Source organism: Methylobacterium pseudosasicola, from assembly GCF_900114535.1.
Lineage (GTDB): Bacteria > Pseudomonadota > Alphaproteobacteria > Rhizobiales > Beijerinckiaceae > Methylobacterium > Methylobacterium pseudosasicola.
In genome coordinates this window covers 57,408-169,547 of the sequence record NZ_FOTK01000004.1, presented here as the reverse complement: position 1 = coordinate 169,547, position 112,140 = coordinate 57,408, and the positions used below count along the sequence as shown (strand labels likewise).

General features: G+C 68.9%; 110 protein-coding genes, 1 tRNA gene and 1 other RNA gene (1 of these 112 cut by a window edge). 55 read left to right on the top strand and 57 right to left on the bottom strand.

From position 1 onward, the window contains the following. Positions 1-56: 56 nt before the first annotated feature. From tal to BM228_RS05990, 3 genes are all read left to right on the top strand, one after another. The gene (tal, locus tag BM228_RS06000) at positions 57-1,019 is read left to right on the top strand and encodes a transaldolase (protein ID WP_092038114.1); all 963 of its coding nucleotides are present in this window, start codon (positions 57-59) and stop codon (positions 1,017-1,019) included. Positions 1,020-1,153: 134 nt separating this feature from the next. Continuing rightward, positions 1,154-1,402, top strand: coding sequence for a hypothetical protein (locus tag BM228_RS05995; RefSeq protein ID WP_092038113.1), 249 nt, complete (start codon positions 1,154-1,156; stop codon positions 1,400-1,402). 46 nt (positions 1,403-1,448) lie between these two features. After that, the gene (locus BM228_RS05990) at positions 1,449-1,685 is read left to right on the top strand and encodes a hypothetical protein (RefSeq protein WP_092038111.1); all 237 of its coding nucleotides are present in this window, start codon (positions 1,449-1,451) and stop codon (positions 1,683-1,685) included. Positions 1,686-1,832: 147 nt separating this feature from the next. Here BM228_RS05990 and BM228_RS34525 read toward each other — a convergent pair whose 3' ends face one another. The 4 genes from BM228_RS34525 to BM228_RS05980 form a co-directional block, all read right to left on the bottom strand. Further along, the gene (locus BM228_RS34525) at positions 1,833-1,973 is read right to left on the bottom strand and encodes a hypothetical protein (RefSeq protein ID WP_167367669.1); all 141 of its coding nucleotides are present in this window, start codon (positions 1,971-1,973) and stop codon (positions 1,833-1,835) included. Further along, positions 1,973-2,206 (bottom strand): hypothetical protein, encoded by a 234-nt coding sequence (locus tag BM228_RS05985; RefSeq protein ID WP_092038109.1) that lies wholly within the window; start codon positions 2,204-2,206, stop codon positions 1,973-1,975. The genes BM228_RS34525 and BM228_RS05985 overlap by 1 nt, the downstream gene beginning before the upstream one ends. 121 nt (positions 2,207-2,327) lie before the next feature. Then, positions 2,328-2,486, bottom strand: a complete 159-nt coding sequence (locus tag BM228_RS34520; RefSeq protein WP_167367668.1) for a hypothetical protein — start codon at positions 2,484-2,486, stop codon at positions 2,328-2,330. A 394-nt stretch (positions 2,487-2,880) separates the two neighbouring features. Then, positions 2,881-3,744, bottom strand: coding sequence for a class II aldolase/adducin family protein (locus BM228_RS05980; protein ID WP_092038107.1), 864 nt, complete (start codon positions 3,742-3,744; stop codon positions 2,881-2,883). Positions 3,745-3,906: 162 nt separating this feature from the next. Here BM228_RS05980 and BM228_RS05975 point away from each other — a divergent pair, with 162 nt between their 5' ends. From BM228_RS05975 to BM228_RS05950, 6 genes are all read left to right on the top strand, one after another. Further along, the gene (locus tag BM228_RS05975; protein WP_092038105.1) at positions 3,907-4,872 is read left to right on the top strand and encodes a LysR substrate-binding domain-containing protein; all 966 of its coding nucleotides are present in this window, start codon (positions 3,907-3,909) and stop codon (positions 4,870-4,872) included. A 77-nt stretch (positions 4,873-4,949) separates the two neighbouring features. Further along, entirely contained in the window at positions 4,950-6,326 is a 1,377-nt protein-coding gene (locus tag BM228_RS05970; protein WP_092038103.1) for an NAD(P)H-dependent oxidoreductase, read from the top strand. A gap of 112 nt (positions 6,327-6,438) precedes the next feature. Beyond that, positions 6,439-6,840, top strand: coding sequence for a P1 family peptidase (locus BM228_RS05965; protein WP_244537034.1), 402 nt, complete (start codon positions 6,439-6,441; stop codon positions 6,838-6,840). A gap of 127 nt (positions 6,841-6,967) precedes the next feature. After that, a complete protein-coding gene (locus tag BM228_RS05960; protein WP_092038101.1) occupies positions 6,968-7,639 on the top strand; it encodes a TadE/TadG family type IV pilus assembly protein in 672 nt (223 codons plus the stop codon). 11 nt (positions 7,640-7,650) lie between these two features. After that, positions 7,651-8,259: a TadE/TadG family type IV pilus assembly protein gene (locus tag BM228_RS05955; RefSeq protein WP_092038099.1), complete on the top strand. Its 609-nt coding sequence runs from the start codon at positions 7,651-7,653 to the stop codon at positions 8,257-8,259. After that, entirely contained in the window at positions 8,244-9,575 is a 1,332-nt protein-coding gene (locus tag BM228_RS05950) for a TadE/TadG family type IV pilus assembly protein (RefSeq protein ID WP_244537033.1), read from the top strand. The genes BM228_RS05955 and BM228_RS05950 overlap by 16 nt, the downstream gene beginning before the upstream one ends. Before the next feature lie 9 nt (positions 9,576-9,584). Here the strand turns inward: BM228_RS05950 and rsgA are convergent, their stop codons facing one another. The 7 genes from rsgA to tsaE all read right to left on the bottom strand — a co-directional run bounded on the left by rsgA (position 9,585) and on the right by tsaE (position 19,472). Further along, positions 9,585-10,619 carry a ribosome small subunit-dependent GTPase A gene (rsgA, locus tag BM228_RS05945; RefSeq protein WP_092038098.1) on the bottom strand — a complete coding sequence of 345 codons (1,035 nt, stop codon included), beginning with the start codon at positions 10,617-10,619 and terminating at the stop codon, positions 9,585-9,587. Positions 10,620-11,105: 486 nt separating this feature from the next. Then, on the bottom strand, positions 11,106-14,111 hold the full coding sequence (locus BM228_RS05940; protein WP_092038096.1) for a PAS domain-containing protein: 3,006 nt from the start codon (positions 14,109-14,111) through the stop codon (positions 11,106-11,108). Positions 14,112-14,536: 425 nt separating this feature from the next. Beyond that, the gene (gene msrA / locus BM228_RS05935; RefSeq protein ID WP_092038094.1) at positions 14,537-15,055 is read right to left on the bottom strand and encodes a peptide-methionine (S)-S-oxide reductase MsrA; all 519 of its coding nucleotides are present in this window, start codon (positions 15,053-15,055) and stop codon (positions 14,537-14,539) included. A gap of 260 nt (positions 15,056-15,315) precedes the next feature. After that, positions 15,316-16,392 (bottom strand): catalase family protein, encoded by a 1,077-nt coding sequence (locus tag BM228_RS05930; protein WP_092038092.1) that lies wholly within the window; start codon positions 16,390-16,392, stop codon positions 15,316-15,318. Positions 16,393-16,863: 471 nt separating this feature from the next. Then, positions 16,864-16,940 (bottom strand) — tRNA-Arg (locus BM228_RS05925). Positions 16,941-17,055: 115 nt separating this feature from the next. Further along, positions 17,056-17,796, bottom strand: coding sequence for a nucleotidyltransferase family protein (locus BM228_RS05920; protein WP_092038090.1), 741 nt, complete (start codon positions 17,794-17,796; stop codon positions 17,056-17,058). A 98-nt stretch (positions 17,797-17,894) separates the two neighbouring features. Next, positions 17,895-19,472, bottom strand: coding sequence for a tRNA (adenosine(37)-N6)-threonylcarbamoyltransferase complex ATPase subunit type 1 TsaE (tsaE, locus tag BM228_RS05915; protein ID WP_092038088.1), 1,578 nt, complete (start codon positions 19,470-19,472; stop codon positions 17,895-17,897). 366 nt (positions 19,473-19,838) lie between these two features. Here tsaE and cynS point away from each other — a divergent pair, with 366 nt between their 5' ends. Together cynS and BM228_RS05905 are read left to right on the top strand one after the other, a co-directional pair. Continuing rightward, positions 19,839-20,327: a cyanase gene (gene cynS / locus BM228_RS05910; RefSeq protein ID WP_092038087.1), complete on the top strand. Its 489-nt coding sequence runs from the start codon at positions 19,839-19,841 to the stop codon at positions 20,325-20,327. Between the two features lie 716 nt (positions 20,328-21,043). Further along, entirely contained in the window at positions 21,044-23,206 is a 2,163-nt protein-coding gene (locus BM228_RS05905; protein ID WP_092038085.1) for a TonB-dependent receptor, read from the top strand. Positions 23,207-23,233: 27 nt separating this feature from the next. Here the strand turns inward: BM228_RS05905 and BM228_RS05900 are convergent, their stop codons facing one another. Together BM228_RS05900 and BM228_RS05895 are read right to left on the bottom strand one after the other, a co-directional pair. Next, positions 23,234-26,509: an efflux RND transporter permease subunit gene (locus BM228_RS05900; protein WP_092038084.1), complete on the bottom strand. Its 3,276-nt coding sequence runs from the start codon at positions 26,507-26,509 to the stop codon at positions 23,234-23,236. 216 nt (positions 26,510-26,725) lie between these two features. Next, entirely contained in the window at positions 26,726-27,946 is a 1,221-nt protein-coding gene (locus BM228_RS05895) for an SfnB family sulfur acquisition oxidoreductase (RefSeq protein ID WP_092038082.1), read from the bottom strand. 327 nt (positions 27,947-28,273) lie between these two features. On the opposite strand from BM228_RS05895, the gene BM228_RS05890 reads away from it, so the two are divergent. The 12 genes from BM228_RS05890 to BM228_RS05835 all read left to right on the top strand — a co-directional run bounded on the left by BM228_RS05890 (position 28,274) and on the right by BM228_RS05835 (position 41,885). Next, the gene (locus BM228_RS05890) at positions 28,274-29,293 is read left to right on the top strand and encodes a sugar ABC transporter substrate-binding protein (RefSeq protein ID WP_092038081.1); all 1,020 of its coding nucleotides are present in this window, start codon (positions 28,274-28,276) and stop codon (positions 29,291-29,293) included. 1 nt (position 29,294) lies between these two features. Then, complete coding sequence (locus BM228_RS05885) at positions 29,295-30,866, top strand: sugar ABC transporter ATP-binding protein (RefSeq protein WP_092038079.1); 1,572 nt, start codon at positions 29,295-29,297, stop codon at positions 30,864-30,866. Between the two features lie 25 nt (positions 30,867-30,891). Next, entirely contained in the window at positions 30,892-31,908 is a 1,017-nt protein-coding gene (locus tag BM228_RS05880; protein WP_425284914.1) for an ABC transporter permease, read from the top strand. Then, the gene (locus BM228_RS05875; protein ID WP_092038077.1) at positions 31,905-32,891 is read left to right on the top strand and encodes an ABC transporter permease; all 987 of its coding nucleotides are present in this window, start codon (positions 31,905-31,907) and stop codon (positions 32,889-32,891) included. The genes BM228_RS05880 and BM228_RS05875 overlap by 4 nt, the downstream gene beginning before the upstream one ends. A gap of 360 nt (positions 32,892-33,251) precedes the next feature. Next, on the top strand, positions 33,252-34,661 hold the full coding sequence (locus tag BM228_RS05870) for an LLM class flavin-dependent oxidoreductase (protein WP_092038076.1): 1,410 nt from the start codon (positions 33,252-33,254) through the stop codon (positions 34,659-34,661). An 8-nt stretch (positions 34,662-34,669) separates the two neighbouring features. After that, on the top strand, positions 34,670-35,440 hold the full coding sequence (locus BM228_RS05865; protein ID WP_092038074.1) for an ABC transporter ATP-binding protein: 771 nt from the start codon (positions 34,670-34,672) through the stop codon (positions 35,438-35,440). Positions 35,441-35,450: 10 nt separating this feature from the next. Continuing rightward, a complete protein-coding gene (locus BM228_RS05860; protein ID WP_092038072.1) occupies positions 35,451-36,332 on the top strand; it encodes a branched-chain amino acid ABC transporter permease in 882 nt (293 codons plus the stop codon). A 3-nt stretch (positions 36,333-36,335) separates the two neighbouring features. Continuing rightward, complete coding sequence (locus BM228_RS05855; protein ID WP_092038071.1) at positions 36,336-37,385, top strand: branched-chain amino acid ABC transporter permease; 1,050 nt, start codon at positions 36,336-36,338, stop codon at positions 37,383-37,385. A gap of 23 nt (positions 37,386-37,408) precedes the next feature. Beyond that, the gene (locus tag BM228_RS05850) at positions 37,409-38,755 is read left to right on the top strand and encodes an ABC transporter substrate-binding protein (protein WP_092038069.1); all 1,347 of its coding nucleotides are present in this window, start codon (positions 37,409-37,411) and stop codon (positions 38,753-38,755) included. Further along, the gene (locus tag BM228_RS05845) at positions 38,752-39,540 is read left to right on the top strand and encodes an ABC transporter ATP-binding protein (RefSeq protein WP_092038067.1); all 789 of its coding nucleotides are present in this window, start codon (positions 38,752-38,754) and stop codon (positions 39,538-39,540) included. Before BM228_RS05850 ends, BM228_RS05845 begins: the two co-directional genes overlap by 4 nt. Positions 39,541-39,570: 30 nt before the next feature. After that, positions 39,571-40,833 carry an acyl-CoA dehydrogenase family protein gene (locus BM228_RS05840; RefSeq protein ID WP_092038065.1) on the top strand — a complete coding sequence of 421 codons (1,263 nt, stop codon included), beginning with the start codon at positions 39,571-39,573 and terminating at the stop codon, positions 40,831-40,833. 14 nt (positions 40,834-40,847) lie between these two features. Then, complete coding sequence (locus tag BM228_RS05835; protein WP_092038063.1) at positions 40,848-41,885, top strand: substrate-binding domain-containing protein; 1,038 nt, start codon at positions 40,848-40,850, stop codon at positions 41,883-41,885. A 13-nt stretch (positions 41,886-41,898) separates the two neighbouring features. On the opposite strand, the gene BM228_RS05830 is transcribed toward BM228_RS05835, so the two are convergent. The 7 genes from BM228_RS05830 to BM228_RS05800 all read right to left on the bottom strand — a co-directional run bounded on the left by BM228_RS05830 (position 41,899) and on the right by BM228_RS05800 (position 50,275). Next, on the bottom strand, positions 41,899-42,912 hold the full coding sequence (locus BM228_RS05830; RefSeq protein WP_092038061.1) for an ABC transporter permease: 1,014 nt from the start codon (positions 42,910-42,912) through the stop codon (positions 41,899-41,901). A gap of 10 nt (positions 42,913-42,922) precedes the next feature. After that, positions 42,923-44,425 carry a sugar ABC transporter ATP-binding protein gene (locus tag BM228_RS05825; protein ID WP_092038060.1) on the bottom strand — a complete coding sequence of 501 codons (1,503 nt, stop codon included), beginning with the start codon at positions 44,423-44,425 and terminating at the stop codon, positions 42,923-42,925. A 391-nt stretch (positions 44,426-44,816) separates the two neighbouring features. Then, positions 44,817-45,905, bottom strand: coding sequence for a M48 family metallopeptidase (locus BM228_RS05820; RefSeq protein ID WP_092038059.1), 1,089 nt, complete (start codon positions 45,903-45,905; stop codon positions 44,817-44,819). Between the two features lie 10 nt (positions 45,906-45,915). Further along, complete coding sequence (locus BM228_RS05815) at positions 45,916-47,136, bottom strand: YjgN family protein (protein ID WP_092038057.1); 1,221 nt, start codon at positions 47,134-47,136, stop codon at positions 45,916-45,918. 180 nt (positions 47,137-47,316) lie between these two features. Beyond that, a complete protein-coding gene (locus tag BM228_RS05810) occupies positions 47,317-47,751 on the bottom strand; it encodes a tellurite resistance TerB family protein (RefSeq protein ID WP_092038056.1) in 435 nt (144 codons plus the stop codon). Between the two features lie 220 nt (positions 47,752-47,971). Then, positions 47,972-48,193, bottom strand: a complete 222-nt coding sequence (locus BM228_RS05805) for a YbdD/YjiX family protein (RefSeq protein ID WP_092038326.1) — start codon at positions 48,191-48,193, stop codon at positions 47,972-47,974. A gap of 9 nt (positions 48,194-48,202) precedes the next feature. Beyond that, positions 48,203-50,275 carry a carbon starvation CstA family protein gene (locus BM228_RS05800; RefSeq protein WP_208611991.1) on the bottom strand — a complete coding sequence of 691 codons (2,073 nt, stop codon included), beginning with the start codon at positions 50,273-50,275 and terminating at the stop codon, positions 48,203-48,205. 215 nt (positions 50,276-50,490) lie between these two features. Here BM228_RS05800 and BM228_RS05795 point away from each other — a divergent pair, with 215 nt between their 5' ends. From BM228_RS05795 to BM228_RS05785, 3 genes are read left to right on the top strand one after another with little or no spacing between them, the layout of a single operon-like run. Then, complete coding sequence (locus tag BM228_RS05795) at positions 50,491-50,688, top strand: DUF3311 domain-containing protein (RefSeq protein WP_092038054.1); 198 nt, start codon at positions 50,491-50,493, stop codon at positions 50,686-50,688. Further along, entirely contained in the window at positions 50,678-52,168 is a 1,491-nt protein-coding gene (gene mctP / locus BM228_RS05790) for a monocarboxylate uptake permease MctP (protein WP_092038053.1), read from the top strand. Before BM228_RS05795 ends, mctP begins: the two co-directional genes overlap by 11 nt. 60 nt (positions 52,169-52,228) lie before the next feature. Continuing rightward, complete coding sequence (locus BM228_RS05785) at positions 52,229-53,095, top strand: NAD(P)-dependent oxidoreductase (RefSeq protein WP_092038052.1); 867 nt, start codon at positions 52,229-52,231, stop codon at positions 53,093-53,095. 312 nt (positions 53,096-53,407) lie between these two features. Here BM228_RS05785 and miaA read toward each other — a convergent pair whose 3' ends face one another. Continuing rightward, positions 53,408-54,322: a tRNA (adenosine(37)-N6)-dimethylallyltransferase MiaA gene (miaA, locus tag BM228_RS05780; protein ID WP_092038051.1), complete on the bottom strand. Its 915-nt coding sequence runs from the start codon at positions 54,320-54,322 to the stop codon at positions 53,408-53,410. 14 nt (positions 54,323-54,336) lie between these two features. On the opposite strand from miaA, the gene serB reads away from it, so the two are divergent. Then, positions 54,337-55,230: a phosphoserine phosphatase SerB gene (gene serB, locus BM228_RS05775; protein ID WP_092038049.1), complete on the top strand. Its 894-nt coding sequence runs from the start codon at positions 54,337-54,339 to the stop codon at positions 55,228-55,230. 4 nt (positions 55,231-55,234) lie between these two features. Here serB and BM228_RS05770 read toward each other — a convergent pair whose 3' ends face one another. The 4 genes from BM228_RS05770 to hflK form a co-directional block, all read right to left on the bottom strand. Beyond that, positions 55,235-55,588, bottom strand: a complete 354-nt coding sequence (locus BM228_RS05770) for a CCDC90 family protein (protein ID WP_092038048.1) — start codon at positions 55,586-55,588, stop codon at positions 55,235-55,237. Positions 55,589-55,739: 151 nt separating this feature from the next. Beyond that, the gene (locus BM228_RS05765) at positions 55,740-57,287 is read right to left on the bottom strand and encodes a DegQ family serine endoprotease (RefSeq protein WP_092038046.1); all 1,548 of its coding nucleotides are present in this window, start codon (positions 57,285-57,287) and stop codon (positions 55,740-55,742) included. Between the two features lie 107 nt (positions 57,288-57,394). Continuing rightward, positions 57,395-58,348, bottom strand: a complete 954-nt coding sequence (hflC, locus tag BM228_RS05760; protein ID WP_092038045.1) for a protease modulator HflC — start codon at positions 58,346-58,348, stop codon at positions 57,395-57,397. Next, positions 58,345-59,538 carry an FtsH protease activity modulator HflK gene (gene hflK / locus BM228_RS05755; RefSeq protein ID WP_092038043.1) on the bottom strand — a complete coding sequence of 398 codons (1,194 nt, stop codon included), beginning with the start codon at positions 59,536-59,538 and terminating at the stop codon, positions 58,345-58,347. The genes hflC and hflK overlap by 4 nt, the downstream gene beginning before the upstream one ends. Positions 59,539-59,802: 264 nt before the next feature. Between hflK and BM228_RS05750 the strand changes: the two genes are divergently transcribed. Next, positions 59,803-60,678, top strand: a complete 876-nt coding sequence (locus BM228_RS05750) for a dihydrofolate reductase (RefSeq protein WP_139234047.1) — start codon at positions 59,803-59,805, stop codon at positions 60,676-60,678. An 82-nt stretch (positions 60,679-60,760) separates the two neighbouring features. Here BM228_RS05750 and BM228_RS05745 read toward each other — a convergent pair whose 3' ends face one another. Together BM228_RS05745 and BM228_RS05740 are read right to left on the bottom strand one after the other, a co-directional pair. Beyond that, positions 60,761-61,555 carry a thymidylate synthase gene (locus tag BM228_RS05745; RefSeq protein WP_092038040.1) on the bottom strand — a complete coding sequence of 265 codons (795 nt, stop codon included), beginning with the start codon at positions 61,553-61,555 and terminating at the stop codon, positions 60,761-60,763. Between the two features lie 94 nt (positions 61,556-61,649). Next, positions 61,650-62,507: a CPBP family intramembrane glutamic endopeptidase gene (locus BM228_RS05740; protein ID WP_167367667.1), complete on the bottom strand. Its 858-nt coding sequence runs from the start codon at positions 62,505-62,507 to the stop codon at positions 61,650-61,652. Here BM228_RS05740 and ssrA point away from each other — a divergent pair. The 4 genes from ssrA (at position 62,499) to BM228_RS35795 (ending at position 64,014) form a co-directional block, all read left to right on the top strand. Further along, positions 62,499-62,881: a transfer-messenger RNA gene (gene ssrA, locus BM228_RS05735) on the top strand. The genes BM228_RS05740 and ssrA overlap by 9 nt on opposite strands. Positions 62,882-62,947: 66 nt before the next feature. Next, positions 62,948-63,574 carry an SspB family protein gene (locus tag BM228_RS05730; RefSeq protein WP_007567598.1) on the top strand — a complete coding sequence of 209 codons (627 nt, stop codon included), beginning with the start codon at positions 62,948-62,950 and terminating at the stop codon, positions 63,572-63,574. Positions 63,575-63,614: 40 nt separating this feature from the next. Further along, the gene (locus tag BM228_RS05725; protein ID WP_092038038.1) at positions 63,615-63,875 is read left to right on the top strand and encodes a hypothetical protein; all 261 of its coding nucleotides are present in this window, start codon (positions 63,615-63,617) and stop codon (positions 63,873-63,875) included. A 4-nt stretch (positions 63,876-63,879) separates the two neighbouring features. Continuing rightward, a complete protein-coding gene (locus BM228_RS35795) occupies positions 63,880-64,014 on the top strand; it encodes a hypothetical protein (protein ID WP_280142315.1) in 135 nt (44 codons plus the stop codon). On the opposite strand, the gene BM228_RS05720 is transcribed toward BM228_RS35795, so the two are convergent. Continuing rightward, positions 64,011-65,420, bottom strand: coding sequence for a cytochrome P450 (locus tag BM228_RS05720; RefSeq protein ID WP_092038320.1), 1,410 nt, complete (start codon positions 65,418-65,420; stop codon positions 64,011-64,013). The genes BM228_RS35795 and BM228_RS05720 overlap by 4 nt on opposite strands. A gap of 122 nt (positions 65,421-65,542) precedes the next feature. On the opposite strand from BM228_RS05720, the gene fumC reads away from it, so the two are divergent. From fumC to BM228_RS05700, 4 genes are all read left to right on the top strand, one after another. Next, the gene (gene fumC / locus BM228_RS05715) at positions 65,543-66,958 is read left to right on the top strand and encodes a class II fumarate hydratase (protein ID WP_092038037.1); all 1,416 of its coding nucleotides are present in this window, start codon (positions 65,543-65,545) and stop codon (positions 66,956-66,958) included. 108 nt (positions 66,959-67,066) lie between these two features. After that, positions 67,067-67,270, top strand: a complete 204-nt coding sequence (locus BM228_RS05710; protein WP_092038036.1) for a DUF4169 family protein — start codon at positions 67,067-67,069, stop codon at positions 67,268-67,270. A gap of 10 nt (positions 67,271-67,280) precedes the next feature. Beyond that, the gene (locus BM228_RS05705) at positions 67,281-67,511 is read left to right on the top strand and encodes a ribbon-helix-helix domain-containing protein (protein ID WP_092038035.1); all 231 of its coding nucleotides are present in this window, start codon (positions 67,281-67,283) and stop codon (positions 67,509-67,511) included. 72 nt (positions 67,512-67,583) lie between these two features. Continuing rightward, complete coding sequence (locus BM228_RS05700) at positions 67,584-68,201, top strand: ParB-like protein (RefSeq protein ID WP_092038033.1); 618 nt, start codon at positions 67,584-67,586, stop codon at positions 68,199-68,201. A 15-nt stretch (positions 68,202-68,216) separates the two neighbouring features. Here the strand turns inward: BM228_RS05700 and BM228_RS05695 are convergent, their stop codons facing one another. Then, positions 68,217-68,600, bottom strand: a complete 384-nt coding sequence (locus BM228_RS05695) for a PRC-barrel domain-containing protein (protein WP_092038032.1) — start codon at positions 68,598-68,600, stop codon at positions 68,217-68,219. Between the two features lie 118 nt (positions 68,601-68,718). Here BM228_RS05695 and mepA point away from each other — a divergent pair, with 118 nt between their 5' ends. From mepA to BM228_RS34515, 3 genes are read left to right on the top strand one after another with little or no spacing between them, the layout of a single operon-like run. Next, entirely contained in the window at positions 68,719-69,654 is a 936-nt protein-coding gene (mepA, locus tag BM228_RS05690; protein WP_092038030.1) for a penicillin-insensitive murein endopeptidase, read from the top strand. A 19-nt stretch (positions 69,655-69,673) separates the two neighbouring features. After that, the gene (locus BM228_RS05685; protein ID WP_092038029.1) at positions 69,674-70,030 is read left to right on the top strand and encodes a hypothetical protein; all 357 of its coding nucleotides are present in this window, start codon (positions 69,674-69,676) and stop codon (positions 70,028-70,030) included. 39 nt (positions 70,031-70,069) lie between these two features. Continuing rightward, entirely contained in the window at positions 70,070-70,231 is a 162-nt protein-coding gene (locus tag BM228_RS34515) for a hypothetical protein (protein WP_167367666.1), read from the top strand. 4 nt (positions 70,232-70,235) lie between these two features. Here the strand turns inward: BM228_RS34515 and msrA (BM228_RS05680) are convergent, their stop codons facing one another. Next, entirely contained in the window at positions 70,236-70,892 is a 657-nt protein-coding gene (gene msrA / locus BM228_RS05680) for a peptide-methionine (S)-S-oxide reductase MsrA (RefSeq protein ID WP_092038027.1), read from the bottom strand. A 197-nt stretch (positions 70,893-71,089) separates the two neighbouring features. On the opposite strand from msrA (BM228_RS05680), the gene BM228_RS05675 reads away from it, so the two are divergent. Next, positions 71,090-71,602, top strand: a complete 513-nt coding sequence (locus BM228_RS05675; RefSeq protein WP_280142314.1) for a PAS domain-containing protein — start codon at positions 71,090-71,092, stop codon at positions 71,600-71,602. Positions 71,603-71,700: 98 nt separating this feature from the next. On the opposite strand, the gene BM228_RS05670 is transcribed toward BM228_RS05675, so the two are convergent. Beyond that, on the bottom strand, positions 71,701-72,021 hold the full coding sequence (locus tag BM228_RS05670) for a PetM family of cytochrome b6f complex subunit 7 (RefSeq protein ID WP_092038024.1): 321 nt from the start codon (positions 72,019-72,021) through the stop codon (positions 71,701-71,703). A 151-nt stretch (positions 72,022-72,172) separates the two neighbouring features. Here BM228_RS05670 and BM228_RS05665 point away from each other — a divergent pair, with 151 nt between their 5' ends. Further along, positions 72,173-72,850: an HAD family hydrolase gene (locus tag BM228_RS05665; RefSeq protein ID WP_092038023.1), complete on the top strand. Its 678-nt coding sequence runs from the start codon at positions 72,173-72,175 to the stop codon at positions 72,848-72,850. A 580-nt stretch (positions 72,851-73,430) separates the two neighbouring features. Next, a complete protein-coding gene (locus BM228_RS05660) occupies positions 73,431-73,769 on the top strand; it encodes a hypothetical protein (protein WP_092038021.1) in 339 nt (112 codons plus the stop codon). A 7-nt stretch (positions 73,770-73,776) separates the two neighbouring features. Here BM228_RS05660 and BM228_RS05655 read toward each other — a convergent pair whose 3' ends face one another. From BM228_RS05655 to BM228_RS05645, 3 genes are all read right to left on the bottom strand, one after another. Further along, entirely contained in the window at positions 73,777-74,496 is a 720-nt protein-coding gene (locus BM228_RS05655; RefSeq protein WP_092038020.1) for an invasion associated locus b family protein, read from the bottom strand. A gap of 124 nt (positions 74,497-74,620) precedes the next feature. Further along, entirely contained in the window at positions 74,621-74,902 is a 282-nt protein-coding gene (locus BM228_RS05650) for a hypothetical protein (protein WP_244537030.1), read from the bottom strand. Between the two features lie 409 nt (positions 74,903-75,311). Next, positions 75,312-75,803, bottom strand: a complete 492-nt coding sequence (locus tag BM228_RS05645; protein ID WP_092038018.1) for a P-loop nucleotide/nucleoside kinase family protein — start codon at positions 75,801-75,803, stop codon at positions 75,312-75,314. A gap of 380 nt (positions 75,804-76,183) precedes the next feature. On the opposite strand from BM228_RS05645, the gene BM228_RS05640 reads away from it, so the two are divergent. Then, complete coding sequence (locus BM228_RS05640) at positions 76,184-77,080, top strand: hypothetical protein (RefSeq protein WP_139234046.1); 897 nt, start codon at positions 76,184-76,186, stop codon at positions 77,078-77,080. Between the two features lie 179 nt (positions 77,081-77,259). Beyond that, complete coding sequence (locus tag BM228_RS05635; RefSeq protein WP_092038015.1) at positions 77,260-77,487, top strand: hypothetical protein; 228 nt, start codon at positions 77,260-77,262, stop codon at positions 77,485-77,487. A 170-nt stretch (positions 77,488-77,657) separates the two neighbouring features. Here the strand turns inward: BM228_RS05635 and argH are convergent, their stop codons facing one another. Continuing rightward, positions 77,658-79,037 carry an argininosuccinate lyase gene (gene argH / locus BM228_RS05630; RefSeq protein ID WP_092038014.1) on the bottom strand — a complete coding sequence of 460 codons (1,380 nt, stop codon included), beginning with the start codon at positions 79,035-79,037 and terminating at the stop codon, positions 77,658-77,660. Between the two features lie 42 nt (positions 79,038-79,079). On the opposite strand from argH, the gene tlpA reads away from it, so the two are divergent. Then, positions 79,080-79,721, top strand: a complete 642-nt coding sequence (gene tlpA / locus BM228_RS05625) for a thiol:disulfide interchange protein TlpA (protein ID WP_092038012.1) — start codon at positions 79,080-79,082, stop codon at positions 79,719-79,721. A gap of 12 nt (positions 79,722-79,733) precedes the next feature. Here the strand turns inward: tlpA and BM228_RS05620 are convergent, their stop codons facing one another. Together BM228_RS05620 and BM228_RS05615 are read right to left on the bottom strand one after the other, a co-directional pair. Then, entirely contained in the window at positions 79,734-80,099 is a 366-nt protein-coding gene (locus BM228_RS05620) for a DUF6883 domain-containing protein (protein WP_092038011.1), read from the bottom strand. Continuing rightward, positions 80,096-80,368, bottom strand: coding sequence for a DUF4926 domain-containing protein (locus BM228_RS05615; RefSeq protein WP_244537029.1), 273 nt, complete (start codon positions 80,366-80,368; stop codon positions 80,096-80,098). The genes BM228_RS05620 and BM228_RS05615 overlap by 4 nt, the downstream gene beginning before the upstream one ends. 81 nt (positions 80,369-80,449) lie before the next feature. Here BM228_RS05615 and nhaA point away from each other — a divergent pair, with 81 nt between their 5' ends. Further along, entirely contained in the window at positions 80,450-81,655 is a 1,206-nt protein-coding gene (nhaA, locus tag BM228_RS05610) for a Na+/H+ antiporter NhaA (RefSeq protein ID WP_092038009.1), read from the top strand. Positions 81,656-81,701: 46 nt separating this feature from the next. Continuing rightward, positions 81,702-83,456 (top strand): carbamoyltransferase family protein, encoded by a 1,755-nt coding sequence (locus BM228_RS05605; protein WP_092038008.1) that lies wholly within the window; start codon positions 81,702-81,704, stop codon positions 83,454-83,456. A gap of 51 nt (positions 83,457-83,507) precedes the next feature. Here the strand turns inward: BM228_RS05605 and BM228_RS05600 are convergent, their stop codons facing one another. The 5 genes from BM228_RS05600 to BM228_RS05580 all read right to left on the bottom strand — a co-directional run bounded on the left by BM228_RS05600 (position 83,508) and on the right by BM228_RS05580 (position 87,873). After that, complete coding sequence (locus BM228_RS05600) at positions 83,508-83,864, bottom strand: hypothetical protein (RefSeq protein ID WP_092038006.1); 357 nt, start codon at positions 83,862-83,864, stop codon at positions 83,508-83,510. 146 nt (positions 83,865-84,010) lie between these two features. Next, the gene (locus BM228_RS05595; RefSeq protein WP_092038004.1) at positions 84,011-84,481 is read right to left on the bottom strand and encodes an SRPBCC family protein; all 471 of its coding nucleotides are present in this window, start codon (positions 84,479-84,481) and stop codon (positions 84,011-84,013) included. 126 nt (positions 84,482-84,607) lie between these two features. Continuing rightward, positions 84,608-85,279: a haloacid dehalogenase type II gene (locus BM228_RS05590; RefSeq protein WP_092038002.1), complete on the bottom strand. Its 672-nt coding sequence runs from the start codon at positions 85,277-85,279 to the stop codon at positions 84,608-84,610. Positions 85,280-85,359: 80 nt separating this feature from the next. Continuing rightward, complete coding sequence (gene murJ, locus BM228_RS05585) at positions 85,360-86,886, bottom strand: murein biosynthesis integral membrane protein MurJ (RefSeq protein ID WP_092038000.1); 1,527 nt, start codon at positions 86,884-86,886, stop codon at positions 85,360-85,362. Positions 86,887-87,273: 387 nt separating this feature from the next. Then, a complete protein-coding gene (locus tag BM228_RS05580) occupies positions 87,274-87,873 on the bottom strand; it encodes a superoxide dismutase (RefSeq protein WP_092038314.1) in 600 nt (199 codons plus the stop codon). Between the two features lie 389 nt (positions 87,874-88,262). Here BM228_RS05580 and BM228_RS05575 point away from each other — a divergent pair, with 389 nt between their 5' ends. Then, positions 88,263-89,075: a hypothetical protein gene (locus BM228_RS05575; protein WP_092037999.1), complete on the top strand. Its 813-nt coding sequence runs from the start codon at positions 88,263-88,265 to the stop codon at positions 89,073-89,075. 15 nt (positions 89,076-89,090) lie between these two features. On the opposite strand, the gene BM228_RS05570 is transcribed toward BM228_RS05575, so the two are convergent. The 4 genes from BM228_RS05570 to BM228_RS05555 all read right to left on the bottom strand — a co-directional run bounded on the left by BM228_RS05570 (position 89,091) and on the right by BM228_RS05555 (position 93,686). Next, positions 89,091-90,806, bottom strand: a complete 1,716-nt coding sequence (locus BM228_RS05570) for a sensor histidine kinase (RefSeq protein ID WP_092037997.1) — start codon at positions 90,804-90,806, stop codon at positions 89,091-89,093. 192 nt (positions 90,807-90,998) lie between these two features. Next, positions 90,999-91,733 (bottom strand): tRNA (guanine(46)-N(7))-methyltransferase TrmB, encoded by a 735-nt coding sequence (gene trmB / locus BM228_RS05565; RefSeq protein WP_092037996.1) that lies wholly within the window; start codon positions 91,731-91,733, stop codon positions 90,999-91,001. Between the two features lie 195 nt (positions 91,734-91,928). Continuing rightward, complete coding sequence (gene metK, locus BM228_RS05560) at positions 91,929-93,107, bottom strand: methionine adenosyltransferase (RefSeq protein ID WP_092037994.1); 1,179 nt, start codon at positions 93,105-93,107, stop codon at positions 91,929-91,931. 168 nt (positions 93,108-93,275) lie between these two features. Further along, on the bottom strand, positions 93,276-93,686 hold the full coding sequence (locus tag BM228_RS05555) for a helix-turn-helix domain-containing protein (protein WP_092038312.1): 411 nt from the start codon (positions 93,684-93,686) through the stop codon (positions 93,276-93,278). A 563-nt stretch (positions 93,687-94,249) separates the two neighbouring features. On the opposite strand from BM228_RS05555, the gene BM228_RS05550 reads away from it, so the two are divergent. From BM228_RS05550 to BM228_RS05540, 3 genes are all read left to right on the top strand, one after another. Beyond that, positions 94,250-95,104, top strand: a complete 855-nt coding sequence (locus BM228_RS05550) for a thermonuclease family protein (protein ID WP_092038310.1) — start codon at positions 94,250-94,252, stop codon at positions 95,102-95,104. A gap of 5 nt (positions 95,105-95,109) precedes the next feature. Continuing rightward, entirely contained in the window at positions 95,110-96,597 is a 1,488-nt protein-coding gene (locus BM228_RS05545) for a M48 family metalloprotease (RefSeq protein WP_092037992.1), read from the top strand. Positions 96,598-96,671: 74 nt separating this feature from the next. Next, on the top strand, positions 96,672-97,352 hold the full coding sequence (locus tag BM228_RS05540; protein ID WP_092037991.1) for a glutathione S-transferase family protein: 681 nt from the start codon (positions 96,672-96,674) through the stop codon (positions 97,350-97,352). Positions 97,353-97,364: 12 nt separating this feature from the next. Here BM228_RS05540 and BM228_RS34510 read toward each other — a convergent pair whose 3' ends face one another. The 7 genes from BM228_RS34510 to BM228_RS05510 all read right to left on the bottom strand — a co-directional run bounded on the left by BM228_RS34510 (position 97,365) and on the right by BM228_RS05510 (position 102,907). After that, a complete protein-coding gene (locus BM228_RS34510) occupies positions 97,365-97,520 on the bottom strand; it encodes a hypothetical protein (RefSeq protein WP_167367665.1) in 156 nt (51 codons plus the stop codon). An 83-nt stretch (positions 97,521-97,603) separates the two neighbouring features. Further along, the gene (locus tag BM228_RS05535) at positions 97,604-98,041 is read right to left on the bottom strand and encodes an EamA family transporter (protein ID WP_092037989.1); all 438 of its coding nucleotides are present in this window, start codon (positions 98,039-98,041) and stop codon (positions 97,604-97,606) included. Between the two features lie 28 nt (positions 98,042-98,069). Continuing rightward, positions 98,070-98,528, bottom strand: a complete 459-nt coding sequence (locus BM228_RS05530; RefSeq protein WP_244537028.1) for a GNAT family N-acetyltransferase — start codon at positions 98,526-98,528, stop codon at positions 98,070-98,072. 65 nt (positions 98,529-98,593) lie between these two features. Next, positions 98,594-98,875, bottom strand: coding sequence for a type II toxin-antitoxin system TacA family antitoxin (locus BM228_RS05525; protein WP_208611990.1), 282 nt, complete (start codon positions 98,873-98,875; stop codon positions 98,594-98,596). A gap of 242 nt (positions 98,876-99,117) precedes the next feature. After that, the gene (locus BM228_RS05520; protein ID WP_092037985.1) at positions 99,118-101,370 is read right to left on the bottom strand and encodes a xanthine dehydrogenase family protein molybdopterin-binding subunit; all 2,253 of its coding nucleotides are present in this window, start codon (positions 101,368-101,370) and stop codon (positions 99,118-99,120) included. Positions 101,371-101,378: 8 nt separating this feature from the next. Beyond that, a complete protein-coding gene (locus BM228_RS05515; RefSeq protein WP_092037983.1) occupies positions 101,379-102,386 on the bottom strand; it encodes an FAD binding domain-containing protein in 1,008 nt (335 codons plus the stop codon). Beyond that, positions 102,383-102,907 (bottom strand): (2Fe-2S)-binding protein, encoded by a 525-nt coding sequence (locus BM228_RS05510; protein WP_092037982.1) that lies wholly within the window; start codon positions 102,905-102,907, stop codon positions 102,383-102,385. Before BM228_RS05510 ends, BM228_RS05515 begins: the two co-directional genes overlap by 4 nt. Before the next feature lie 237 nt (positions 102,908-103,144). Here BM228_RS05510 and BM228_RS05505 point away from each other — a divergent pair, with 237 nt between their 5' ends. After that, the gene (locus BM228_RS05505; RefSeq protein ID WP_092037980.1) at positions 103,145-104,530 is read left to right on the top strand and encodes a M20/M25/M40 family metallo-hydrolase; all 1,386 of its coding nucleotides are present in this window, start codon (positions 103,145-103,147) and stop codon (positions 104,528-104,530) included. Between the two features lie 2 nt (positions 104,531-104,532). Here BM228_RS05505 and BM228_RS05500 read toward each other — a convergent pair whose 3' ends face one another. Further along, a complete protein-coding gene (locus BM228_RS05500; protein WP_092037978.1) occupies positions 104,533-105,231 on the bottom strand; it encodes a nucleotide-binding protein in 699 nt (232 codons plus the stop codon). Positions 105,232-105,896: 665 nt separating this feature from the next. Here BM228_RS05500 and BM228_RS05495 point away from each other — a divergent pair. From BM228_RS05495 to BM228_RS05485, 3 genes are all read left to right on the top strand, one after another. Beyond that, positions 105,897-107,066, top strand: a complete 1,170-nt coding sequence (locus tag BM228_RS05495) for an L-dopachrome tautomerase-related protein (RefSeq protein ID WP_092037976.1) — start codon at positions 105,897-105,899, stop codon at positions 107,064-107,066. A gap of 80 nt (positions 107,067-107,146) precedes the next feature. Beyond that, complete coding sequence (locus BM228_RS05490) at positions 107,147-107,587, top strand: MEKHLA domain-containing protein (protein ID WP_167367664.1); 441 nt, start codon at positions 107,147-107,149, stop codon at positions 107,585-107,587. 377 nt (positions 107,588-107,964) lie between these two features. Next, entirely contained in the window at positions 107,965-109,917 is a 1,953-nt protein-coding gene (locus tag BM228_RS05485; protein ID WP_425284912.1) for a YgiQ family radical SAM protein, read from the top strand. A gap of 81 nt (positions 109,918-109,998) precedes the next feature. On the opposite strand, the gene BM228_RS05480 is transcribed toward BM228_RS05485, so the two are convergent. The 3 genes in view from BM228_RS05480 to BM228_RS05470 are tightly spaced (each overlapping or abutting the next) and all read right to left on the bottom strand, a layout consistent with a single transcriptional unit that may run on beyond the window. Further along, positions 109,999-110,979, bottom strand: coding sequence for an ABC transporter ATP-binding protein (locus BM228_RS05480; protein WP_092037972.1), 981 nt, complete (start codon positions 110,977-110,979; stop codon positions 109,999-110,001). Beyond that, complete coding sequence (locus tag BM228_RS05475) at positions 110,976-111,956, bottom strand: ABC transporter ATP-binding protein (protein ID WP_092037970.1); 981 nt, start codon at positions 111,954-111,956, stop codon at positions 110,976-110,978. Before BM228_RS05475 ends, BM228_RS05480 begins: the two co-directional genes overlap by 4 nt. Beyond that, positions 111,953-112,140, bottom strand: partial view of an ABC transporter permease gene (locus BM228_RS05470; RefSeq protein WP_092037968.1) — the 3' portion only. The gene runs 784 nt beyond the window's last position; 188 of the gene's 972 nt are visible here — the last part of the coding sequence; its start codon lies off the right edge, out of view — the gene reads right to left on this strand; it ends in the stop codon at positions 111,953-111,955. Before BM228_RS05470 ends, BM228_RS05475 begins: the two co-directional genes overlap by 4 nt.

Below are 112,140 nucleotides of genomic sequence, written 5' to 3'. Positions count from 1 at the left end.
TCCTGGTGCAGGGGCGCGGCGGCCCGACAGTCGGGCGCCAATCCACGAGGTACGCTATGACATCGCTGCTCGATCAACTCCGCACCATGACCGTGGTGGTTGCCGATACCGGTGACATCGGCGCCATCGAGAAGCTCAAGCCGGTCGATTGCACCACCAACCCGTCGCTGCTGCTGAAGGCCGCCGGCATGGAGGGGCTCGCCCCGATCGTCGACGAGGCGGTTTCCTGGGGCAAGAAGCAGGGCGGCGAGACCGAGGATGTCGTCCAGGCGGTGGCCGATCGGCTCGCCGTGTCGGTGGGCGTCGAGCTGACCAAGCTGGTGCCGGGCCGGGTCTCCACCGAAGTCGACGCCAACCTGTCCTTCAACGCCGACCGGACGCTGGAGAAGGCCCGGGCCATCGTCCGCGCCTACGACGAGCGCGGCGTGTCGCGCGACCGGGTGCTGATCAAGATCGCCTCCACCTGGGAGGGCATCCAGGCAGCCCGCGTGCTCCAGCGCGAGGGCGTGGACTGCAACCTGACCCTGCTGTTCTCCCTGGTCCAGGCCATGGCCTGCGCGGATGCCGGCGTATTCCTGATCTCGCCCTTCGTCGGGCGGATCACCGATTGGTACGCCAAGGCCGAGGGCAAGACCTACACGGGCGCCGAGGATCCGGGCGTCCAGTCGGTGCGGGCGATCTACGCCGCCTACAAGGCGCGCGGAATCAAGACCGTCGTGATGGGCGCCTCGTTCCGCAACATCGATCAGATCCAGGCGCTCGCCGGCTGTGACCGCCTAACCATCTCGCCCAAGCTCCTGGAAGAGCTCGCCGCGACGGAGGGCCACCTCCCCCGCGCCCTGTCGCCCGACTCCTACGGCGAGCCGCCCGAGGTGCCGGCGACCGACGAGTTCTCGTTCCGCTGGGAGATGAACGAGAGCGCCATGGCGACCGAAAAGCTCGCCGAAGGCATCCGCCAGTTCGGCAGCGACCTGCGCGCCCTCCACAAGCTCATCCGCGACCGGCTCGCGCGGGGCTGATCCAGATTAGGACCCGCCGCGCCGACAGGCCGGCGGGCCCGAAACGCGGGTCCGCCCCGCGTGGCCCTGACGGATCATTCCGGGCGAGCGCCGAGTTTAAGCCCTGCCGCATCTGCCGCGGTTCGGAGTGAGCCGTGTACAATCCCTTCTTCTCGTCGATGATGCTGGCCCTCGAGGCCCAGCGCGTGATCGAACTGCGCCTGGTCCGACTCGCCTGGGGCGGCCGAGAGGGGATGGCCGAAGCGCAATCCATGATCACCGAGAAGATGCACGCCGCCGGCGAGGCCATGACCACGCTCATGATGGGCGGCTCGCCCGAGACGGTGATCGCCCGCTATCGTGAGCACGTGGCGTTCAACACCAAGCGCCTGACCGCGGCCTGACCGTCGGGTTGTCTCTCCACGTCAGGAACGGAATGCGACGCCTGCCATGATCGAGCCGAACCAAACCGCCTTCATCGTGAAGGTCGCGCGCCGGGACGAGGACGCCCCGGAAAACCTGCTGACGGTGTTCTACGCGGTCATCGCGGACAATCCCGACAGCGGCGTGCAGATCGTCAAGGAGGCCGTGAAGGACGGGGCCGAGGTCACGCTGACCGAGGTGCGCCTGTCCCAGGCCACCGCCCAGGCCATCGACCTGCTGCCCGGCTACGCCCGCGCGCTCTGAAGCGGATCGCGCGCAGGGGTTAGGCTTCCACGCCCACCCGTGTTGAGGGGCGAAATCGGATGGGCGTGGAAGGCCAGCGATCGGCTGGTGTGTTCGGGGTAGGCTGACAGGGTTAACGATCCCTTACCGCCGATTCCCCCTCCCCGCTCAGGAATGTGGCGCGATCCAGCCCAGGACCGTGGCGCAGCGCTCGGCCTGGTCGCGGGTCAGCCCGGAGGCGACGGCCGCGCCGTTGCGATAGACCACGAAGGTGCCGTCATCGGTCGCGCGGATCTTGATCGAGGCCATCACGCGTCTCCCCCGGCGAAGGTCTGAAGCTGCGTTAGCCCGGCGGAGGTGATCTGCCAGATCGCGCGTTCGTCGCCGTGATCGATCCGCTCCAGATGGCCGACGCTCTCGAGGGCCGTGAGCCGGCTGTAATCACCGGGCCACGATGCATTCGGCTTTCGTTGAACGGAGATCCGATAATCGCCGGATTCGGCAGCTTTATTGAGCAAGCGGCGCGTGTGATTGACCAGCATTGGCACTCCTGGGCAGCTCCAATCGGGACGCATTACTTACGTACAGGCTGGCCCATATGGTCAAGCTTGGCAACCCCGCCCCTCAAAAACCCGCTGAATCATTCCCGCCTCTCGGCGCGGATCAGGACGCGAGTGCCAGATCCGCGCCGGCACAGCCCAGCCCGACCAGGAACAGGCACCCACCCATCCCTTCGAGGAGGGCCCGGTACCGGGGCGCCCACAAGGATGCGGCGGCCAGGCTCGCGCCGGCCACCACACAGAACACGCCCAATCCCATCATGCCGGCCTCCGCGTCGCGCCACGAGGACGACCCGCGCCAAGCCGGAAAGGTTGCCGGGATGGTAGGTTATCGACAAGCAAATCCGCCTGCGGCGCGTCTGAAGGCCTGCGACAGCGGAAGATCCGGCTATTCTCCCGTGGATCGGGGACTGATCTCTATAATTTCGGCACCAACCCCGTCATTCCGGGGCCGCGAAGCGGAGCCCGGAAGCCAGACACGTAGGGGGAGCAAGCTCTTGCGCCGGCGGCGGCTTTAGATTCCGGGTTCGCCTACAGCGCCCCGGAATGACGGGGAGGTTGATAGAACCGCTTCGACAAAGACTTGGCGGTGCACGCTTGGCGGGACAATCGGGGCCGAAGACTGGAAAGGACGCCTTCCCCGGCCCGTCACTGCCTCAGTCGAACATGTCGGGCTGGGTCTCGGCGATGTGGCTGTAGAGCGTCTGGAAGTGCAGCCAGCCGATATAGTCGCTGCCGACATGCTCGCGGCTGTAGCGGGCCGTCTTCTCCGAGAGGAGTTGCGGCTTGATCCCGGTGGCCTCGACCAGGAGCTGCTGCTGGCAGGCCCGCTCCAGGGCGATGAACCAGAACGCCGCGTCGTCGATGCTGTGACGGCTGCAGGTGAGCAGGCCATGGTTCTGGTGCAGCACGCCGCGGTTGCGGCCGATCTGCTGGGCCACCGAGAGGCCGCTGGCCTTCTCCACCGCCACGGCGCCGGCCGAGGCGCCGATCACCGCGTGGCTGTTGTAGAAGGCGGCGGCATCCTGGCTGATCATGTCCAGCGGCCGGCCGGTGGCGCACCAGGCGGTGCCGTAGGTCGTGTGCGCGTGGCACATCGCCATGACGTCGGGGTATTCGTCGTGCACCGCGGCGTGAAGCACGAAGCCCGCGCGGTTGATCGCGTAGCGCCCCTCGACCACGTCGCCCTTGTGGTCGGCGAGGATCAGGTTCGACATCCGCACCTGCGAGAAGTGCACGCACATCGGGTTGGTCCAGTACAGCTCCGGACGCTCGGGGTCGCGGATCGTCAGGTGCCCGGCGAAGCCGTAATCGAAGCCGTGCATCGCGAAGGCCCTGCAGGCCGCCACGAGGTGCTGCTTGCGGTATTCCCGCTCCTCGGCGTGGCTGGCGAAGTGCGGGATCTCCGGGAAGATCAGGCCCGCCTGCTCGGGCTGGTAGATCGAAGTCCGCTTGCGGCCGGCGCTGTCATTGGGCAGGTCGATGGCGACGTCGCCGTCATGGGCATGGTCGTTGAGCATGGCGTGCCCTTCCTTTGGGCGGCCCGAGCCACCCGATGCGTTTCCTCGGTCTTCGTCGTTTCGGCCGTCTTCGCGGTCTGACCGGCACTATCGTGCCGCCCGCTTGCCTTGACAAACGACGATTTTTCACGGTTTTCGTGAATCCAATTCACGGATTGCAGGATGCGGCGGATCCCGAGCTTTCCCGCCCTGCGGGCCTTCGAGGCAGCCGCGCGCCTCGGCAGCTTCGCCAGGGCGAGCGAGGAGCTGCACCTGACGCCCTCGGCGGTGAGCCATCAGATCCGCGCCCTCGAACGCACCCTCGGGCGGCCCCTGTTCCGGCGCGCCAACCGCCAGGCGACCCTCACACCCGACGGCGCACGCCTCTGTGCCGGCCTCGGGCAGGCCTTCGACGCGATCGAGGCGCTCTGCGCCGAGTTCAGCCCACCACCGCCCTCGGCGTTGGCTGTCCATTGCACACCGAGCTTCGCCGCCAAGTGGCTCGGGCCCCGGCTACACGCCTTCGTGGCGGCCCATCCCGAGATCGGCATCCGCCTCTCGAGCAACGCCGACCCGATCGACCTCGGCCGGCACGAAGAGATCGATATCCTGATCGCCTATGGCCAGCCGCCGCGCGGCCCGGGCCTGGCGGTCGAGTCCTTAGGTCCCGAGGAGATCGCGGCCCTGTGCACGCCGGATCTTGCCCGGGCGATCGGGCCGATCGAGCCCGCCGCCATCCAGGGCTTCACCCGGCTGGATTCCTCGTTCAGCCCCGTGCGCTGGCCGGACTGGTTCGCCCAGAACGGCCTTCCCGCTCCGGCCGCCCCCTCCGGGCCGGCCTTCGACCGCGGCTCCCTGGTGATCGCGGCGGCCATCCAGGGTCTGGGGGTCGCATTGGAGAGCCTGCGGTTCGCGCAGGACGAGCTCGGCGCCGGGCAGCTCCTGCGGCTCGGCGATGGCCGGCTCGCGAGCCTGTACCGGGACCTGCACTTCATCTGCTACCGCGAACGGGACCGGGAGCTGGAGAAGATCCGCGCCTTCCGCCGGTGGCTTCTGGAACAGGAGCAGGAGAGCCGCGCCGGAGGCCAGGCGCCCCCATCCGGACCCGAGCGCAGCGGTCACCGCATGGGCAGGCGCGGAAACGCATGATAATGCCGAACCGGCAAGACCATGCAACGCGGCGGGCACGGACGTCCGACCGACCGCGGAACCGCCGGGAGAGTGCCATGTCGATGTTCGCCAAGCTGCAGCGCCGCGCCAGCGCGGGGAACCCGGTCCGCGTCGGCCTGATCGGCGCCGGCAAGTTCGGCTCTATGTACCTGTCGCAGGCGCCCCGGACGCCGGGCATCCACCTCACCGCCCTGGCCGACCTCTCGCCGGATCGCGCCCGCCAGGCGCTGCGGCGGGTGGGCTGGGACGAGGCCCGCTTCGCGGCCCCGACCCTGGAGGAGGCCGCACGGACCGGCGCGACCTGCGTCACCGACGATGCCGACGCCCTGATCGCCAGCCCGTTCGTGGACATCGTCATCGACGCCACCGGCAGCCCGGCCGCCGGCATCCACCACGCCCTCAAGGCCTGCGCGCACGCCAAGCACATCATCATGGTCAACGTCGAGGCCGACGTGCTCGCCGGCCCGCTCCTGGCCCGCCGGGCCGCGGAGGCCGGGGTGATCTACTCCATGGCTTCCGGCGACCAGCCGGCGCTCATCGCCGAGCTGGTCGACTGGGCGCGCACCATCGGCCTGGAGGTGATCTGCGCCGGCAAGGGCACGAAGTACCTGCCGGCCTATCACGCCTCCACCCCCGACACGGTCTGGGGCCATTACGGCTTCAGCGACGAGCAGGTCGCGGGCGGCGACTTCAACCCGCAGATGTTCAACTCCTTCCTGGACGGCACCAAGTCGGCCCTGGAGATGGCCGCGGTGGCCAATGCCTGCGACCTGACCCCGCCGCGCGACGGTCTGGCCTTCCCGGCCTGCGGGGTCGACGACCTGCCCACGCTCCTGCGGCCGGTGGCGGATGGCGGCATCCTGACCGAGCGCGGCACCGTCGAGGTGGTCTCTTCTTTGGAGCGGGACGGGCGCCCGGTCTTCCGGGACCTGCGCTGGGGCGTCTTCGCGGTGTTCGCGGCGCCGAGCCGCTACGTGCAGGAGTGCTTCGCGCAATACGGGCTGAAGACCGACGCCAGCGGCCGCTACGCCGCCACCTACAAGCCCTACCACCTGATCGGCCTCGAACTCGGGATCTCGGTCGCCTCCATCGCGGTGCGCGGCGAGGCGACGGGCGCGACGGGCGCCTGGCGCGGCGACGTGGCGGCCACCGCCAAGCGCGCCCTGAAGGCCGGTGAGCGGCTCGACGGCGAGGGTGGCTTCACGGTCTACGGCAAGCTGATGCCGACGGCCGAGTCCCTGGCGCAGGACGCCCTGCCGATCGGCTTGGCGCACAACCTCGTGCTGACCCACGACGTCCCGGCCGGCCGCGCAGTCCGCTGGAGCGACGTGGCCTACGACGCCGACCACCCGGCCATCCGCGTCCGCCGCGAGATGGAGGCGCTGTTCCGCGTCGAGCTGGGCCTCGGCTCACCCGCGCAGAAGGTCGCCTGACCGACCAGCGGCGCCCGACCGCTTCCCGGCGGTCGGGCCTCCGTGAAACGGGGTCGGCCCAGGACAACAGGCTACTCCACCCTCGCCGAGGAGCCCGTGCAGAGGGGGCGCGGTGGTGCGCCCGCATGGCGGCGATGTGGTCCGCGACCGGGTGCCGTCCGTCACGGTCCTGAACGGGTTCGGCAAATCGGTCGGGCTGACCAACACGTTCAGCGTCTCGGCGGTGGCCGCCGCGCAGATCCGGGCCCCGATCGCCACCAATCCCGGCATGGACCGCGTGCTTTCGACGGTCGATCCGCTCGTCTTTGCATGCAACGACGGCCCCCTCAACGACATCCGGCGCATGGCGGTGGCGGGGGCGCCGTGGCGGACGGCTCGATCGGTGCCGATCGCGGCGTGTCGTGCTTCGGGCTGGAGGGCTGCCCCGGCACCTCTGTCGCTATCGAATTGCCCCTTTGAGAGGGCATTTAGGCCTTTTGTCTTGATATCGATTGGTAACCAGGCGCCAGATTGACGCCATCGTCTGGTAATCACGCCGATTCCGGCAACGGATTGGCAAGGCCCACGCCGTCAGTATGGCGGGGCCGTCACACGATGGCTCCCGGCTTGGGGATCTCGGGCCTTCACGCGACGCACGGACCATGTGGATCGGCCTTCAGGGGGAGAGCGAGATCGGTCGTGCAACGACCGCGCGCGCATCCCGCACCGTCCGCCGTTCGATCCTGCGCGCGCTTCATGCCTTACCCCGTCACCAGGGCGGCGCCTCGGCAGTCGAGTTCGCCCTCGTCGCGCTGCCGTTTCTAGCGCTGTCCGGCGCCATCTTGGAGGCCGGCGTCACCTATTTCGCGCAGGAGATCCTCCAGCAGGCGGTGACCGACGCAGGCCGCCAAATCTACACGGGTCAATTCCAGACGGCCAATACAAGCATCACCGACACGACGACCCTGCTCAACAATTTCCGCACGGCCATGTGCTACCCCGGAGGCCGGGCACGCATCACGGTTTTTCCCTGCGCCAACGTGCGGGTCAGCATCACGAAGGCTGCGAGCTTTGGCTCGGCCACCCCCGTGCAGGCGACAGCCACGAACGCGACGACGGGCATTTCGGACTGGAATACGAATTTCCCGTCCTACACCTGCGCGCGGGCCGGCGACGTCGTCGTCGTTCAGGCGGCCATCGATGTACCGGTCTATTTCCCTCTGCTGGGGGCTGCCTACGCGACGCTGCCGAACCGGCGGCGCCTGATCCAAGCCGCGACCGTCTTCCAAGTCGAGCCATTCAACTCGACCGCCGCTTGCCCGTCCAGCTCCTGAGCAACCCCCCGATGGTCTTGTCCGCACAGCGACTGGCGCGCTTCCGGCGCGACGCAGGCGGCGTCGCAGCCATCGAGTTCGCGATGATCCTGCCGCTGCTCATCACGCTTTACTTCGGGCTGACGGAACTCGTGCGTGCCATCGACACGGGAAGAAAGACCACCCTGTATGCGCGCACCATCGCCGACCTCTCGGGGCGCGCGACCAACGGCAGTCCGACGACGACCGACATGGCCGCAATCGTCAATGCCGCCGGTTCGATCATGCGCCCCTATCCGACGTCCAACTTACAGGTCGCCATCCATGCCATGGGTGTCGAAAGCATTTCCGGCTCGCTCTACGGCGGCATCTGCTCGAGTTACCCGCAAAACGCCCGCCCGGTCCTCACGCTCAACGGCAACAGCGGTCTGCCGGCCACGCCTGCGACCTTTCAATACGACGGCGCCCGTTATGTTTTAGCTGAGGTCACCGTGTCCTACGCGCCGATCATTGGCTCGAAGCTTTATCAAACGATCTTTGGGGCCAGAGGGCTGGTGTTCAGCCGCCAGATCTCGTGGGCGCAACGCCTCGACAAGGGCGAGGTGGTGATGCCGGGAGGATCGAAGTGCCCGACCTACTGAGCGCGTGGCGAACCCGGCGCGACGCGACAGCGCGCCCGGAGCGAAAGGGCTTCCTTCAACATCTCGCGCGGCGTTTCTCGAAGGCGCGAAGCGGGCAGGTGGCGATCATCTTCGCCTTGATGGTCGTTCCAATGCTTTATGCTGCGGGTTCAGCCGTCGATTATGGTCGGCGCAATGCCGCCAAAGCTCAGCTCGACGCAGCGGTCGATGCTGCCGTCCTCGGCGTCATCACGCAGAAGACGAACGTCATGACCTCCGACATGCTCGCCAGCGCGCGCACGCAGTTCATGGCGGATGCCGCAAAGCTGGGAGGCGTCACGATCACCTCGTTCGTCGCCCTTCCATTGCCGGGCGTCACCCAAGTCGGACTGACAGCGAGCTACACGGCGACCGTGCGCACGACGCTCGGCAGCATGATGAACGTCACGACGATGAATATTTCAGGGCAATCGGGCAGCGTTCGAAATGTTGCACAGTACATAGATTTTTACTTGCTGCTGGACAACTCGCCATCCATGGGACTGGCGGCGACCGCAACCGATATCTCCAACATGCAACGCGTGGCGGGCGGCTGCGCTTTCGCCTGCCATCTCCTCAACAGTAACGGCACTGAAAACACGAACGATAACTATAATATCGCCAAGCGTAACAACATAAAGCTTCGCATCCAGGTTCTTCGCGACTCTGTGTCCAACCTCGTCGATTCCGCGAAATCGAGCATGAACCTGACGCAGCAATTCCGAATGGAGATGTGGACCTTCAGCGACATACAAACGCGACTGATCCAGCTGACGCCCTCCCTTGATCAAGTAAAAACCGCCTCCAATCAGATCGACCTGGCTTATTCTTATCAGGACCAGCGCGACAGTCAGACCGCCTATGAGCGTGCGATCGCCAAGATGACGACCACGATCCCGGCCAGCGGCAATGGCGTGACCGCGCAGACGCCGATACGGTTTCTGTTTTTTGTGACGGACGGCGTGCAGGATACGCCCATCGACGGCACGATGAGCAATCAAAATGCCGGCTTCAAAATCAACAATAATCGCTTCATCAGCGCCATCAGCCCGTCTACGTGTCAGGCAATGAAAAACAACAACATCAAGATCGGCATCATATACACTCAATATCTGCCACTATATAATAATGATTTTTACAACGCCAACGTCAAACCATTCGAGAACAACATAGGTCCGATGCTGAAAAGCTGCGCCACGGACGGCTTGTATTTCCCCGTCACAACGGACGGCGACATCAATCAAGCGATGCAACAGCTGTTCAGCGCAGCGCTCGCCTCTGTGCGGATCACGAATTGATGGAGACGCCTATCGGCCGGCCTTTTGACGACCGCGCGGCCCGGAGGAAACCGGGGTGTTGTCGCGGTTCTCGGTGAGCAGCTTGCGCCATCGGGTCAGCCGCTCCGGATCCAGCCGGCCGTCGGCAACGGCGGCCCGCACGGCGCAGCCGGGTTCGTGGGCATGCGTGCAGTCGCGGAACCGGCACGCGGGCGCGAGCTCGGTGATCTCGGCGAACAGGGTCGCGATGCCGTCGGCCGCGTCGCTGACCTGAAGCGTTCGCATCCCGGGCGTGTCGATGACCCAGCCGCCGCCGGCGATGGCGTGCAGCGAGCGCGCCGTCGTGGTGTGGCGTCCTTTCGCGTCGTGCTCGCGGATGCTTCCGGTCTCCTGGGCGCCCTCCTGATCCAAGCCGGTCAGAGTGTTCACCAGAGTCGATTTGCCGACACCCGAGGAGCCGACCAGGGCGACGGTCTGCCCGACGCCGCACCACGGCGACAAGACACTTGCAGCCTCCGGGAGACGGGGATTGACGGTCACGACCGCCAGACCGCGCTGCAGCTCGGCAGCCTGGCGCTGGTAGGTTTGCACATCGGCCGCGGTGTCCGCCTTGGTGAGCAGGATCACCGGATGTGCGCCGCCCTGGTTGGCCAGAGCCAGATAGCGCTCGAGCCGAGCCGGATTGAAATCCGCGTTGCAGGATGTGACGACGAACAGCGTATCGACATTGGCCGCGGCCGCCTGCGGCGTCCGGCTGCCTTCGGTGCGGCGCTCCAGGACCGACTTGCGGTTCAGGCGGCGGTGCAGGGTCTGAGTCCGAGGATCGACCAGCACCCAATCGCCCACCGCGAAATCGCCGGTGTTGGTGTGAACCGGGAGCGTCAGCTTGACCGGTCCGGTGAGCGAAAGAGCGGTCAGGCGGGAGCGGTGGACGGTGGCGATCCGCATGCGAGCGAGATCGGTCTCGTGGCGCTCCAGCTGGTCGTCGAAGAAGCTGGACCAGCCGAGGCTGTCAGGCGGCACGGGATGGAGGCAGACGGAATGATCAGTCACCGACCAAGCCATGACACGGCCCCCCGCTCATAGCCAGCGTCCAAATCGTGGCCTTACAAGCGCAGCAAGGACGCGTTTGCCTGGGCGATCCCCTGCCGCCGCAGAGTCAAGGATTGCAAGCGCCACTGTGGTTCAAGGGGCCATCCGAAAGCCCTGAGCGCCGAGGAGCGGCGTCTTCCCAGCTCGGCGAGATGCCTAGGGAGCGGTAGGCCCCCGACCGTCGTGCCCCGGGCGTTCCAGCTTGGGGGCCGGGTCGGGACAAGGGACATGGGAACGGAAACCGAGGCGCTACGGCTGCGGCAACGGAACGACAGGCACGTGCATGCGCCGAGCGGCGACGGGCGGACCTCGGCTACCGGGACCGACCTGCTGCTGACGGCGGCGGAGACGACCCGAACCCGGCCGACATCGCCAAGGTCCGCGACGCCATCGCCGCGGATCGCGCCATGGTCGTGGAGATCCTGAACGACCACCGCGACGGACGGCGAAAACCGATGATCAGGCCGCCGCCTCGTCGCGATGGTCCTGCATGGCGCGGAGGGGCGCTTCCAGGTGGCAGACGAGGCCGGTCGGGGCGTAGGTGAGCCGGACTTGCCCGCCCACCTCCGCGGCGAAGCTGCGCTCGATCAGGCGCGAGCCGAAGCCCCGGCGGGTCGGCGGCGCGAGGATCGGCGGGCCGCCCTGCTCCGACCAGGTCAGGCAGAAGCGTGAGGTGCCATCCGCGTGCACGACGTGCCAGCACAGGTCCACGGCGCCGGATTCGTTCGCGAGCGCTCCGTACTTCGTCGCGTTGGTGGCGAGTTCGTGCAGGGCGAGCGCCAGCGACAGCGCGGATTTGGCCGCCAAGGGAACGTTCGGGCCGCTCACGCGGATGCGGTGCGGGGCGACGCCGCGATGCACCGCCAGCGCCCCGTCCACCACCTCTTGGATGGGAGCCTCGGTCCAGCTCGACGCGGTGAGGATATCGTGGGCGCGTCCCAGCGAGATCAGGCGGGACGCGAACGCCTCGCGCATGGCGTCGACATCGGTGGCGCCGCGCAGGGTCTGGCTGGCGATGGCCTGGACGAGGGCCAGGGTGTTCTTGACCCGGTGCTGAAGCTCGCCGGTGAGCAGGCGCTGGTGCTCCTCGGCCCGCTTGCGCGCCGTGATGTCGAGCATGGCGCCGATCATGCGGATGGCCCGGCCGTCGCCGGCGCGGATGACGTAGCCGCGATCGAGGATGCTGGCGTAGGCGCCGTCCGCCCGCTGGAAGCGGTATTCGTTGCTCCAGACGAGGCCGGTGCCGTCGATGACCGCATGGATCGAGGCGTCGATGCGCGCCCGGTCGTCGGGGTGGATATGGGCGATCCACCAATCGCCGGTGGGTTCGATGGCGTCCGGCCCATAGCCGTGGGCGGTCTGGAGGGCTTCGTTCCATAGGATCTGGTTCGTCGTGAGGTTCCAGTCCCAGATCGCGTCGTTGGTGGCGCGCGAGGCCAGCCGGTAGCGCTCCTCGGTCTCGCGCAGGGTCTGCTCCGCCTTCCGGCTCTCGGTGACGTCGCGCGCTGTGCCGATGAGGCGCACCGGTCGGCCGCCCTCGAACAGCGTCTGGCCCTTGGCCGAGACCCAGCGCTCGACACCCTCCTCGGGGACGACAACGCGGTACGTGATGTCGTAGGCGCCCTTGCCGGCCGGATCGAGCGCGGCCTGGACCGCCTCATCCGCCCTGGCCCGATCGTCCGGGTGCAGGCGGGCCAGGTAGACGTCGAGGTTGACGGGCGCGTCCGGTCCCAGGCCGAAGAAGGCGCGGGTGCGCAGGTCCCATTCCAGCACGTCGGCGACGAGGTCGTAATCGAAGATGCCGGTCCCGGTCGCCTCGACGGCGAGGCGCAGCTGCTCGCGCGCCTTGCGCAGGTCCTCTTCGATCTGCCTGCGGTCATGGATATCGGTGTTGCTGCCGAGCCAGCCCGTGACGGCACCCCCGGCCTCGCGCATCGGCTCGGCGCGGATCAGGTACCACCGATATTGCCCGTCATAGCGGCGCAGGCGCGCCTCGGTGTCGTAGACGGTCTCCCGCGCGCGGGCCTCGTCCCAGGCGCGCAGTAGGCCGTCCAAGTCGTCCGGGTGGATGGCTTCGGCCCAACCGGAGGGCAGCGCCTGCTCCGGCGTCTGTCCGGTGTAGACGAACCAGCGGTCGTTAAGGTAGCTGACGCCGCCATCGGGCGTACCGAACCAGATGATCGCCGGGGCGAGCTCGGTCAGGGCCTCGAAGCGGCGCTCGGCGACCTTGCGCTCGTGGATGTCGAGCGACGTCCCGATCCAGCTCTGGACGGTCCCGTCCGCGTCCAAGATCGGCTTCGCCCGGGACAGGAACCAGCGGTATTCACCGTCCGCGCGCCGAAGCGGGAACTCAATCTCGTAGGACCGTCCCGAGGTCGCCGCCGCGAGCCAAGCCTGCCGCGTGGACTCGCGGTAATCGGGATGGATGACGGACATCCAGCTGGCCTCTCCGGTCACGCCGGGCGGCAAGCCCGTGTAATCGTACCAATAGGCGTTGCAGTAGGTGACGTTGCCCGCGGCATCGCCGAACCACACGACCTGGGGGCTGACCTCGACCAGCGAGCGGTAGCGCATCTCGCTCGCCTGCAGGGCCGCCTCGGTCGCGCGCTGCGCGGTGCGATCGCGCAGGATCTTGAGGAAGCCGATGACGTCGCCGTCATCCGCCTTCAGGGGCATCAGTTCTCCGGAGGCCCAGAAGCGGCTGCCGTCCTTACGCAGGTGCCAGCGCTCGTCGGGGGCGCTCCCGTTCTCCAGCGCGAGCGCCATCTCGGTTTCCGGCCGCGCGCCGGCACGGTCCTCCGGCGTGAAGAACAGCGCTGCCGAGTGGCCCAGCATCTCCGCCTCACTCCAGCCGAGCACGTTCTCGGCGCCCGCATTCCAGCGCGTGACGTTGCCCCGGGCGTCGGTCGCGATGATCGCGTAGTCGGTCGCGCTGTCGAGGATGCGCTCGTGCAGCAGGCGCTGCTCGGCCTGCTCCCGCAGCGCGCGGCGCAGCTCCATCTGCACCATGGTCTGCCGGGCCAGGCGCATCAGCCCCTTGCGCTGCCGCTCGGTCAGCTCGTGCGGCTTCGTGTCGAGAACGCAGACCGTGCCGACGGGATGGCCGTCAGGCGTCTTGAGCAGGGCCCCGGCGTAGAAGCGCAAACCGGGATCGCCGACGACGAGCGGGTTTCCGATGAACCGCGGATCGCGCGCGGCGTCCTGGATGTAGAGAAAATCTTCCTGCAGCAGGGCTTGGCGGCAGAAGGACGATTCAAGGGGCGTCTCGCGCACGCCCAGGCCGACCTCCGCCTTGAAGAACTGACGGCCGTCGCCGATCAGGTTGACCACGCCGATCGGTGCTTCGCAGAGCTCCGCCGCAGCCTCCGCGATCTCGTCGAAGTCGCTCTCGCGCGGCGTGTCGAGCAGGCGGTAGCTCTCCAGCGCCCGGAGGCGAGCCGTCTCGCTCGGTGGGGTCGAACGCATCGTGAGATCACACTCGGGGCTGGCGGATCGGTCCATCGCGCACGGTTACGTCGGAAGGCCCGAAGGCCTTGGAGACGTCGCCCCACTCCATGCTTGGCGACGCCGGGTCGTCACCCGACGAAGGATACGGGAAAGCTGCTCGACCGAATCAGGCTCGCGCAGGAGATCGAGGCCGCCCCGGGTCGATATGTGGCTTAGAGCCGTTTCCGATCGCGTTGCAATCGGACGTCGGCACCGCGGGTCGGTCGCCGACGTGCCGGCCGATCTCTCGGGCCAGGGCGACGCCGTCCATGGGGACCGGAATCAGCTATCGACGGCCTCGCCCATCATCGGCATCCACGCGATCACCGCGCGGGCCGGAGCTTCGTCACGGTCGAGCAGGCGCCGGCCGCGAACGACGTCGCGCCGGCGCCGGCGATCGATGCTCAGGCGTCCTGCGTGGCCGGGGACCTGGCCGGCAACGTCCAGTTCGGCCTGATGAAGTGGCAGGTATAGCCGTCCGGCCGACGCTCCAGGTAGTCCTGATGCTCCGGCTCGGCCTCCCAGAACGGCCCCGCCGGCGCCACCTCGGTCACCACCTTGCCCGGCCAGAGCCCCGACGCGTCGACATCGGCGATGGTTTCCTCCGCGACCCGGCGCTGCGCATCGTCGAGATAGTAGATGGCCGACCGATAGCTCAGGCCCCGGTCGTTGCCCTGGCGGTTCGGCGTCGTGGGGTCGTGGATCTGGAAGAAGAACTCCAGGATGAGCCGGAAGCTCGTCTTCGCCGGGTCGTAGACGATCTCGATCGCCTCGGCATGGGTGCCGTGGTTGCGGTAGGTCGCGTTCGGCACGTCGCCGCCGGTGTAGCCGACGCGGGTGGTGAGCACGCCCTTCTGGCGCCGGATCAGGTCCTGCATGCCCCAGAAGCAGCCGCCCGCCAGCACCGCTCTCTCTTCGCTCATCGTGCTTCCTCCGTAGGACCGAAGCGTCCCGTCATCTCCCTTAGATGGGAACTCCGATGGCGCTTCGCCCCTCCCGGGGGCGAAGCGCCCGCCGGAATTTCTCGCGCTTCCTGAGCCGGCGCCCCTTCAGCGGGCCTCGCCGGTTGCGCAGGCGAAGGCGTTGGGCAGCACCCTGCCGCTGTCCGCCTGAACCCGCGACGCGCCACGCAAGACAATGGCGACGGCCGCCGCCACGATCGGATGGCGTATGCCGGCCTCCTTTAGCGCCCGGCGCCGGGCTCGTGGATCGGACAGCCGTTGAAGCGCTGGCGGAACTCGGCCGAGTGCCGGTAGGGCGCGTTTCGGGCGCGGTTGATGTTGCCCAGCGGCCGATGGGCGGCGAGCCCGGTCCAGACGCTGAAGCGCATCTCCTCATCCACGGTGCGGACGCGGGACTCGTCCCAGCTGTCCTGCGGGCGGACGGTGATGAGGCCGACCCGCTGGAACGGCGCCTCGTCCTCGCTCCATTCGATGGTCGGGTCCTCGACGGGCTGGCGCTCAAGGTCGCGGCAGAGCTGGACCCGGAATTCCCACACGCCCTCGATCCCCGTCATCTCGGAGCGCACCGTCTCGCGGATCGCGTTCGGTCGGCCGGAGGCGTCGATCTCGGTGCCGGTGAGCGCGGTCAGCCCCGGGGCGACCGGCGCGATCGAGAATTTGGCGATGTGGTCGCCGTACCGGAACGGGGTGACGCTGTAATAGGTCTCGCCGAGGGGATCGACATTCGGCGCGCCACCGAGCGAGCCGAGGGTCGGACTCTCGATGCCCACGGCCGTCAGCGCCTTGTTGACGCCGCGCAGCACCGTGGAGGCGGCGACCTTCAGGCCCTCGACCCGGTCGGTGGTGCCGGCGAGCAGCTTGAGGCTGCCCAGGAACTTCTGGGCGTTCGGGGCCTGGAAGACCTTGCCGTTAACCATAATGAAGTTCTGGGTCGTGCCCTCGGCCTCGGGCAGGCGCTCGCCCTCGACATCCAAAACCTTCAGCGCGAGGCCCCGGGGCAGCGAGACCGCGTCGGGCAGGATGTCGCCGGCATTGGTCGACAGCCGCATGTAGACCTTGTGCGCACCGGGCTTGGCGAACAGCCCCTGGGCCAGTTCCGGCGGCAGGTCCGGATCGATCCGAAGGACGCCTTCGAGGATGCCGTGCGCCTTGGCGTGGACGGAACGGACGGCATGGCCGGAATCCTCGGCAACCGTCTTGAGGATGGTGTCGAAGGTCTCGTTCAGTCCTGCGATGGTCTTACCCTCGTCGGGCTGCACGTGCTCGACATCGGGGCTGTAGCGGACAGGTGCTTGCAAGGTCAGGGACTCCGGCGCGATTCGGTTTCCAAGCGAACAACGCTGGCCGCCCCCCGTTCCGGCCTGCAAACCGTTCAATTGTCCGTGAACAGTTTACGGGGAACGCTGTGATGGGCGGTGATTGGCCCCCGACGCCATCGACCTGATGGACACGTTTGGCCTCGGGACCGTCATGGTCGCCGGTCATGATCGAGATTCAACGACGCCGTTCCGACAGTGCCAGTGGAACCACTGTTTCCGAGTGACCAAGCGCGGCCGAGGATCTGTGCGGACCGATCCCAGAGATGCCACCGCATCATGTGGAAGAACTGGGCCCGGCTGGTACGACGCAACGAACTTCGATGCCGCATGATAGAGGGCATACGTTCAAGTATCGCTCGCGCGATCGGCAGCCATCACCGGATGGTTGCGCTGCTACCCCACAGCGTTACGCGGGTGCATTCGGCGAATTGTGGAATGACAGCTAAGTGATGGCGCGCCCGAAAGGATTCGAACCTCTGACCCCCAGATTCGTAGTCTGGTGCTCTATCCAGCTGAGCTACGGGCGCCTGTCACGGCGGCGGGGGCTTGGCCCGCCGGTGTGAAGGGGCTTCTAGAGGCTCGGATCGGGCTTGGCAAGACTGTTTGGCGAGACCGATTACGCCGAATGCGGAGCGGGCGGCGCTACGGGGTCCGGGCGCTCGCGCGGACGCGCTCCTCGGCCGCTCGGATCGCCTCCGGGGTGCCGACATGGAGCCACTGGCCGTCGAGGCGCATGCCGGACAGGCGGCCGGTGGCGATCGCCCGGTCGAACAGGAGGTTGAGCGAGAAGGCGCCGTCCGGCGTGTCGGCGAAGAGGCCGGGCTGCAGGATCGCCACGCCCGCGTAGATGAACGGGGCGACCTCGCGCTCGCCGCGGCGCTCCAGGCGGCCGTCCGCATCCATGACGAAATCTCCTGCGCCGTCGTAGCCCAGGCTGGTGGCGGTGGGGGCGACCAGCAGGAGGGCGTCCATGCGCTCCGGGTCCCAGGCGTCGATCAGCCGGCGCAGATTGGGCGCCGGGCCTTCGAGCCAGAACGAATCCGAGTTCAGCACCACGAAGGGCGCGTCGCCGATGAGGGGCAGCGCCTTGCGGATGCCGCCGCCGGTCTCCAGCAGCGCGGCCCGTTCGTCCGAGACCTGGATGGCGGGCCCGCCCGTCCGGCGGGCGAGGTGCCCCTCGATCAGGTCGGGCAGGTAATGGACGTTGACGATGGCCGTCTCGATCCCGGCCTCGGCGGCCCGGTCGAGGGCGTGGTCGAGGAGCGCCTTGCCGGCCACCTCGACCAGGGGCTTCGGCACCGTGGCGGTCACGGGCCGCATGCGCTTGCCGAGGCCCGCGGCCAGCACGAACGCACGGGTGACGGCGGGGGCGGGCTCGCTCATGCGGGAATCCGGATCAGGCGTTGCAAGTCATGGTTTCAAAAGGCATGGTTTCAAAAGGTCTTGGACCTTTTGCGGGTGCAGGGCGGAGCCCTGCGGGCTCAGGCCTCCTCCTCGGGGGCGACGAGACCCGGCAGATGCGCCGCGTGCCAGGCCCGCAGCTCGGCCAGCGCCGGATGGGCGAGGTTGCGGGTGAGATAGCCCTCGATCCGCGGCAGGTGGGCGAGGTAGCCGGGCTTGCCGTCGCGCCGCTCGAGCCGGGCGAAGATCCCTAAGATCTTGGTGGCGCGCTGGGCCGCCAGTAGGGCGTAGGCGGTGGCGAAGGCGCCGACATCGAAGGCCGGGTCCCGGCTGCGGCGCTCCCGGGCGTAGAGGCCGAGCAGCCGCAGCTCGAACTCGGCGCTGGAATCGACCCGGGCATCCTGCAGCAGCGAGGCGACGTCATAGGCCGGGTGGCCCATCACGGCGTCCTGGAAATCGATCAGCCCGACCCGCTCCAGCCCCTCCCGCTCGGGCAGCCAGATCAGGTTCGGCGAGTGGTAGTCGCGCAGGGTCCAGGTGGCCCGGTCGGGGATCGCGTTCTGCAGGGCCGTGCGCCACAGGGCCACGAACTCGGCCCGGGCGCCCTCCGACAGGGTGACGTTCCGGATCGCCGGGGCGTACCATTCGGGCATCAGCTCGGCCTCGAACAGCAGAGCCGCCTCGTCGTAGACAGGCAGGACGTGCTCGATGCCGTCCGCCACCGGCAGCACCGCGGGCAGAGGCGTCGCGTGGAGCTTGGCGAGGAGGCGCACCGCCTCGGTGTAGCGCTCGGGCCGGGGCGCGCCGCCCTCGACCACAGGCTCCCGGCCGAGATCCTCGAGGATCAGCAGGCCCTCGGACAGGTCCTCGCCGTAGATCTTGGGGGCCGAGAAGCCGAGCGCCCGCAGGCCGCGGTCGAGGGCCACGAAGGCGTGGACGCTCTCGGCCAGGTGCACGATCGCGCTGTAGGGCTTGCCGTCGCGGACCGGCGGCCCGTCGGGGCGAGGCGGGGCGATCATCAGCACGGCGCTGGTGCCGTCGGGCTTGGTCAGGCGCTCGTAGGCGCGGGAGGAGGCGTCGCCCTGCATCAGGGTCCGCTCGGCGATGTCCCAGCCGCTGCGGTCGAGCAGGCGGCGCACCGCCCGGGCCCGGTCGAGCCGGGCGCGCATGCCGCCGGTGCCGTCGATCCGGGCGAGGCGGGCCTCGGCGCCGAACTCGGCCCGCAGGGACAGGTCGATGGTCAGCACCGGGCCGTCGCGGGGCGGCATCCGGTCGGGCCACTCGACCAGGGTGATGGCGTCCTCGGCCATCTCGTCGAAGCCGAGCTCCACCAATTCGTCGGGATCGCGCAGGCGGTAGAGGTCGGCGTGGACGATGGCCCGGCCGTCCCGGGCCGTGTAGGGCTGGATCAGCGTGAAGGTCGGGCTCGGCACCTCCAGGCGCGGATCGCCGGCGAGCTCGCGGATCACCGCCCGCGCCAGGGTGGTCTTGCCGCCGCCGAGACCACCCGAGAGCGCCACGACGTCGCCCGGGAGCAGGAATTCCGACAGGAACAGGCCGAGATCCTCCGTGGCCGTCTCCTCCGGCAGCACGAATTCCCACGGCGCCGGGGGCGCGGATGCGCCCGCCCTCTGTTCGTCCTGATCGTCCCCGTCCAAAGCCTGCCTCCGAGACACGAGGGCGCATGGTCCGAAAACACGCCGCGGATGCAAGCGTTTCCGGCCATGCCGGCGCGCTTCCCGCCGGTCCGGTGCATTGAAACCACGCTTCGCAGTCTCTTCGCAGCGGAAACATCCGGTGCGTCGCGAATTGTGATCTCTGCGAAGAATTGGCTGGCGCAGCCCTTGCAACCGCGCGTTTCCGCGCGTCTCAGCCGAGACCGCGGGCCGCGTTCCGTGCCCGGCGCCGACCGACGCCCCCCGTCGGTTCCGGTCCGGGTGCGCACCCCGCCCGGGGTGGGGTGAGGCCGCTCGCCCCTCGCGGCCTCACCCGAACCAGCCTGACAAATCAACACGGAGCCCAGAATGAAGCGCGCCGACCTGACTGAGAAGCTTCTCGACATCAAACGCGAGAAGGGCTGGAGCTGGGCGCATATCCACGAGGCGATCGGCGGCCTCTCGCCGTTCCTGATCACCGCGGCCTGCATGGGCCAGATGAAGCTGCCCAAGGCCCAGGCCAAGCGGGCCGCCGAGCTGTTCGGCCTCACGGCCGCCGAGGAGCGGATGCTCAACGAGGCGCCCTATCGCGGCTCGATCCCGGCGATGCCGCCCACCGATCCGCTGATCTACCGGTTCTACGAGCTGGTGATGGTCTACGGCACGACCTTCAAGGAGCTGATCCAGGAGGAGTTCGGCGACGGCATCATGTCGGCGATCGACTTCAACATGGAGATGGCCCGGGAGGCCAACAACAAGGGCGACCGGGTGAAGCTGACCATGTCGGGCAAGTTCCTGCCGTACAAGTATTACGGCAACGACGACGACACGCCGGAATACGGCTTCAAGGAGGGCTGAGCGGCGCCTCGGAGGCCGGGGCCGGTTCCCGGGGTCTCGCGCGAGTCCCTGAGCGGCAGCCCCGTGCCATCCCCCGGGGGTGCGAGGATCGCCGCCTGGGCATGTCGGCGGCTTCGAGGCCTCGCGCCTCCGGCCGCACCGGGATGACGGGCGGCCGTTTTCGGTCCGCCCCCGCGAACCGATCGGCGCGTTCGGCGGATCGACCCGCGCCGGCATCGACGGCGCGAACGGCCCCAATCAGGCGCCCGGGCTCCGCCAGGTCGGTCCGCCGGCGGTGGATCCGCTCCGGACCGCCGCCAATGGCGGTCGGATCGCGCGGCCGTCCGGGGCGAGCAGCGCCGGCCCGGAGCGGCCCCGCAGGCCTCCGGACAAGGCCGCCGGCCAAGCCCCCCGGCGGACTGCCGACGCTCGACCGCGCCGCGGCTCCGGCCTGCGCGCAGCAGGCGATCCCCCAATCCGGCGTTACAACTCCGCAACAGTTCGGCCAAAACGTTTCCAGTTTTTAAGAATTACAATTCAACACCCATGGAAAATCGCGATCCCCGCGAGCGGCATGAATTACGATTTGTAATCGTTCTAGGACTGGTTCTATTTAAAAATCCAGGACACAGCCGGATTAAGCATTGATTGTATTTTAACGGCGCCATTAATCCCCGCCTTGATCCTTGTTAAAAATCAGATCTGGCCGGCTTCCGTGTGAAGCCGCGGGGAATGCCATGACCAATATCTTCGCGCGGCGACTGGCAGGCCTTCTGCTGTCCAGTACGTTCCTGGCCGGCGCGGCCCAAGCACAACCGATCGCCGTTCCTGCGGAAGATGCCGGCGCCGTTACCTTGAGTCAGCTGAGCGTGGAGAGCCAAAGCGTGCGCCCGGAGCCGCAAGGCGGCGTGACGGTGGGTTATCTGACGAAACAGACGCGCACCGCCACCAAGACGAGCACGCCGGTCCTCGACATCCCACAATCCATCACCGTCATACCGCGCGAGCAGTTCCTCGACCAAAACTATCAGAACCTGACCGACCAGCTGCGCTTCGTGCCCGGCGTGATCCCGGCGCAGGGTGAAAGCAACCGCGACCAGGTCATCATTCGCGGCCAGAACACCAGTGCCGATTTTTACGTCAACGGTGTCCGTGATGACGTCCAATACTTCCGCGATCTGTACAACATCCAACGCATCGAAGTCCTGAAGGGGCCCGACTCGCTCATCTTCGGCCGCGGCGGCGGCGGCGGTGTCATCAATCGCGTGCTCAAGGAGGCGGACGGTTATCGCGTTCGCGAGATCGTGGCGGGCGGCGGCCAGTTCGGCGACAAGCGCGTGGCCGTCGATGTCGGCGACCGGATCAGCGACAGCGTGTTCTTCCGTCTCAATGGCATGTTCGAGGATTCGGGGACCTACCGGCAATTCGGTGACTTGACGCGCTACGGGATCAATCCGACAGCAACGATCGTCATCGATCCGCAAACGACCTTGAAGCTGTCCTACGAGTACTTCCACGACAACCGCTTCCCCGACCGGGGCATCCCTTCGCAGTTCGGACGACCGTATCAATACAAGAACAACATTCGAACATTCTTTGGAAACCCCAACGTCAATTTCACCAAGGTCGATGCGAATATTCTGACGGCACAGCTCGATCACCAGTTCGATTCCGGCGTGGACATGCACAGCCAGCTGCGATTTGCGGATTACGACCGATACTATATCAATACTTTGCCGGGCAGCTCCGTCAATGCCGCCGGAACCGCCGTGACGATCACGGGCTATCGCAACGAAACGCCGCGGACGAATTACTTCAGCCAGAACGACTTTACGTACAAGTTCCTCACGGGCGACATCAAGCACACGCTGCTCGGCGGCTTCGAGCTCGGCTATCAGGACGGGATCGCCTACCGGCAGTCGCTGTTTTTCGGGAACAACCTGGCGAGCAGCGTCGTCGTCAACCCGCTTCGCCCCCTGACATTCGCGCCCACGTTCCTGCGCAACAACGGCACCACGGATGCCAACGCGCGCTACAATCTCGGTCTCGCGGCGGTCTATGCGCAGGACCAGATCGACATCACCGACTGGCTGCAGATCGTCGGCGGCCTGCGCTACGATCATTTCGACTTCTCATCCACGGACCGGCGGACGCTGCTGACCAACAACCGGATCGATGATCCGATCTCGCCGCGCGCCGGTCTCGTGCTGAAGCCGCTGCCCAACCTCGCCCTCTACACGAGCTACAGCGTTTCCTATCTCCCGTCCTCCGGCGACCAGATCGGCAACTTCACGCCGGGTCTGGTCATCGCCAAGCCGGAGCAGTTCGAGAACACCGAGGTCGGCATCAAATACGACGTCAATCCGCGGTTCCAGCTGACGGCGGCCGCCTACAACCTCGACCGCTACAACCAGCGGCTGGCCGATCCCAACAATCCCGGCTTCTTCATCCTGTCGGGCAAGACCAACACGCAGGGATTCGAGATCGGCGCGAACGGTTACGTCACCGATTGGTGGCAGATCGCGGGCGGCTACGCCTTCACCGACGCACGCATCGCCAGCGCCACCTCTGCGATCATCGTGGCGGGCAACAAGGTCGGCCTCGTTCCGTTCAACGCGTTCACGCTCTGGAACAAGTTCGATGTGACGCGCGATTTTTCAGTGGGCATCGGAATATTGAATTATTCCCATACCTTCGCCGCGTCGGACAACACCGTGCGCCTGCCCGGCTATACACGCTTCGACCTCGGATTGTTTTATCAGATCAACGAGGACGTTCGAGCACAGATCAACATCGAGAACCTGCTCGACCGGCGCTACATCTTCAATGCCGACAACAACAACAACATCACGCCGGGCGCCCCGCGCACGATCCGGGCGCAGATCATCGCACGATTCTGAAGGGCGGCGGCTGCGTGACGTGGCCCCTCACGCAGCCGCCGCAGCGCTGCCCTCCGCCTCCAAATAATCCTGCACCGGCTGCGCGGGGCCGCTGCGCAGCAGCACGTAGAGGAACGGCACGAGCAGCAGGGTCGCCGGGGTGGCGAAGGCGATGCCGCCCATCACGGCGCGGGCCAGCGCGGCGTTCTGCTCGCCGCCCTCGCCGGTGCCGAGCGCCATCGGGATCAGGCCGAAGAACATCGCCGAGGCGGTCATCAGCACCGGCCGCAGGCGGGTCTCGCCGGCGGTGATCGCCGCCTCCAGGGCGCTGCAGCCGGTGGCCTCCCGGTGCTCCTTGGCGAAGGTCACGAGCAGGATCGAGTTCGCCGAGGCGATGCCCACCGACATGATCGCCCCGAAGATCGACGGGATCGAGAAGGCGGTCCCGGTGATGAACAGCGCGAAGGTGATGCCGCAGAAGGCCATCGGCAGGGCCGCGATCACCACGAACGGGTCGCCCCAGCTCTGATAGTTCACCGCCATCAGCAGGTAGACGGCGATCAGCGCGATCCCGAGCCCGATCTCCAGGCGGAAGAAGGCCGAGCGCATGTTCTCGATCTGGCCGCGCACGGTGATCTTGTCGGGCGCCTGCAGGTTCTTCTGCTCGTCCTGCACGATCGCGTCGATGTCGCGGGCCACCGAGCCGAGGTCGCGGTCCTGGACCGAGGCGAAGATGTCGAAGGTGGGCTGGATGTTGACGTGGTTGATCACCGTCTGGGTCGGCACCCGGCGCAGTTCGGCGAGGCTCGAGAGCAGGGTCAGCACCCCCGGGCCGGTGCCGAAGGTGGCGGCCGCCCGCACGAACATCGGCGTGTTGCGCAGGTCGGTGAGCGAGGCGTTGCGGTATTCCGGCGTCTGCACCCAGAGCTGGTACGGGATGCCGGTCTTGGGGTCGGGCCAGAAATTCGGCGTGACCTGGTAGCTGCCCGACAGCGAGATGTTCATGTTCTGCGCCACCTGCTGCTCGGTGAGCCCCTGCTCGGAGGCGAGCCGCCGGTCGACCTCGACGTAGAATTGCGGCTCGTTGACGATCTGCTGCAGGTGGACGTCCACCAGGCCCTTGGTGTGCTTGAGCCGCTGGACGATGCGCTGGGCGACCTCCAGGTCCTTCTCCTTGTTCCGGCCGGAGACCTGCACGTCGATCGGCGTGATGACGCCGAAATTCAGGATCTGGGTGATCATGTCGGCGGGCTGGAAATAGACAGTCAGGTCGGGGAAGCGCTTCATCAGCACTTCGCGCAGGCGCTTCTTGTAGAGCGCCACCGAGCCGTGCCCCTCCTTGAGGCTGATCAGCATCTGTCCGTCGTTGTAGGAGACGAACGAGCCGTCCGAGAAGGCGAAGTTGTAGTTGGTCGAGGGCAGGCCGATATTGTCGAGGATCTGCTCGATCTCGCCCGGCGGGATCACCGTGCGGACCGTGTCCTCGACCTCGGCGAAGACCTGCTGGGTGGTCTCGATGCGCATGCCGGTGCGGGTGCGCAGATGCAGGGTCATCTGGCTGGCCTCGATCTCCGGGAAGTAATCCTCGCCGACGAAGACGAACAGCAATCCGGTCATCCCGAGGACGAAGCCCACGACGCTTAGTGTGGCGAGCCGCCGGCCCAGCACCACGTGGAGCAGGCCGACATAGCCCCGGTGGAACCGGGTGAAGCCGCGCTCGAACACCCCGTGGACGCGACCGGCGAGGTGGAACAGCGGCGCGGAGACGAGGCCGAAGGCTCGGGCGATGCGGCCCTGGCGGGGCGGAGCGCGCTCGTCCCGATCCTTCGCATGCTTCTGGGCATATTCCGGCGCCACGATCACGTCGATCATGAGCGGCACCAGGGTGCGCGACAGCAGGTAGGAAGTCAGCATCGCGAACACGACCGCGAGCGCCTGCGGGGTGAACAGGTACTTTGGCGTGTCGGTGAGCGCGAACACCGCCGTGAAGGCGGCGCAGATCGACAGGGTCGAGATCAAAGCCGGCTTGGCGATGCCGGCGGCGCCGTGGACCACGCTCTCGCGGAACTCCTCGCCCTCCTCGAACAGCCGGTAGGTGTTCTCGATCGCCACCGTGGCGTCGTCCACCAGGATGCCGACCGCGAGCGCCAGGCCGCCCAGCGTCATCACGTTGATGGTCTCGCCCAGCGCCGCCAGTACGGCGAGCGAGGTCATCACGCAGAGCGGGATCGAGATCAGCACGATCAGGGTCGAGCGCCACGAGCCCAGGAACAGCAGGATCGCCAGCCCCGTGAGCCCCGCCGCGATGGCCGCCTCGTGCAGCACGCCCTCGATCGCGTTCGAGACGAACACCGACTGGTCGAACAGCGGCTTGATCGTCATGCCCTCGGGGGCGGCGGCCCGGATCGTCGGCATCGCCGCCTTGACGTTGTTGACGACGTTCAGCGTCGAGGCGTTGCCGTTCTTGATCACCTGCATCAGCACGGCCTGGCCGCCATCGGCCCGGACCACGTTGATCTGCGGCGGCCCGCCGTCGCGGACATAGGCCACGTCGCGCATCAGCACCGGCTGGCCGGCCACCACCTTGATCGGCGCGAGGTTGAGGGTCTCGATCGAGGGCGGCGTGGCGTTGAGCTGAATCGGGTATTGCTGCTCGCCGATCTTGGCGAGGCCCGACGGCACCGTGAGGTTCTGGGCCGTCATGGCGTTGGTGACGTCGAGCGGCGTCAGGCCGAGCGCCTGGAGGGCGTTGAGGTCGAGATCGACCATGATCTGGCGCGGCGCGCCGCCGAACGGCGCCGGCAGGGTCGAGCCCGGCACCTGCGCGAGCGTCTGCCGGATGCGGTACTGGGCGTAGTCGTAGACCTGGTTGAGGCTGTCCTTGGCCGAGGTCAGGGCCAGCTGGATCACCGGGACCGAGGAGGCCGAGTAGCGCACGATGATCGGCGGCTGCGTGCCGGCCGGCATCGCAGCCCGGATCGAGTTGGTCGACGACACCACCTGGGCGATGGCGAGATCGATGCTGACCGCCGGATCGAAGTAGATCCGCTGCACCGCCGTGCCCTGGAGCGTGGTCGACTCCATGCGGCGGATGTTGTTGACGTTGTTGGAGATGCCGTACTCGGCATAGGTCGTGATGCGCTGTTCCATCTCCGGCGTGGACAGGCCGGTATAGGTCCAGACCACGACGACCACCGGGATGTCGACGACCGGCAGCACGTCCTTGGGCGTGACGATGAGCGCGCCGACGCCGCCGAGCATCATCAGCACGGCGAGCACGTAGGTCGTGATCCGGAACTTGAGAGCGTAGAGGACGAGGCCCATGCGGTCTCCGCCGGCCGGCGCAAGGCCGGCCCCTTCGCGTCGCGTGCCGGCGCACCGGACGCCAAGCCTGTTTCGCTATCATGTCCAAGCAGGCAAGGGGCGGGCCGCGACGCCGCAGGGGTCGGGACGTGCTACGGGCGAGACGGTTCGCGCATCGTCGCCGGAAGAGCGGAACGGCCGGAGATACGCGGAGCTTTCCGGGACGATCCCCGCCCCTCAGCTCCAGGCGTGCCGCGGCGGTGCGATGCCGTTCAGGGCGTGGTTGCCGATGTGAAAGGACTTCCAGCGCACCGGGTCGTGCAGCGTGTGCGTGCGGGCGTTGCGCCAGTGGCGGTCGAGGTTGTCGGCCGCCAGAACCGAGCGCGTGCCGGACAGCTCGTGGAGCTTGTCGGCGGCGAGCAGCGCGATCTCCGTGGTCAGCACCTTGGCCTCGGCCACCGCCACCGCCGTCTCCGTGACCGCGGCATCGGTCGGCGCGTCCAGGATGGCGTCGATGGCGCGGCCGGCCCGGGCCAGCATGGCCTCGGCCGCGCGCAGCTTCACGGTGAGATCGCCGATCTGGTGGATCGTCAGGACATCTTCCGTGGCCCGCTCACGGCCGCTGTCTATCCATGGCCGGGCGCGCGTCCGGACGAAGCGGATCGTCTCGTCGCGGGCGCCGCGCGCGATGCCGAGATCGACCGCCGCCTGGATGAACTGCGAGACCGCCCCGTTCGACGACGGCGCCTCGCCGCCCCGCCAGGCCGGGATCACGGCCTCGGCGCCCACGCGCACGCCGCGCAGGGTGACGTCGCCGCTCGCCGTGGTGCGCTGTCCGAATCCGGACCAGCTGTCGGTGATCGTGAGGCCCGGCGCGTCGCGGTCCGCGATGGCGAGGTGGACCCGGCCCTCCGGGTCGACCGCGCCGATGTGGATGTAGTGGGCGAACAGCGCGCCGGTGGCGTAGAACTTGTCGCCCTCGACCACGAAATGCTCGCCGTCGCGGCGCAAAGTCGTCTCGAAGGCGCCGACATGGCGGCTGTTACGCTCCGAGAAGGCGTTGCCCAGCCGATAGCCGCGCAGCGCCCGGTCGAACCAGAGCCGCTTCTGCGCCTCGGAGGCCGTGACCCGGATCACGTCGAGCGCCGCGAGATGGTTCTGCGGAAGCTGGCCCAGGGACGGGTCGGCGGCCGAGACGAGGGCGATCACCTCCCCCACCGTGACGAAGCTCGCGCCCAGGCCACCATAGGCCGCGGGCACCGTGATGCCCCACAGGCCGGAGCCCGAGAACCGGTCGAGTTCCGCCACCGGCAGGCGCCGCTCGCGGTCCCGCTCGGCGGCGCCGGTGGCGAAATCGGCGGCCAGATCGCGCGCGATCCGCAGCGCCTCGGCCTCGGAGGCGATGCGGTGCGCCTGCGGATGAAGCGCGAAGGGCGGTGTCGGCGCGGCGATCGGCATGGCGGGGTCTCGGGACGGAATCGGGCAGTCGCGGGGCGTTCAATCCGGGCCGAGCCGGCAGGCGAGCCACACGACGGGGTGCAAGCGAAAGCAAACACCCGTGCAAGTCAAGCGAGAGGCCGCGCCGCTTGTGCCATCTGGAAGATGTGATCCTCCGATAGACATACAATCTGGTCCTGAGGCGAAGTGATTTTGCCTTGCACCATCGGATTGAGTGAGAATTTTGTTCCAAGAACGCGCGAACAAACCCGATTGATCATCCGGCAATTTCGGAACGATCTTGATGCGCCCCGATCGCCCGACCGATGGGCCGGAATTTTGAGAGCCATGTCTGACACGCGCGCGCATCCGTCACGACGCACCCTGATGCAGATGGGCGCGGCCCTGGGCGCCGCGTCCCTGGTCCAGGGCACGGCCCGGGCTGGCGAGGCCGCGCCGGCCGCCGGAGCCGACGAGAAGCTGTCGCTGAAGGGCAAGACCATCGCGATCAGCGTCGCCGGGACGGATCACTTCTTCGACCTCAAGGCCTATCAGGCGCAGGTCGAGACCGTGAAGGAACTCGGCGGCACGCCGATCGGACTCGATGCCGGGCGCAGCGACAAGGCGCTGGTCAGCCAGTTGCAGACCCTCGTGACCCAGAAGCCCGATGCCGTCATCCAGACGCTCGGGACCCTGACGGTGGTCGACCCGTGGCTGAAGAAGCTGCGCCAGGCCGGGATCCCGGTCTTCTCCGTGGACCTGCCCTCGACCAACGTGATCAACACGGCGACCTCGGACAATTTTTCGCTCGGTGCGCAGCTGGCGCTGCAGCTCGTCTCGGACATCAACGGCCGCGGCAAGATCGTCGTGTTCAACGGCTTCGCCGGCGTCCCGGTCTGCGAGATCCGCTACACGGAGCTCAAGACCGTCCTGAAGTATTACCCGGAGGCCAGCATCGTCCAGCCGGAGCTGCGGGACGTGATCCCGAACACGGTGCAGGACGCCTATGGGCAGATCACCGCGCTGCTCAGCAAGTATCCCGAAAAGGGCTCCATCGCGGCGATCTGGTCAGCCTGGGACATCCCGCAGCTCGGCGCCACGCAGGCGCTGATCGCGGCGGGCCGCACCGAGATCCGCACCTACGGCGTCGACGGGACGCCCGAGGTCCTGGCGCTGGTCAAGGATCCGAACGCGCCGGCCGGCGCCGTGGCGGCGCAGCAGCCCGCCGCGATCGGCCGGACCGCCGTGCTCAACGTCGCCCGCTATCTCAACGGCGACAGGAGCCTGCCGTCCCAGACGTTCCTGCCGGCGATCATCGCCAACAAGGCGAACGCCGCCGAGGTCCAGCGGCAGCTCGGCCAGGCCTGACATGGCCGCCGCCGAGCCGACGACCCGGACGCTGCCCGATCCGCCGCCGGCCCTCGCGATGCGCGACCTAATCGTGACCTTCGGGCCGACCCGCGCCCTCGACGGCGCATCGCTGACCGTCGCGCCGGGGACCATTCACGGGCTGATCGGCCAGAACGGGGCCGGCAAGTCGACGCTCATCAAGGTCCTGGCCGGGCTGGTGACGCCCGAGGCCGGGACGATCGCGCTGCACGGCAATCCGGTCGCCGGGATCACTCCCGCCCGGGTGGAAGACCTCGGCATCGCGTTCATCCACCAGGAGCGGCTGCTGGTGCCCACCGCCACGGTCGGCGAGGCGCTGTTCCTCGGCCGCGAGGGCGCGGGGTCGCGCTTCGGCTGTCTCTTGGGCGGCCTGCAAAAGCGGGCCGAGGCCGCCATCGGTCGTTTCTTCGGGATCCGCCTGCCGCGGAACGCGCTGATCCGCGACCTCACGATCGCGCAGCAGCAGATCGTGCAGATCACCCGGGCGCTGCTGGCCGAGCCCAAGATCGTGGTCTTCGACGAGCCGACGGCGGCGCTCGCCAAGCGCGAGGCGGAGCACCTGTTCGCCGCCATCGCGCGCCTCAAGGCGCAGGGCCTGACCACGATCTACATCTCCCACTACCTCGCCGAGATCGAGCGCCTCTGCGACGCCGTGACGGTGATGCGCAACGGCCGGGACGTCGCTGAGGTCGATCCGCGCCGGACCTCGACGGCGGCACTCACCCGCCTGATGGTCGGACGGGATGTGAGCGACCTCTTCCCGCGCCATCGCGCCGAGCCCGGCGCGCCCATGCTCGCCCTGGCCGGGGTGAGCGTGCCGCCGGCCTTGCGCGACATGTCCTTCGTCCTCCGGCGCGGCGAGGTGCTGGGCCTCACCGGCCTGCTCGGCTCGGGCGCCAAGGAACTGGTCCAGGCGCTGTTCGGCCTCCTGCCGATCAAGTCCGGTACGGTGACGGTCGACGGGCGGGTCGCACATGTCGCGAACCCGCACGACGCCGTGCGCCGGGGCCTCGCCCTGGTGCCGGAGAACCGCCGCGCCCACGGACTCGCCCTCAACCTCGGCATCCGCGAGAACCTGACGCTGGCGAGCCTCGACCGGGTGAGCCGCCGGGGCTGGCTCGACCGGGTCCGGGAGCGCGCCCAGGCGCTGCGCCTGATCGGCGATCTCCAGATCAAGGCGGCCGGCCCCGAGGCACCGGTCCGGACGCTGAGCGGCGGCAACCAGCAGAAGGTTGTGCTCGGCAAATGGCTCGCCCGGGAGGCCGGCCTCTACATCCTCGACGAGCCGACCATCGGGGTGGATATCGCCGCCAAGGCCGAGATCTACCGGCTGATCGCCGGATTGGCCGAGGGCGGGGCCGGCATCCTGCTGCTCTCCACCGATCTCGACGAGCTGCTCGGGATCTGCGACCGCGTGCTGGTCCTGTATCGCGGGGCGATCGTGTCGGAGCATCCCACGGCCGGGACCACCGCTGATAGCCTGCTCAACGCGACGCTGACGGGCGCCGGGGCCTGCGCCAGGGCCTGTGCGGAGACCAGCCGTGCCGCCTAGCGCAACGGACCGCGGATTCGAAGCCCTGCCCGGCGTCGCCCTGCCGGATCCGGCAGCCGATCCAGAAGCATGGCTCGCCGGAGGGGTGAAGAATCTGGCCGGCCTGCGCAGCGCCGGGAGTTTTCTGTTGGTCCTGGCGGTGCTGGCCGTCTTCGCGGCCTGGGTGCCGGCGTTCCTGGGCACGGCCAATCTCGGCCTGATCCTGGCGCAATCGAGCGTGCTCGGAATCCTGGGCCTCGGGCTGACGCTGGTGCTGATCACTGGCGGCACGGATGTCGTCGCTGGCGGCATCGACCTGTCGCTCGCCGGCACCCTCGGGCTCTCGGCCGCCGTGTTCGCGGGACTCAACCAGGCCGGCGTCGGCGATGCCGCCTGCGTGGCCGCGGCGCTCGGCACCGGTCTCGCGGTCGGCCTGGTGAACGCGGTCGCGGTCCTGCGCCTGCGCATCCCGCCGCTGCTCGCGACCCTGGCGTCCATGAACATCTGCGCCGGGCTGGAGCTCGTGATCACCGAGAACACCACCATCTCGGCCGCCTCGCCCCTGATCGACGGGCTCGGCGGCACCGGGCCGCTGGACGTACCGGTCCTCGGCTACCTCCTGCTCGCCGTAGCGTTTCTCTTCGCGGCGAGCCTACGCCTCACCCCGCTCGGCCCGCGCGCCTACGCGGTCGGCGCCCATCCGGAGGCCGCCCGCGCCGCTGGCCTCTCGATGAGCCGCTACCGGGCCGGCTCCTACCTCGCGAGCGGCCTGTCCGGCGGCCTGGCCGGCATCGCCTCCGTGGCGTTCCTCAACAGCGCGACCGGCGGCTCCGCCGATATGCTGCTGCCCGTGGTGGCCACGGCCTTCCTGGGCGTGGTGTTCTCGCGCCGCCTGGTCCCGACCGTCACCGGCACGCTGCTCGCGGCCCTGTTCGTCGGCAGCCTGACCAACGGCTTCCAGCTCCTGCACGTCTCGACCTACTGGGTGAACGGGATCGAGGGGGCGCTGATCCTCGCCGTCGTGGGGGCGACAGCGGCCTCGGCGAAGGGACACGCCGCATGAGCCTCGTCACGGCGGAGCGCCGCCGCCTCGCCCTGCCGGCCGCCGAGATCGTGCGGTTCGGCATCCCGATCGCGCTGGGGCTCGTCCTCGTGGCCTTCTCCGCCGCGGCGCCGGGCTTCCTCACGGTGGCGAACGTCACCGGCGTGCTGGTCAACAACGTCGCCCTGGCGGCGATCGTGGCCATCGCCATGACGCTCGCCGTCGCCGCGGGCGGCACCGACCTGTCGGTCGGGACCGCCGTCGATCTCGGCAGCCTGGCCTTCATCACGGCGATCGGGGCCGGCCAGCCGGTCGCCCTGGCCGGCCTCTACGGCCTCCTCGCCGGGATCGGCACCGGGCTGTTCAACGCGCTGCTGATCGCCCGGCTGTCGATCACGCCGTTCCTGGCGACCCTCGGCACGCTGTTCATCGGCCACAGTTTGCAGCAGCTGACCACCGATGGCGGCAACCCGGTCTACGTCCCGGCCGACCGCATCCCGGCGGCTTTGGCAATCCTCGGCCACGGTTCCGTCCTCGGCGTGCCGCTCGCGCTCTGGCTGGTGCTGATCTTCGGCGTCGGCGCGTGGCTGCTGCTCGCGCGCACGCGCTTCGGACGCGAGGTGCTGGCGGTCGGCACCCAGGTCGAGGTGGCGATCCATTCCGGCCTGCCGGTGCGGCGGATCCTGACCCTTGTCTACGTGGCAAGCGCGGCCATCGCGGCGCTCGCCGGCATCCTGCTCTCGGCGCATGTGAATGCCTACGTGCCGTATGCCGGCAACGCCTACCTGCTCGACAGCATCGGGGCCGCCTTCATCGGAACCTCGCTCAGCCGGAACCGCCGGCCCAACATTCCCGGCACGATCCTGGGCGTCGTACTGTTCGCCTTCGTGACCAACGGCCTGCTGCTCGTCGGCTGGAATTTTTACTGGCAGCAGGTCGGCACCGGCGTGCTGATCTTTTTGACCCTGGCCTTCGCCTTCGCGGGACCGCGCCCGCACGTCTGATCGGGAGGAGCTTTTGCGCAGGAGCGCAGCGTCGAAGCCGGTCGCGGCTTGGAGATCGCGCCCCGTCCTACCGCAGGCGACAATAAGAAAACCTTCTTTCGCGCCGCTCGCGAAATAAAGCAGGCCGTTTCATTGACGACTCGGCGGATGCAACGCAAACATTCCACGGCACAGCGATGAATTTGCCCTCAAAATATGCTTGATCGATAGATGATCCGGGAAGCAATCAGCTTCTCGGCGGGGTCATTAATATAATTCTTGCCTGGATACAGCGGCGCGTCGGTCGCTCGTCTTACACTGTCTGATGCGCCACGCGGGTGCCGCGCGCCGCCGATCCCCGAACCGGACCACACACCCTTCATGACCCGCCAGATCCGCTTCAACGCCTTCGACATGAACTGCGTCGGCCACCAATCGCCGGGGCTGTGGGCGCATCCGCGGGACCGCTCCTGGCAGTACAAGGACCTGGAATACTGGCAGGATCTGGCCCGGACTCTCGAACGGGGTATCTTCGACGGGATCTTCATCGCCGACGTGGTCGGCTATTACGACGTCTACAAGGGCTCGAACTGGCACGCCCTGCATCAGGCGGCGCAGATCCCGGTCAACGATCCGCTCCAGCTCGCCGCTCCGATCGCGCTGGCGACCGAGCATCTCGGCATCGGCATCACCGCCTCGACCTCGTTCGAGCACCCCTACACCTTCGCGCGCCGGCTCTCGACGGCCGACCATCACACCAAGGGGCGGGTCGGCTGGAACATCGTCACCTCGTATCTCGAGAGCGGTGCGAAGAATGTCGGCCAGGACGGCCTGAAGCGCCACGACAACCGCTACGAGGTCGCGGCCGAATACGTCGATGTGCTCTACAAGCTGTTCGAGGGCAGCTGGGAAGAGGGCGCGGTCCTGCGGGATCGGGAGCGGCGGATCTTCACCGACCCGTCCAAGGTCCACGAGATCGGCCATCGCGGCCGCCATTTCACGGTGCCGGGCTACCATCTCTGCGAGCCCTCGCCGCAGCGCACGCCGGTGCTCTACCAGGCCGGCGCCTCGGGACCCGGCAAGGCGTTCGCGGGGCATCATGCCGAGTGCGTGTTCGTGGCTGCGCCCCTGAAGCCGATGCTGAAGGCCTATGTGGCGGATGTGCGCGCGCAGGCGCAGGCCGCCGGGCGCTCGCCCCGCGACGTGCTGATCTACAACCTCACCACCGTGATCGTCGCCGAGACCGACGCGGCCGCGCAGAAGAAATTCGAGGACTACCGGTCCTACGCCTCGCACGACGGCGCTTTGGTACTCCTGTCCGGCTGGAGCGGCATCGATTTCGGCCAGTACGCGCCGACCGACCTCGTCAAGAAGGTCGAGACCAACGCCATCGTGTCGATGGTCGAGCATTTCTCGTCCGCCGAAAACCCCTGGTCGATCGCGGAACTCGCCCAATGGGGCGGCATCGGCGGCCTCGGCCCGGTCTTCGTCGGCTCGCCGACGACCGTCGCCGACATCCTGCAGGAGTGGGTCGAAGAAACGGATGTCGACGGCTTCAACCTCGCCTACGCGGTGACCCCCGAGAGCTTCGAGGATGCGGTCAACCTGCTGGTGCCCGAGCTCCAGAAGCGCGGCGCCTATCCGAAGGCCTACCGCCCCGGAACGCTGCGCGAAAAGCTGTTCGGCCGCGGGCCGTACCTGCCGGAGACCCACCCGGCCCACGGGTTCCGCGACATCGAGGCCGTGAAGGCCCGCGAGGCGGCACTTCGCCCCGCCGCTGCGGCCGAGTGAGGCCGGCCTTGTCCGACACGATCCTCGAACTCACCGATGTCTCGCTAACGTTCAAGGGCATCAAGGCGATCAACGGCTTGAGCTTCGCGGTCCAGCGCGGCGAGATCTGTGCGCTCATCGGCCCGAACGGAGCCGGCAAGAGCTCGCTGCTCAACATCCTCAACGGGGTCTACAGGGCGGAGTCCGGGACGGTCGTGTTCGAGGGCGAGCGCTTCGGCCGCATCCGCCCCGGCTCGGCGGCGAGGCGCGGCATCGGCCGCACCTTCCAGCACGCAGCTTTGTTCGGGCCGCTCTCCGTCCTCGACAACGTGCTGGCGGGCCTCGCGCGCCACAGCCGGACGACGCTGGTCGAGCATGCCTTCGGCTTGCCTCGCGACGCCGCCGAGACGCGCCGCTTTCTTCAGGCCGCCGAGGAGATCCTCGCCTTCCTCGACCTCGCCTCCTACCGCGACCGCATCGTGTCGACGCTGCCCTACGGCATCCAGAAACGGGTCGACCTCGCCCGGGCGCTGGCGGCACGCCCGAAGCTCCTGCTGCTGGACGAGCCGATGGCCGGCATGAACGGCGAGGAGAAGCGAGCGATGGGCGGCTTCATCGAGGCGGCCCGGGACACGTTCGGCCTCACGGTCGTGCTCATCGAGCACGACATCGGCGTGGTGATGAGCCTGTCCGACCACGTCGTGGTGCTCGATTACGGGCGCAAGGTCGGCGACGGGCCGCCGGAGGCCGTGCGCAACGACCCGGTCGTGATCGCGGCCTATCTCGGCAAGCCGCATTGAGGGCCGCCGCATGAGCTTCTTCCTGGAGACGCTCGCGGGCGGCCTGCTCGCCGGCGTGATGTACGCTCTCGTGGCGATCGGTTTCGTGCTGATCTACAAGGCCTCGGGCGTGTTCAACTACGCGCAAGGGGCGATGGTGCTCTGCGCCGCGCTGACCTTCGTCACCCTGACGGAGCGGGATCTGCCCTTCTGGCTCGCCGGCCTGGTGACGCTGGCGATCATGGTGACACTGGCGGTGGCGGTCGAGCGGGTCGTGCTGCGCCCCCTGGTCAACCGGTCGCAAGTGACGCTGTTCATGGCGACGCTCGGCCTGTCCTACGTGATCGAGGGCATTGCGCAGCTCCTGATGGGCGCGAGCGTCCACGAGCTCGACCTCGGCATCCCCGATCTGCCCGTCGCGCTCGGCCCGATCCAGCTCAGCCGCTTCGACCTCGTCGCCGCGGCGAGCGCCGGAGCCCTGGTGATCGCCCTGTCGCTGTTCTTCGAACGCACACGGATCGGCGTGGCTTTGCGCGCGGTGGCGGACGATCCGCAGGCGGCTCTGTCCATCGGCATCCGGCTGCCGATCCTCTGGGCCGCGGTCTGGGCGGTGGCGGGGTTTGTGGCGTTGGTGGCGGGGCTGCTGTGGGGTGCGCGCCAGGGGGTGCAGTTCTCGCTGACCTTCGTGGTGCTGAAGGCGCTGCCGGTGCTGATCATCGGCGGCTTCACCTCGATCGCCGGCGCCATCATCGGCGGCCTCATCGTCGGCGCGGCCGACGCAATTGCCGAGATCTATCTCGGGCCGTTGCTCGGCGGTTCGGTCTCCACTTGGTTCGCCTACCTGCTCGCCGTCGCCTTCCTGCTGGTCCGCCCGGCCGGTCTGTTCGGCGAGCGCGCCATCAAGAGGGTTTGACCCGTGTCGTCCGCTTCCTCCTCGGCCAGCCTCGTACCGGGCCGACGGCTGGCAATTCCCGCCCTGCCCCTCCGATCGGTCGGGCTCGCTCTCCTGCTGGCGCTGGCCTTCGTTGGCATCCCCCTGGTGGCCACCGACTATTGGTACAACGCGATCTTGATCCCGTTCCTGATCATGGCGCTCGCGGGTCTCGGCCTGAACCTGACCATGGGCTACGCGGGCCAGGCCTCCCTGGGCACGGGCGCCTTCATGGCCGTCGGCGCCTACGCCACCTACAACCTGCTGCTGCGCCTTCCCAGCCTGCCGCTGCCGGCCAGCCTCGCCCTGGGCGGCCTGATCGCCGGCCTCGCGGGCCTCGTGGTCGGGCTGCCGAGCCTGCGCATCAAGGGCTTCTACCTCATCGCGCCGACGCTCGCCGGGCAGTTCCTGATCGAGTGGACCTTCAACCAAGTCGGCTGGTTCTCGAACTACGCCTCCTCCAGTTCCATCTCCGCACCGCGCCTCGCAATCCTCGGCCGCGACCTGTCGAGCCCGGCCGGCCGCTACGCCCTGACGCTGTCGAGCGTCGCGGTCGTGACGGCGATCGCCTGGCGGCTCGTGCGAAGCCAGACGGGCCGGAACTGGCGGGCGGTGCGCGACGGGGAGACGGCGGCCGCGGTGATCGGCGTGCCGGTGGCGCGGGCCAAGCTCTCGGCGTTCTTCGCCGGCGCCGCGGTGTGCGGCGTCGCCGGCGCGCTCTGGGCCTTCGCCTATCTCGGCACGGTCGATGCCCGCAGCTTCGATCTCGATCGGTCCTTCCAGGCGATGTTCATCATCATCATCGGGGGGCTGGGCAGCCTGGCCGGCAGCTTCATCGGCTCGGCCTTCATCGTTTTGACCCCGATCCTGCTGACGCATCTCTCGGAAGCCGTGCTCGGGGCCGGCCTCGACGGTGGGCAGGTCTCGAACATCCAGCGGGTGATCTTCGGCGCGCTGATCATTGGCTTCCTGATTAAGGAGCCCAACGGCCTCGTCGCGCTCATCGGCCGCCTCTGGCGGCACCTCGTCCGCTGACCGTTTTCTCTTGGAGACCCAGGATGTCACGCCTCGTCCGCGCCCTGCGCGCCACCGCCCTCGCGGCGAGCCTCTGCGCCGCCCCCGCCGCCATGGCCGAGCCGGCCAAGCAATACTTCCCGCTGGCGACCTTCAGGGTCGGCGCCTACGCCTCGTCGGGCATTCCGAGCTGGGCCGGCGTCATCGATTACTTTCGCTACATCAACGAGATCGAGGGCGGCATCAACGGCGTAAAGCTGATCTGGGACGAGTGCGAGACCGAGTGGGCGGTCGAGAAGGGCGTCGAGTGCTACGAGCGGATGAAAGGCGGCAAGGACGGTTCGCCGGTGCCGATCTTCCTCCCGCACGGTGACCCGGTCTCAAAGGCGCTCACCGAGAAATCGGTCGCCGACAAGATCCCGCTCGTCACCACCGGCTACGGTCGGACCGAGGCGATCGACGGCCGGGTCTTCCCCTACAGCTTCACGGTCCTGTTCAGCTTCTGGAGCGAGGCGTCCTCGGCAGTCAACTACATCGCCGAGCAGGTCGGCGGGAAGGACAAGCTGAAGGGCCTCAAAATCGCGACCGTCTATCACGACAGCCCCTACGGCAAGGAGACCCAGACCCCGCTCGCCCTGCTCGCCAAGACCTACGGCTTCGAGGACATCCAGATCCCGGTGCCGCATCCCGGCAACGACCAGTCGGCGCAATGGGCGCGCATCCGGCAGATCAAGCCTGACTGGGTGTTCCTGCGCGGCTGGGGGGTGATGACGCCCGTCGCGATCAAGACCGCAGCCAAGACCGGCTTTCCGGTCGATCACATCATCGGCGGCATCTGGTCGGGCTCGGAGGAGGACGTGCGACCGGCGGGCAGCGTGGGCAAGGGCTATCTGGCGATCACGCCGTTCCCGGCCAGCCAGGATTTCGAGATCCTCAAGAAGATCAAGGCCGCAATCGTCGACAAGGGCAAGAGCGACCTGAAGGACCTGAAGAGCTTCGGTTCGGTCTACTACAATTCCGGACTGATCGAGGCGATCATCTCGGTTGAGGCGATCCGCACGGCGCAGGCGCGCTTCGGCAACCGGCCGATCACCGGCGCGGAGGGTCAATGGGGCCTGGAGCACCTCGTTCTCGATGAGGATCGCCTGCGGGCGATCGGCGCCGAGGGCCTCGTCCAGCCCCTGCGGCTCTCGATCAAGGACCACGAGGGCGGGGGCGCCGGCAAGGTCTTGCAATGGGACGGCGCCAAGTGGACCATCGTCAGCAACGGATGGGTCAAGTCCGATCGTGAGCTGCTCCTGCCGCTGATCTACGAGCGCGCCGCGGCCTACGCCAAGGAGAAGGGCATCACGCCCCGCTCCGTGGATTCCGCCGAGGCGGCGGCCCAATGACCGGGGCCGTCGAGGCCGGCTTGGGGCGGCCGCCCTTCCTCGACGTGGTGGCGATCGAGGCCGTCTACGGGGCCTCGATCCTGGCCCTCCACGACGTGTCCCTGAGCGTCGCCCGGGGGGAGATCGTGGCGCTGGTCGGCCCGAACGGCGCTGGCAAGACTACGACCCTGCGGGCGATCTCGAACCTGCTCGGCGCTCAGCGCGGCGCCCTGCGCGGCGGCACGATCCGATGGCAGGGCGAGGAGACCCGACGGCTCGATCCGGCCGATCTCGTGGCGCGCGGGATCGTGCAGGTCCTGGAGGGCCGGCACGTCTTCGGGCAGCTCACCGTGGAGGAGAACCTGCTCACCGGGGGGTATCTGCGCCGTCCGAGCCGGCGGCAGCTCGCCGAGGATCTCGAGCGGGTCTACGGCTGGTTCCCGCGCCTGAGAGAGCGCCGCGGTGCCCTCGCCGGCCTCACCTCCGGCGGCGAGCAGCAGATGGTCGCCATCGGCCGTGCGCTGATGACCCGGCCGACCCTGCTCCTCCTCGACGAGCCCTCGATGGGCCTCGCCCCGATCATCGTCGCCGAGATCTTCGCGATCATCGCCCGCCTCAACCGCGAGGAGGGCCTGAGCGTCCTGATCGCCGAGCAGAGCGCGAACCTTGTGCTCGACCATGCCGACCGCGCCATCGTGCTGGAGAGCGGGCGCGTGGTCGCCTCGGGCCCTTCCGCCGAACTCGCCGCCAGCGGCCGTCTCGCCGCGCTGTATCTCGGCGCCGCAGACGCGTCGACGCGGCACTGACCCTCACCCGCGCCTGGACGAGACGAACCGATGAGCCAAACCGACGCCGCGCCCTGGCCCCCCGAGCGCTCCGCCTGGGGCTCTCCGCCGAGCCCGCGTTACGAGAGCCTAGCGGCCCGGTTCCGGCCGATCTTCGCCCGGATCCGCGAGGGAGCCGTCGCGCGCGAGCGGGAGCGCCGCTTGCCCGAGGAGGCCGTGGGCTGGCTGCGCGCGGCACGGTTCGGCGCCCTGCGGGTGCCGGAGGCGGAGGGCGGCTTCGGCGCGAGCCTGCCGGACCTGTTCGGCCTCCTCGCCGAGCTGGCGCAGGCCGATTCCAACCTGCCTCAGGCCCTGCGCAACCATTTCGGCTTCGCGGAGGATACCGTCAGCAGCCCCCACGATGCGCGCCGGGCGCGCTGGATCGAGCGCCTGGCGGAAGGCGACCTGTTCGGCGGGGCGTGGTCGGAGACTGGGAACGCCGTGGTCGGCACGTTCGAGACCCGCATCCACCGGCGCGGCGACGGCTGGGGGCTCACGGGGCGAAAGTATTACACCACCGGCTCGCTCTTCGCCGACTGGATCGACGTGGTCGGCACCGGCGAGGCCGGGGAGGAGACCTCGGTGGTGGTGTCGGCGCGGGCGCCCGGCGTCGCGATCCTCGACGATTGGGACGGGTTCGGCCAGCGGCTGACCGCGAGCGGCACCGCCACGTTCGCGGACGTGCCCGCCATCGGCGAGCCGCTGCCCACCGAGGTCCGCTTCGCCTACGGCACGGCGTTCTTCCAGGCGGTCCATCTCGCGACGCTCACCGGGATCGCCCGGGCAGCCGCCGACGCGGTGACCGGGGCGGTGCGCATCCGGGATCGGACCTATTCCCACGCCGCCGGCGCGCGGCCGAGCGCCGACCCGCAGGTGCTCCAGGTGGTCGGCCGGGTGCACGCGTTGGCCTACGCGGCGGGGGCGCTCAACGCCCGGGCGGCGGAAGCCGTGCAGCGCGCCTACGAGGCCCGGGTCGCGAACCTGCCCGAAGCGCAAGCGCAGGCGATCACCATCGCCTCGGAGATCGAGCTCGCCCAGGCGCAGACCGTGCTGACCGGCCTCGTCCTGGACGCGGGCACGATCCTGTTCGACGCGCTGGGCGCCTCCGCGACGAGCAGCCGGCACGCCCTGGACCGGCACTGGCGCAACGCCCGCACGATCGCCTCGCACAACCCGCGCATCTTCAAGGACCGGATCGTCGGCGATTTCGCGGTCAACGGCACCGAGCCGCCGTTCCAGTGGAAGATCGGCCGCGTCCTGCCGGCCGCATCCTGACAGCGAGGCCAGCCATGTCCGTGCGTCTTCGTCTCTGCGCCGCCATCGCGGCCCTCGGCCTCGCGACCGCCGCCTGGGCAGCCGGCCTCGCCGGTGCCCCGCCGCCCTTCGATCGCGGCGACGTCACGGTCGCCCTGGTCCGCTACCTGTCGGTCGGCGATTTCTACCAGGCCTACGAGGCCGGGGCGCGGGCGCAGGCCAAGGCGCTCGGCATCGACCTGCGGATCTTCCCGGGCAAGCAGGACGCGGCGCAGGAGCGCGAGCAGGTCGAGCAGGCCATCGCGCTGGGCGCCAAGGCGATCGTGATCGATCACGGCCTGCCTGAGTCCCTCAAGGACGTCGCCCGGAAGGCGCTCGATGCCGGCATCAAGGTCGTGGCCTTCGACGTGAACCTCGACCATCCGCGGATCCCGCAGGTCGAGCAGAGCGATCGGGCGCTCGCCCAGAAGGCGCTGGATCAGGTCGTTCAGGAGAACGGGACCAGCTTTCAGGCGGCCTATATCTATGTCGCCGGCTTCGCGCCCCTCGATCGCCGCGATGCGGTCTGGACCGCCTTTAAGGCCGCCCATCCGGGGGTGATCGAGAAGGCCCGGTTCGGCACCGTCAGCGACGCGACCGCGAGCGTCGTCGCCGACCAGGCCAAGGCGGCCCTGCGCGCCAATCCCGACATCACGGTGGTCTTTGCGCCGTATGACGAGTTCGCCCGCGGCGCAAAGCTCGCCGTGAATGAATTGAACCTTGCCGATAAGGTAAAAATCTATTCGGCCGACGTCTCGACCGCGGATATCGGCGAGATCACCGAGCCGGGCAGCCCCTGGGTCGCCAGCGTCGCGACGAATCCTGCCGTGGTCGGCGCGGTGTCGATCCGGGCCGCGGCGCTCGCGCTTGCCGGCCAGGATCTCGGGCCTCGGATCACCGTCGAGCCAATCCTGCTGACGCAGGGGGCGCTCCGGGAAGCCGGGGTGAAGACCATCGCGGATCTGAACGCCCGGATCCCGGCCTTCGGCCATTCGGAGGCCGCGACCGCCCCCTGGATCCCGCAGCCACGCTGATCGCCCGTCGCGATCAGGCCCGCTTCGGCGCGAGGCCGTAGGTGACGGTCAGGGCGCCGATCAGAACGGCGCCCTTGACGAAATCCTGGAGGTAATAGGGCGCGTTCAGCATCGTCAGGCCGTTGAGCAGGACGCCTACGAACACGGCGCCCACGACCGTGCCGAGGATGTTCGGCCGGTTGGCCCCGAGCACGGCGTAGCCGATCAGCGCGGCCGCGATGGCGTCCAGCATCAGCCCGTTGCCGGCCGAAACGTCGCCCCGGCCAATCCGGGCGGCCATCAGGATGCCGCCGAGCGACGCCACGGTGGAGGAGATGACGTAGGCGCAAACCCGGTAGGCCCGCGTCGGCGCGCCGGCGAGCCGCGCCGCGAGCTCGTTGCCGCCGACCGCGTGGAACACCCGGCCAAAGCGGGTGAGATCCATCACGAACCAGAGCGCGGCGGCCACGACCGCCAGCACCAGCACCGGGACCGGCAGGATGTCCCAGAACCGATGCCGGCCGAGGGCAAGGAACGCGTTCGTGAAGGCACCGTCCGCCACAGACCCGTCGAGCAGGGTCATGCCCGGCGCGATCGAGCGGCCCCCGGTCGGGATCAGCTGGAGGCCGGCCAAGAGGAACAGCATCCCGAGCGTGGCGAGGAGATCGGGGATGCCGAGCCGCACGATCAGGAGCGCGTTGCCGAGGCCGACCAGGATTCCGAGGCCCAGGCAGAGCAGGATGGTGCTGCCGGTCGAGCCGTCGAGCACGATCAGGCTGTAGGCGGCGGCCATCTGCACGAAGGCGGCGAGCCCGCCGACCGAGAGATCGAACCCGCCGGCGATCATCGTGACCGTGACGCCGACGCCGAGCAGCGCCACGATGGCGACGGCCTGCAGGATGCTGAACAGGTTGTTGACGCGCAGGAAGGCCGGCTGCGCGACCGCGAAGACCACCACCAGTCCCACGAGCAGGATCAGGAGCCCGTAATCGATTGCGAAGCGGCGCAGGGACGAGGCCCCCTTCGGAGCGCGGGCGGGTGACGCCATGACGGGGACTCTACGAGACGGCAGGGTGAGGTGAAGCCAGCAGTGCGCTGATCCGGGCGAGGTCGGCGGCGTCCCCGACCACGGCGTGATCGGCCATGACCACGACCCGGTCGCCGACTTCGAGCGCCTCTTCGAGGTCGTTGACGAAGACGATCGTGGCGCGATCCCGCGATTGGGCCCGGATCGCCCGGATGATGTCGTCCCGGGCGCCGATATCGACGCCCTGGAACGGCTCGTCGAGCAGCAGCAGCCGCGCCGGCTCGGCGTGCCAGCGGGCGAGGACGACCTTCTGCTGGTTGCCGCCCGACAGGGAGGCGGGCAGGTCCTCGGGGCCGCGCGCCTTGATACCGAATTCGGCGATGAGCCGGCGCGTCGCGCGCGTCTCGGCCGTCCGCGCGACGAGGCCCGCCCGGCCCCAGCGGTCGAGGAAGGGAAAGCCGATCGTGCCGGCGATCTGCGCGAAGGGCACGGTGCCGGGGAAGAAGGTGGTGCGCCAGCGGTCCTCGCCGGCCATGAACACGCCGTTGCGGATCGCCTCCCCGGCCGAGCGCGGGCGCCAGGGTCGGCCGTCAAGGTCCATGTGCCCGGCCGCGAGCGGCCACAGCCCGAAGATCGCTCCGGCCAGCGTCGACTTTCCGGCGCCCACCGGCCCGGTCACCGCCACGACCTCGCCCGCATGCACGACGAGATCGAAGGCCGCAGCGGTCGGGGCGAGCCGCGCCTGCGACAGCCGCAGGATTGGCGCGCCGTCCGGTACCGGATCGCGCCGGGCCACCTGCCCCACCGCGTGGCCCACCATCGCCCGGATCGCGGCGTCGAGATCCAGCGGCCGGCGGAATTCGCCGGAGACCCGGCCATCGCGCAGCACCACGATCCGGTCAGCGATGCGGCGCAGATCGCCGGTCTTGTGCGAGATGTAGAGCAGCGCGACGCCCCGGTCCCTGAGCCGGTCGAGGACCGCGAACAGGCGCTCGGATTCCGGGGCCGAGAGGCTGGCGGTCGGCTCGTCGAGGATCAGCACGGCCGGGTCGTGCGCGACGGCGCGCGCGATGGCAACGAGCTGGCGCTCGGCGATGGAGAGCGCATCGAGTCTCCGGGACAAGTCGAGTTCGAGGCCGATACCGGCCGCGATCGCCCCAGCGGCGCGCAAGCTCCGCCGGCCGCCGGCCAGGAGCGGGCCGCGCCCCGTGCAGGAGCGGTCGAGCAGCAGGTTGTCGGCAACCGAGAGCGTCGGGACGCCGACATCGGCGATCGTTTGATGCACGGCGATGATCCCGTGCTCCCGCGCCTGCCGCGGCGAGGCGAACGCGACCGTCGTCCCGCCTATGGTCATCGACCCCGCATCGGCACCGTGGACGCCGCACAGGATCTTCACCAGGGTCGACTTGCCGGCCCCGTTGGCCCCCATCAGGGCGAGCACCTCGCCGGCATGAAGCTCGAACGACGCATCGGTGAGCGCCCGGGTCGATCCGAAGCGCTTCGTCAGCCCCTCCACCGCGAGCACCACCGGCAAATTTGTCGCTCCCTTGGCCCGAGCGTCGGATCTTCCGAGCAATTGCCGACAGGTTTCCTATAACACGATCGGCGATCAGCACATGTCAAGTTTTTTCAGCGCATGCTTGAAGCAAAAATCAGATCTCCGCTGCTAATGCGCTATGATCCGAATAAATAGATCAGCCGCTCAATTTCATTTCCTGGTCACAAGCATCGCAATCATCACAATTCCATCCGCTTTCGGCAGAAGGCGTTACCGACTTGTTTGGGCGCAATCGATGACTTCGACGAGAGGCGCTGGCGGCTCCGTCCGCTTCCGAAGGGGCTGCTTTCGAGGGTGTACCGCACCGTTTGCGCCCGCGAGGATGACGAGGGAGTTGCTGAACCGATCCACACTTCGGCGGCGCGCTCTACCGCGATGCGGGGGCCGCGCAGATCGCCTTGAGCGCCTCCCAGGACGGCGCATCGAGGATCGGCCGACGCCCCTCGAGCGGTTGCGGAGCGGCGGCCGCGAGCGCCCGGATCGCCGCGGCGCGATCCCGCGTGAAGGGATGGCTGCGCATGAAGGCGAGGTCCTCGCCGGTATCGGCGGCGATCCGATCCAGAAGGATCGCGAGGGCGGACGCATCGCCCCCGGCGCGGGTCATGGCAGCGACCGAATAGGCGTCGGCGGCTCGTTCGGCCTCGCGGCTGTAGCCGGCGGAGAGCGCGGTTTCTCCGAGCGCGACGATCACGGCCGAGCCGGCTAGGTCGCCGACGAGGTAGCCAAGCAGGTAGGCGATGCCGGAGCTGCGGATCAGCGCCCGGGTCGGGTCCCGGGCCGCCACGTGGCCGAATTCGTGGGCGAGCACGCCGGCAAACTCGTCCGGGGACTGCGCCTGTGCGATCAGGTCCGACAGGACGATCACCCGGGCACCGGGCAGGGTCAGGGCGTTGGCCGTCGTCGAGCGGCGCACGCTCACGTGCAGGCCCGGCGGCAGGCCCGCACCGAGCTCGGTCACCAGCCGGTCCAGGGCGGCCTGCCCCTCCGGCGCGGAACAGGCCGCTGGGTTGCCGAGCAGATACCCGATCTGCTTCTCGGTCGCGGCACCGATGCGCTCCTCCACCGCCACGGGCACCAGCGGCGCCAGGGCGTCGGCCAGGACCGGCACGCCAAAGGCCGCGAGCCCGAGGAGCGCGATCCCGGCCGCCATCGACCAGAGCGTCACCTTCAGGGTGATGCCCTCCGTGGCCGCGCCTGCATGCAAGTCCGGACAGAGCGCTTCGAGGGCCGCGGCCAGGGCCTCGTCGGAGAACTCGACCCGCTCCGGCGTATCCGCCGGCCCGACCCGCATCAGGGGCGGGCGCGCGTCCTCGGCCCGCAGGTCGAGGCCGTTCCAGTCCCGGCGGAGATCCGGGCCCGACACTTCCAAGCGTCCGGCTTCGAGGCGCAGGGAGACCGGGACGGGCCGTGTGGTGCGACCGTCGAAGTAGCGGCCCGCGCCGGTGAGTGCCGTCACGTCCGGTCCCTCAGAACCCGATATCGAGGACGCCGCCCACGTCGAGGGCGTCGGCCATGCCCTCGCCCAGGCTACTGCTCATGCCGCCGGCCGAGGCGACGATCGCTGCCAGGGCGGCCACATCCGAGATCCGCGTGGTCTCGGCGACCGCGCGCCAGAGGCCGGCCTTCAACACGCGGACATAGAGGACGACCGAGGACACGAGGTACCAGGCATACAGGGCCACGACGATGACCGCACCGATCGCAAACCGGACGCTGTGCGCGACCGCGTCGCCGGACACCATCATGATCACCACGACGATGGCCGCTGCCACGGTGATCAGGATGCCGAGCTTCAGACACTGGACGAGATAGGCCAGATACGGCCGGTAGAGGTCCCACGCTTTCATCTGCGAGACGAGACGGACCTCGCCGAGACGGATGGCGCTCAGGAAGGCTCGGGTCTCGCGGGCGCGGTAGAATGGATACAACGCCGGAACGGGAAGGGTCACCAGGATAGTCAGGATGGGCAGCACAACCTCACCGAGGCGGCTGCCTCTGGCATGAATACCCAGCATGGCCAGGATCGTCAGTGCAACGACCGTTCCGACAACCACGGCCCATATCAGCAGCCAGCTTGGCAGCACAGCCAAACCGCGTGCCCGGGATTCCATCCGGCTCGTACCGACTAGGGTATGGCGAATGCGGTAGCGTTCGAGGGCCGCGCGCATGAACGGGAAGGCAAGACCGAAGGTCGCCAGGACGACGATCCACCAGCCCGCGGCCAAAACGGCGTAGACCAGACCCGAACCATCCTGGCCGAGGCGGATGCCGCGCCACAGGGTCCGCGAGGCCCGGTAGCGCCGCCCGCGATAGAGTGCGAACTGCCCGAGGAGGAACAGCGCGACGAAGCCAAGGCCGTAGGCGATGACCGGGGAGTCGGGCAGGAGCAGCGAAAGGGCGGACAGGCCGGCGAAGATCGGCGCCAGGACCACGATCGCCACGAGGAATCCGACAAACAGATCCTCGCCGCGGCCGGTATAGGCGGCGGGCGAGCCGTCGACGAGGGTGCGGCTCCAGAAGAACCGCCGCAGGTTCGTCGCGTACCAGAACCGGTAGATGCCGGAGGTGGCCAGCGACAGCAAAAACCCCTTCACGACGATCCCGGCCAGCCCGGCGAGCGACTGGTCGAAGGCGATCTCTCCACCACGCTCGGGCCTCTCAGCCGAAACCGTGTTCCGAACGTCCATCCCGCGCCCCCCGGCGGGCCGCCGATTCGCGGCCGGCCGGAAGCGTTGCGCATTGCGCGAGGGCGTTCAAGCAACGCCCGGCCCGCGCCAAGCTGTCGCGCCGGACCCGCAGGTCGATCCGGCGACGGCCGACCGTTGCGGACCGTCAAACCCCGCCGGATGACACGCCTTGGAGGCGGCTCAACGCAGCAGCGCGGACTTGTCGACGTGCAGCGCGGCGCCGATCTCGTCGAGCGCCTTGTGCTCGACATCGCTGATGCCATCGAAATCGGCCACGTCGGCGCCGATCAAAAAAACGTCCTGGCGCTGGTCGATCGGCCGCTCGGCGATGGCGCCCATGAGACGCAGGTTCTCCAGGCGGCCGGCCCGGGTCTTGGCCCGGGCGATGGCCTCGTAGAGCTCCTGCTCGACCCGCAGCGTGTCGTAGGACTTTTCCAGGATCGGGTTGGCGCGGATGCCGCTGATCGCCGATTCGATCTCCTCCTCGGCGACGTCGCCATCGGCCACGATGACGTTGGCCGCGGCCGAGACCGCCGCCTGAAGGAAGACGGCATCGCCCGCATACGACATGATCGTGCGGCCGAACCGAAGGATGGCGTCCTGGAAAATGCTCATGCCGACCTCCCGTGCGGTCGGAGATGGCGGATATTGTGGCGGCCGAGTCAAGATCCGGTCGAGCTTGCGCCGGGGACTGACATTTTCCGCTCACTTTATGGTTTCGCAGGCGAACGGGGCGCAGACGGCTCGTCGAGTTTCCGGTTTGAGGCGAGCACCGGCCTTTACCGTCATTGCGAGACCACAGGCCCCGCACCGTTTGACGCCGGCGTCTCCCCCGTCAGCAGCAGCGAAACCCCGACGTATTCCCCACGCCGAAGCGGGCGTTCTCGCGATTGCGAAAAAACTCGAGCTCGGTCATCGGCGCCTGGTCGGGATGGGTCTGGCGGATATGCGCGGCGTAGGCCGCGTAATCCCCCTGCCCCACCATCAGCCGGGCGCCGTCGCAGACGCATTTGGACAGCGTCTGGAGGCGGCTGCGCAGGCTCTGCGGCTGCAGCATGGCCATCCCTTACTCCGCCGGAGCCAGACGCGGATCGGTCTCGAGGGCGGTCCAGCGATCGGCCCGCCACGCCTTCAGGCAGGCGGCGATGCCGAAGCCCGCGATGGCGACCACGAGGCCGATGAACAGGGCCGCCAGCACGGCGTCGATCCGGTCGTTGAGGATGATCTGCGCCATCTGGTCGGCGTTCTTGGCCGGCGCCAGAATCTTGCCCTCGGCGGCGGCCGTCGCGTAGCGGTCGGCATGGGCCAGGAACCCGATCTTGGGGTCGGCGGAGAACAGCTTCTGCCAGCCGGCCGTGAGGGTGCACAGGCACAGCCACGCGGTCGGGATGATGGTCACGAACGCGTAGCGCTCGCGCTTCATCTTGAAGATCACCACCGTGCACAGCGTCAGTGCCACCGCGGCCAGCATCTGGTTCGAGATGCCGAAGAGCGGCCACAAGGTGTTGATGCCGCCCAGCGGGTCGGTCACGCCCTGGTAGAGGAAGTAGCCCCAGGCGCCCACCGCGATGGCCGTGGCCACGATGCTCGGCCCCCAGGAGGTGGTGTTCTTGAACGAGGGCACCGCCAGAGCCACGAGATCCTGCACCATGAACCGGCAGGCCCTGGTGCCGGCATCCACGGCCGTGAGGATGAACAACGCCTCGAACAGGATCGCGAAGTGGTACCAGAAGGCCATCATCGCCTTACCGCCGATGGCCGAGGAGATGATGTGGGCCATGCCCACCGCCAGGGTCGGGGCGCCGCCGGCGCGGGAGATGATCGTGCGCTCGCCGACATCCGCGGCGGTCTGGGTGATCACCTCCGGGGTGGTACTGAACCCGAGCTTGGTCACGGCCGCGGCGGCGGTCTCGGGGGTGGTGCCGAGCAGCGCCGCGGGCGAGTTCATGGTGAAGTAGACGCCCGGGTCGATCACGCAGGCCGAGACCAGCGCCATGATCGCCACGAAGGATTCCATCAGCATGCCGCCGTAGCCGATGAAGCGGGCATCGGTCTCGTTGGCGATCAGCTTCGGGGTGGTGCCCGACGAAATCAGGGCGTGGAAGCCCGAGACCGCGCCGCAGGCGATGGTGATGAACAGGAACGGGAACAGACTGCCGGCCCAGACCGGCCCGGTGCCGTCCACGAACTTCGTCACCGCGGGCATCTGCATGTGCGGCGCGACGACCGCGATGCCGAGCGCCAGCCCGACGATGGTGCCGATCTTGAGGAAGGTCGAGAGGTAGTCGCGAGGCGCCAGTAGCAGCCAGACCGGCAGGATCGAGGCCACGAAGCCGTAGCCGATCAGCATCCAGCAGAGCTGCGGGCCGGTGAAGGTGAAGGCCGGGCCCCAGACCGGGCTGGCGGCCACCGAGCCGCCGCCGATGATCGCCAGCATCAAGAGGACGAAGCCGAGGACCGAGACCTCGCCGATCCGGCCCGGGCGGATGTAGCGCGCATACACGCCCATCAGCATCGCGATCGGGATCGTCGACATCACCGTGAAGGTGCCCCACGGGCTCTCGGCGAGCGCCTTGACCACGATCAGCGCCAGCACGGCCAGCAGGATCACCATGATCAGGAAGGTGCCGAACAGCGCGATGATGCCCGGCACGGTGCCGAGCTCGGCCCGGATCAGCTCGCCGAGCGACCGGCCGTCCCGGCGCATCGACACGAACAGGACCATGAAGTCCTGCACCGCCCCGGCCAGCACCACGCCGGCCAGGATCCACAGCATGCCGGGCAGGTAGCCCATCTGGGCGGCCAGCACCGGGCCGACCAGCGGGCCGGCGCCCGCGATCGCCGCGAAATGGTGGCCGAACAGAACGCTGCGATTGGTTGGGACGTAGTCGAGCCCGTCATTGTGCCGGACCGCCGGGGTCTGGCGCTTCGGATCGAGGCGCATCACCTTGTCGGCGATGAATTTCGAGTAATAGCGGTAGGCGATCACGTAGACGCAGATCGCCGCGACCACGACCCAGAGGGCGTTGATGGTCTCGTCGCGCTGGCTGGCCACGATCGCCAAAGCCGCGGCGCCGAGCGCTCCCACGAGGGCCCAGGGCCCGTGGTCGCGGACTTGCCTGCCGATCGCCGTACTCATCCGTCTCGCTCCCTACCGAACACCTCGCGCTCGGGACCCGCTGGGGCCTCCGGCTGGGACTTATGAGGTCCCGGGCGACAGCCTTGAGTTATCCTATCGCCGTGCCGTTGACGCAAGCGATCCGAACTGTGATGCAGCGGCCCGGACTGTGCCGCGACTGATTCTGTAACAGAAGAGCGTCGGCCAGGACCGTTCTCGCCGTTCCGGATCGGACCATGGAAACCCGACGCCGCTCGCCGCTGATGTGGCTCCTGCTGCTGCCGTTCCTGGGGCTCCTGTGGGTGCCGTTCTACAATCAGCATGATCCGGTGTTGTTCGGCTTCCCGTTCTTCTACTGGTACCAGCTGGCCTGGGTTCCGCTGACCTCGCTGATTCTCTACTTCGTCTACCGTGGCGTGCGCGATGACCGCTGATCTCGATATCCCGGCGCTGTCGGTCTTCGTCTTCTTCTTCCTGCTGGTGACCGTGATGGGCTTCGTCGCCGCCCGCTGGCGACGGCCCGAGACCCTGGCCCATCTCGACGAATGGGGCCTCGGCGGGCGCAAGTTCGGCACTTGGATCACGTGGTTCCTGATCGGCGGCGACTTCTACACCGCCTACACGGTCATCGCGGTGCCGGCCCTGGTCTACGCGGTGGGGGCCTACGGCTTCTTCGCCCTGCCCTACACGATCATCGTCTACCCGTTCGTGTTCGCGGTGATGCCGGTGCTGTGGCAGGCCGCCAAGGACAAGGGCTACGTCACGGCCGGCGACGTGGTGTACGGCACCTACGGCTCGCGGGCGCTGGAACTCGCGGTCGCCCTGACCGGGGTGATCGCCACCATGCCCTACATCGCGCTCCAGCTGATCGGCATGGAGGTGGCGATCAAGGCGTTGGGGCTGCACGGCGAGGTTCCGCTGATCGCCGCCTTCCTGGTGCTCGCCTTCTACACCTACTCGTCCGGCCTGCGGGCGCCGGCGCTGATCGCCTTCGTCAAGGACATCATGATCTACATCGTGGTGCTTGTGGCGGTGGCGATCGTGCCGTCGAAGCTCGGCGGCTACGGCGCGGTGTTCGACGCGGCCGACGCCGCGTTCAAGGCCAAGGGCTCCGGCGGCACGCTGCTGAGCCCGGCGCAGGTGCTGCCCTACGCGTCGCTGGCGCTCGGCTCGGCGCTCGCCGCCTTCATGTACCCGCACACGCTCACCGGCATCTTCGCCTCCTCGGGAGGCAACACAATCCGCAAGAACGCCGTGCTGCTGCCGGCCTACACGCTGCTGCTCGGGCTGCTGGCGATGCTGGGCTACATGGGCCACGCCGCCGGCCTGAAGGTGACGAGCAACAACGACGTGGTGCCGGCCCTGTTCAAGACCCTGTTCCCGGGGTGGTTTGCGGGCTTCGCCTTCGCGGCCATCGCCATCGGCGCCCTGGTGCCGGCCGCGGTGATGTCGATCGGCGCCGCCAACCTGTTCTCGCGCAACGTCTGGAAGGCCTACGTCAACCCGAACGTGACCTCGGCCGGGGAGGCGCAGGTCGCCAAGATCACCTCGATGCTGGTCAAGATCGGTGCGCTGGTGGCGATCCTGGTCCTGCCGACGCAGTTCGCTCTCGACCTGCAATTGCTCGGCGGCCTGTGGATCCTGCAGACCATGCCGGCCCTGATCTTCGGCCTCTACGTCTCGTGGTTCCGGGCGCCGGCGCTGCTGGCGGGCTGGGCGGTCGGCTTCGCCACGGGTAGCCTGATCGCCTGGTCGGACGGGCTCAAGCCGCTGCACGCGCTCACGTTCGGCGATACCAAGGTTTCGCTCTATACCGGGCTCCTAGCGCTCGCCGTGAACATCGTGGTGGCGCTCGTCGTCAATGCGGGGCTGACGCTGGCACGTCCGACCCCCGCCGCCGCGATCGGCCGTTGAGCCGGACGGGATCGATCTGAACGCCGGCACGATCCGGCGCTCGTGAGGGAGCAAACAACCATGGCGAAGGTCGCATTCCTGGGTCTCGGCGTGATGGGCGGCCCGATGGCCGGACATCTGGCCAAGAAGGGCCACGACGTCACCGTCTACAACCGCACCACCCCCAAGGCCGAGGCCTGGGTGAAGGCCCATGGCGGCGCCTTCGCGGCGACGCCCCGGCAGGCGGTTGAGGGCGCCGAGATCGTGTTCGCCTGCGTGGGCAACGACGATGATCTGCGCAGCGTCGTGTTGGGCGATGACGGGGCGCTCGCCGGCATGGCGGCCGGCTCGGTGTTCGTCGACCACACCACCGCCTCGGCCGAGGTCGCCCGGGAGCTCGCGGCCGCCGCCGAGGCCAAGGGGCTCGGCTTCATCGACGCGCCGGTCTCCGGCGGCCAAGCCGGCGCCGAGAACGGCGTACTCACCGTGATGTGCGGCGGCGAGCCGGCGACCTACGCCAAGGTCGAGGCGGCGATCGGCTCCTTCGCCCGCGCCTGCCGGCTGATGGGCCCGGTGGGCTCCGGCCAGCTGACCAAGATGGTCAATCAGATCTGCATCGCCGGCCTGGTCCAGGGCCTGTCCGAGGGCGTCCACTTCGCCAAGCGCGCCGGCCTCGACGTGGAGGCGGTGCTCGACGTGATCTCCAAGGGGGCCGCCGGCTCCTGGCAGATGGAGAATCGCGGCAAGACCATGAACCAGGGCAAGTTCGATTTCGGCTTCGCGGTCGACTGGATGCGCAAGGATCTCGGCATCCTGCTCGACGAGGCCCGCCGCAACGGCGCCAAGCTCCCGGTCTCGGCCCTGGTCGACCAGTTCTACGCCGAGGTCCAGGCCATGGGCGGCAACCGCTGGGACACGTCGAGTCTGGTGGCGCGCCTGGAGCGCTGAGGCCCGCGCGGAAGGCGCAGTCTTCTTCAAGCAGTAGCGTGATCGCTGCCACCTCGCGCCGTCATCCCGGGGCCGCGTAGCGGAGCCCGGGATCCAGAGCCGCCGAGGCGCCAATCTCTTGCACCGCCGGTGGTTCTGGATTCCGGGCTCGCCTGCGGCGCCCCGGAATGACGGCGCGGGCTTAACGGATCCCGTATCGATTCCTCGGGGGATGAATTTTCCAACCTGTGTAGTCTTCAGGGGTGCGGGGACGGGGGACCCGGGCGTCGTCCTGAGAGCCGTGCGACCGCAGCTCTTCTTGAGAGGTCTGTCTCACAACCCAGCCGCCTCGTCTGGATCGACCCAGCGCCAATCCGTCCCCATCTGGTGGCGGAACCAGGTGAACTGGCGCTTGGCGTAGGCCCTCGTATCGGCCTGGCCGCGGGCGATCGCCTCTTCCAGCGAAAGCCTCCCGTCGAGATGGGCGATCAGGCCCGGCACGCCGTGGGCGCGCATCACTGGCAGCATCGGATCGAGATTCCGCGCGCGCAGGCGAAAAACCTCGTCCAGGGCGCCGTCGGCGATCATCGCGCGGAAGCGGGCGTCGATGCGGGCGCGCAGCACCGCCCGGTCGGGCGCCAGGAAGAATTTCTGGAGGTTTTTGCCGGCCAGCGGTCCCGGTACGGGATCGCCGTAAAAACTCGCGATCGGCCGGCCGGTGGCCAGAAAAATCTCCAGGGCGCGCATCACCCGCATGCGGTCGCTCGGGCGCAGGCGGGCGGCGCCGTCGGGGTCGTGCCGGGCGAGGTCGGCGTGCAGCGCCTCAGTCGGGCGGCCCTCGGCCGCGTCCCGCACCTGCGCACGCACCGCGTCCGGGACCGGCGGCAGCTCCGAAAACCCCTGCTCCAGGGCCCGGACATACAGGCCGGTGCCGCCGACGAAGATCGGTAGCTGGCCGTCGAGCTCTGCCAGCAGGGCGGTCGCGTCCCGGGAGAAATGGCCCACGGAATAGTTCACCGCCCCGTCGACATGGCCGTAGAGCCGGTGGGGCACCCGCGCCTCCTCGTCCGAGTCGGGCCGGGCGGTGAGGCGGCGCAGGTCGCGGTAGACCTGCATGGAATCGGTGTTGATCACCACGCCGCCGTGGCGCAGCGCCAGCCGGGCGGCCAGCGCCGACTTGCCCGAGGCTGTGGGCCCTGCGATGAGGATCGCCGCCGGGCGCGCCCCGGTCTCCTCCCGGTCTGGCAAGGCGAAACTCCACGATGCTGGTCGCGGTCCTGATAGCAAACCCGGCTCGGCCGTCCATCACCGACGCGGTGCTGGCCGAGGCGCGCACGGTGCTGCGGACGGAGCACCCGCCGCGGATCCTGCACGGAGAGGTCGCCGCCGAGATCCTGGTGCCGGGGGATGAGGCCGCAGCAGAGGGCTTCACGGAGCGGTTGCGCACCGCGCTCTCCGGAGAGCCGATCGACCTCGCCGTGCTGCCGGCCGACGCGCACCGCCGCAAGCGCCTGTTCCTGGCCGACATGGATTCGACCATGATCGAGCAGGAATGCATCGACGAACTCGCCGGGACGCTGGGCCTCAAGGACCATGTCGCGGCGATCACCGAGCGGGCGATGCGCGGCGAGATCGCGTTCGAGCCGGCCTTGCGCGAGCGTGTGGCGCTTCTCAAGGACATTCCCGTCACGGCGGTGGACGGGCTGATCGCCGATCAGCTCAGCCTCACCCCGGGCGGCCCGACGCTGGTGCGGACGATGCGGGCGCACGGCGCCCGGACCTGCCTCGTCTCGGGGGGCTTCACCCTGTTCACCGGCCCGATTGCCGGGATGATCGGCTTCGAGGAGCACCGGGCCAACGTGCTCGGCGTTGCGGACGGGCGGCTCACCGGCACGGTGGAGGACCCGATCGTCGGCAAGGCCGAGAAGCGCGCGACGCTGATCGAGCTGCGCGACGCCCTCGGGCTCGGCCCCGCCGAGACCCTGGCGGTCGGCGACGGCGCCAACGACCTCGACATGCTGGCTGAAGCCGGCCTCGGCGTCGCCTTCCGGGCCAAGCCCGCGGTCGCGGCCGCCGCCCGGGTCCGGATCGAGCACGGCGACCTCACCGCGCTGCTGTACCTACAGGGCTACGCGGCGGCCGAGTTCGTGGGATGAGGGTTTAGTGAAAGGTGCGGGTGAGGGTGATCACCGCGCCGAGGACGGCCAAAGTCTGAAAGCCGATCGCGCCAACGAGCCAGCGCACCGTTTCGACTTTTGCGGACGCGATACCTGCCTGTGTCGCAAGCCGCAGCGCTTCGATATCGGCGCGGGTCTGGATCTTCAGGGCTTCGATGTCCCCGCGGACGACCTGGATATCCGCCTGCACGTCGCGGATGTCGCCCTTGGTGGCGAGGTTTCCGTCGAGGACGTCGACCAGCGCGTCGGCGAATCCTTCCGCCTGCTCGGGCGACAGTTTAGCCTTCTCGCGCAGGGCGCGGGCGAATTTCAGCGTGTCGAAGGCGACGGCGGTCATGGCGGTCTAGAGACTCCGAGCCGCATCGACTCGCGGAAGCAGTGTGCTGCGTGGATCCGCTACGTCAATGCAACTGCTCACATCTCCGAAAACGCGAAGGCCGCCGCATCCTTTCGGAGCGACGGCCCTCGGCCTCTCGATGTAGGCCGGGTCAATCCAGGCCGATCGCCACGAAGCGCACGTCGCCGGTGGCGCTCGCCACCAGCAGCAGCACGGACTTGCGCCCGTCCTTCTTGAGGGCCTCGACCCGCTTGGTCACGTCGGCGGGGCTGTTCACCGCCTCCTGGCCGACCTCGACGATCACCTCGCCGGGCTGGATCCGCTTGTCGGCGGCGGTGGAGTTCGGATCGACCCGGGTGACGACCACGCCCTTCACGGTGTCCTTGATGGAGTACTTCTTGCGCAGTTCGTCGGTGATGCCGGAGAGGTTGAGGCCGAGCGCCTGACGGGTCGCGCTCTCGGGCTCGGGCTGGCGCAGGTTGGCGAGCTGCGGCTTGTCGGTGTCCTCGAGCCGGCCGAGCGTGACGGGCTTCGTCAGCTCCTCGCCCTTGCGGACCACAACCACGTCGACCTTCTGGCCGACGGGGGTCGAGGCGACGATCCGGGGCAGGTCGCCCGAGGCCTTCACGGGGGCGCCGTTGAACTTCACGATGACATCGCCGACATCGATCCCGGCGGTCTTGGCCGGCCCCTTCTCGTCGACGCCGGCCACCAGGGCGCCGCGGGCGCCGCCCTTGAGATTGAGCGCCTCCGCGGTGGCGTCGTCGACGTTCTGGATGCGGACGCCGAGCCAGCCGCGGCGGACCTCGCCGAAGTCGCGCAGCTGATCGATCACGGGCTTGGCCGTGTCCGAGGGCACCGCGAAGCCGATGCCCACGGAGCCGCCGGTGGGCGACAGGATCGCTGTGTTGATGCCGATCACCTCACCGTCCATGTTGAACAGCGGGCCGCCGGAATTGCCCTTGTTGATGGCAGCATCCGTCTGGATGTAGTTGTCGTAAGGTCCGGACTCGATGTTCCGGCCACGTGCCGAGACGATGCCGGCCGAGACCGAGCCGCCGAGGCCAAACGGGTTGCCGATGGCAATCACCCAGTCGCCCGGGCGCATTTTTTCGGAGTTCCCGAACGGCACCGCCTTCAGCGGGCGCTCGGCGGTGGGCTTCACCCGCAGCACCGCCAGGTCGATCTTCGAATCCTTGCCGATGATCTCGGCCTTCAGCTTGGTGCCGTCGTGCAGGATCACTTGGATGTCGTTGGCGTCGCCGATGACGTGGTTGTTGGTCACCACGATCCCTGAGGCGTCGATGATGAAGCCGGAGCCCAGGGAGTTCGACTTGCGCTGCTGGCGCGGCGTGTCGTTGTCGCCGCGCTCCCCGCCCTTACCGCCACCGCCGCCGCGGCGGTTGAAGAACTCCTCGAACAGGTCCTCGAACGGCGTGCCCGGGGGCAGCTGCGGCCCGGCGCGGCTGCTGCGCGCCTCGACCGTGGTGGAGGCGGAGATGTTCACCACCGCGTCGGTGACCTGATCGGCGAGGTCAGCCAGCGAGGCTGGCCCCTTGGCGAAGGCCGGGACCGGCAGGGCGGCGGTCGCGAAGGAGGCGCCGACCAGGATCGCCGCCATGAACGAGCGGGCGCGGGAACGGGGCTGCGCCTGCGCGCGGCCGAAGGACGCCCGGGGGGCGCTCGCGACGGGGTGCATGGTCGACCTCTTCAAGAACGCGGTTGCAGCGTCGCGGGCCGCCGACCGGGATCGGCCGCCCGCGGATTGTCGTGCATCGTAGTCCGCTGGCGCCGGGGCGCCAGGGTTTAGCGCGTCGCGCCCGTGGAGGCGGTCGGATCCGTCGGCGCGCGGGGCGGGCGCGCCGCCGAGGCTGTCGCGCGGCCCTGCGGGTCGCTGAAGTAGCGGAAGAAGTCCGAGCTGGGGCTGATCACCAGCCGCGTGTCGGAGCCCTTCAGCCCGGTCTCGTAGGCCTGCATCGAGCGGTAGAAGCTGAAGAAGTCCGGGTCCTTGCCGAACGCCTCGGCGAGGATCCGGTTCTTGTCGGCGTCGCCCTGGCCGCGCAGCTGCTCGGACTTCTGGGTCGCCTCGGCGAGGATCACCGTGACCTCGCGGTCGGCCTTGGCGCGGATAGTCGCGGCGCTCTGGTCGCCGTTGGCGCGGATGTCGGCGGCCTCGCGCTCGCGCTCAGTCTTCATCCGCTTGTAGACGGCGGCCGAGTTCTGCGCCGGCAGATCGACGCGGGTCATGCGTAGATCGACGATCTCGATGCCCAGCGCCTTGGCCTGCCGATTCACGTCCTCCTGGATCTGGTGCATCAGCTGGCCGCGCTCGGTCTTGACGATAGCGTCACGGGTCGAGCGGGCGAGCACGTTGCGCAGGCCGGAATTCGTGAAGCTGGCGAGCCGCTGGTTGGCGAGCCCGATATTGCCCACCGCCTGGTAGAATCTCAGCGGATCGAGGATGCGGTAGCGCGCGAACGCGTCCACCTCCAGGTTCTGCCGGTCGGCGGTGAGCACCGTCTGCACCGGCAGGTCGAGGTCGAGCACGCGCTTGTCGAAGATCACGACGTTCTCGACGAACGGCACCTTGAAGTAGAGGCCGGGTTTCTCCTCGCCGGTGGCGTTGAGAACGGCGCGAACGCGGCCGAATTGCAGGACGAGGGCCTGCTGCATCTGGCCGACGGTGAAGATCGAGGCGTAGAGCCCGATCGCGACGATCGCGGCGACCGCGATCAGGCCGGTGCGGAGAGCCTGTTTCATCGGGCGGCTCCCGTCTGGGCCGGGGACTGGGCGCGGGCGCCGAACTCGGTGAGCGGCAGCACCGGCAGAACTCCGGCGGCGGCGCCCGAACCCGGCTGCGCGCCGTTCTGGTCGATGATCACCTTGTTCACGGAGCCCAGGACCTTCTCCATCGTCTCCAGGAAGAGCCGCTCGCGGCTGATGGCCGGGGCGGCCTTGTAGGAGGCGTAGACCTCGCTGAAGCGCGCGGCCTGGCCGGTGGCGTCGGCGGTCGCCTTCGTCCGGTAGGCCTCGGCCTGCTGGAAGATCTGCGACGCCCGGCCCCTCGCCTGCGGCACTTCGCGGCTGGCGTAGGTCTTGGCCTCGTTCTGCGCCGTGTCGGCGTCCTGCTGGGCGGCGTTCACGTCGATGAAGGCCGGCCGGACTTCCGGCGGCGGATTCACCGACACGAGCTGCACCACCTCGATGCGCACGCCGGCGCCGTACTCGTCCAGAGCCTTCTGGACCATCTCCTTCACCTCCTGGGCGATGCTCGACTGCTCGTTGGTGAGGATCGCCTGGATGTTGCGACGGCCGATCACCTCGCGCATCGCGCTCTCGGAGATCGCCTTGATGGTGCCCTCCGGGTTCTGGAGGTTGAACACGAAGTCCGAGGCCTTGAGCGGGTTGATCCGCCACTGCACCTCGAAGTCGAGATCAACGATGTTCTCATCACCGGTGAGGATCAGGCTCTCGTCCGGCACGTCGCGGTTGCGCCCCTGGGCGCCGGGACCGGAGCGGAAGCCGATCTGGATGGAGTTCTGCGAGCCGACATCCGGCTTGACCACGCCGCCGATCGGATAGGGGAAGTTGTAGCGCAGGCCCTCGCCCTTGGTGCCAACGTAGCGGCCGAAGATCGTCTCGATGCCGACTTGGCGCGGGTAGACGGTGTAGAAGCCGGTGGCGAGCCAGACCGCGACCGCGAGGGCGCCGATCACCGCGGCGCTGCGGCCGCCGCCGATGCCGGTCGGGCTGCCTCCGCCATAGCCGCCGCCGCTGTTGCCGCCGCCCGGAATCAGGCCGCGCAGGCGGTCCTGCCCGCGCCGGAGCAGGTCCTCAAGGTTGGGCGGGGTCTTGCCGCCGCCGCCGCCACCCCATGGGCCGCCGCCGTTGCCGCCGGGTCGGCCCCACGGGCCGCCGCCGCCACCGCCGCTCTGATTGCTCCACAGCATCCTAGCCGTCGTCTCCTGCCTGCCCGCGCCCGGTCCGCACGCTGAGCGTGCTCCCCGGGCTGCGTCTCCCTGCCTGAACGGCCACGCTCGCCCGCCTCATCCCGCCCCCCGGACCGCTCGCGCGGCGGATGGGCTCGATCGGCGGCTAAGCGCCTGCGCGGGCATCTCTTCTCGCGAGGCTTGGGGCCTCATGAGAACGCATGCCCGACAGGCACCTGCGGGTGTGCGCCCCATGCTGTCAAGGCTGGCAGGTGGGCACTGCCGTTGCTGTTGGCAACTGCGACATCGCGCTGGATAGAGTTCATATATGGCGCAAGAAGCGGCTCGATTCGCCACATGTCGCGAAATGGGAATGAGCCGGACGAGATCGCGACGGCGCCCTTAACCGTTCAAGGAGATGATCTGTCGCTATGCGCACACGGCGATTTGCTCTTCGGAGTGAAAATTAACGAAATGAAACCCATCGAACGCACGATGCCATCGATTTCGTACATTGTCGCCCGTAGCAATCCGGGCGATGTGATCGGCTGCGAGAATGAATTACCTTGGAAGCTTCGCACGGACTTGAAGTTCTTTCGGTCCGTTACTGAGGGAAATTGCGTTATAATGGGTCGAAAGACGCTGGAGTCTTTGGGCCGACCGTTACCTAATAGGATCAATATTGTTCTTTCTCGACAAGGCGGAGATAATCGCGATAATCTTATGTGGGCTCATAGCCCTGAGGATGCGCTTTTTCTTGCAGATTTTTATTCAATACTAAATGCTCGTCCGCAAACTATAGTCATCGGCGGCGCCCAAATCTACGAATTATTCAAGGAACTGTTTACAAAAATTTATCTGACAGAAGTACAACACAAGTTTGAGTGCGGCGATGCCCACTTCCGCGAACGCTTTGATCTGAGAGAATGGGATTTGATAAAAAGAAATGACTTTAAGGCTTCGGATGTTGATCAATACGATTTTACTATCTCGGTTCTAGAGAGAAAAATTAAATATACAAGACACAGGAAAATAGAAGATTTTTTGGTCAAAGAAAATATAGACATAATCAAGAAAGATCTGCACAATTTTTGTGACAAGTTCCAAAGCACGCCCGACCAAGCTGAGACACAGATTTCCTTGCCACTATTAGTTGCCTAAAGTTAATGGGCCTCCGAATGTCGGGGGCCCGTTGAGCTTCAAGAGAGATCCAAAGCGCCTTCAACCTGATTGCTATTAGGCGTCATACCGCCACCGGGGCCGAGATGGCCGGGTGCGGGTCGTACCCCGCGATGGTGATGTCCTCGTACCGGAAGGCGAAAAGGTCGCGGACCTCCGGGTTGAGCGCGAGCCGCGGCAGCGGGCGCGGGGCCCGGTCGAGCAGGGCCCGGGTCTGATCCAGGTGATTGCGGTAGAGATGCGCGTCGCCGAAGGTGTGCACGAAATCGCCGACCCCGAGCCCGGTCACCTGGGCGATCATGTGGGTCAGGAGCGCGTAACTCGCGATGTTGAATGGCACGCCGAGGAACGCGTCGGCCGAGCGCTGGTAGAGCTGGCAGGAAAGCCGCCCCTCGCTCACGTAGAACTGGAACAGGCAGTGGCAGGGCGCGAGCGCCATCCGGTCGAGATCCGCCGGGTTCCAGGCCGAGACGATCAGGCGACGGGAATCGGGATTGCGCCGGATCTCATCGAGCAGCCAGGCGATCTGGTCGACACTGCCGCCGTCGGGCTTGGCCCAGGAGCGCCATTGCCGGCCGTAGACCGGGCCGAGGTCTCCGTGCTCGTCCGCCCACTCGTCCCAGATCGTCACACCGTTGGCCCGCAAGGCTGCGACGTTGGTGTCGCCGGCCAGGAACCAGAGCAGCTCGTGAATGATCGAGCGCAGGTGCAGCCGCTTGGTGGTGACCAGCGGGAAGCCCGCGGACAGGTCGAAGCGCATCTGGTGGCCGAACACCGAGATCGTCCCGGTTCCGGTACGGTCGTCCTTGGCCACACCCTCGTCGAGGATGCGCCGCAGCAGGGCGTGATAGGCGTCCATCGCATAGTCCTGCCCGTCGAAGCGGCGTCCGGCAAGGGCGCGGGTCGGGCTCGTCCACCGCCATCGTGGGTTGCGAAGCCGGGCGCCCCGGCGCTCAGGTCGGCCAGAGCACGTAGGTCACGAGCGCGAGGTTCGACCAGCCGTGCAGCGCGATGCCGGGCCAGAGCCGGCCGGTGCGCCAGCGCAGCCAGCCGAGCACCAGCGCCAGGGGCAGCAGCGAGACCGGCCGGGCGAGCCCCCAGGACGAGACATGGGCGGCGGCGAAGATCAGGGCGGTGACGAGGATCGCCCCGACCGGCCCGACCGCGTCCCGGGCGCGGGCGAAGGCCTCGCCGCGCAGCAGCAGCTCCTCGGCCACGGGGGCCAACACCGCCAGATAGACCAGCCAGGCCGCCACCGCGGCCTGGCTCATGAACGGCGACAGCGTCACCCGCCGGCCGAAGCTCGCGCCGAACAACTCGGCCGTGCCGGTGACCCAGGCGATGTGCAGCACCGGCCAGACCAGGAGGAGCGCCAGCAGGGCGACCGGCCGCATCCCGTTCGGACGCTCGCGATCCAGCGCCAGACGCCGGCGCCAGCCGGCCCGGTCGCGCCACAACGCCCCACCCAGCACCAGGGCGGCGAGGTAGACCTGGCGCAGGGCGTCGACCGCGAAGGCGCGGTGGGCGAGGTCCACGGCGCCGAGGAAGGGGCGTCGCTCCGGCGGCAGGAACGGGTCGATCCCGGCCCAGAGGTCGAAGCCGACGCGCACGCTCGCCAGCGAGAGCAGGCTCGCGGCGCCGAGATAGCCGAGCACGAGGATGACCAGCACCCCGAGGCGCCAGATCGCCCCCCAGATCCGGTCGCGCCGGCGCGGCGCGTCGGACGCAAATCCGCGCGACTGCGCATTTCCGGCAACAGCCGCGTCAAGAGGTTCGCCCTGAGACAGTGGCGCGACACGATCGGGCTTCAAAACCGGACCGATCCCCTCTATATCTTGGGAGCCGGTCGCGAGGCCGGCTATGGCGATAAACGGTCTTCGGAATAAACCTATCGGACCCGGGGGCGGTACCCGGCGCCTCCACCTGAGCCCAGGACCGATGGCCGCAAGGCTGACGGAACTGGACTGGTCTCAGGCGGGGGCGAAGTTAGGATCGACGAAGGCGTAAAGGTAGATCTTTCGCTCGGCATGGTTCCGCCGTTATCGGGCCGTTGCAAGAGTTGCCAACGACAACTTTGCTCCGGTGGCGGTGGCCGCGTAAGCGGTCTCCAAGATCGGTCTCAAGTCCTACCGGTTTGCATCGTGTAGGCGGGGCATGAAGGCGCCCGGCACCAGAAGCCTTCACTCATTTCCTCGGTCCGGCCATCCGCGGCGGGGCGCCGGGCGCAGACCGGGCTAGAGCGCGACCGCAGATGGCAGACGACCTGATTCGCTACGATCTCCTGGTGCAGGACGCCCTTCGCGGGGTGGTCCGCAAGGTGCTGACCGACGCCGCGCGGGACGGGCTGATGGGCGACCATCACTTCTACGTCTCGTTCCGGACAGAGGCGCCCGGGGTGCGAATGTCGCAGGCTCTGCGCGAGAAGTACCCGCAGGACATGACCATCGTCCTGCAGCACCAGTTCTGGGACCTCAGCGTCAACGAGCACACCTTCGAGGTCGGCCTGTCCTTCTCGGGCGTGCCGGAGCGCCTGCTGGTGCCGTTCGACGCCCTGTCTGGCTTCTTCGACCCCTCCGTGCAGTTCGGCCTGAAGTTCGATCTCACCGAGGCCGGCGAGGTGCCCGAGGAGGCCAACGCCGCCCCGGCCAAGACCGGCCCGCGCGGCGCAGGCTCGGAGCCGAGCGAGGTCCGGCCCAAGGGCTCCGGCCTCGCCACGATCGGCTCGGCCGCCCCGAAGGTGCTGCCGGCGCCGGCCGCGCAGGGTGACAAGCCCGGCGCCAAGCCGGACGAGAAGGCCCCCCGCCCCGCCGCCAAGAAGGACGGCGAGGAAGGCAGCGCCGAAGTCGTGAGCCTGGACGCGTTCCGGAAGAAGAGCTGAATTCCTCCGAAGCCGAATCGACGGCCCGAGGATTTTAGCGGTGGACGAGGGGATCGCGCAGCCGGGCCTATCGGCGAGCGAGCGGAAGCACCGCGCGAAGCGCTTCAACGAGGGACTGAAGCTGACCGCGACCCTGTTTAATTCGTCGGCTATCGCCACGATCGGCATCGCGGTCATCAATCCCCTCGCGCAACGGCATCTGGATCTGCTCGCAGATGGCGGTTGGACTTTGCTGATCGCCGCAATCGTCCTACATCTGATAGGTCAGATCATGATCAGATTCCTGCGTCCGGAGGATTGATCGCATGACCCAAGCTTATGCCAACCAGATTCTCGCGCTGGCCCTTGGAATGTCGGCCATCGGCCTCGGCGGTCTCTTCATTGCGTCACGGCTTTACGATCGCAAGACCCGTCAGCTTGAGGCGCGGCGGAGCGATTAGCCCCGCAGCTCCGCCTCCATCCGCAAGCCGTGCTCCGGCCGGAGCGTCACCCGATGGAGGGGCGTGACTGGCGGATGATCCGCCGGCAGGTGGAAGCGCACCGCCCGGACCACGTGGGCCAGCACGATCACGGCCTCCTGGATGGAAAAACTCTGGCCGATGCAGACCCGCGGGCCAGCGCCGAAGGGCAGGTAGGCGAAGCGCGGGATCGCGTCCCGGTTCTCGGGCAGGAAACGCTCCGGCATGAACGCCTCGGGATCCTCCCACAGCATCTGGTGGCGGTGGAGCACCCAGGGCGCCACCATCACCAGCGAGCCGCGCGGCACCTTGATCCGGCCTAGCCGGTCGTCCTTGGTCGCTTGCCGGCTGAGGAACGGCACCGGCGGGAACAGGCGCATCGCCTCCTCGATCACCGCCCGTGTGTAGGGCAGTTGCTCGACGGCGAAATCGCCCTCGCCCGCTGCATCGACCTCAGCCTCGACCCGCGCCTGCGCGGAGGGATCCTGCGACAGGCAGTAGAGCGCCCAGGTCAGGGAATTGGCCGTGGTCTCGTGCCCGGCCGCGATGAACGTGACGATGTTGGCCTTGACCGCGAGGTCCGAGAGCCCGTTGCCGGTCTCGGGATCCTGGGCGGCGAGGAGGAGGGTCAGCAGGTCACGGGGCGCCTCGCCCCGCGCCATCGCCGCCTTGCGCCGGGCGATGAGTTCGTCGACCACCTCAGCAAAGAAACGGCCGGCCGGCCGCGCCCGCAGGCGGCCGATGCGCGGCACGAAATCGGGCACCCCGAACACGTCGAGGGGATCGATCGGCCCGACCGCTTCGAGGAACCGGGTGATCGCACGGCCCAGCGCATCGGGATCGCCCGGCAGCCCCTGGGTAAAAATCGTCCGCTCCAGCACGTCGAGGGTAACGCGGGTCATCTCCAGAGCGACGTCGACGGGCTTGCCGCCCCGGCGGGCGAGGCGGCGCCCCAGCTTGGCGCCGGCCGCGTTCATCGCGTCGGAAAAGCCCTGGACCGTGCGGGCGTTGAAGATCGGCGCGAGCGTCCGCCGCTGGAGCCGCCACTCATCGCCCTCGGCGCTGAGCAGGCCGTTGCCCAGGCCCGGCGCCAGCACCCGGCGCTGCAAGTCGTCCTTGCGGTAGCCCTCGACGTTCTCGACCAGGAGATAGCGAATCAGCGCCGGGTCGCTGACCACGGTGATCCGGCCCATGGCGCCTTCGGCGGCCACGACCGGCTCCTTGAAATGCACGTCCATCCAAGTAGTGATCGGGTTCTTCCGGGCGGCCCGGAGGAAGTCGAACAGGCCCAGGGGCTCGCGCAGCGGGCGCGGCACGGGCGGGCGGAATCGGGGAGCGGGCTCGCCTACGGCCAGATCGCGGTCGGTTGGGTCGATCGTCGCGCTCATCGGCTCCTTATCCGGCGGGAACAGAGCCCCGCTCTTGTCCGGCGCCGGGGAAAAACCGGCATCGCGATTCACCCGCGCTTCATTTAAGTAGGCACCGCACTGCACCAAACGTAGAGGCCACGATGTCGCCCACCGAGACCGGAACCGCCACTCGCACCGAGTCCGACACCTTCGGGCCGATCGAGGTCCCGGCTCACCGGTATTGGGGGGCGCAGACCCAGCGCTCGATCCAGAACTTCAAGATCGGCACCGAGCGCATGCCGGCGCCGCTGGTCCACGCGCTCGGCCTGGTGAAGCAGGCCGCCGCCCTGGTGAACAAGGATCTGGGCGCGCTGGAGCCCAGGCTCGCCGACGCCATCGCGGCCGCGGCCGCCGAGGTCGTGGCCGGGAAGTACGACGAGGAATTCCCGCTCGTGGTCTGGCAGACCGGCTCGGGCACGCAGTCCAACATGAACGCCAACGAGGTGATCGCGAGCCTCGCCAACGAGGCGCTGGGCGGGAAGCGCGGCGGCAAGACGCCGATCCACCCGAACGACCACGTCAACCGCGGCCAGTCCTCGAACGACACCTTCCCGACCGCCATGCATATCGCGGTGGCCCGGGAGATCAGCGAGCGGCTGATGCCGGCGCTGACGCACCTGCACACGGCGCTCGACGCCAAGGCGAAGGCGTTCGAGTCGATCGTCAAGATCGGCCGGACCCACCTGCAGGACGCGACCCCGGTCTCCCTCGGCCAGGAATTCTCCGGCTACGCCGCCCAGGTCGCGCTCGGCGGCTCGCGCGTCGCCGCGACGCTGCCCGGCGTGCTGGCGCTGGCCCAGGGCGGCACCGCGGTCGGCACCGGCCTCAACGCGCATCCCGAATTCGCGGACAAGTTCGCCGCCAAGGTCGCGGAGCTGACCGGGCTGGAGTTCACCAGCGCCGCCAACAAGTTCGAGGCGCTCGCCACCCACGACGCGCTCGTTTTCACGCAGGGCGCGCTCTCGGCGCTCGCCGCCGGCCTGTTCAAAATCGCCCAAGATATCCGCCTGCTCGGCTCCGGCCCGCGCTCGGGCCTCGGCGAGCTATCGCTGCCCGAGAACGAGCCCGGCTCCTCGATCATGCCCGGCAAGGTCAACCCGACCCAGTGCGAGGCCCTGACCATGGTCTGCACCCAGGTGGTCGGCAACGGCACTACGGTGAGCTTCGCCGGCTCGCAGGGCCATTTCGAGCTGAACGTGTTCAAGCCGGTGATCGCCAACGCGGTGCTGCAATCGATCCGCCTGCTCGCCGACGCCGCGGTGAGCTTCACCGACAATTGCGTGGTCGGCATCAAGGCCAACGAGGACAAGATCGCCGACCTGATGAGCCGCTCGTTGATGCTGGTGACCGCGCTCGCCCCCTCGATCGGCTACGACAAGGCCGCCGAGATCGCCAAGACGGCGCACAAGAACGGCACCACCCTCAAGGAGGAGGCCCTGCGCCTGGGCTACGTCACCGAAGAGGAGTTCGAGCGCGTGGTCCGGCCGGAGACGATGCTGGCCCCCAGCGCCGATTGATTTGCGTGCAAGTCCCGGATCCACAAGGTCCGGGACCTTGTGCGGGTCCAGGGCGGCGCCCTGGTATCCCGGGGGCTCCGCCCTCAACCGAGAGCCGGGAGGCGATCCGTGGCTGAGATCATCAACCTGCGCCAGGTCCGCAAGGCCAAGGCCCGCGCGGCCGAGGACGCCAAGGCCGAGGAGAACCGGATCGCCTTCGGGCGTCCGAAGAAGGCCAAGACCCTGCAGCAGCGGCGCAAGGCCTTGGAGATCGACCGCCACGAGGGTCACCGGCTCGAACGCGGCGAGCCGGATTCCGAGTCGTCCCCGTGACGCGCGTGTCGTGAGCGCTGGCGTCAGCAAGCGCTCGGTGGTGATCGCGGGCCATCGCACCAGCGTGTCCCTGGAAGATCCGTTCTGGACGGCGCTCCGGGAGGTCGCGGAGGCGCGCGGCCAGTCGATCCAAGCGCTGATCGGCGCGATCGATGCCGGGCGCGGCGGCCAGAACTTGTCCTCGGCGATCCGGGTGTTCGTGCTGGACGCCGTGCGGGCCGGCCCGATCCGCGAAACGTGAGAGCCTCCGGTCTTCCCGTCTGCGACCCGTTATGGGAAGGGCGTGACAGAACCACGCAGGAGACACGACCGAATGGCCAACCGCGAACCGCTGCTCAAGCCGATCCCGATCGCCGAGCTGCGCCCGACGCAGATGACGGTGGGCTACCGGGAGGTCGCCGAGAAGCGTCGCCGCTGGCGGCAGTACGACGGCGAGAAGAAGAAGGCGTTCCTCGGGGCGCACATGATCCCGACCGTGCTCGGGCCGAAGAAGCGCCACTACGTGATCGATCACCACCATCTCTCCCGGGCGCTTCAGGAAGAGGGCGTCGAGAGCGTGCTCGTCACGGTGGTCGCCGACCTGCACCACTTGGAGAAGGATGCGTTCTGGACGGTCTGCGACCACAAATCCTGGGTCTACTCTTACGACGCCGAGGGCGTGCGGCGGGATTTCAAGGACATCCCCAAGGCGATCGCCGATCTCGCCGACGACCCGTTCCGCAGCCTCGCGGGCGAGCTGCGCCGGGCCGGCGGCTTCGCCAAGGACACGACCCCGTTCAGCGAGTTCCTCTGGGCGGACTTTCTACGCCGCAGCATCAAAGAGAAGCGCGTCGAGAACGATTTCTCGGACGCGCTGGAGAAGGCGATGGCGCTCGCCAAGTCCAAGGACGCCGGCTACCTGCCCGGCTGGTGCGGCCCCTCGGAGGGCTGAGGCGCCGTCGTCGCGTCAGATCCCCCAATAGGGCGCGGCGTCGTAATACCGGTGGATCTGCTCCTCCCAGGCGCCGTCCTCGGCCGGGTCGGTGCCCTCGGGGGTGCGGGCGGGGGCGGCGCGCAACTGCTCCTCGGTGAGGTCGAGCACGTAGGCGTCCTGCTGCGGCTCGAAGCGCAGCACCGACCAGGGCAGCGTGTAGAAATCCTCGCCAAGCCCCAAAAAGCCGCCGAAACTCATCACCGCGTAGGCGACTCGGCCGGAGACCTTGTCGAGCATCAGCCGCTCGATCCGGCCGACCTTGGTGCCGTCCGGACGGCGCACATCCGTGCCGATGACCCGATCGCTGGCGATCAGGCTGCGGGGCTGCCGCGGTGCGGGTTGAGGATTAGCCGCCATGCTCGCCTCCCAGGTCGTGCGTCGCGTTTCGCGCCTGCCTGAAAAACGCCCCGGCGATGCCCCACGTTCCGGACTGGGCCTGCGCCCGCCCCCTTCAGACGGACGAACAGCTCCCCGCATGCCGATTCCGCGCCGCATCCCGAGCCCCTTTGCGGGCGTCGCCCTCGTCGCCCTGATCCTGTCCGCCGCGGGGGCGCAGGCCCAGGACCGCGGCAGCGTCAATCCGAAGCCGCTGCCGCCGCTGGAGCACCCGGACGCGCCCTCGACCCCGGCCAAGGCCCTGTTCGGCCGGGTCACCCGCGCCTCCAGCGGGCCGGCCCATATCTACGGGTTCTACGCCAAGGGCTGTTTCGCCGGCGGCGAGGCGCTGCCGATGGACGGGCCGAACTGGCAGGTCATGCGCCCGTCCCGCAACCGGATGTGGGGCACGCCCTACCTGATCGATTTCGTCGAGCGCCTGTCGCAGAAGGCCGCCCGGGTCGGCTGGCCGGGGCTGCTCGTCGGCGACATGGCCCAGCCCCGCGGCGGCCCGATGATCACCGGCCACGCCTCGCACCAGATCGGCATCGACGCCGATATCTGGCTGACGCCGATGCCCGACCACCGCATGAGCCGCGCCGAGCGCGAGGAGACCTCGGCCACCGACATGGTCCGGCCCGACCGTCTCGACATCGACCCGGAGGTCTGGACGCCGACCCACCTGCAATTGATCAAGCTCACCGCCGAGCAGCCGGAGGTGGAGCGCATCTTCGTCAACGCGGCGATCAAGAAAGCCCTGTGCCGGGAGGCCTCGGGCCGGAGCTGGATGTCCAAGGTGCGCCCGATGTACGGGCACAATTACCATTACCATATCCGGCTCGCCTGCCCGGCCGGCCAGGACGATTGCCAGCCCCAGGGCGCGCCCGCCGCCACCGACGGCTGCGACGACCTGAGCTACTGGTTCTCGGACGCGGTGTTGCATCCGAAGCCGCCCAAGGTGCCGCCGAAGCCCAAGCCCGCCATGACCATGGCAGCCCTGCCCTCCGCCTGCCGGGCGGTGCTGAAGGCGCCGTAGCCCGATGGAGGATCTTCGCATGCGAAGCTGCAGCCTGTTGCCGATAACGCTCGTCCTGGCCGTCATCGCGGCGCCGGCCTTCGGCCAGGCGCCGGCGGAGCCGCCGGCCAACGCCCTCAAGGCGGCCAAGCTCGCCGGCCTCGCCGGCTTCGTGAACGTCCATTGCCAGACGCTGCGGACCGACGGCGACCGCTTCAAGAGCGTGGTCCAGGCGATGGGCGTCGATCCGGCCGACCTCGAACGCGACACCCTGCTGTTGCAGGCGCGCTCCTACCTCGCCGTCTACGAGAAGGATGTGCCGGCCAGCTGCACCCGGGCGGAGGAGCTGTTCGGCCGGACCGGGAAGGTCGTACCGGGCGTGTTCGTCCCGCGCTGAGCGTTCGCCGAACCGGGCGCGCCGTGCTAGGGCCAGCGCATGCCCCGCTGGCTTTTCCTCATCCTCGTCACCGCCCTCGCCCTGTCGGTCATCGGCGGCGTGCTCATCGTCCTGCGCAGCCCGCGGAGCACCCCGCAGCCCGAAGCGGGAGCCGTCACCGCGCCCGCGGCGCCGGTGTCGCGTCCGGCCGGCAATCCTTAAAACATCAGGCTGCGATCCCGGTCCCCACCGGGCATGCCACCCCGGTGCCGCCGAGCCCGCAATAGCCCGCCGGATTCTTGGCGAGGTATTGCTGGTGGTAGCCTTCCGCGAAGGAGAAGGTCTTCAGCGGCACGATCTCGGTGGTGATGTCGGGGAAGTCGCGCGCCCGCAGGGCCCCGGCATAGGCCGCGCGCATGGCCTTGGCGGCCGCCTCCTGCTCGGGACCGTTGGTGTAGATCCCCGAACGGTACTGGGTGCCGATATCGTTGCCCTGGCGCATGCCCTGGGTCGGGTTGTGGCTTTCGAAGAAGGTTCGCAGCAGGGCGTCGAGCGGCAGCATTGCCGGATCGTAAGCCACCAGCACCACCTCGTTGTGCCCGGTCTGGCCGGTGCAGACCTCCTCATAGGTCGGGTTCGGGGTATAGCCCCCGGCATAGCCCACCGCCGTGACGAAGACGCCCCGCGGCAGCTGCCAGAACCGGCGCTCGGCGCCCCAGAAACAGCCGAGCCCGAGCACGATCGTCTCGATCCCCGCAGGATAGGGACCTTTCAGCGGGTTGCCGTTGACGAAATGGGTCTCGGCGGTCGGGATCGGGTTCGGGCGGCCCGGCAGGGCGTCGGCGGGGCTCGGCATCACAGGGCGCTTGCGGAACAGGAACATCGTCTGTCGCCTTCCGGATCTCGGGGGTTGCTCGGCATATGGGGTCGAGCGCGGCACCGAGGCAGCTTTGGCTCTCGGTCCAAGCCGTACAGAACGCCCGAAAACACTCCGCCGGCCGTAAATCCGAACCGAAGCACTGGACCGCGTCGGCGAATTCCGGCTTGTAGGCGCCGAGGTCGCGGCTCGCAGCGCGCGACGTGAAGGGCTGGAGCCGGATGGAGACGGGCTGGACCGCCACGAGCCACGTGCTGGACAACCTCAGGGCGGAATCGAACCGGGGCGACCCGTTCGCCGCGGCCGTGCGGGCGACCCGGATGCCGATGATCGTCACCGATCCGCGGCAATACGACAACCCGATCGTGTTCGCGAACGACGCGTTCCTGAACCTCACCGGCTACACGCGGCTGGAGGTGACCGGGCGCAATTGCCGGTTCCTGCAGGGGCCGGAGACCGACCCGGCCGCCGTCGACCGCCTGCGCGCGGCGATCCGGCGGGAGGACGACATCCGGATCGATCTCCTGAATTACCGCAAGGACGGCTCAGTCTTCCAGAACGCGCTGTATGTCGGGCCGGTGCGGGATGCCGCCGGCACGGTGGTCTACTTCTTCGCCTCGCAGATCGACGTCACCGAGCACTACGCGCTGACCGCCGAGGTCGCGCGGTTGAAGGACGAACTCGCCGAGGTCCGGGCCCGCCTCGCCGCACGCTAGCGCCTCGTGCCGGACATCGGAACCGGCATGAGGCGCGAGGTCTTTAGCTGCGCATCGTCTTTTTCTGAAAGCCGGAAACCACCTTTCGGGGCGATGCTCTAGGGCTTCGTCAGGAACCCGATCGGCTCCCGGCCGGGCTGGCCGAGCCAGAGCAGGACCGCGCCGAGCCCCAGGCCGATCAGCGAGGCCGGCGCGAGGGTCAGCGGCAGGCCGAGCAGGTGCCAGAGCCAGGGCGCCGCGCCTTCGAGGCTGCCCTGCAGGGTGCCGGCCTTGTCCCTGGACAGGGTGGCGATCACGTCCGAGAGCGGCGTCACCCGCAAGCCATTGTTGGCGATCGAGCGGGCGCCGTCATAGACCAGCGCGACGAAGCCGCCGGCCATCAGCAGGAAGCCCAGGACGCGGGCCAGGAAACGGAACATCGCGGGGTCTTCTGAGCCATGCCTGCGCGCCCCGGGAGGCGCCCGCCCCGGGAGTATGGGGCCGGGCCGCCGGGTGCAAGCTGTTGCCGCTCCGGGGGAGCCCATGCGACAGGAACGCCCGGCGGCACGGGGCCGTCGAGGACGATCGACCTTGGACGCGCACGCCCGAAAACTCGGCCTGGTGATCTTCGATTGCGACGGCGTCCTGGTCGACAGCGAGCCTCTGAGCCTCGCCTGCCTGACCGCCGGCCTCAACCGGATCGGCGTCGCTATCGACTTCGAGACCGTCCGGGCGCGCTTCACCGGCACCTCCATGGTGTCGATCATGGAGCATATCGCGCGCGATTACGGCGTCACCGCTCCCCCGGGCTTCGTGGAGGCGGTCAAGGCCGAGACGCTGGCCCTGTTCGATACCGAGTTGACCGCGATGCGCGGCGTCGCCGCGGCGGTCGAGGCGCTCGGACTGCCGGCCTGCGTCGCGTCGAGCAGCGATCCGGTGCGGCTGCGCCACTCCCTGAGCCTGACCGGGCTGCTGCCGCTGTTCGGCGAGCGCGTCTTCTCCTCGGCCCAGGTCGCCCGGGGCAAGCCCTTCCCCGACCTGTTCCTGTTCGCCGCCGCGCGCATGGGCGCGGCGCCGGAGGCCTGCCTGGTGATCGAGGACAGCGTGCCCGGCGTCACGGCGGCCCGGAGCGCCGGCATGCGGGTGGCCGGCTTCACCGGCGGCGGCCATTGGGGCCACGACCCCGCGGGGGCCGACCTCCTGCGCGCCGGTGCCGGCCGGATCTTCTCGGATTTTTCCGACCTCGCCGGGGTGATCGCCGGGGCTTGAGCCATCGCGTCTCCCGGAGGGGCCGCCGGGACCGGCTTCCTGCCAAGCTGGGCGCGAAAATCGGAAGCCCGTTCCGTTGACGGGCCGGCGGCCCAGGCCCATCTTTGTCCTCGCCGAACGGGACGGACTTCCTGGCCCGCTCCCTCGGCCGCGGTGATTTGAGAAGCGTAGCTTGCGCCGCGTCATCAAACGCTAAAGCACTGCGACGGCGCCCGCGCCGCGTGGTCCTTCACTCTGGAGGACATGAATGTCGACCCGAACCGGCTCCTTTCGTCACCCGCTCCGTCATGCGCAAGCCGTGCCGATGCATCGGCGGCTCTGTCGATGCCGCGCGTGTCGCGCAACGGTTTTCACGTGGAAACCCCGGCTCCGATCGCGAGCCTGACCGGGCCGGGTACCGGCTCGCCGAGGCAGGATCGCCGCGAGCGCGGCCCCGACCGGCCATAGCGCGTTCGTCACATCGAGGGCCTAGAGACCGCGCGATCGACGCGATCGGCGAGGCTTGAGCCGCACCGACCCTCAAATTCCATTCCCGCATTCCGGCACGGCCCTTGCGCCGGCCAAGGCAGGATTCCGTCCCATGCACAGTTTCAATGTCGCGCTTCCGCCGACAGACCGTCCCGATCCCGTCACCGAAGACCTCGCGCCCGACGACGTCACCCTCGCCGACCGCGCAGCGGTGGACCGGGTCGAGCCGCCCCGGGTGATCGAGATCGGCGAGGTCACCGCCGGCATCGCCGTTCCCGAGGGCCGCGGCGTGCGGTTCTTCTCGTCCTCGCGGGACTTCGACGGCCTCGACGGCACCGTGTTCCGCAATACCGAGCAGGCGGCCCGCGCCGCCCGCGAGCGGATTGCGGCCCGGGCCCGCTCGGCGGCCCATCGCGACCCGGTCGCCGAGCTGCGCCGGCGCCGGGCCTAAGAAGCCTCTACTTGGCGCACTCGTCGCGGGTGCGCTTCATCGCCTCCGCGAACCCGGCAAGCGCATATTCGTCGCTCGTCGGGTTGCCGCGCAGCGAGGTGGTCTTGATGATGAGCTTTGGGTTGCGCCCGCTCATCTCGGAGACCACCCGGGCCTCCTCGGCGGGGTTCTGTAGCCAGGCGTTGCCATCCTTCACCACCAGGCCGTAGCGGCCGGTGCCGAGATTGAGGCTCGGGTCGGTGGGAGCAGCCGCCGAGCCCGGCTTGATCTGCGAGGCGGCAGGCTTCGACGGGAAGCCCAGCATCACCGCCACCTCGTTCTGGACGTTCTCGCCCTTGCGCACGCTCACGAACAGGTAGGCGGTGTCCCGCTTCAGGGTCTTGGGCGAGCGCGCCTGCGGCTGGGCGATGGCGTAGCAGAGCTTGGCGCGGCCATCGCCGTTCACGAACACGTTCCAGTCGCCAAAGATCGCCACCGGTGTGGCCTGCTGCATCCCCGGGGGAGTCGCGGCCTTCTTCTCGGCCCGCGGCGTCCGCTCACGGCGCGGCCGGCGACCGCGCTTGCTCGGGGCGGCGTCCGAGACACCGTCCGGCTCCGCATCCTGGGCCTGGGCGACCGTTGCCGACAGAACCGTTCCGCCGACCATGGCCCCGACGAGGCCCGTGACGAGACCGGATGCGAGCAGGGCGAGGGCTCCGACCGGGAGCAGGCGGGGGACGCGGACCATCTTCACTTCCTGACGACGGGCGGCCCCATCTGGGGCCGAACCGGGGATCTGGATGAGTGAAGCCCGCGCAAAAAGTCGGCAAGATGGCAGCCAAGCTCGAAGGCGGCCAACAGTGCAGAGCGGTTCAGACCGCTCGCACCTCAGCGGCCAGGGCCGCGATCACCGCCGCGGGGACCGCTACGGGATCGGGCGCCGTCACGGCGGATGCGACCGCGTTCGCCTGGGCCGGCAGCGGGCGCTTGCGGGGCGGGTCGTTATAGGGGGTGTTGTAGCCCTTGCGGACGGCCGACCAGTAGGTCTCCCGGGTCAGGCCCGAACCCGTCAGGGCGGCATCGATCATGGCCGTCGCCCGTGCCGCGAGCTCGGGCACGTCTTCCGGCTTCAGCCAACTCTCGACAGGCATCATGCGATCTCCGATCCACACAGCCGAGCTTCTAACGGACCAGACTTAGCCAGACGGTGAACGCACAGGCCCCCGGATGGTTGCGACGCACAAATTTTGGCTCGGCCTGTGGGTGGGTGTGGGTAGCCGTCCTTGAGCATGGTAACAGCGCATACGGCCCGAACTCTGTGTTTTCCGATGGTGACAAGGCCTCCCAAAACAGATCGGGTTTCGCCCGAGATCGAGCCCCCTGCTTCGTCTGTCGAGTGCGGGTCCGACATTGTCGACGGCATCCGGCGAGGTTTGGCCGATGCCGAGGCCGGCCGCGTCGTACTCCATGACGACGCCATGGCCGAGATCGATGCCGTCATCGATGCCACGGAAGCCGAGCGCGCGGGCTCGGTGTAGGGGCCTGTGATCAGAACCAACGCTACTATGGGTGATGAAGGATCACGTTGAACCCCTCCTCCGGGGTCGGCGCCACGAAATATTGGGTGAACAGCGCGAACTGCGCATCCGTCACCGTGAAATCGTGCGTGCCGGAGGTGTTCCGCGCCCGCAGGCGCGCCTTGCACACGTCATCGGCGACATCGAGATAGTGCAGCCGATGGGTGACGCCCGCCTCCTCGAACAGGGTGCGCATCCACGCCCGGCTGGCGCGGGTATTGGCGGGAAAATCCAGCACCACCGAGAGCCCGGCCCGGAGCAGGTCCACCACGTGCGGACCCATCACGCTCCGCAGGCGGGCCGAATGGCGCACGTAGTCGTTTAGACAGGTCTGCTCGTCGGGATAAAGCCGGGCGAGCCAGCGATCCTCGGGTACCACGACGGTGCCGGGATGGGCGCCGAGGCCGGCGGTCAGCGTCGATTTTCCGGCGGCGATCTTGCCGCATACGAGATGTAGCACCGGGTCCTGGGCGGGCATGAGATTCGACCTTGGGGACGGCGCACCGGGCGCCAAAACGTTCACGGGCGGGCAGACCCGGCCTGACGGATCAGGCCGGGTCGTTAATTCGGCTGCGCATCGCAGCGCCCACGCGGTGAATCGACAAGGTCATGGGCGATCGATGCCAGCTTTCATCCGCCGAGGCTAGAGGCGGCCAATCGTGATGGCAGAGCGCTGCGCGGAAAGATTTCGAAGCCGCCCGCTGAGCGAAATCACTTGCGCCGGGCGGCGGTCGATGTCTGCGCTCACCATCCTAAATCAAGAGTTGAATTTGCGAAAAGCTTTAGCACAGCTTACGTATTGCTTGCCGACCTCGCCTGAGTTCGTCGGCGCACGACAGTTCCGCGGGGCAAATAGCCATGGTTGGATCTGTGAACCGGGTGGCGGCGATCGAGGGGCCTCAGCGTCCGGCCGCACACAAACCCGCGAGCCCCGAGACCGCGGCCGACGCGCATGGGACGGCACAAGAGGGCAAGGCCGGCGCGGAGCCGGATGAGGAGGATGCGCCGTTGGCGCCTTCGGACCGGCTGGGCTACGCCAAGCTGTCCCAGATCAGCAGCGTGCTGACCACCCTGGCCTCGGCGCGAACCAGCCAGCGGGACGTCGCCGCTTTCGCGCTCCAGGAAGCCGAGCGGAAGCTCCGGCGGCTCAAGGCCGAAGCCCTCGCGGCCGTGGTTTCCGGTGACAGGAAGGCGGCAGCGCTCATCGCCCAGGACTTGGCCAAGGTGGCCCGGGAGATCGCCGATGCCGCCCGGGACTATGCCGCTGCCGGCGGCGAGCCGGGCATCACAGCGGCCAGCCTCGCCGAGGTGACGGCGGCGATCGATATGGGGACAGCCTCTGGACAGGACGCGACCAGCTCGGAGACGCCACAGGCCGCATCGAGCGCGCCCGCGGACGATGCGGGCGCGGTGGCCGCACAGAGCCATGCGGCGGCGGACGATCCGAGCGCGGCGCCGCCGCATCCGGCCAGCGGTGACGCCGAGCAGCCCCGATCCTTGCCGGAGGACGAGGCCTATCCCGGCACCCGGCTCCGGCAAGGATCGGGCGGTCAAGGCGACGCCACCTTCGAGGCAGACGTACGCAGGCTGCTGGACGAGGCCGCGGCGTCGAAGCGGGCGATGGAGCGGGTTCTGCACGGCCAGCCGGTCTTGCCGGACGCCACCAGTCCGGTGATCGAGACCAGATCGGCCCTCCAGACCGGCCTCGCCACGCTGGTCACTCGGCCGACCGCGCAAGGCCGCGTCCGGGTCTGACGGGCGTCGCGAAGGCGGATCGGTTCGGCGGTGCCGGAGCGTTTGCCGCCGAAGCGGGTTTTGGTTCGGTGCAAGCGAGCACGTCACATCAAGGACTTAGAGCATCATCCCGAAAGGTAGCGTCCGACTCTCGGGATGATGCGCAATCAAGGTCTCAGAAAACCGCAGGATATTGTATCGTGGACAAGATCAGTGCGACGACGGCCCATTCCTCCGCGCATCACGCGTCCGGTACGAGCCACACGGATAAAGCCAACGGGCCCGACAAGACCAGCCGGCAGACGACCGAGACCAAGGTCGTCGAAGCCAAACTGGAGCGTGACGCGCAAACCAAAACGGTGATCGATAGCCGGCCGTCGCAGGCGCACCTGAAATTTCAGGCCTCGCTGCGTTTGACGCACACCTAGAAAAATATGCTGCAAAATCAAAGGCCTAGCGCGCCGTCTTGATTCCGATATTCAGGACGATGCGCCAGTGGGGTTTGGCGGCGGAGCCCTCGAGAAGCCAGGGCTCCGCCCTGGACCCGCAAAAGGTCGAAGACTTTTTGAATCCAGGATTGTCCGCCGCCAATGCGCGCTCAGCCGAGCCGCTCGATCCAGCCCTGCGCCTGCGCCCGGACATTGTCCGGCGCGGTGCCGCCGTAGCTGGTGCGGCTCGCCACCGAGTTCGCGACGCCGAGCACGGCGTAGACCGCGTCGGTGATGCGCGGCTCGGCCTCCTGCATCTCAGAGAGCGACAGCTCTTCCAGCCCGACGCCCTTGGCCGAGGCGGCGCCGACCAGACGGCCGGTGACGTGGTGGGCCTGGCGGAACGGCAGGCCGAGCTCGCGCACCAGCCAGTCGGCGAGATCCGTGGCGGTGGCGTAGCCGGAGCCGGCGGCCCGAGCGAGCACCTCGGCGTTGGGCTCCAAGTCCTTCACCATCCCGGTCATGGCGGCCAGGCACAGGGACAGGGCCTGGAGGGCGTCGAACGTACCCTCTTTGTCCTCCTGCATGTCCTTGGAATAGGCGAGCGGCAGCCCCTTCATCACCACGAGCAGGCCGGTGAGCGCGCCGATGATCCGGCCGGACTTGGCCCGCACCAGCTCCGCCGCGTCGGGGTTGCGCTTCTGGGGCATGATCGACGAGCCGGTGGTGTAGCCGTCCGACAGCTTGACGAAGTTGAACTGCGCCGAGGTCCAGACCACCAGCTCCTCGGCGAAGCGCGAGAGATGCACGGCGCAGATCGAGGCGGCGGCGAGCGATTCCAGGGCGAAGTCGCGGTCGGCCACCGAATCCAGGGAATTCGCGGTCGGCCGGTCGAAGCCCAGTGCCGAGGCAGTGGCGTGCCGGTCGATCGGGAAGGAGGTGCCGGCCAGAGCTGCGGCGCCGAGGGGGCATTCGTTGAGCCGGGCGCGGGCGTCGCGGAACCGGCCGCGGTCCCGGGCCAGCATCTCGACATAGGCGAGGCAATGGTGCCCGAAGGTGACCGGCTGGGCCGACTGGAGATGGGTGAAGCCGGGCATCACCGTGCCGGCATGCTTCAGCGCGGTCTCGGCCAGGGCGCGTTGCAGGTCGGCGGCCTGCTGGTCCAGGGAGTCGAGGGTGTCGCGCACCCACAGCTTCATGTCGGTGGCGACCTGGTCGTTGCGCGAGCGCGCCGTGTGCAGGCGCCCGGCCGCCGGGCCCACGATCTCGGTGAGCCGGCTCTCCACCGACATGTGGATGTCCTCGAGCTCGCGCTTGAACACGAAGCGCCCGGCCTCGATCTCGTCGCGCACGGACTTGAGCCCGGCCTCGATCGCGGCCACATCGTCTGCCGGGAGGATGCCGGCCGCGCCCAGCATCGCCACATGCGCCAGCGAGCCGCGGATATCCTGGGGCGCGAGGCGCTTGTCGAATCCGATGGAGGCGTTGATCTCCTCCATGATCTCCGCCGGGCCGCTGGCAAAGCGGCCGCCCCACATCCGGTTGCTCATGTCGATCCTTCCGCGCCCTAAACGTCCCGGCAGGCAAGCCTGATGCCCGGCCGCACCACTCTGATGGCCGGCGCGGGCCTCGCCGCGCTCGCCATCCTCGGGACCGCCCTATACGGGAGCGGTCTCCTGCCCGGCAACACGGGCGGGGCGCTCCAGCCCTGCGCGGGCGCGACGCCCGCGCTGGCCCGGGTCGATGCCGCCGCCAAGGGCGAGGTCGCGGGCATGCAGGCCGTGAAGCCGGCGCGGCCCGCGCCCGAGATCCGGTTCAAGGGGCCGGACGGCGCCGAGACCGGACTCTCCGACCTCAAGGGCCGGCTGCTGCTGGTCAATCTCTGGGCGACCTGGTGCGCCCCCTGCAAGGCCGAGATGCCGGCGCTCGACCGTCTCCAGACGGAACTCGGCGGGCCGGATTTCGCCGTCGTGGCGATCAACGTCGACACCCGCAACCTCGACAAGCCGCCGGAATGGCTGAAGCAGGCCGGCATCCACGCCCTGCCGTTCTACGCCGATCCGGGCGGACGCGTGCTGCCCGCGATCCAGCGCGACACGCAATCCCCCGGCCTGCCGACCACGATGCTGATCGACGCGCAGGGCTGCACGATCGGGGTGATGAAGGGCCCGGCCGCCTGGTCGAGCCCGGACGGGCTGGGGTTGATCCGCGCGGTTTTGGGGAAGGTGTCGTGAGGGGGCGGCGCGTTATGGATCGCGTGGCGCTTTCCGAAGCGGCTTCAGGGTAATGAACCGCGCCGGATGCAGCCCGGGCTGGTCATCGACCTGCCAGACGGTCCGAATGTTCGCCACGGTTCCATCGGGACAAGGCATCGGCCCTTTGAAGTGGTACCGCAGGCCGTACGGCACCGGATAGGCTCTCGTGAGCGTGGACGGCGTCGGGTGTCCGACGAGGGCCGTCATCAGCGTTATTGGATCGTCGATCGAGAAGCCGACGCTGAGCAGGAAGGCGCATTTCGGCCCGCCATCCTCATGATCCGGATCAAGCAGGTAGCGCCGTACCTTGTCGTCATCGACCCGGAACTGCACCGGGTATCCGACCGGGCCGATCAAGCGCCGGCGCGCTCCACCAGGACCAGGGCCTCCGGTGCGATGGCGGCGAGCGCCTCGACCGGCCGCGTGAACTCGACATCGAAGGCGGCGCCCGCGCCCCAGACGGCGACGATCGTCCCGCTGCTGCCTGCCGGCACGCGCTCACCGTCCTCACCGATCACCTCGGCGAGGGTCCGAACGCGGTCGAGTTCCCGGAATGCGGTCCCCGTGGGGGCCCGATCCGCAGGGGAACGGCTGTCGACCACCAGCGAGAGCAGCCGGTCTGACATGGTGTGACGATACGGGACGGCCGCCCCGCGATGCAAGCTGCGGCTTGCCCCCACCCCCAAACCAAGCCAAGCCTGCCCGCCATGAAGCCGCCCCCGACTCCCGGCCGCGCCCCGCAGGCCCGGGGCCGGCGCCCGCTCTCGGCCATCCGCACGATGCTCGCGAGCGAGGCGGCGGGCGGGTTGATCCTCATGGCCGCGGCGGCGCTGGCCCTCGTGGTCGCCAACGGGCCGTTCGCCGACACTTACGCGCACGGGCTCCACGCCGCGCTGGGGCCGATGAGCGTGCAGCACTGGATCAATGACGGCCTGATGGCCGGGTTCTTCCTGCTGGTCGGACTGGAGATCAAGCGCGAAGCGCTCGACGGGCGGCTGCGCACCTGGCCGGACCGGGTGCTGCCGGGCATCGCGGCGTTCGGCGGAATGGCGGTGCCGGCGCTGGTCTACGCGGCGGCCAATCTCGGCACCGGGACCCTGCGCGGCTGGGCGATCCCGGCGGCCACCGACATCGCCTTTGCTCTCGGCGTCCTGGCCCTGCTCGGCAAGCGGGTGCCTGTCTCCCTCAAGATCTTCCTGAGCGCCGTGGCCATCGTCGACGATCTCGGCGCCGTGGTGGTGATCGCGCTGTTCTACGGCTCCGGCCTCGATGTCGGGATGCTGGGACTGGCCGCCCTCGTGCTGGCGGCCCTCTACGGCCTCAACCGGGCGGGCGTGACCTGGCTCTCGGCCTATCTGGGGCTCGGCCTCGTCCTGTGGGTGCTGGTCTTGCGCTCCGGGATCCACGCCACGGTGGCGGGGGTGCTGCTCGCCTTCACGATCCCGATCCGGGTGAGCCCCGGCCGGCCGGAATTCGCCGACTCGTCGCTGCATCGGCTGGAGCACGGGCTGGCGCCCTGGATCACCTATGGGGTGGTGCCGGTCTTCGGCTTCGCCAATGCCGGGGTGGACCTGAGCGGCCTGACGCCCGACGCCCTGCTCCAGCCGGTGACGCTCGGCATCGCCGCGGGGCTGTTCCTGGGCAAGCAGGCCGGGGTGTTCGCCAGCCTGCGGCTCGCCGTCGCGCTGGGATGGGCGCAGCGCCCGGCCGGGGCCGGCTGGGGGCAGATCTATGGCGTCGCGGTCCTGTGCGGCATCGGCTTCACCATGAGCCTGTTCATCGGCGGCCTCGCCTTCGCGGACCCCCAGCACGAGACCGCCGTGAAGCTCGGCGTGCTCGCCGGCTCGGCCCTCTCGGGGCTTGCCGGGGCAGCGATCTTTTGGCTGGCACCGCGCGCGACCGCAGTTCGATAACCACGCGGGCTCCGCTCCGCGCGAAAATGCGCTACCTCGCCTGGGCATGCGCTTCTATCTCGGCCTCGCCACCACCTTCCACGACCCGGCGCTCGCCCTCGTCGGGCCGGACGGCACCCTGCTGTTCGCCGAGGCCGCCGAGCGATTCCTCCAGTACAAGCGCGCGCCGAATTGCGAGCCGGACAACCCGGCCCGGGTGGCCGCCCTGCTCCGGGACTTCGTTCCGCCGGGCTCGGAACTCGTGGTCGCCTCGACCTGGGGACCGCAATTCACCGACTTCCTGCGCGGGCAAGCCGGCGCCGGCACCTTCGACCTGATGGCGCTCGCCGCCCATACCACGGCCCTCAACCGCTCTTTCGTGCCCGAGCAGGCCGAGCGGGTGTTCATCGCCGACCTCCACATCGCACAGGAGCGGGTCGGCCACGGCACCCTGCTGGCCCTCAACCAGGAGGCGCGGATCACCGGGGCGCCGCGCGCCACGATCGCCGGGCAACGGCGCTACCCGCACCATCTCTGCCACGCCGCCTACGGGCTCTGGGGCAGCCCGTTCGACGCGGCCACCGCCCTGGTGGTCGACGGCATGGGCGAGACCGGCGCGGCGGCGATCTACCGGCTGGAGGGCGGCCGGATCACGGAGCTGCGCCGCCACCGCGGGCGTGGGTCCCTCGGCTTCCTGTACGGGCTGATCACCGATCTCGCCGGCTTCGACCAGGTGAAGGGCGAGGAATGGAAGATCATGGGGCTCGCCCCCTATGGACATCCCGATCCGGACCTCGCTGCCCTGCTGGCCCGGCTCTGCACCGTCGAGGGCGGGCGCCTGCGCTTCGCCGCGGCCGCCACGATCCAGGCGGTCGCCGCCGAGATCCAGGCGCGCCGCCCGGCGGACGCCCTGGACAAAGGCTGGGCCGACCTCGCCCGCTGCGGCCAAGATCTTTTTTGTGATCTGATGGATGTGCTGGTGGCGGAGGCGGCGGCCCTTGCCCCCTCCGACAACCTCGTGATCACCGGCGGCTGCGGGCTCAACTCCTCGTATAACGGCCGGGTGCTCGGCCGCTCCGGATTCATCCGGCTGCACGTGCCCTCGGCGCCGGCCGACGACGGCAACGCCGTGGGCGCCGCCTGGCTCGCCTACGCGGAGGACAATCCGGGCTGGTCCGGTCCGCCCGCCGAGCAGCGTCCGCTGACGCCCTATCTCGGCTCCCGGGTCTCGACCGCCGCCATGGAGCGGCTTGCCGAGCAGGAGCCGCGCGCCAGGCGCGTCGGCCACGCGGAGGCGACGCGTGCCGCCGCAGAGATCCTGGCCGCGGGCGGCCTGGTCGGCTGGGTGCAGGGGCGGGCCGAGTTCGGCCCCCGGGCGCTCGGCAATCGTTCGATCCTGGCCGATCCGCGGCCGGAGGGCGCCAAGGACGCGCTCAACGCCAAGGTGAAGTACCGCGAGGCGTTCCGGCCCTTTGCGCCCGCGATCCTGGCCGAGGCCGGGCCGGACTCGTTCGAGGCTTACGCCGACAGCCCCTACATGGAGCGCACCCTGGTCTGGCGGGAGCCGGTCCGCGCCCGGGTGCCGGCGGTGGTCCACCAGGACGGCACCGGCCGGCTCCAGAGCGTCACCCCTGAGCGCAACCCGGCCTTCGCGGCCCTGATCCGCGCCTTCGCGGACATCACCGGCGTGCCGATCCTGCTCAACACCAGCTTCAACGTGATGGGCAAGCCGATCCTGCACGGCGCGGAGGATGCGATCCTGATGTTCTACACCACCGGCCTCGACGCCCTCGTGGTCGAGGATTGGCTGGTGGTGAAATGACGAACGCCGCGCCCCGGGGGGACGCGGCGTCAACGAGACGACCCGAAAAAACTACTCGCAGACTTCGACGCGGCGGTAGGTGAACTCACCGTCGCCGAGCCACTCCTTGCGGCGCTCGTAATGGCAGATCGGGCCGCGGCGCTCGCGCACCACGACGGTCTCGGGCTCCTCGACCACGACGCGGCGCGGGCGATACTCCGGCGGCGGGGGCGGAGGCTGGTTGGCGCCGTTGACCAGGGCGCTTCCGACCACGCCGCCGACCACGCCGGCCGCAAGGCCGCCGACGATCGCACCGGTCTGGTCGCGGGCGGTGGCCGGGGCGACGGCCCCGAGCACCAGGGTCGCGGCGAGGGCGGCGGCCCCGGCGCGGATCATCGTGAAGGAACCGTTCGTGGACACGCGCAACATCTCCCGTTCGTGTTGAGGATGATCCAACACCGGGACGATTAAAAATCTGCGAAGCCGCAATTCGATTGCGTGCCGGATGTGGCGTCGACACGCCGAGAGAGCCAGAGCAGAGGCGGAACGGGCCGCCCCTGCTCCGGGCGGTATGCTTACTTCGCCTTGTCGGCGATGCCCTTCAGGCCGGCTTCGTACACGCCCGCGATGGCCTCCTGCGCCTTGGCGTCGGGCGCACCCTTGGCCTTGAACGTGCCCGTCCAGGTCACCTTGGAGCCGCTGCCGGCCTTCGCGACCATAAGGGTCGAATGGTAATCCGCAACGGGCAGCGGGCCTTCCAGGATCGTGTAGGTGTAGGCCATCTTCGCGTCGTCACGGGATTCCTGCTCCTCGACGATCGTCCCGCCGCCCTTCAGGCTGAGGGTGCGGACATCCTTGCCGCCCTTCTTGGACAGGGCGCATTTCTCGATCACCGGGTGCCAGTCGCCGATCCCGCAAAACCCGCCGATGGTCTTCCACACCGCCTCGGGGGAGGCCGCGACATCGACCGACTTGGTGACGTCCAGGGCCCAGGCAGGCCCGGCCACGCCGACGCAGAATGCGGCGGCCAACAACACGCGCTTCATCAGACGCTCCCTCACGCTCGACGCTCCTGATCCTGGCGTCCGAGTCAGGGGCGAACCAAGGGCACGAACCGCACGTTGCAAGCTCGACTTTAGTCCAACCCGCGGCGGCGCGCCCCGGGTCGGGTCTCAGAGCAGCCCGTCGAGGGATCCGATCACCGCCGTGGGCGCGAGCTCGGCATACTCGTCCGGCAGGCCCCGGCGGTTCACCCAGGCGGTCCGGAACCCGAAGGCGCAGGCGCCGGCCACGTCCCAGCGGTTCGAGGAGCAGAACAGCACGTCCGCCTCCCCGACCGCGAGTCGGGTCAGGGCGATCCGGTAGGCGTCGGGATGGGTCTTGAACACCTGCGCGTCGTCCACTGAGAGCACCGCGTCGAGATGGTCGGCGAGGCCCGCCGAGGCCACGGCGCGGTCGACCATGGCGGCGTTGCCGTTGGTCAGCACCGCCGTGCGCAAGCCCCGCTTCTGCAGCACCGCCAGCACATTTGGCACCTCCGGGTAGGCGTCGAGGTCGCGATAGGCGTCGAGCAGCTTCTCGCGCAGGCCGGGATCCACGCCCGGATGCAGCGCCAGGGCATGATCGAGGGCGCGCACGGTGAGGTCCCAGAAGGCCGCGTAGCGGCCCATCAGCGACAGGGTCCAGCTGTATTCGAGTTGCTTGTTGCGCCAGACTTCGGAGAGATGGCCGGCATCCGGCCCGACCAATTCGGCGTAACGCTGGACCGCGGCGTTCACGTCGAACAGCGTGCCGTAGGCGTCGAACACGACGGCCTTCACGCCTGCGAGCAGGTCCTTGGTCATGGCGTTCCTCACTGGGCGCTCGGGGACGATGTGGGACTCGTGGGCGCGGCGGCGAGTCCGGCCGAACCGAGCCGGATTCTTTACGCCCGGCGCAGGCGCAGACCGAACAGGTGCAGCAAGCCGGCCAGCAGGCCGCCATAGACCACGGCGCCGGCCAAGCCGAGCAGGAGCAACACGGCGATCTCGCGCCCGTGCGGCAGGGCCGGCACCAGGGCCTCGGCGAGCCCCTGGCCGTAGACGGCAACCCCCGCCAGGGCGAGGCAGGCGAGCCCGACCCCCGCCACGGTGAGGCCGAGGGTGCGGCCCGGCGCCGTCCAGTTGCGGCGCTTGGCCAGGACGACGAGGATCAGCAGGTTCACCCACTGGCTGACGGCCGTCGCCAGGGCCAGGCCGGTGACGCCGTAGGGCCCGGTGAGCCAGAGCTTCAGCGCAACATTGACCGCGATCGCCGTCAGCGAGGCCCAAAGCGGGGTCTTGGTGTCCTGGCGGGCGTAGAAGCTCGCCACGGCGCTGCGCACCAGCACCACGGCCGGCAGGGCGAGCCCGTAGGCGGCCAGAACCGAGGCGGCCCGGGACGCGTCCTCGGCGCTGAAGGCGCCGCGCTGGAACAGGGCCGCCATGATCAGGCCCGGGATGGTCAGGAACGCCACCGTGAATGGCGCCGACAAGGCCAGGGAGAAGCCCGCCGCCCGGTTCTGCGCCGCGTGTGCGCCGGCCACGTCGCCGGCCGCGAGCCGCCGGCTCATCTCCGGCAGGAGCACGGTGCCGGCCGCGATGGCGATCACCCCGAAGGGCAGCTGGTAGAGCCGGTCGGCGTAGTACAGGGCCGAGACCGCGCCGGTGGGCAGCCAGCTGGCGATGATCGTGTCGGCGAAGGTGGCGATCTGGAACCCGGCCGCCCCGATCACCGCGGGCCCGAGCACCACGAAGAACCGCTTCAGCGCCGGATCGGAGCGCGGCACGGCGAGGTCCGGCATCACCCGGGCCCGGCGGCAGCCCCACCACAGCAGGCCGAATTGCAGCACGCCCGAGATCGCGACGCCCCAGGCGGCCGCGTAGGCGGCGTTGGGGAACAGGAAGCTCAGCGACAGGGCCGCCAGCATGGCGAGGTTGAGCAGCACCGGCGCCCCGGCCGCCACGGCGAAGTGCCGGTGGGCGTTGAGGATGCCCGACAGCAGCGTCACCAGGGTCATGAACAGCAGGTACGGGAAGGTGATACGGGTCAGCGCCACCGCGAGCTGGAAGCGCTCGCCATCCTCGGCGAAGCCGGGGGCCAGGGCGTGCACCACCCAGGGCATCGCCGGCAGGGCGAGGTTCAGCAGCACCAGCTGCACGATCAGCATCAGGGTGAAGACGCGGTCGGCGAAGTGGTGCGCCGCCCCGGAGGCGCCCGCCTCGGCAAGCCCGGCATAGGCCGGCACGAAGGCGGTGTTGAACGCCCCCTCGCCGAAGATCGCGCGGAAGTGGTTCGGCAGCCGGAACGCGACCACGAAGGCGTCAGCCATCGGCCCCGCCCCCATCACGGCGGCCATCACCACGTCCCGGGCGAAGCCGGTGACGCGCGAGACCAGGGTCCAGCCGCCCACCGAGAGGATGGAGCGGATCATCGAAGGCAAACCTCCCTCCCCCCTTTGCGGGGGAGGGTGGCCCGCGAAGCGGGTCGGGAGAGGGGAGCGACGGTGCAGGATAGGGCTTCGCCCGTCATGCCAGTCGCGCCGTTTCCTATACCCCGGCTCCCCTCTTGCGGGACTTCGTCCCGGCCCGACCCCTGCTGACGCAGGGGCAACTCTCCCCCGCAGAGGGGGGAGGGAGAGGGCGCACGGATTGTCGAGGGCGTCCTGCGGCGCGATGCGATCCTACGGACTAGGCTGGAAATGACCTGTCACCCCGGTACAGCCCGGGTTGGCCCGGTATTCCGCATCAAGAGCCGCTTTTCGCCGGCATCTCAAGAGCGCCGCGGATACGATCGGCCCGCGGCGCCCCTCATGGCCGGATCAGCGGGTCGCTTCGCCGTACAGCTTCTCGACGTATTCCCAGTTCACCAGGTTCTCGACGAACGCCTTGAGGTAGTCGGGCCGGCGGTTGCGGTAATCGATGTAGTAGGAGTGCTCCCACACGTCGACGCCGAGGATCGGCTTGGCGCCGTGGACCAGGGGGTTCTCGCCGTTCGGCGTCTTCAGGATCGCGAGCTTGCCGTCCTTCACGGCGAGCCAGGCCCAGCCCGAGCCGAACTGGCTGACGCCCGCCTGGATGAAGTCCGCCTTGAACTTCTCGGCCCCGCCGAGATCCTCGTCGATCTTCTTGGCGATGGCGCCGGGAATCGCGCCGCCGCCGTTGGGCTTCAGCCAGTTCCAGAAATGGAGGTGGTTGTAGTGCTGGCCGGCATTGTTGAAGAGCGGCTGATTCGTGTTGTAGGCGGCCTTGACGATCTCCTCGACGCTCTTGCCCTGGAGATCCGTGCCTTCGAGCAGCTTGTTGCCGGTATCGACATAGGCCTTGTGGTGCTTGTCGTGGTGAAACTCGAGGGTTTCCTTCGACATGTACGGCCCGAGCGCGTCGTAGGCGTAGGGCAGTTCCGGCAGCGTGAAGGTCATGGGCTCTGTCTCCGCTTGGAGCACGATGCGGACAAGCCGGATCCGGCTTTCCGAACGCATCATGCGATGACAATGGGCTGGAGCGGGCCGTGTTTCACGGGGAAACAGCGGCTCGTTTCAGCCTGGGCGGCCTCGTCCCCGGCGGGGGCGTCCGGGTCACCCCAGCTACGTAAGTCGGTGCCCGCGCGACGGCAACGCCGTTCCGGCCAGGCTTGGCGGGAAGTTTCGGAGGGCGCGCCCGGCCGGGCCGCGGGCCTCCGGCCCGACGACTTGTCAGAACCGGTATCCCGGACAATCTCGCCGTCGGATTTTGCAATATGACCGCAAGGCCTTACTGTGCGACACGCCTTAAGCGCCGGCCGTTAGCCGGCCCGTGTCTAGAGAGTAACATGATCGCTGCGCTGTTCGCGCTCGCCGCCGCCATGGTCATCGGGGGCTGCGCCGCCGTGATCCAGGGCTTTCCCTATGTGCGTCTGGAGAGCGGCCTCGCGATGGTGATCGCGGGTTCGGTCGCGGCCTCGTCGGGTGCGGTTCTGTTCGGGATCGGCGTGCTCGCCCTGGTGTTCCGGCGGCTGGAGCGGGCGATCGGGCAGCGCCCGGCGCTGGCGGCGGCCGAGGCCGGCCCCGTTGCCGCGAGCGCGCCGCGCCTGCCGCCGGTGCTGCCCGCCGCCCCGGCCTTCATCGTGCCGCCGATCGTCGAGCCGCCCTTCGATCCCGAGCGGCCGCGGATCGAGCCCGACCTGCGCCTCCTGGAGGACGCCCCGCCCGCACCGGTCGAGGCCCCGAAGGCGCCCGAACCGCACAGGGCCGCCGTGGTCGAATCGGATTTTCCGCTCCGATCCGTTCCCCCCGTCCCGCCCCCGGAGCCGGTGCTGGAAGCGGTCCCCGAGCGCAGCCCGGAGGACGACCTGTTCGCGGCACCCGAACCGCCCGCGAAGCCGGAGCCGACCCCGGAGCCCCCTCAAGCCCCCCCTGCCCTGCGACCGAGCCTCGACGCGGCGCCGGAGCCCGAGTCCGAGACGAAGCCCGATACCCGCACCGTGGTCGGGCGCTACGCCTCCGGCGGCAACACCTACGTGATGTTCGAGGACGGCTCGATCGAGGCGGAGACGCCGCAGGGCCGCTTCACCTTCGCGTCCCTGGACGAGCTGAAGGCTTTCGTGGATGGCGGCGGCGAATCCGGCGCCCGGGGCGCCGCCTGAGCGAGAACCCGCTCGTCAGGCCAGCGGGTTGAGGCTGTCGTTGCGCGGCGGGATCGGCGCCCGCATGGTCAGGGAAAACCCGTCGGGATCGTAGTCGGTCTCCACCTCAGCCTGGACCTGGGTGATCAGCACCCGCTGCAACAGGCGCGAGCCGAAACCCTGGCGGCTCGGTGGCCGGACCGGCGGCCCACCCGATTCGCGCCAGTGGAAGCGCAGGATCCCGGCCGGGCCGCCCGGCTCCAGGGACCAAGTCACTGCGACCCGCCCGGAGCGGTTCGAGAGCGCCCCGTATTTGGCCGCGTTGGTGGTGAGCTCGTGGATCGCCATACCGATCGGCACTGCGATCTCGGAGGGCAGGTCGATCGCCGGCCCGTCGAGGCTGATCCGCCCCTCGGCCCCGCCCAGCACCGAGACCTCCGCGTAGGGCTTCAGCTCGCTGAGCAGGAGGTTGGCCAGCGAGGCGGTCTGCCAGGTATCCTCGGTAAGCACCGCGTGGGTGTGAGCCAGCGATTTGATCCGCCCGACGAAGGCCTCGTAGAACTCCTCGATGCTGGAGGCGGTGCGAGCGGTGGAGCCCACGATCGCCTGCACGGTGGCCAGCGTGTTCTTCACCCGGTGGTGCAGCTCCCGGATCAACAGGCTCTGCCGCTCCTCGGCGATCCGCCGGTCGGTCACGTCCGCGACCACGCCGATCAGGCGGCGCGGCAGGCGGCTCGGCGCGTCCCGCTCGAACCGGCCGGCCATATCGATGGTGCGCCACGCCCCGTCGGATTTCCGCCGGATCCGGCCGCCGATCTGCAGGATCCCGTCCTCCCGCAGTGCCTTCGAGATCGCGTGCCGGACCGCGGCCCGGTCGTCCGGGTGGAGGATGTCGTTCAAGAACTCGTTCTTGCCGATGGTGCCGTCCTCGGGCGCGTGCCCGAAGATCTCGTACATGTGCTCGTTTTCCCAGATCGCCTGGTCTTCGAGCATGTGCCACTCGAAGATACCGAGCTTGGCGATGGTGGTCGCCACCCGCAGGCGCTGATCGCGCGACAGGATCTCGTCCCGAGCCTCGACTCGGGTGGTGATGTCCTGGACGACGCCGACCATGCCGGCGAGCTCGCCGCCGCGGCCCGGCACGGCCTGGCCCCGGACCCGCAGGATCACGGTGCGCCCGGCGACGGTCACCGGGGTATCGAAATGGTAGGGCTTGCCGGACCGGCACGCCTCGGCGACGGTGGCGCCCAGGCGCGCGAGTTCCGGATCCGACAGGCCGGTCTTGAGCTCGTCCCACGGCACGGAGCGCCCGGGCTGCCGCCCCAGGATCCGGGCCGCCCGGCGCGACAGGGTCAAGAGGCCGCTCGCCCGGTCCCAGCGCCACTCGCCCAGGCCGGCATTCTCCAGCGCCTCGCGGTTCGCCTCGGAATGCGCGGCCGCGTCCGCGTCCACGGTCTCGACCACCAGGGTCCGGCCGGAGCGCCGCACCCGCACGTCGAGCACGGCCCCGTCCGCCCGGCGCCAGACCTGAATGCCGTCGCCGAGGCCCTCGGGCCGGTCGGCCAGAAAATCCGCGGTCGCACATCCGGTCAGCTGGCCCGGCGGCCAGCCGAGCAGATCGTGCAGGACCCGGTTGGCGGCGACGATCGTCGCCTCGTCCGCCGACAGCACGACGAGGCCGATCGCGGCATCGTCGAAGCCCGCGCGATACGGATCGTCCGTCGCCGGGTCTTGACCCACGCTCTCGCCCACTCGGAAACATCCTCGAGCGCGCCGCGGCGCGCTCACGCACGAGATACCCCCCTGCCGCGGTCCCGACCGCGAAGGCAGCTCAGGATGGCGCCCGAGCGTGACCGTTGCAAGGCGTCCCGCCCGGCTGCGGCGACCCGTCCGCACTGCACCGCAGAGGACGGCGGCTCGGCGAGACCGCGTGCGCTCCGGAGCTCAGCGCGGTCGGCGCACGAACTCCAGATAGGTCGGGCGACGGCCCGCCGCCAGCGCCTTCGCCTCGTAGCGTGTCCCGGGCCAGCCCGCGAAGGGCTCGGTCCAGTCCCGTGCTTGTGTCGCCGTCCAGGTCAGGACCGGGCAGCGGGCGGCCCGGACCAGGGTCCAGCCAGCGTAATCGTCGATGTCGCTGGCGAAGCGGAACAGGCCGCCCTCCTTCAAGACCCGGCCGATCTCCGCGAGCGAGGCGTCCGACACGAAGCGACGCTTGCGCTGGCGGCGCTTCGGCCACGGGTCGGGATAGAGCAGGTAGACCCGGTCCAGGCAGGCCTCCGGCAGGCGTGCCAGCAGGGCGGTGACGTCCTCGTCGCGGATGCGGACATTGCGCAGACCCCGCGCCTCGATCGCGGCGAGCAGCTTGACCACGCCGTTGACGAAGGGCTCGGCCCCGATGATGCCGATGCGGGGATGCGCCTCGGCCTGGGCGGCGAGGTGCTCGCCGCCGCCGAAGCCGATCTCCAGCCAGACCTCCTCCGGGGCGCCGTCGAGCGCCGGGAACAGCGTGCGCGGATCGAGCGGCCGGTCGTCCGGCGGCAGGTCGACCCGCAGAGCCGGAAGCAGTTCGGCGAGCCGCCGCTCCTGCAACCCGCGCAGGCGCTTGCCTTTGCGCCGCCCGAAGAAGGCGCGCTCCGGCTCGTCGGCCTCGTGACCGGGCCGTCCGTTCAGGTCAGACATCGGCTACCAACGCATCGTCCGCGCCCGGGCGCGGACGGGGTTCCAAAGGGCTCGCGGCCCTGCAGCAGGGCTCTGCCCTGCACCCGCAAAAGGTCCAAGCCCTTTTGAAACCGGGACTCAAGAAAACGCCAGCGCGCCGTCCCGAATCGGGGACGACGCGCTGGCGGGGTGTTCAGCGCTAGAGCGCAGGCGGTCTTACGACAGGGCCGACTTCAGCTTCTGGGCGAGGTCGGTGCGCTCCCAGGAGAAGCCGCCATCGGCCTCCGGGGCGCGGCCGAAATGGCCGTAGGCCGCGGTGCGGGCGTAGATCGGCTTGTTCAGGCCGAGCGCCGTGCGGATGCCGCGCGGCGACAGGTCGATGGCGTCCATCAGGACGGATTCGAGCTTGGCCTCGTCGACCTGGCCGGTGCCGTGCAGGTCCACGTAGATCGACAGCGGCTTCGAGACGCCGATCGCGTAGGCGAGCTGAATCGTGGCGCGGTGGGCCAGGCCGGCCGCGACCACGTTCTTGGCGAGGTAGCGCGCCGCGTAGGCGGCCGAGCGGTCGACCTTGGTCGGATCCTTGCCGGAGAACGCGCCGCCGCCATGCGGGGCCGCGCCGCCGTAGGTGTCGACGATGATCTTGCGGCCGGTGAGACCGCAATCGCCGTCCGGGCCGCCGATCACGAACTTGCCGGTCGGGTTGACGTGCCAGACGGTGCCCTCGTTGACCCAGCCCTGCGGCAGGGCCGCCCGGATGTAGGGCTCGACGATGGCGCGCACGTCGGCCGAGTCCAGGGACTCGTCGAGATGCTGGGTGGAGAGCACGATCTGGGTCGCCTCGACCGGGCGGCCGTTCTCGTAGCGGACCGTGACCTGGCTCTTGGCGTCGGGCCCGAGCTTGCCGGCATCGCCCTCGCCCTTCTTGCGGGCGTCGGCGAGGTCCTTGAGGATCTTGTGGGCGTAGAACAGCGGCGCCGGCATCAGCTCCGGGGTCTCGTCGGCGGCGTAGCCGAACATGATGCCCTGGTCGCCCGCGCCCTCGTCCTTGTTGCCGGCCGCGTCGACGCCCTGCGCGATGTCGGCGGACTGGGCGTGCAGGTAGATCTGGACCTCGTTGTTCTTCCAGTGGAAGCCGTCCTGCTCGTAGCCGATCTCCTTCACGGCCTGGCGGGTCAGTTCCTCAAGGTCCTTGAACGTCACGGAATCCGGGCCGCGCACCTCGCCCGCGATCACGACGCGGTTGGTGGTGGTCAGGGTCTCGACCCCGAGCCGGGCCTCCGGCATCGCCGCGATATAGGCATCGACCACTGTATCGGAGATCCGGTCGCTGACCTTGTCGGGATGGCCTTCGGAGACCGACTCACTGGTGAACAGGTAGTTGGAACGCGGCATCGGACGGACCCCGGCTACGGGTACGCCGTCGCGATCGCGGCGTTTGACCCCTCATGGGGCCGGGGTTCTCGCATCGGGTTGCGCCACGGTCAAGGCGGAACGCCGAACGGATCCGCTATAACGTACGAAATGGATGAAAAAACGTCCGTTTGCGGCGCGACTCAGCACTCAGCCGTTCAGCTTGTGGTCGAGCGCCCGGATGGCGGCGGCGACGTCCCGGCGGGCTTCCTCGGAGAAATGCTCGGTGATGTGGCGGCCGACGATCTCGGCCAAGCCCTGGAGGCCGGTGCCCCCGCTCAGGGGCGCCTGATCCGGCTCGGAGAAGCCCGGCGCCGTGAAGTCGTCGGTGCGCGGCATGCCCTTGAAGAAGTAATCCATCGGCACCCCGGTCATCCGGGAGAAGATGTCGAGATGGACGGCGCTGATGCGGTTGGTGCCCTTCTCGTACTTCTGCAACTGGGCTGCCGACATTCCGAAACTCTGCGCGACGCGACGCTGCGTCAGCGACGCCTTCCGGCGCTGCTCGGCGATGCGTTGACCGACATACACGTCACGCTGATCGGTTTTCTGACCCGCCATGAAGAACTTGCCCACTCCTGCCGCGATTTTCGGGCGGCGAAGCTTAACCGCATAGCGAGTTCCTGTCACCGGCGGGTGACCATTGCGGTAAATGTTTTGCCGCGGTGTCGACTGCGCAGCGGCAGCCCGAATTCTGGTGTCCCCGGCAGGGCTCGAACCTGCGACCCCAGGTTTCATACCACTTCGGCTTTCGCCGCCGCGTCCCTTGCGGGCCGCGTTCGTGGCCTGGACTATCCCTTCACCCTGGGTCGTGCTCGCGCCCGACCGGTAGGTGCCGCCCGTCTAGTCTCTACACCTTCCCGTCGACGCAGGCGCGCCGCGCGGGCTTGGCTCGGGATCGGCAGGGCGCCGATGCATCGGCGCCGGGAGCTTTCCCCGACTTTGAGCGGATCCGCCGCGCGGTTTCCCGGCGCGACGCCCAATTGTAACCGTTTAGGAAACCTGTGCTCTGTCCAGCTGAGCTACGGAGACGACCGCGATTCCCATAGCATCAAGACCCGGACAGGCCAACCGCGCGGTGTGCGCGAAGCCGTTCCGGAGCATGATCGCTCGAGATGCTTGTCATGATCCGGACAGACGGCGAGCCGGCGGAATGGCGACGGTACTGGGCGGCCCGCACGACGGCGGCCCTGGTGCTGATAACCCTCGGCGCGGCCGCCCCGGCCCGCGCCGATCCGGCTGCCGCCGCGTGCAGGCCTGGGCCGGCCCGCACCGAGATCCTTGAAGGGATCGGGCTACGCGGCGAGATCCGCCTCGCCTCCGGCGCTCGCGCCGTGCTCGATTCTCTGCGCTGGCCGGATGCTCCGGAGACCGCCGAGGCGGCGCGCGCCTGGCTCGATGCCCGGCGGGGCGACAGCCTCGTCGTTGTCCCGCATGGGCCACCCGACCGCTGGGACCGGGAGCACGCCGACATCCAGGTGGCGGACACCGATATCGACCTCGCCGGCGGCCTGATCGGGGCCGGGCTCGCCTTCGCGGACGCGAACGAACGTGATTCGCTCTGCCGCCCGGGCCTGCGTACGGTGGAAGACGCCGCCCGGGCGAAGCGGCTCGGCCTGTGGCGCGAGTCCGTGCTCCAGGCCAGTGACGGCCCGGCGTTGCGGGCGCGGGAGGGACGCTTCGTCGTGGTGGAGGGCCGCATCCGCCATGTCGGCGAGCGCAGCGCCCGCACCTATCTCGATTTCGTGGCCCGCGGCGAGGACGGGCTCACGGTCACGGTATCGAAACGCACTTGGCGAATGGTGCGCGCCCGTGGTTTGAGTGCGGCTTCGCTCGAAGGGCGGCGTGTGCGGGTCCGCGGCATCTTGGAGGTCTGGCGCGGCCCGACCCTGGAGGCCAACGCCGACGGGGTCGAGATCCTGGGCGAGCCGGATCGGCGCGAGGCCGGGCCGACGGGGGAACGGGAGCTGCGGCGCTGATCGCGATGGGCGGGATCACGGAGCGATTTCGGGTGGTGAGGCGGCGTTTGCGCGGTATGGCATCGGCCTGGGCCGGGGCGAGCCTCCTGGCCATCGGCCTCGGCGCCTGCGTGGCCGACCAAGCTGCCGGCCCGGTAACGCCGGCCGTGGTCCGGGTGCCGGCCGAGGCGCCGCGCACCACTGGGCGCGAGCGCGCCGCCGATGCCGACCACCTTAAGCTGGTGGCCTCCTTCGGGGGCGAGGCGCGCGCGCCCAACGTGATGCGGCTGCTCACGGAGGTGACGGACCGGCTGGTGAAGGCCAGCGAGCGGCCGGACCAGGCCTACGCGGTGACGCTGCTCGACTCCCCCGTGGTCAACGCCTTCGCGCTGCCGAACGGGCGGCTCTACGTCACCCGCGGGCTGGTGGCACTGGCAAGCGACACCTCCGAAGTGGCTGCCGTGCTCGCCCACGAGATGGCGCACGTCACCCTCAACCACGCCACCGCCCGCAGCGAATTGGAGCTGCGCTCGGCCCTGGTCAGCCGGGTCGTGGCCGACGTGCTGAACGATCCCGATACCGGCGCGCAGCTGCAGCACCAGTCGCGGTTCGCGCTCGCCCGGTTCTCCCGCGAGCAGGAGCTGGAGGCGGACGCCACCGGGGTCCGCACCCTCGCCAAGGCCGGCTACGATCCCTTCGCGGCCGGCCGCTTCCTCACCGCGCTCAACCGCTCCACCAACCTGAAGACCGGCAGCGGCGGCACCGGCGAGCCCGACATGCTGGCGACCCATCCGGGCACCGCCGAGCGCATCACCCAGGTCACCCGGGCGGCGCGCCGGATCGGGGCGCCGGGGATCGGCGCCGACGACCGGGCGCAGTATCTCGCCGCGGTGGACGGCCTGCCCTACGGCGACAACCCGCGGGACGGCGCGGTGCGCGGCCACCGCTTCGTCCATCCCGGGCTCGGCATCGCCTTCGACGTGCCGCCTGGGTTCGTCCTGGAGAACACCCGCTCGGCCGTGCTCGGCACCACGCCGGACGGCAACCGGCGTCTGCTGTTCGACCAGATCGAGGCCAAGGACGGCCAGCCCCTCGACGTGGCGCTGAAGGGCAGCTGGAACGACGCCCTCGACCCGGCCGGGTTCGAGACTCGGGAGGTCGAGGGCCACCCGGCGGCCTTCGCGCTGTCGCGCGGCAAGGACTGGACCTTCCGCCTCGCGGCGATCCGGGTCGATGACACCACCTTCCGGATGATCATGGCCGCCAAGGGCGCCACCGATCCCGACCCGGCCTTCCGCCCCTGGGTCGCGAGCCTGCGGGCGATCACCCCCGAGGAGGCGGTGCTGCGGCCCCTGCGTCTGCAGGTGGTCCAGGCCGGCTCGACCAGCGCCGAGGAGCTAGCCCGCCGCATGGCGGTGCCGGACCGGGCGCTCGACCGGTTCCTCGTGCTCAACGGCCTGGAGCGCGGCGCCGCCCTGGTGCCGGGCCGCAGCTACAAAATCGTGGTGGAATAGCCGCCCCGCACCGGCGCGGCTTGTACAAGGCCGGCCCCGGGACGACCGTCCGAGGGCCGTTCAGGGAGCGCGCCGTGATTCGATTCTTCTACAATCTCAGCCCCAACCCGATGAAGGTCGCCCTCTGCCTGGAGGAGATGGGCTTGTCCTACGAGCCGGTGCCGGTGGACACGCGCAAGGGCGAGCAGTTCGATCCCGCCTACACGGCGCTCAATCCGAACGGGAAGGTGCCGACCATCGTCGACGACGACGTGACGGTGTTCGATTCGAACGCGATCCTGCTCTACCTCGCGGGCAAGACCGGCCTGTTCCTGCCCGAGGGCGAGCCGGTGCGGGGCGAGATGCTGTCCTGGCTGATGTTCGTGGCCACCGGCATCGGGCCGTTCTCCGGCCAAGGCGTCCATTTCCGCCACTTCGCCCGCGACGGCGGCGCCTACGCCACCGAGCGCTACGCCTTCGAGGCGCGCCGCCACTGGGACATCCTGAACCAGCGGCTCGCGGACCGGCCTTATGTGCTGGGCGAGACCTACACGATCGTCGATATCGCGGTGTGGGGCTGGGCCCGGATGGTGCCGTTCGCCCTCGGCGAGGATGCCTTCGCGAGCCTGCCGCACGTCAAGCGCCACCTCGACGCAATCAACGCCCGCCCGGCCGCCCAGGCCGCCGAGGCACTGAAGGGCCGCCACGCCTTCAAGGCCGAGATGGACGAGGAGGCGCGCGGCTTCATGTTCCGCGCGACGCGGCGCGGCGCGTAACAGCGCCGGGGTTCAGGGCCCGGCGAGCGTCACCGAGAGCATCGGCAGGGTGACGGCGAGCCCGTCGCCCGACACTCGCGGGGTGCCGAGCGTCAGGCAGGCGCCGAGCCCGAGACAGAGAGCGAGACCGAGCAGCGAGGTCTCGAAGCCGCGATAGACCGCTTCCATGGAAGGTCTCCTTCGCAAGAGACCCGCAGGATGCGCCCGATCGGTAAACGGATCGGTGCGCCGGCGCTCATCGCGCGCGACGATCACCAGCCGGAGGCGACCAGGGCGGCCCCGGCGGCGATCAGCGCGACGCCGGCCCAGGCGGCCAGACTCAGGGTTTCGCCGAGCAGGCTGGTCCCCAGGAGCGCGACCAGCACGACGCTGAGCTTGTCCAGCGGTGCGACCCGGGCGGCATCCCCCAGCGACAGCGCCCGGAAATAGCACAGCCAGGACGCCCCGGTGGCGAGCCCCGACAGGACCAGGAAGACCAGGCTGCGGCCGGAGATCTGCACGAGGCCCCCGGTCTGGCCGGAGCCGACAACGATCGCTCCCGCGAAGGCGACGATCACCAGGGTGCGCACGAAGGTCGCGACATCCGACTGCACGCCCGTGACCCCGACCTTGGCGAGGATCGCGGTGAGTGCCGCGAAGCCGGCGGCGGCGAGCGCCCAGAAGCGCCAGGATTGCAGGAGGTGGCTCAAAGAGTTCTCGCGCAGGAAGGCAGGGATCCTAATCCTCGCCGAAGGCCGCGACCACAGTCTCGATCGGCAGGAACAAGGTCCGGCTGTCGGCCGGATACGCGATGAACTCCGCGCAGCGCAGATAGAAGCGCTTGGCCGCCTCGTCCTTGGCGTGGACCATAACGGCGCCGATTCCGATGCTGCGTGAGGCCAGGGCGATCCGTCTCAGCGCGTCCGCCAGCAGATCGGCGCCGAGTCCTCGGCCCGCATGGTCGCGGCTGACCGCCAGCCGTCCGATCACCGACACTGGAATCACATCGGGAGCATTGCGACGGAGCCTGCCCGGCGCCGCTCCCCGCTCCACCGAGCCCGCCGCGATGCCGACATAGGCGACCACCCGTTTGCCCCGGCAGACGACATAGGTGCGGGAAAATCGACTCTCGTTCTTCAGGGCTCGATGGCGCAGCCATTCGTTCAGCGCCGGCTCGCCGCAATCGAAGGCCGACACGTCATGATCCGCCGTCAGTGGCTCGGGAGGCGACAGGGCCGGTTCGGCAGCCCTCGAAATGTCCGTCACCGCCGCCAGGCCGGAACCCGCCGCATCAGCGCCATGAGCTTTGGTCCCGGCGGGGGCGGGTCGTCGAGAGCGTGCAGGAAGGCATCGTGACCCTCCGGATCGAGGGTGAATAGCCGCCGGTCCAGCAGCACGTCGACGGCCTGCCGCCGGGCACTCTCGATCATGAACTCGGTGCGGGTCTTCCCGAGGAGCGCTGCCGCGTCGTCGATGAGCTGGCGAGTCCCCGCTTCGATCCGCAGGTTGATGCTGCCCTTCGGCTCGCTCGAAGCCGTAGCCATGGGCAGATCATCGGAGGGTTCGGCGATGGTTGCGCGGACTTTCGGCATACGCGAAAGGTGCGAGCGCGTACCTACGTTGTCAATACGATGCAGAGATTGGGTAGGGCTGGCGCTCGCGTCGGCGACGCCAGGAATGCCGGGACGGAGTGCATAGCTTCAGGCATAGAGAAGGCCGGCAGCGCGCGCAGCCGGCCTCTTGGTTAAAAATCAGCCGATGTTTCACGGGAAACATCGGCCACCGGTCACAGCAACTTGTCGATCGTGATCGGCAGGTCGCGTACGCGCTTGCCGGTGGCGTGGAACACCGCGTTGGTGATCGCCGCCGCGGTGCCAACGATGCCGATCTCGCCCAGGCCCTTCACGCCCAGCGGGTTGGCCTTGTCCTCCTCGTCCACGAAGATCACGTCGATGTCGTAGATGTCGGCATGGACCGGCACGTGATACTCGCCGAGATTGTGGTTCATGAACCGGCCGAAGCGGTGGTCGAGCATCGACTCCTCTTCGAGCGCCGAGCCGATCCCCATCACCACGCCGCCCAAAATCTGGCTGCGCGCGGTCTTCGGGTTGAGGATCTTGCCGGCGGCGATCGCCGAGACCACCCGGGTGAGCCGGACCTGGCCCAGCTCCTCGTCAACCTTCACCTCTACGAAGATCGCCCCGTGGGTGTAGGCCTGGTAGGTCTCGTTGAAGTCCTTGTCGGGGCCGGCCTGCTCCACCGCCTCGACCTTGTCGACACCGGCGGCCCGCATCACTTCGACCATCGAGACGCTGCGGCTCGGATCTCCGGCCACCTCGATGCGGCCATCCGTGAAGACGGCGCGGTCGATGTCGACATTGGCCAGCGGCGAGTTTTCCAGGCCACGGGCCAGCTTGAACACCTGCTCGCCGACATTGCGACAGGCCTTCATCACGGCGGTGCCGGAGGAAGCCGCGGTCCAAGAGCCGCCCGCGACCGGCGCTTCGGGAAGACGCGTATCGCCGAGCTTGGTGGTGACGGATTCCATCGGCAGGCCGAGGGTGTCGGCGGCGATCTGGGTCAGGATCGTGTAGGTGCCGGTGCCGATATCGCCGGTGGAATTGCCCACCACGAGCCGGCCGTCGGCGGTGAGCGTCGCGATGGCGCTCGACTGCATCATCATCGATTCCCAGACGCCGGTGGCGACGCCCCAACCGACGAGTTCCCGGCCCTCGCGCATGGAGCGGGGCTCGGGGCTGCGCTTGGACCAGCCGAAGCGCTCGGCGCCCTGCGTGAAACAGGCCTTCAGCTCCTTGGAGCCGAACGGCTTGCCCTGGGCGGTGGCATCCGACTCCGCGTAGTTCTTCAGCCGCAGGGCGATCGGGTCCATCCCGGTCGCGTAGGCGAGCTCGTCCATCGCGGTCTCGATGGCGAAGACGCCGGTGACGGCGCCGGGGGCGCGCATGTCGCCCGGGGTGGCGGTGTCGAGCTTGGCGATCCGGTAGGTCAGGGCGACGTTATCGCAGCGGTAGAGCACCCCCGACCAGTTGACGATGACCTCCTGGTAATCCTCGTAATGGGAGGTGCCCTGCACGGCATCGTGCCGGAGCGCGGTCAGGGTGCCGTCCGCCTCGGCGCCGAGAGAGACCGTCTGCAACGCTTCGCCCCGGTAGGTGAAGGACCACATCTGGTCGCGGGTCAGGGTCACCCGGACCGAGCGCTTCAGCTCCTGGGCGGCCAGCATCGCTAGGAAGGCCTGGTATTGCGGGCGCAGGCCCGAGCCGAAGCCGCCGCCGAGATAGGGGTTGAGCACCCGCACCTGATCCGGCTTCAGGCCAAACACGTTGGCGAGATACTGGTGGCTGTTCGAGACGCCCTGGATCTTGTCGTAGACCGTGTAGGTCCCGTCTTCCTCGACCACCACCGTGGTGGCGTGAGGCTCCATCGGGTTGTGGTGCTCGTTCGCCAGCGTGTAGGCGCCCTGCACGCGGATCGGCGCGCTGCCGAAGGCCTGGTCGGCGTCACCCCACGGCTCCGGCGGCGGCTTGATGCCTTCGCGCTTGCCGGGCGGATCGTAGGCCTCGCCGCGCACGGCCCGCAGGTCGGTGGTGGGCTCCTGGGCCTCGTAGTGGACCTGGATCAACGAGGCGGCGTAGCGCGCCGTCTCGAAATCCTCGGCCACCACCAGGCCGACCGGCTGGCCGCTATAGACGATCAGGTCGTCATAGAGGGCGCGGAACGGCGAGCCGGGGGGCGCCACCGCGTCCTGAAAATTCTTGTCGCGCCACGCGGTGCGCGGCCGATTCTCGTGGGTGATCACCTTGAGGACGCCCGGCACCGCCTCGGCGGCAGCGGAGTCGATCGCCGCGATCCGCCCCTTGGCGATGGCGCTCGATACGACGTAGCCGTAGGCGAGATCGGGGGCAGCGAACTCGCCCGCGTATTTGGCCAGGCCGGTGACCTTGGCGGGTCCGTCGATGCGGCTGCGCGGGCTACCGACGAAAGTGTCGTGGCCGGTGGAGCTGAAGGTCTGGGTCATCGGGGTGCCTACTGGATGCGCTTGTCGCTGAGCGACTGGGGCGTGCCGGCAGCGGCCTGTTCGAGGCCGCGCACGATGGCGCGCCGGGCGAGGTCAATCTTGAAGCCGTTGGCCGATTGCGGCTTGGCCTCGGAGACGATGAGGTCGGCCGCCTGCTGGAAGCTCTCGCGGGTGGCGGGCTTGCCCTCCAGCAGCGCTTCGGCCTCACGGTTGCGCCAGGGCTTGTGGGCGACGCCGCCGAGCGCCAGGCGGGCGGTCTTGATCGTGTCGCCGTCGAGCTCGACGCCGGCCGCGACCGAGACCAGCGCGAAGGCGTAGGACAGCCGGTCGCGCAGCTTCAGGTAGGTGTAGTGCTGCGGGAACTTGCTCTCGGGCAGGTCCACCGAGACGATGATCTCGCCGGCGGCGAGGTTGGTGTCGATCTCAGGGCTATCCCCCGGCAGGCGGTGGAAATCCGCGAAGGGAATCGTGCGCTCGCCCTGCGGCCCGCTCACCCGGACCGTCGCTTCGAGCGCCGCCAGAGCGACGCACATGTCGGACGGGTGGGTGGCGATGCAGCTCTCACTCGCCCCGAAGATCGCGTGGATGCGGTTGACGCCGCCGATCGCCGGGCAGCCGGTGCCGGGCTCGCGCTTGTTGCAGGGCGTGGCCGTGTCGTAAAAATAGTAGCAGCGGGTCCGCTGCAGCAGGTTGCCGCCCGTGGAGGCGGCGTTGCGCAGCTGCGCCGAGGCACCGGCCAGGATGGCGTTGCGCAGCAGCGGGTATTGCGCGGCGACGCGCTCGTCGTAGGCGACCTTGGCGTTGGTCGCGAGCGCCCCGAGCCGCAGGCCGCTTTCATGCGCCTCGATGCCGTCGAGGGGCAGGCGGGTGATGTCGATCAGCCGGCCGGGCTTCTCGACCTCGTATTTCATCAGGTCGATCAAGTTGGTGCCGCCCGCGATGAAGCGCGCGCCCGCCCCGTAGGCCTGGACCGCTTCCGCCACCGTGCCGGCGCGGACATAATCGAAGCGGTTCATCGAGCGGCTCCCTGCATCACGTCCTCGATGGCGTCGACGATGTTGGTGTAGGCGCCGCAGCGGCAGAGGTTGCCGCTCATCGCCTCGCGGATTTCTTCCCGCGTCGTCGCGTGACCTTCGTTCATCAGGCCGACCGAGGAGCAGAGCTGGCCCGGGGTGCAGTAGCCGCACTGGAAGGCGTCGTGCTCGATGAACGCTTCCTGGATCGGGTGGAGGGCGTTGCTGCCCGCGCGATCACCGAGGCCGGCAAGGCCCTCGACCGTGGTGATCTCAGCGCCGTCCTTCATCACCGCCAGCGTCAGGCAGGCATTCACCCGGATGCCGTTGACCAGCACCGTGCAGGCGCCGCACTGGCCGTGGTCGCAGCCCTTCTTGGTGCCGGTGAGGTCGAGTTTTTCGCGCAGGAGATCGAGCAGAGTGGTCCAGGGCGTGACCTGGAGCTCGCGGCGCTGCCCGTTGATCGTCAGGGTGATGGCGAGGCCGGTATCGGCCCGCACTGGCGGACTGTGTTCGAGGAGCATGGACTGGTCCAAGGTCTGGGGCCGCCACGAATCCGGGCGGGGAACGGATCGGTCTGGGTGCGGCGACGGAGCGACGGGCGCGTCAGCCAGACGGTTCTGTCGATAACCGTTCCAATCTGCGCCTGTTCCGAGGGCGATCGGTCTCAGGGTCAGGCGCGACGGCCGTTGCCGCGCCCACCTCGCCTCGGGTAACCCTGTCGCCTCGATAAAGAATCCCGCCGCATCCCGGAGCCCCCGATGGCCGCGCTCGACGCGATCCTTAACGACATCGACACGGATCTGGAGAACGCCCTGGAGCGGCTGTTCGCCTTCCTGCGGATCCCGTCGATCTCGACCGAACCCGCCCATGCCGGCGATTGCCGGGCCGCCGCCGCGTGGCTCGCCCAGGACCTCACGGCGCTCGGCTTCGAGACCTCCGTGGAGGACACCTCGCTGCACCCGGTGGTGCTCGCGACCAAGCCGAAGCCCGGCGCCCCGCACGTCCTGTTCTACGGGCATTACGACGTGCAGCCGGTCGACCCGCTCGATCTCTGGACGACGCCGCCCTTCGAGCCGCGCATCGCGTCGGATGCGGAGGGCCGCAAGACCATCGTCGGGCGCGGATCGTCCGACGACAAGGGTCAGGTCATGACCTTCGTGGAGGCGTGCCGGGCCCATATCGCCATGAGCGGCGAGCTGCCCTGCGGCGTGACCATCCTGATCGAGGGAGCAGAAGAAAGCGGCTCGCAAGGGCTTCCCGAATGGGTCGCGGCCAACCGCGACCGCCTCGGCTGCGACGTGGTGCTCGTGTGCGACACCGGCATGTGGGACCGGCGCACGCCCGCCATCACGTCCTCACTGCGCGGGCTCGCCTATTTCGAGGTGAAGGTCACCTGCGCCGACCGCGACCTGCATTCGGGCTTCTTCGGCGGCGCCGCCCGCAACCCGATCCACGTGCTCGCCAAGATCATCGCCGACCTGCACGACGCAGACGGGCGGGTGACGATCCCGGGCTTCTACGACGGCGTGCACGAGCGCCCGCCCGAGGTGCTGGAGCAGTGGCGCGGCCTGGGCCTGACGCCTGAGACCCTGCTCGGGCCGATCGGCCTCAAGGAGCCGGCCGGCGAGCGCGGGCGGATGCCGATCGAGCTGGTGCAGTCGCGCCCGTCCTGCGACGCCAACGGCATCATCGGCGGCTATACCGGCGAGGGCACCAAGACGGTGATCGCCTCCACGGCCTCGGCCAAGATTTCGTTCCGGCTCGTGGACGACCAAGACCCGCAGGTTCTGGCCGAACGGTTCGAGGCCTTCGTGCGCGAACGGGTGCCGGCGGACTGCAAAGTCGACGTCATCACCTACAAGGGTTCGCGGGCGATCAGCCTGCCCTTCGACATGCCGCAGCTCGGGGCCGCCAAGGCGGCGCTCGCGGAGGAATGGGGCGTGCCGGCCGTGACCGTGGGCGCCGGCGGCTCGATCCCGATCGTCGGCGATTTCAAGCGGCTCCTGAACCGCGACACGCTGCTGATCGGCTTCGGCCTGGACGACGACCGGATCCACTCGCCCAACGAGAAGTACGACCTGACGAGCTTCCACAAGGGCACGCGCTCCTGGGCGCGGATCCTGGCGGCCCTCGGCCAGGGCTGATCTCAGCCCGTCGTCACCGGCATCTTCGCGTCGATCCAGGCCCACAGGGCCCGGATCTCCTCGGCGGCCGGGCTCGCGGGCGCGTATTCGGTGACGCCGAGCCCCACCGCCAGGGCGTCCTGGTGATCGACCCGGTGATTGATGCCCGGCTCGGCCAGCACCCCGAGCGCTCGCAACTGCGCGGCATAGGCGCTGGTACGCGGCGAGGGCAGCGGCGGACACTGGTTCAGCACCAGGGCGAACCGGCCGCGCAGGCCGAGACCGATCAGGGCCTGGAGGGTCGGGCGCGCCGCCACGATGTCGAGGCGCGAGGGCCGCACCGGCATCAGCACAAAATCCGCCTCCTTCAGGGTCGGCGCCAGCCCGGCCGAGCTGCCGGCGGTGTCGAGGACGACCAGGGTCGTGCCCTGCTGGGCGAGGATGTCCAGGATCTCCGGGAGCTGGCCGATCTCCCAAGGCTGGAGCCGGTCGATCGCCACGGTGTCGGTCTCGCGCGTCGCGGCCCAGCCGGCCAGGGAGCCCTGCGGGTCGAGATCGAGGGCGGTCACGCGCTCGCCGGCCTCCGCCGCCGCGACGGCGAGCGAGGCCGCCAGCGTGGTCTTGCCGGTGCCGCCCTTCTGGACCGCCACCGCGAGGACCCGCGGCCGGGCGCTCCGTGGCGGCGCGACCTCCGGCTCATGTCCGGATCCTTGGGGATCCATGCCTCTCCTACCTGTCGATCTCGAGCCCGATCCCCGCACGCGTCGCAGCGCCAGAAGACGGCCGTCCATTCCCGTGTTGAGCGTGAATCCCAGCGCGCGGCCGCCGCACCGGCGACCGTAGCGAGCTACCATGACGATGCGATCATGAACACCGGAGCCGGAACACGGCATATCCGGACCCGATCCCGACCCTACGAAGACGCGCCAAGGTATTTCCGGCGGCAATCGGCCCGCGGTCCCACGCTGGTCTGTTGAAAAACTTTTGCCGCGCGACCGGATACTCCGCAACCGATCGATGTCGTTACTGATACTAAACCGGCCTTAGCGCGAGACAGACAAGAATGTCAAGAATTTTATCAATAGATAAATATAGATGTTAAATCGATAATTATCTTATATTTGATCGCAAAAAACTCACCTCGATATCGACACGCGCACATATATGAAACGAAGCGAAGATGTCTGCCATTTGATACGCCGGATCACAAATCCGATCAGTCCTACGGATCCGTGATCGCCCGCCTGCGCCGCGATCCGAGGCGGGATCACCCGCCCCCCGCCGCGCGTTGGGCCGGTATTCCCGACCCTGCGGGCCCGGGAGGCCCCTCGACCTGCCGGAACGGCTGAGGCGGGCCGCCGACCCGCCATGCCCCCACAGGATCCCCATGCCCCTCGACCGCCGCCGCCTGATCGGATCGGGCCTCGTCGCCCTCGCGGCCGGACCGGCGAAAGCCGCGCCGCCCTCCCACCGTGAGCCCCCGACCAGCCGCCCCGCCGGGGTGCTGGAGCTGGCACGAGGCGCCGACGCCCCGTCCACGCCCACTGGGCTGGCGATCGCTCGGGGCGGCCGGATGTTCGTGATGATGCCGCGCTTCACCGGCTCGGAGCCGGTGACTTTGGGCGAGGTGCTGCCCGACGGTTCGGTGAAACCCTACCCGGACGCCCGGACCAATAAGCCGGACCCGAAGGACCCACAGGCGACCCTGTTCCACGTCCCCAACGGCGTGTTCGACCGCAACGACACGTTCTGGATCCTCGATTCCGGTTTGCCCGAGGGCAAAGGCAAGCCGGTGCCGGGGGCCGCCAAGCTCGTGGAGATCGACATCACCCAGGACAAGATCCGCCGGGTGATCCCGCTCGACGCGGGCGTCGTCGAACATTCCTCCCTGAACGACCTGCGGATCGACGTGCGCGACGACCGGGCACTCGCCTACATCACCGACCAGGGCCAGGGCGGCCAGGGGGCGATTCTGGCGGTGGACCTCGCCAGCGGGCGGGTGACCCGGCGCCTGGCCGACCACCACAGCACCGCCACCGAGGAGGGCGTGGTCAAGTTCGTGGAGCTGCGGCCGGTGATGGAGCAGAAGGGCGATGCTCCGGCCAAGCACCCGAAGGGCGGCGCCAACGGCATCGCGATCAGCCCGGACGGACGCCGCCTGTACTACGCGCCGCTGATGAGTCGACGCCTCTACGCGGTGGAGACCGCGGCGCTCCTCGACTCGAAGGTCTCGGATGAAGATCTGGCCGCCAAGGTCCAGGATCTCGGCGAGAAGGGCATGACCGGCGGCCTGACCACGGATTCGCAGGACCGGATCTATCTCAGCCTGCAGGAGCACAACGCGGTGGGCCGGCGCTGGCCGGACGGCACCGTGGAGGTGCTGGCCGCCGACGACCGCCTGGTTTGGGCCGACACGTTCTGGATCACCCCGGACCGCTGGCTCTACATCTCGGGCGCCCAGGTGAATCGCCGGCCGGAATACAATCGCGGCCAGGACCTGCAGCAGCGGCCCTACGCGATCCTGCGGATGCGCATCGACGCGGATCCGGTGCTGTAGGGTGAAGTTCGGCACGCCGCGATCGGCGCGGGACCAGGTATGCGCTGCTCTCCTTGAGCTTCAGCTTCCGGACCGCCGTGATGGACCTCTCGCACGATCCCGACTTCTTCGCCGTCCTCACCGGCAGCTACCGGCGGCGCCTCGGCGCGGCTTTGGTGCCGGAGGGGGCGGATGCGGCTTGGCTCTACGCGCAGGCGCCCTTCGTGGTGCTGGCCCATGACGGCGGTGCCGACCCGCGCTTCGTCTACGCCAACCGGGCCGCACAGGCCTGCTTCGGCTACGACCGGGACGAGTTGATCGGCCTGCCGTCGCGACTCTCGGCCGAGGCTCCCGAGCGCGCCGAGCGGCAGCGCCTCCTCGACGCCGTCGCCCGGGACGGGTTCACCCGCGGCTACCGGGGCCTGCGGATCGCCAAGGGAGGCCGCCGCTTCTGGATCGAGCAGGCGGTGGTCTGGCAGCTCGACCGCGACGGCGTGACGGTGGGCCAGGCGGCGACCTTTTCCGAGTGGCGCGACGCCTGAGAAGATTGCACGTCGCCTCTCGCGGGGCGGGGCATTCGCGCGCCGCCCTCCGCTTGCGGCCCTACCTTACCGTTCGAGCGTCCGTCCCGATATCCATGAGCGGATGTCGAAGAGACACCGCCCCAGGACAAAAGCTGGCCGGCAGAGACAGACTTGCGTCCCGGCGCGGGCCCGATTGCCGTTTCCTGCGCAGATCGAAAGCAAGTCTCGGGCGCGTCGAAAAGGTCGCGGCTCCCGACACCCGCGCTCTTCGTTGAGCTCGCGGCCTTGGCGGTCTATGCACCCACCCCATGGACCTCCAAACTTCTGCGAGCCAATCCCTGGCGACGCTCGGCTGCAAGGTGCCGCTTCTCAGGAAGGCGGCGCCGTTCCTGCCCATGAGCCGCGCCGAGATGGACGCGCTCGGGTGGGATTCCTGCGACATCGTCCTGGTGACGGGCGACGCCTATGTCGATCATCCGAGCTTCGGCATGGCCATCATCGGCCGGCTGCTCGAAGCGCAGGGATTCCGGGTCGGCATCATCGCGCAGCCCGATTGGCAATCGGCGGAGCCGTTCAAGGCGTTGGGCCGGCCGACGCTGTTCTTCGGCGTCACCGGCGGCAATCTCGATTCGATGGTGAACCGCTACACGGCGGACCGTCGCCTCCGCCATGACGACGCCTATACGGCGGGCGGAGAAGGCGGCCGGCGCCCGGACCGCTCGACCATCGTCTACACGCAGCGCTGCCGCGAGGCCTACAAAGACGTGCCGATCATCCTCGGCGGCATCGAGGCGTCGCTGCGGCGCATCGCCCACTACGATTACTGGTCCGACAAGGTGCGCCGCTCGATCCTGGCGGATGCGAAGGCCGATCTGCTGATCTACGGCAATGCCGAGCGCGCCGTCGTCGAGGTGGCGAACCGCCTTGCGGCCGGCGAGACGCCGCAAGACCTCGACTCCGTCCGGGGCGTCGCCCTGTTCCGCCGCGTGCCCGCGCATTACACCGAGCTGCCCGCCGACGATCTCGATTCGACCGACGAGGCCGCCGCCCGTCGCCCCGGCGAGACCGTGATCCGGCTCCCCGCCTACGAGCAGGTCAAGGACGACAAGGAGGCCTATGCCCGCGCCTCGCGGGTGCTGCACCGGGAGGCCAACCCCGGCAACGCCCGCCCCCTCGTCCAGCGCCACGGTGACCGCGACCTGTGGCTGAACCCGCCGCCGATCCCGCTCTCCAGCGAGGAGATGGATGCGGTCTACGACCTGCCCTACGCCCGCGCGCCTCATCCGTCCTACGGCGACGCGAAGATCCCCGCCTGGGACATGATCAAGTTCTCGGTGACGATCATGCGCGGCTGCTTCGGCGGCTGCACCTTCTGCTCCATCACCGAGCACGAAGGCCGCGTCATCCAGAACCGCTCGGAAGGCTCGATCCTGCGCGAGATCGAGAAGATCCGCGACAAGACGCCGGGCTTCACGGGCGTGATCTCGGATGTCGGCGGGCCGACGGCGAACATGTACCGGATGGCGTGCAAGGACCCGAAGATCGAGGCAGCCTGCCGCCTGCCGTCCTGCGTCTTTCCGGACATCTGCCCGAACCTGAACACCTCGCACGACGACCTGATCCGGCTCTATCGCAAGGTCCGGGAGGTGAAGGGCGTCAAGAAGGTGATGGTCGCCTCCGGGGTGCGCTACGACCTCGCGGTCCGGAGCCCCGAATACGTCCAGGAACTCGTGACCCATCACGTCGGCGGCCGTCTCAAGATCGCGCCCGAGCACACCGAGCGCGGCCCCCTCGACCTGATGATGAAGCCGGGCATCGGCACGTATGACCGCTTCAAGGAGATGTTCGACGCCGCCGCCAAGCAAGCCGGCAAGAAATACTACCTGATCCCGTATTTCATCGCGGCGCATCCGGGCACGACCGACGAGGACATGATGAACCTCGCTCTCTGGCTCAAGAAGAACGACTATCGCGCCGATCAGGTCCAGACGTTCCTGCCCTCGCCCATGGCGACCGCCACGACCATGTATCACACCGAGATCAACCCGTTGCAGGGCGTCCGGCGCGGCGGCAGCGAGCCGGTCGACGCGATCAAGGGGATGCGGCAGCGCCGGCTGCACAAGGCGTTCCTGCGCTACCACGACCCCGAGAACTGGCCCCTGCTGCGCGAGGCGCTGCGAGCGATGGGCCGCGCGGATCTCATCGGGCCGAGGCCGGACCAGCTCGTGCCGCTCTCGCAGCCGCCGGGAACGGGCGCCGGTGCGAGCAAGGCGGGCGGCCAGTCGCGCCCCATGCGCCATCCGGGCGCGCCGCGTTTCACCACGAAGGGCGTGCCGCTGAGGAAGTGACGGCCGCGCGTGCGCCTGGCAACCGAATGATGTTTCCAGGGCGGCAGCAAGCCTTCGATCCGGCCTGCATCGTCCCGGAAATCAGGCCCGCCCCTCCTGCACCGCGTGGCAGGCGACGCCGTCGAGCAGAGCCGGGATCTCGGTGCGGCAGCGGTCGTTGGCGAGCGGGCAGCGCGGGTTGAAGGTGCAGCCGGGGGGCGGGTCGATCGGGTTCGGGATCTCCCCGGAGACCGGCACCCGAGCGCGGCCGACATGGGCGAGGTCGGGCACCGCGTCGAGCAGCATCCGCGTGTAGGGGTGGCGGGGCCTCGCGAACAGATCCTTTGCGGCCGCGACCTCCACAAGCCGGCCGAGATACATCACCCCTACCCGGGTCGCCATGTGGCGGACCACGGCGAGGTTGTGGGAGATGAACAGGTAGGTCAGACCCAGCCGGTCCTGCAGGTCGCGCATCAGATTGAGGATCTGCGCCTGCACCGAGACGTCCAGCGCCGAGGTCGGCTCGTCGCCGACCAGGAACTCCGCCTGGCTGGCCAGCGCCCGGGCGATGGCGACCCGCTGCCGCTGGCCGCCGGAGAATTCGTGCGGGTACTTCTTGGAGTCGTCCGGGTGGAGGCCGACCAGGCCGAGCAACTCGCCGACCCGGGCGCGGATCGCCCCCTCCCCCTGGATCAGGTTGAACGCCCGGATCGGCTCCGCGATGATCTTGCCCACGCGCCAGCGCGGGTTCATCGACGCGTAGGGGTCCTGAAAGATCATCTGGATGCGCGAGCGCAGGCGCCGCCTTGCGGCCGCCTCCCGGGGATCGGTCATCGAGATGCCGGTGATCAGAACCTCGCCGGCCGAGGGCGGCAGCAGGCCGACCACCATCCGGGCCACCGTGGACTTGCCGGAGCCGGATTCGCCCACGATCGCGAAGGTCTCGCCCTTGGCGATGGTGAAGCCGACCCGGTCCACCGCGGTGAGGAACCGGCGGGGCTCGCGCTCGATCACCCGGTTCAGCCAGGGTTTTGAGACATCGAACAGGCGGCGTAGGTCGGTGACCTCGACATAGGCGCTCACGCCGCCTTCTCCGTGACGTCGTAGAGGTGGCAGGCGACGCGGCTCGCGCCCACGAGGATCGGCTCGGGCCGCTCGATGCGGCAGCGGGCAAAAACCTTCGGGCAGCGCGGGTTGAAGGCGCAGCCCTTCGGGATGGCGGTGAGCCGGGGCATCGAGCCGGGGATCTGGCTGAGCCGGTCGGCCTCCTGCGACAGGGTCGGGATCGCGCCCATCAGGCCGACCGCGTAGGGGTGATGCGGCTCACGCACCACGGCGGCGACGGGGCCGATCTCGGCGACCCGCCCGGCATACATGACCGCGACCCGGTCGGCGGCCTCGGCGATCACGCCCATGTCGTGGGTCACCAGCATCACCGCGGTGCCGTGCTCGCGGCAGAGGCGCTTGAGCAGGGTGATGATCTGGGCCTGGACCGAGACGTCCAGCGCCGTGGTCGGCTCGTCGGCGATGATCAGCTCCGGCTCGGCGGCCAACGCAAGGGCGATCACCACGCGCTGGCGCATGCCGCCGGAGAATTCGTGCGGATAGCCGTCGATCCGCCGCTCGGGGGCCGGGATGCCAACCTCGGCGAGCAGGTCGATCGCCCGGGTGCGGGCCGCCTTGGCCGAGAGCTTGGTATGGGCGCGCAGGGTCTCGACGATCTGGTCACCGACCCGGAACAGCGGGTCCAGGGAGGTCAGCGGGTCCTGGAAGATCATGCCGATCCGCTTGCCCCGCACCCGCCGCATCGCCTCGGGAGACAGGTTGTCGATGCGCTCGCCGCGCAGATGGATGGCGCCGCCCGCGATGCGGCCGGGGCGGTCGATCAGCCCGATCACCGCCGAGCCGGTGACCGACTTGCCGGCCCCGGACTCGCCGACGACCCCCAGGATCTCGCCCCGGCCGATGTCGAACGAGACCCGGTCGATGGCGGTGAGCGGCCCGCGGCGCGTGTCGAAGGCGACCGTGAGGTCGCGCACGGAGAGGATGGTTTCGCTCATTGCAGCTTTGGATTGAGGGCGTCGCGCAGCCAATCCCCCAGGAGGTTGATGGCGATGACGAGACCGGCCAGCGCGAGGCCTGGGAAGGCGACGATCCACCACTCGCCGGAGAACAGGAACCGGTTGCCGGTGCGGATCAGGGTGCCGAGCGACGGCATGGTCTCGGGCAGGCCGGTGCCGAGGA

Coding starts and splice junctions, on each gene's coding strand:
- tal (WP_092038114.1), top strand. CDS start 57: ATGACATCGCTGCTCGATCAACTCCGCACCATGACCGTGGTGGTTGCC.
- BM228_RS05990 (WP_092038111.1), top strand. CDS start 1,449: ATGATCGAGCCGAACCAAACCGCCTTCATCGTGAAGGTCGCGCGCCGG.
- BM228_RS34525 (WP_167367669.1), bottom strand. CDS start 1,973: ATGGCCTCGATCAAGATCCGCGCGACCGATGACGGCACCTTCGTGGTC.
- BM228_RS05985 (WP_092038109.1), bottom strand. CDS start 2,206: ATGCTGGTCAATCACACGCGCCGCTTGCTCAATAAAGCTGCCGAATCC.
- BM228_RS34520 (WP_167367668.1), bottom strand. CDS start 2,486: ATGATGGGATTGGGCGTGTTCTGTGTGGTGGCCGGCGCGAGCCTGGCC.
- BM228_RS05980 (WP_092038107.1), bottom strand. CDS start 3,744: ATGCTCAACGACCATGCCCATGACGGCGACGTCGCCATCGACCTGCCC.
- BM228_RS05975 (WP_092038105.1), top strand. CDS start 3,907: ATGCGGCGGATCCCGAGCTTTCCCGCCCTGCGGGCCTTCGAGGCAGCC.
- BM228_RS05970 (WP_092038103.1), top strand. CDS start 4,950: ATGTCGATGTTCGCCAAGCTGCAGCGCCGCGCCAGCGCGGGGAACCCG.
- BM228_RS05960 (WP_092038101.1), top strand. CDS start 6,968: ATGTGGATCGGCCTTCAGGGGGAGAGCGAGATCGGTCGTGCAACGACC.
- BM228_RS05955 (WP_092038099.1), top strand. CDS start 7,651: ATGGTCTTGTCCGCACAGCGACTGGCGCGCTTCCGGCGCGACGCAGGC.
- rsgA (WP_092038098.1), bottom strand. CDS start 10,619: ATGGCTTGGTCGGTGACTGATCATTCCGTCTGCCTCCATCCCGTGCCG.
- BM228_RS05940 (WP_092038096.1), bottom strand. CDS start 14,111: ATGCGTTCGACCCCACCGAGCGAGACGGCTCGCCTCCGGGCGCTGGAG.
- msrA (WP_092038094.1), bottom strand. CDS start 15,055: ATGAGCGAAGAGAGAGCGGTGCTGGCGGGCGGCTGCTTCTGGGGCATG.
- BM228_RS05920 (WP_092038090.1), bottom strand. CDS start 17,796: ATGAGCGAGCCCGCCCCCGCCGTCACCCGTGCGTTCGTGCTGGCCGCG.
- cynS (WP_092038087.1), top strand. CDS start 19,839: ATGAAGCGCGCCGACCTGACTGAGAAGCTTCTCGACATCAAACGCGAG.
- BM228_RS05905 (WP_092038085.1), top strand. CDS start 21,044: ATGACCAATATCTTCGCGCGGCGACTGGCAGGCCTTCTGCTGTCCAGT.
- BM228_RS05900 (WP_092038084.1), bottom strand. CDS start 26,509: ATGGGCCTCGTCCTCTACGCTCTCAAGTTCCGGATCACGACCTACGTG.
- BM228_RS05895 (WP_092038082.1), bottom strand. CDS start 27,946: ATGCCGATCGCCGCGCCGACACCGCCCTTCGCGCTTCATCCGCAGGCG.
- BM228_RS05890 (WP_092038081.1), top strand. CDS start 28,274: ATGTCTGACACGCGCGCGCATCCGTCACGACGCACCCTGATGCAGATG.
- BM228_RS05885 (WP_092038079.1), top strand. CDS start 29,295: ATGGCCGCCGCCGAGCCGACGACCCGGACGCTGCCCGATCCGCCGCCG.
- BM228_RS05875 (WP_092038077.1), top strand. CDS start 31,905: ATGAGCCTCGTCACGGCGGAGCGCCGCCGCCTCGCCCTGCCGGCCGCC.
- BM228_RS05870 (WP_092038076.1), top strand. CDS start 33,252: ATGACCCGCCAGATCCGCTTCAACGCCTTCGACATGAACTGCGTCGGC.
- BM228_RS05860 (WP_092038072.1), top strand. CDS start 35,451: ATGAGCTTCTTCCTGGAGACGCTCGCGGGCGGCCTGCTCGCCGGCGTG.
- BM228_RS05850 (WP_092038069.1), top strand. CDS start 37,409: ATGTCACGCCTCGTCCGCGCCCTGCGCGCCACCGCCCTCGCGGCGAGC.
- BM228_RS05845 (WP_092038067.1), top strand. CDS start 38,752: ATGACCGGGGCCGTCGAGGCCGGCTTGGGGCGGCCGCCCTTCCTCGAC.
- BM228_RS05840 (WP_092038065.1), top strand. CDS start 39,571: ATGAGCCAAACCGACGCCGCGCCCTGGCCCCCCGAGCGCTCCGCCTGG.
- BM228_RS05835 (WP_092038063.1), top strand. CDS start 40,848: ATGTCCGTGCGTCTTCGTCTCTGCGCCGCCATCGCGGCCCTCGGCCTC.
- BM228_RS05830 (WP_092038061.1), bottom strand. CDS start 42,912: ATGGCGTCACCCGCCCGCGCTCCGAAGGGGGCCTCGTCCCTGCGCCGC.
- BM228_RS05815 (WP_092038057.1), bottom strand. CDS start 47,136: ATGGACGTTCGGAACACGGTTTCGGCTGAGAGGCCCGAGCGTGGTGGA.
- BM228_RS05810 (WP_092038056.1), bottom strand. CDS start 47,751: ATGAGCATTTTCCAGGACGCCATCCTTCGGTTCGGCCGCACGATCATG.
- BM228_RS05805 (WP_092038326.1), bottom strand. CDS start 48,193: ATGCTGCAGCCGCAGAGCCTGCGCAGCCGCCTCCAGACGCTGTCCAAA.
- BM228_RS05800 (WP_208611991.1), bottom strand. CDS start 50,275: ATGAGTACGGCGATCGGCAGGCAAGTCCGCGACCACGGGCCCTGGGCC.
- BM228_RS05795 (WP_092038054.1), top strand. CDS start 50,491: ATGGAAACCCGACGCCGCTCGCCGCTGATGTGGCTCCTGCTGCTGCCG.
- mctP (WP_092038053.1), top strand. CDS start 50,678: ATGACCGCTGATCTCGATATCCCGGCGCTGTCGGTCTTCGTCTTCTTC.
- BM228_RS05785 (WP_092038052.1), top strand. CDS start 52,229: ATGGCGAAGGTCGCATTCCTGGGTCTCGGCGTGATGGGCGGCCCGATG.
- serB (WP_092038049.1), top strand. CDS start 54,337: ATGCTGGTCGCGGTCCTGATAGCAAACCCGGCTCGGCCGTCCATCACC.
- BM228_RS05770 (WP_092038048.1), bottom strand. CDS start 55,588: ATGACCGCCGTCGCCTTCGACACGCTGAAATTCGCCCGCGCCCTGCGC.
- BM228_RS05765 (WP_092038046.1), bottom strand. CDS start 57,287: ATGCACCCCGTCGCGAGCGCCCCCCGGGCGTCCTTCGGCCGCGCGCAG.
- hflC (WP_092038045.1), bottom strand. CDS start 58,348: ATGAAACAGGCTCTCCGCACCGGCCTGATCGCGGTCGCCGCGATCGTC.
- hflK (WP_092038043.1), bottom strand. CDS start 59,538: ATGCTGTGGAGCAATCAGAGCGGCGGTGGCGGCGGCGGCCCGTGGGGC.
- BM228_RS05745 (WP_092038040.1), bottom strand. CDS start 61,555: ATGGACGCCTATCACGCCCTGCTGCGGCGCATCCTCGACGAGGGTGTG.
- BM228_RS05730 (WP_007567598.1), top strand. CDS start 62,948: ATGGCAGACGACCTGATTCGCTACGATCTCCTGGTGCAGGACGCCCTT.
- BM228_RS35795 (WP_280142315.1), top strand. CDS start 63,880: ATGACCCAAGCTTATGCCAACCAGATTCTCGCGCTGGCCCTTGGAATG.
- BM228_RS05720 (WP_092038320.1), bottom strand. CDS start 65,420: ATGAGCGCGACGATCGACCCAACCGACCGCGATCTGGCCGTAGGCGAG.
- fumC (WP_092038037.1), top strand. CDS start 65,543: ATGTCGCCCACCGAGACCGGAACCGCCACTCGCACCGAGTCCGACACC.
- BM228_RS05700 (WP_092038033.1), top strand. CDS start 67,584: ATGGCCAACCGCGAACCGCTGCTCAAGCCGATCCCGATCGCCGAGCTG.
- BM228_RS05695 (WP_092038032.1), bottom strand. CDS start 68,600: ATGGCGGCTAATCCTCAACCCGCACCGCGGCAGCCCCGCAGCCTGATC.
- mepA (WP_092038030.1), top strand. CDS start 68,719: ATGCCGATTCCGCGCCGCATCCCGAGCCCCTTTGCGGGCGTCGCCCTC.
- BM228_RS05685 (WP_092038029.1), top strand. CDS start 69,674: ATGCGAAGCTGCAGCCTGTTGCCGATAACGCTCGTCCTGGCCGTCATC.
- BM228_RS34515 (WP_167367666.1), top strand. CDS start 70,070: ATGCCCCGCTGGCTTTTCCTCATCCTCGTCACCGCCCTCGCCCTGTCG.
- msrA (WP_092038027.1), bottom strand. CDS start 70,892: ATGTTCCTGTTCCGCAAGCGCCCTGTGATGCCGAGCCCCGCCGACGCC.
- BM228_RS05670 (WP_092038024.1), bottom strand. CDS start 72,021: ATGTTCCGTTTCCTGGCCCGCGTCCTGGGCTTCCTGCTGATGGCCGGC.
- BM228_RS05660 (WP_092038021.1), top strand. CDS start 73,431: ATGCACAGTTTCAATGTCGCGCTTCCGCCGACAGACCGTCCCGATCCC.
- BM228_RS05655 (WP_092038020.1), bottom strand. CDS start 74,496: ATGGTCCGCGTCCCCCGCCTGCTCCCGGTCGGAGCCCTCGCCCTGCTC.
- BM228_RS05650 (WP_244537030.1), bottom strand. CDS start 74,902: ATGATGCCTGTCGAGAGTTGGCTGAAGCCGGAAGACGTGCCCGAGCTC.
- BM228_RS05645 (WP_092038018.1), bottom strand. CDS start 75,803: ATGCCCGCCCAGGACCCGGTGCTACATCTCGTATGCGGCAAGATCGCC.
- BM228_RS05640 (WP_139234046.1), top strand. CDS start 76,184: ATGGTTGGATCTGTGAACCGGGTGGCGGCGATCGAGGGGCCTCAGCGT.
- argH (WP_092038014.1), bottom strand. CDS start 79,037: ATGAGCAACCGGATGTGGGGCGGCCGCTTTGCCAGCGGCCCGGCGGAG.
- tlpA (WP_092038012.1), top strand. CDS start 79,080: ATGCCCGGCCGCACCACTCTGATGGCCGGCGCGGGCCTCGCCGCGCTC.
- BM228_RS05615 (WP_244537029.1), bottom strand. CDS start 80,368: ATGTCAGACCGGCTGCTCTCGCTGGTGGTCGACAGCCGTTCCCCTGCG.
- nhaA (WP_092038009.1), top strand. CDS start 80,450: ATGAAGCCGCCCCCGACTCCCGGCCGCGCCCCGCAGGCCCGGGGCCGG.
- BM228_RS05605 (WP_092038008.1), top strand. CDS start 81,702: ATGCGCTTCTATCTCGGCCTCGCCACCACCTTCCACGACCCGGCGCTC.
- BM228_RS05600 (WP_092038006.1), bottom strand. CDS start 83,864: ATGTTGCGCGTGTCCACGAACGGTTCCTTCACGATGATCCGCGCCGGG.
- BM228_RS05595 (WP_092038004.1), bottom strand. CDS start 84,481: ATGAAGCGCGTGTTGTTGGCCGCCGCATTCTGCGTCGGCGTGGCCGGG.
- BM228_RS05590 (WP_092038002.1), bottom strand. CDS start 85,279: ATGACCAAGGACCTGCTCGCAGGCGTGAAGGCCGTCGTGTTCGACGCC.
- murJ (WP_092038000.1), bottom strand. CDS start 86,886: ATGATCCGCTCCATCCTCTCGGTGGGCGGCTGGACCCTGGTCTCGCGC.
- BM228_RS05580 (WP_092038314.1), bottom strand. CDS start 87,873: ATGACCTTCACGCTGCCGGAACTGCCCTACGCCTACGACGCGCTCGGG.
- BM228_RS05575 (WP_092037999.1), top strand. CDS start 88,263: ATGATCGCTGCGCTGTTCGCGCTCGCCGCCGCCATGGTCATCGGGGGC.
- trmB (WP_092037996.1), bottom strand. CDS start 91,733: ATGTCTGACCTGAACGGACGGCCCGGTCACGAGGCCGACGAGCCGGAG.
- metK (WP_092037994.1), bottom strand. CDS start 93,107: ATGCCGCGTTCCAACTACCTGTTCACCAGTGAGTCGGTCTCCGAAGGC.
- BM228_RS05555 (WP_092038312.1), bottom strand. CDS start 93,686: ATGGCGGGTCAGAAAACCGATCAGCGTGACGTGTATGTCGGTCAACGC.
- BM228_RS05550 (WP_092038310.1), top strand. CDS start 94,250: ATGATCCGGACAGACGGCGAGCCGGCGGAATGGCGACGGTACTGGGCG.
- BM228_RS05545 (WP_092037992.1), top strand. CDS start 95,110: ATGGGCGGGATCACGGAGCGATTTCGGGTGGTGAGGCGGCGTTTGCGC.
- BM228_RS34510 (WP_167367665.1), bottom strand. CDS start 97,520: ATGGAAGCGGTCTATCGCGGCTTCGAGACCTCGCTGCTCGGTCTCGCT.
- BM228_RS05525 (WP_208611990.1), bottom strand. CDS start 98,875: ATGGCTACGGCTTCGAGCGAGCCGAAGGGCAGCATCAACCTGCGGATC.
- BM228_RS05520 (WP_092037985.1), bottom strand. CDS start 101,370: ATGACCCAGACCTTCAGCTCCACCGGCCACGACACTTTCGTCGGTAGC.
- BM228_RS05515 (WP_092037983.1), bottom strand. CDS start 102,386: ATGAACCGCTTCGATTATGTCCGCGCCGGCACGGTGGCGGAAGCGGTC.
- BM228_RS05510 (WP_092037982.1), bottom strand. CDS start 102,907: ATGCTCCTCGAACACAGTCCGCCAGTGCGGGCCGATACCGGCCTCGCC.
- BM228_RS05505 (WP_092037980.1), top strand. CDS start 103,145: ATGGCCGCGCTCGACGCGATCCTTAACGACATCGACACGGATCTGGAG.
- BM228_RS05500 (WP_092037978.1), bottom strand. CDS start 105,231: ATGGATCCCCAAGGATCCGGACATGAGCCGGAGGTCGCGCCGCCACGG.
- BM228_RS05495 (WP_092037976.1), top strand. CDS start 105,897: ATGCCCCTCGACCGCCGCCGCCTGATCGGATCGGGCCTCGTCGCCCTC.
- BM228_RS05490 (WP_167367664.1), top strand. CDS start 107,147: ATGGACCTCTCGCACGATCCCGACTTCTTCGCCGTCCTCACCGGCAGC.
- BM228_RS05485 (WP_425284912.1), top strand. CDS start 107,965: ATGAGCCGCGCCGAGATGGACGCGCTCGGGTGGGATTCCTGCGACATC.
- BM228_RS05475 (WP_092037970.1), bottom strand. CDS start 111,956: ATGAGCGAAACCATCCTCTCCGTGCGCGACCTCACGGTCGCCTTCGAC.